Below are 113,667 nucleotides of genomic sequence, written 5' to 3'. Positions count from 1 at the left end.
GCGGTCTTGCGGGCGAGCGCCTCGCCGCGGGCGGCGTCCCGGGCGGCCTTGGCCTCGCCGGCCTTCTCCTCGGCGACGGCGGCGAGCTTGTCCAGCCGTGCGGCGAGGGCGTCGATGTCGCCGACGACGTGCGCCTCGGCCAGCGAGGCGCGGATCCGGCGGATCGTGGTCAGGGAGTGGCCGGCGTCCGCCGCGCCCGAGTTGAGCCGGGCCTCGGTCAGGTCCACCTCGGTCACCAGGTCGGCGAAGCGTCGGGCGAAGTGGGCCAGCCCCTCCTCGGGGGCACCCGCCTGCCAGGATCCGACCACCCGCTCGCCCTCGGCGGTCTTGACGTACACGGTGCCGTCCGCGTCCACCCGTCCGAAGGCAGTCCAGTCGCTCATGTGCCCATCCTCGTTCTCCCGGCGTCGACGGGGCGGACCCCGCGAACGCCGCCACGGCGCAGCCAAGTTACTCCCGGCATTGTCACAGGTCCGCCCCCGTGAGTGTGAAGCGCCTGTCGTCGACCGTGACCATACGGTGTCCTACCGCTGCAATGACCGGATCGGCGCGGGGACGCACCGGCGCGTCCGGCTACCGTGAACCCGTGCCTCTGGTCGCCGCCGCCGTCTGCCCCCACCCGCCCCTGATCGTGCCCGAGCTGGCCGGCGCCGCCGCCGCTGAGCTGGACGACCTCCGCGCCGCCTGTGACGACGCCGTCACCGGGCTGCTCGCCGCCGCGCCGGACGTGGTCCTGCTGGTCGGCGACGGGCCGCGGACCACCACGTTCGACGCGGCGGACTTCGGCTCGCTGCGGGCGTACGGGTTGGACCGGCGCGTCCCGCTCTGGAAGACCAACTGCGCCGGTGGCGAGCGGCTGCCGCTGAGCCTGACCGTCGGCGCCTGGCTGATCGGCCGGTCGGGAACCTCGCTGCCCCGGCTGGCCCGGTCGGTGGCGACCGACCTGTCGCCAGCGGACTGCGCCGAGCTGGGGGCGGCACTCGCCGGCGAGCCCGATCGCCGGGTCGCGCTGCTGGTGCTCGGGGACGGGTCGGCGTGCCGGGGCCGGCAGGCGCCCGGCTACGACGACCCGCGCGCCGAGGCGTACGACGACGGGGTCGCCCGGGCCCTGGCCGACGCGGACGCCGACGCCCTGCTCGGCCTGGACCCGGTGCTGTCGGCAGAGCTGCGGGTGGCCGGGCGGGCGCCCTGGCAGGTGCTGGCCGGCGCGGTCCGCGCGGCCGGCGGCGACTGGCGGGGCGGGGTGCGCCACTACTCGGCGCCCTACGGCGTTGCCTACGTCGTGGCGTCCTGGGAGCCGGCGTGACCGGCACGGTGGTGGCGGTGGTCGGTCCGACCGCCGCCGGCAAGTCCGCGCTGAGCATCGCCCTGGCGCACGCGCTCGACGGTGAGGTGGTCAACGCCGACTCGATGCAGCTCTACCGGGGCATGGACATCGGCACGGCCAAGCTGACCCCGGCCGAGCGGGAGGGCGTGCCGCACCACCTGCTGGACATCTGGGACGTCACCGAGCCGGCCAGCGTCGCGGAGTACCAGCGGCTGGCCCGCGCGGCGGTCGACGACATCCTGGCCCGGGGCCGGGTGCCGCTGCTGGTCGGCGGCTCCGGGCTGTACGTGCGGGCGGTGCTGGAGCAGTTCGAGTTCCCCGGCACCGACCCGGCGGTGCGGCAGCGGCTGGAGGCGGAGCTAGCGGCGGTGGGGCCGGCCCCGCTGCACGCCCGGCTGGCGGAGGCCGACCCGGCCGCCGCGGCCGGCATCCTGCCCGGCAACGGCCGGCGGATCGTCCGGGCCCTCGAAGTGATCGAGCTGACCGGGGCGCCGTTCACCGCCTCGCTGCCCGAACCGACCCCGTACTACCCGTCGGTGCAGCTCGGCGTCGACCTGGACACCGCGCTGCTGGACGAGCGGATCGCGCTGCGGGTGGACCGGATGTGGGCCGACGGGCTGGTCGCCGAGACCCGTGAGCTGGTCGGTCACGGCCTGCCCGAGGGGCGGACGGCCAGCCGGGCGCTCGGCTACCAGCAGGTGCTGCGCTTCCTGGCCGGGGAGCTGACCGAGGTCGAGGCGCACGACGAGACGGTCCGGGCCACCCGGCGCTTCGTCCGCCGGCAGCGCTCCTGGTTCCGCCGCGACCCGCGGATCCACTGGCTCGACTCGGCCTCGCCGGCGTTTGTCGACACTGCGCTGCGGATGGTCGGCGAGCATCGGGGATGATGGGGGCGTGGAGTTCACCAAGGGCCACGGCACCGGCAACGACTTCGTCATCCTGCCCGACCCGGACGGGGCGCTCGACCTGACGCCCGGGCTGGTCGCCGCGATCTGCGACCGGCGGCGCGGCGTCGGCGGCGACGGCGTGCTGCGGGTGGTGCGGGCGGCGAAGCATCCGGAGGGCGCCGCCCTGGCGGACGAGGCCGAGTGGTTCATGGACTACTGGAACTCCGACGGGTCGTTCGCGGAGATGTGCGGCAACGGCGCCCGGGTCTTCGTCCGCTACCTGCTGGAGAACGGGCTGGCCACCCCCGCCGGCGTGGCGCTGCCGGTGGCCACCCGGGCCGGCGTCGTGCGCGCGCGGGTCGAGACCGACGCCATCGCCGTCGAGATGCGCCGCCCCCGGGTGTACGACGCCTCGACCGCCACCCTGGGCGGGCTGACCCTGCCCGGCGCGGCGGTTGACGTCGGCAACCCGCACCTGGTCTGCGCGCTGCCGGCCGGGCTGGAACTGGCCACCCTCGACCTGACCCACGCGCCCGAGTACGACGCCGGGGTCTTCCCGGCCGGCGTGAACGTCGAGTTCATCACCTCGGGGGAGCCGGTCGCCGGCACCGACGGGCACGTGCTGATGCGGGTCTACGAGCGGGGCTCGGCCGAGACGCTCTCCTGCGGCACCGGCGCCTGCGCGGTGGCCGCGGTGGCCCTGCGCGACGCCGCCCGGGACACCGGCACGGTCGCGGTGGACGTCCCCGGCGGCCGCCTGACGGTCACCGTCACCGACGACTCCTGCTGGCTGGCCGGCCCGGCCGTCCTGGTGGCCACCGGCACCGTCACCCCCGCCACCCTGCTCCCCTGAGGCACCCGCCGACCCGCCAGGACGTGGCGCTGAGCCGACTCGTCCGTCCGGGGTCAGCGGGCGTACCCGCAGGCGGGCGTCAGGGGGTCGCGGAGGCGTTGGCGGCGATCTCGGGGAGGTCGGCCGGGCCCGAGTCGGCGGCCGGTCGCGGCGCGGTGGCCGGGTTCTGGGCGGCGGCGCGGACGGCGGCGGCGACCGCCGGGGCGACCCGGGAGTCGAAGACGCTGGGCACGATCACCGTCGGGTTGATCTTTTCCTCGCCGACCACGTCCGCGATGGCCCGGGCCGCGGCGAGCGCCATCTCCTCGGTGAACTCCTCGGCGTGCGCGTCGAGCATGCCCCGGAAGACGCCCGGGAAGGCGAGCACGTTGTTGATCTGGTTCGGCTGGTCCGAGCGGCCGGTGGCCACGACCGCGGCGTGCTTGCGCGCCTCCCGCGGGTCGACCTCCGGGTCCGGGTTGGCCAGCGCGAAGACGATCGAGTCCTTCGCCATGGTGGCGATGTCGTCGCCGGTGAGCAGGTTGGGCGCGCTCACCCCGATGAAGACGTCCGCGCCGCGGACCGCCCCGGGCAGGTCGCCGGCGTAGTTCTCCTTGTTGGTGTTCTCCGCCAGCCACTGCCAGGCCGGATTGAGCCCGGTCAGGCCGCGGTGCAGGGCACCCTGCCGGTCGTACGCGATGATGTCGCCCACGCCCTGGCGCAGCAGCAGCTTCATGATCGCGGTGCCGGCCGCGCCGGCTCCGGAGACGACCACCCGGACGTCCGGGAGCTGCTTGCCCACCACGCGCAGCGCGTTGGTCAGCGCGGCCAGCACGCAGATCGCGGTGCCGTGCTGGTCGTCGTGGAAGACCGGGATGTCCAGCGCCTCGCGCAGCCGGGCCTCGATCTCGAAGCAGCGCGGCGCGGCGATGTCCTCCAGGTTGATCCCGCCGTACGCGGGGGCGATCGCCTTGACGATCTGCACGATCTCGTCGGTGTCCTGGGTGTCCAGGACCACCGGCCAGGCGTCCACCCCGCCGAAGCGCTTGAACAGCGCCGCCTTGCCCTCCATCACCGGCAGCGAGGCGGCCGGCCCGAGGTTGCCCAGGCCGAGCACGGCCGAGCCGTCGCTGACCACCGCGACGGTGTTGCGCTTGATGGTCAGCCGGCGGGCGTCCGCCGGGTTCTCGGCGATCGCCATGCAGACCCGGGCCACCCCTGGGGTGTACGCGCGGGACAGCTCGTCGCGGGTGCGCAGCGCCACCTTCGGGCTGACCTCGATCTTGCCGCCGAGGTGCAGCAGGAACGTCCGGTCGGAGACCTTGCGCACGTCCACGCCGTCCAGCGCGGTCAGCGCGTCGACCACCTGGTCGGCGTGGCTGGCGTCGGCGGTGTCGCAGGTGAGGTCGACGATGACGCTGGTCGGGTCGGAGTCGACCACGTCGAGGGCGGTGACGATCGCGCCGGCCTCACCGACCGCGGTGGTCAGCCGGCCGATCGAAGAGGCGTCCGCGGGCACCGCGATCCGGATCGTGATCGAAAATCCGGCACTCGGTAGTCGGGTGATTGCCACGGGGTCCCTCCGTCGACGCTGAGCGGCTCGCCAGGCATTTCTACCCGCCTGCCGAGGTCGCCCGGCATCCGCCCCCGACTTTTGCCACCTCAGGGGCGGGCATATAGCAGGTGCGTCCGGCGTTGCCACATGTCAGGATTACTTTCCTTAGCGGCAAAAAACGGACAGGAGATCGGTTTGCGGAACCAGGAGAGCTTCGTGCCCTTCGAGGACGAGGAGCTCGATGTCACCACCGGCGAGATGGAACTGTCGGAGCGTCAGTCGCTGCGGCGCGTCCCCGGCCTCAGCACCGAACTCACCGACATCACCGAGGTCGAGTACCGGCAGCTGCGCCTGGAGCGGGTGGTCCTGGTGGGCGTCTGGACCGAGGGCACGCAGAACGACGCGGAGAACTCGCTGACCGAGCTGGCGGCGCTGGCCGAGACGGCCGGCTCGCAGGTGCTCGAGGGGCTGATCCAGCGGCGCACCCGCCCGGACCCGGCGACGTACATCGGCCGGGGCAAGGTCGACGACCTGGGCGCGATGGTTCTCGCCACCGGCGCCGACACCGTCATCTGCGACGGTGAGCTGTCGCCGTCCCAGCTGCGCAACCTGGAGCAGCGCACCAAGGTCAAGGTCGTCGACCGGACCGCGCTGATCCTCGACATCTTCGCCCAGCACGCCAAGAGCAAGGAGGGCAAGGCGCAGGTCGAGCTGGCCCAGCTCGAATACCTGCTGCCGCGCCTGCGCGGTTGGGGTGAGACGCTGTCCCGGCAGACCGGTGGTTCCGGTCGCGGTGGCGGCGCCGGCGGCGGCGTGGGTCTGCGTGGTCCCGGTGAGACCAAGCTGGAGACCGACCGGCGCCGGATCCGCACCCGCATCTCCCGGCTGCGCCGCGAGATCAAGGGCATGAAGACGGTACGCCAGACCAAGCGCGCCCGGCGCTCCCGTAACGCCGTGCCCGCGGTCGCCATCGCCGGCTACACCAACGCCGGTAAGTCGAGCCTGCTCAACCGGCTGACCGGCGCGGGCGTGCTGGTCGAGAACGCGCTCTTCGCCACCCTCGACCCGACCACCCGCAAGGCCACCACCTCCGACGGCCGGCTCTACACCCTCTCCGACACGGTCGGCTTCGTCCGGCACCTGCCGCACCAGATCGTCGAGGCGTTCCGCTCGACCCTCGAGGAGGTCGCCGAGGCGGACCTGGTGGTGCACGTCGTCGACGGTGCCCACCCGGACCCGGAGGAGCAGGTCCGGGCGGTCCGCGAGGTGCTCTCCGAGGTCGGCGCCGACCGGCTGCCCGAGCTGCTGGTGGTCAACAAGACCGACGCGGCCGACGAGGACACCCTGCTGCGGCTCAAGCGGCTCTGGCCGGACGCGATCTTCGTCTCCGCGCACAGCGGGCGCGGCATCGACGGGCTGCGACAGGCCGTCGAGGAGCGGCTGCCCCGCCCGGCGGTGGAGGTCCGCGCGGTGCTCCCGTACGACCGGGGTGACCTGGTGGCCCGGCTGCACCGGCAGGGCGAGGTGCTGAGCACCTCCCACCTGCCCGAGGGCACCCTGCTGCACGTGCGCGTCGGTACGGCGCTCGCCGCCGAGCTGGCGCCGTACGCCGCGGTGGAGGCGGTCGCCGGGGCGCGGTAGCGCTCCCGGCGTGACACGCCCGTTCACCGCGGCATGCGACACTGGCGCAATGCGCCGCGCTGTTTCCTCGGTCACGGTTGCCCTCGGTCTGCTGGGGGCCACCGTGGCGTCCACCGGTGTCGCCCTGGCGGCACCGGCGACCTCCGCTCCCGCTCCCAAGAAGCGCTGCACCGTGACCGACGAGCGGCTGCGCGAGATGTCCGGGCTGGTGGCCACCAGGAGCGGCTACATCGTGGTCAACGACAGCTCTTTGCAGGAGAGCCGCAAGCGGGTCTTCTACCTCGACACGAAGTGCCGGATCTCGAAGGAGCCGGTCCGCTACACCGGGGCCGGCCCCTTCGACACCGAGGACCTGGCCGTCTCGCCGGACGGCAAGACGCTCTGGATCGCCGACATCGGCGACAACCCGGGTAAGGACCGGCGCAGCCGGATCGCGGTGTGGACCATGCCGATCGGCGGGGGCAAGGAGCCGGTGCTGCACCGGCTGTCGTACCCGGAGGGGAAGCCGCACGACGCCGAGGCCCTGCTCGTCGGCGCCGACAACCTGCCCCTGGTGATCACCAAGGTGCCCAGCGGCAAGGCCGGGATCTACACGCCGACCGGAAAGCTGCGCAACGGCGACACCGAGCCGGTGCCGATGAAGAAGGTCGGCGAGATCGCGCTGCCGGAAACCACCACCGACAACCCGATGAACATCTTCGGCCGGGTGTCGATCACCGGGGCGGCGCGCTCGCCCGACGGCTCGAAGGTGGTGCTGCGCACCTACGCGGACGCCTTCGAGTACGACGTGACGGGCGACGACATCGTGGCGGCGCTGACCACCGGCAAGCCGCTGGTGACCCCGCTGGCCGACCCGTTCGGGGAGGCGATCTCCTACACCCCGGACGGGAAGACGTTCCTGACCGTCTCGGATGCCGGCACGCTCAGCCCCGACGACCAGATCGACATCCTCGCGTACACCCCGTCGACGACGGGGGCCGAGGCGCTCGCCCGTGCCGACGGCCTCCAGAAGCCGGTGGCCGAGAAGTCCTGGTACGACTCGCTCAGCCTGGACCAGATCACGTACCTGATCGGCGCGATCGGCGTGCTCGGCGCGCTGCTGGTCGGCGCGGGCATCGTCGGCATCCTGCGGTCCCGGCGCCGGCCCGCCCCGGCCGACGACAGCCGGGACGGCGACGACCCGTTCTCCTCCGGGGCGATCGACCGCGGCCCCGACGAGGGCTTCGGCCCCGGCGACCGGGACGGTCCGCGCGGTGGGGTCTACGGCGGCGCTCCCGCCGCCGGCGTCTACGGCGGCCCCGCGCCGGCCGGTGGCGCCCCGGGCCGCGCGCCCGGGGGCGGCGGCGTCTACGGCGGCGGCCACCCAGGTGGCCGTCCCGACGGGCCCGGGGTGCCGGCCGGCGGGCGTCCGGCCGGGCCGGGCGGGGGCCGTCCGGGTGGCGGTGTCTACGGCGGCGGTCGGCCGGCGGGCGGCGGTGTCTACGGTGGCGCCCCGGCGGGCGCTCCCCAGGGCGGGGGCGGCCCGCGTGGCGGTGGCCCGGGTGGCCCGCCCGGCGGCGCGCCGAACGGCGGTGGACCGCGCGGCGGCGGCGACCCACGAGGTGGCGGCGTCTACGGCGGTGGCGGACGCGCGGAACCTCCGCGTCGGCACCCCCGGGACCCGCGCTCCGGCCCGCGCCACGACGACGGGTACGACGACCGGCGGGGCGGCCAGTACGGGTACGGACAGCCGCCCGGCCGGGGTGAACGGTACTGAGACGAGCAGCACCGCGCTGACGTGACCGGCCGGGCACGCCGGCAGGTGGCCGGACGCGACGACGGGTGGCAGCCCCTGGGGGCGGCCACCCGTCGGGTGCGTGTGGGGTCAGATCCGGCGCAGCACCGCGACGACCCGGCCCATGATGGTGGCGTCGTCGCCGGGAATCGGGTCGAAGGCCGGGTTCTGCGGCATCAGCCAGACGTGCCCGTCCCGCCGCCGGTAGGTCTTGACGGTCGCCTCGCCGTCGAGCATGGCGGCCACGATCTCACCGGAGTCGGCGGTCGGCTGCTGCCGGACCACCACCCAGTCGCCGTCGCAGATCGCCGCGTCGAGCATCGAGTCGCCCTTGACCTGGAGCATGAAGACCTCGCCCTCGCCGACCAGCTCGCGCGGGAGGGGGAAGATGTCCTCCACCGCCTGCTCGGCCAGGATCGGCCCACCGGCGGCGATCCGGCCCAGCATCGGCACGTACGCCGGGGTGGGCCGCTGGGAGCGGCTCAGCTCGTCGTCGACGGCGTCGCTGGGGGCCCGGACGTCCACCGCGCGCGGCCGGTTGGGGTCGCGGCGCAGGAAGCCCTTCTTCTCCAGCTCCTTGAGCTGGTAGGCGACGCTCGACGGGGAGACCAGCCCGACCGCCTCGCCGATCTCGCGCACGCTCGGCGGGTAGCCCTGCCGCTCGACCCAGCTGCGGATGAACTCCAGGATCCGGCGCTGCCGGGCGGTGAGGTCGACCGTGGCCGGGTCGGGGAAGCTGCTGACCACCGGGGTGACCGCGCGCACGGCCGGCTGCCCCGTCCGACTGCGGGCGGGGCGGGGGCGCCGAGTGGCCGGCGGACCCGCCTCGGCGATCTGCTGCGGGTTCTTCGGCCGGCTGGCCCGGTCCTCGGTCACGTCCGTCCTCCCTGGTCGGCGCTGGGTGCCTTGGCGGCTCGTGGTGCGTGCGGGGTGTTGCGGGGCCGGGCCCGACGTCCTGCGACGCGCCCGGTTGTTCATGACCGTATAGGTGGGATCGGTCATTTTCAAACATCTGTACGACCTGCCGTCGGCGTGTCGGCACGGTAATGCTGGAAACTCGAACGCGCGTTCTGATAAATGGTACGCCGTCGTCGAACTCCTGTTCGACTCGCCAGGTGCTTTCGCGATGCCCGTCCGTTTCCCGTGTCCCACCCGGACGGGCGGTAACCTCCCGCGTGCCGTGCCGTTGGGGATGTCGGCGGGCGGCGCGCAGATGGTTTTTCAGGTGACGCGCCGGACACGCCGCCAACTTGACCACTGCTCGTCGGCGGCATACGGTCGACCCCTAGATGTAGTAGTCACACGGGCGTAAGTTGCCTACAGGTTGGGTTCGACTACCGACCGCACTCCCGTACCGTCGACGACGGCGACGGCCACCGACGGTGGTCCCGCCGGGCCGACGCGTGCCCGGAGACGGTCGGCGGGCGCCCACGGTCGATCAAGGAGGTCAGGCTATGCGGTGTCCGTACTGCCGACACGCCGACTCCCGAGTGGTCGACTCGCGGGAGGCCGACGACGGGCAGCTCATCCGTCGTCGCCGCTCCTGCCCGGAGTGCGGCAAGCGGTTCACCACGGTCGAGGAGGCCGTGCTCGCGGTGGTCAAGCGCAGCGGGGTGACCGAGCCGTTCAGCCGGACGAAGATCATCGGCGGGGTGCGCAAGGCGTGCCAGGGCCGGCCGGTCGACGAGGACTCGATCGCGCTGCTGGCGCAGAAGGTCGAGGAGACCGTGCGGGCGAAGGGGGCCGCCGAGATCCCGAGCCACGAGGTGGGGTTGGCGATCCTGGGCCCGCTGCGGGACCTGGACGAGGTGGCCTACCTCCGCTTCGCCAGCGTCTACCGGTCCTTCGACTCGCTCGCCGACTTCGAGCGTGAGATCGAGACGCTGCGGGCCGCCGCGCGCGCCCGCGCCGACGCGGTCGAGGCCGCCGGCCGGACCAGTTGATTTTCGAGTTTCTGACAGATGAACGACGCGCGGTGGGTGACCGCGCAGACGAGGGGGCGGATGAGATGGCGGGGGACGGCGTGACAGCCAGCCGGTCGCGGGCAGCGAAGAACGGCGCGGTGACCGGGCTCAAGGTGCAGCGGGTCTGGACGACCGAGGGCGTGCACCCCTACGACGAGGTGGCGTGGGAGCGCCGCGACGTCGTGATGACGAACTGGCGGGACGGCTCGATCAACTTCGAGCAGCGCGGGGTGGAGTTCCCCGAGTCCTGGAGCGTCAACGCGGCCAACATCGTGACCACCAAGTACTTCCGGGGCGCGGTGGGGACCCCGGAGCGCGAGTGGTCGCTCAAGCAGCTGATCGACCGGGTGGTCACCACGTACCGCAAGGCCGGTGAGGAGCACGGCTACTTCGCCACCGCGGCGGACGCCGAGGTCTTCGCGCACGAGCTGACCTGGATGCTGCTGCACCAGGTGTTCAGCTTCAACTCCCCGGTCTGGTTCAACGTCGGCACCCCGTCGCCGCAGCAGGTCAGCGCCTGCTTCATCCTCGCGGTCGACGACTCGATGGACTCCATCCTGGACTGGTACAAGGAGGAGGGGCTGATCTTCAAGGGCGGCTCCGGCTCCGGCGTCAACCTGTCCCGGATCCGTTCCTCCCGCGAGCTGCTCTCCTCCGGCGGCACCGCCTCCGGCCCGGTCAGCTTCATGCGCGGCGCCGACGCCTCCGCCGGGACCATCAAGTCCGGCGGCGCCACCCGGCGCGCGGCCAAGATGGTCATCCTCGACGTGGACCACCCGGACATCGAGGAGTTCGTGGTCACCAAGGCGCGCGAGGAGGACAAGATCCGCGCGCTGCGGGACGCCGGCTTCGACATGGACCTGGGCGGCGCCGACATCGTCAGCGTGCAGTACCAGAACGCCAACAACTCGGTCCGGGTCTCCGACGAGTTCATGACCGCGGTGGAGAACGGCGGCGGCTTCGACCTGCGCGGCCGGCTCGACGGGCAGACCATCGAGACGATCGACGCCAAGAAGTTGTTCCGCACCATCTCCCAGGCCGCCTGGGAGTGCGCCGACCCCGGCCTGCAGTACGACGACACCATCAACGACTGGCACACCTGCCCGGAGACCGGGCGGATCACCGCGTCGAACCCGTGCTCGGAGTACCTGCACCTGGACAACTCCTCGTGCAACCTGGCCTCGCTCAACCTGATGAAGTTCCTCCGCGCCGACGGCGGCTTCGAGGTGGAGAAGTTCGTCCGGTCGGTCGAGTTCGTCATCACCGCGATGGACATCTCGATCTGCTTCGCCGACTTCCCGACCGAGAAGATCGGCGAGACCACCCGCGCCTACCGGCAGCTCGGCATCGGCTACGCCAACCTGGGCGCGCTGCTGATGGCGTCGGGCCTGCCGTACGACTCGGAGCAGGGCCGCTCGGTCGCCGCGGCGATCACCTCGCTGATGACCGGCACCGCGTACCGCCGCTCGGCCGAGCTGGCCGGCATCGTCGGCCCGTACGAGGGCTACGCCCGCAACGCCGAGCCGCACAAGCGGGTCATGCGCAAGCACGCCGCGGCCAACGACGCGATCAAGCCGGCCGGCACGGTCGCCACCGCGATCCAGCGGGAGGCCACCAAGCAGTGGACCGAGGGCAACAAGGTCGGCGACAAGTTCGGCTGGCGCAACTCGCAGGCCAGCGTGCTCGCCCCGACCGGCACCATCGGCCTGATGATGGACTGCGACACCACCGGCGTCGAGCCGGACCTGGCGCTGGTCAAGTTCAAGAAGCTGGTCGGCGGCGGCTCCATGCAGATCGTCAACCAGACCGTGCCGCGCGCCCTGCGCAGCCTCGGGTACCCCGAGGAGCAGGTCGAGGCGATCGTCGAGCACATCGCCGACCACGGCCACGTGGTGGACGCCCCCGGCCTCAAGCCGGAGCACTACCCGGTCTTCGACTGCGCGATGGGCGAGCGCTCCATCGCCCCGATGGGACACGTGCGGATGATGGCGGCGGTCCAGCCGTTCATCTCCGGCGCCATCTCCAAGACGGTCAACATGCCGGAGCAGGCCACCGTCGAGGACGTCGAGAAGATCTACTTCGAGGGCTGGAAGCTCGGCCTCAAGGCCCTGGCGATCTACCGGGACAACTGCAAGGTCGGCCAGCCGCTGTCGGTGGCCAAGCCGAACAAGGCCGTCGAGTCGGCCCCGGCCGCCGTCGAGACCGCCGCCCCGGCGGTCGAGAAGGTCGTCGAGTACCGGCCGGTGCGCAAGCGGCTGCCGAAGAAGCGCCCGTCGGAGACGGTCAGCTTCTCCGTCGGCGGGGCCGAGGGCTACCTCACCGCGTCGTCCTACCCGGACGACGGCCTCGGCGAGGTCTTCCTCAAGATGTCCAAGCAGGGCTCGACCCTGGCCGGCGTGATGGACGCCTTCTCGGTGGCCATCTCGATCGGCCTCCAGTACGGCGTGCCGCTGGAGACGTTCGTCAGCAAGTTCACCAACATGCGCTTCGAGCCGGCCGGCATGACCGACGACCCGGACGTGCGGATGGCCGCCTCGGTGATGGACTACATCTTCCGTCGCCTGGCCCTGGACTTCCTGCCGTACGAGCGCCGCGCGGAGCTGGGCATCTTCACCGCCCAGGAGCGGGCCGCCCAGCTGCGGGCCGAGGCCGAGGCGGAGAGCGCCGGCACCGACCTCACCGCCATGGCGTCCTCCGCGCCGGTGGAGTCGCCAGAGACGAAGACCGGTCCGGTCGCCCAGCCGGCCCAGGAGGTCGCCGACGTCGCCGCCGCCAAGCCGGCGCCGGCGGTGGGCTCCTCCACCGAGCTGCTGGAGGCGGTGATCGGCAAGGCGGCCGACGCGCCGCTCTGCTTCACCTGCGGCACGAAGATGCGCCCCGCCGGTAGCTGCTACGTCTGCGAGGGCTGCGGCTCCACCAGCGGCTGCAGCTGACCTGACCCGGTGGGCGGCAGGTCGGTCGACCTGTCGCCGGCCCGACCATCGGAATGTCCCCCGCACCGCTACGGTGCGGGGGACATTCCGCATGGTGCGGGGCCCGTCGGCGGCCACCCACTGGCGGACGTCGCCACGGTGGAACGCGTCCGGGATCACTGCGATGATCGGAACATGACCACCGCCGCGAGCTACGCCGAGTTCGCCGCGCGTGAGACGCGCGGGGTGTCGCCCGGGTACGAGCGCCTGGCCCTCGCCGTCTCGCGCGACGAGGAACTGCTCGCCCTGCTCGGCACGCTGCCGCCGGGCAAGCGGCAGCCGAATCTGCTGTTCGGCGTCGTGCGGTGGCTCGGCGGGCCGGTCGCCGACCCGGCCGCGTTCCGCGACTTCACGGTGGCGAACTGGTCGGCGGTCGAGGCGGAGCTGCGCACCCGGGCCACTCAGACGAACGAGCCGGGGCGGTGTGCCGTGCTGCTGCCGGTGCTCGCCGCGTTGCCGCAGCCGCTCGCGCTGCTGGAGGTCGGCGCCTCTGCCGGGCTCTGTCTCTACCCCGACCGGTACGCCTACCGCTACGGCGAGCACCTGCTCGGCGCGGGCGAACCGGTCTGCGAGTGCGCGGCCACCGGAATGGCGCCGCCGAGCCGCCTACCGGAGGTGGTGTGGCGGGCCGGCCTGGACCTGAATCCGCTCGACGTGACCGATCCCGCCGACGTCGACTGGCTCGACGCCCTCATCTGGCCGGAGCACGAGCACCGCCGAGCCCGGCTCCGGTCGGCGGCGGCCGTCGCCGCGGCCGAGCCGCCGCTGCTGGTCCGCGGCGACCTGGTGGACGACCTGCCGGCGCTGGCAGCGTGGGCGCCGGCCGGGGCGACGCTGGTGGTGTTCCACACCTCCGTGCTCTACCAGGTGCCGGCCCCGCGGCGGCAGGCGTTCACCGAGCAGGTACGCGGGCTGCCCGGCCACTGGATCTCGAACGAGGCCCCGGAGGTGCTGGCCCACGACGGGCTGCCGGAGCCGCCGGGCGAGGCGCTGTACAACGTGCTGGCGCTCGACGGACGGCCGCTCGCCTGGACCCGCTCGCACGGACAGGCGATGACCTGGTTCGGCTGACCCGGACTCTCCGGGCCCCGCAGCGGCCGAATCCGGACGAGCGGGGCTGCCGCGTCGGTGCGGCAGCCCACGCCCCGTACGTCAGCGCTGCTTCTGCTGGCAGGGCACGCAGAAGCGGGCGTGCGGGAGCACCTCCAGGCGTTCCCGGGGGATCGGCCCGGCGCACCGCTCGCAGCTCCCGTACCGGCCCTCGGCGATGCGCCGCAGCGCCCCGGTGATCTGTTCCAGGCTCTGCCGGGTCGCGGCGAGCAGCGCGTCCCGGGTGTGGGCCTCGGCCGGATCACCGGTGTCGGCGGTGAGTTCGGTCAGCCGGGCGGTGTGCATCTCGAAGTCGGACGTCAGGGTCGACCGCAGTTCGTCGATCCAGTTCTGCCGGCCCGGCTGGGTGTGCGTGGTCATGGCGTAGCTCCTCGGAAAAAGAAAAAAGGGCCGAAGCTGTGGAAGCTTCGCCCTGGTGGCCGTTCACGTGGTGTGTACCGGTCCAGGAGGGCTACGTCCGGCGGGGCTCGGCAGTCCGGGGGCGACCGAGCCGGCGCGCGACGGCGCGACGGCGACTCGCACGACGCGGGTCGCCACGGTGACTGCAAGGGCAGGCCGGCGGACAGCAGCAGGCGCCGCCGTCGTGCTGACGGCGGTCCTCTCCTGCTGCCCGGACAGACGCATCCGGCCACCATAGGCCGGGCCGACCGGAAAGCCAACGCCTTACCTGCGCCGCCCCCGCCGATGCGCAGTAGGTCCCGCCGGTGCCGCCGGCGGGCCTGGGCGCGCCGGTCGGCGTCAGTCCCGGGCGCGCTCGTGCCGCAGCAGGACGACGCCGTTGCCGAAGGTGCGGGTCCCGGTCAGGCGCAGCGGCTGCCGGTCGCCCGACGCGGGGAAGAGCTGGCGGCCGCCGCCGAGCACGACCGGGTGGACGTAGAGCCGGTACTCGTCGACCAGGTCGTGCCGCAGGAAGGTGCTGAGCAGGTCCGCCCCGCCGAGGGCCAGGTCGCCGCCCGGCTCGGCCTTGAGCCGCCGTACCTCGTCGGGTACGACGTCCCGGACCAGGGTGGCGTTCCAGTCGACCGTGTCCAGCGTCCGGGAGTAGACGATCTTCGGCATGTCCCGCCAGATGCCGGCGAACTCCACCACCGGGGCGGTGCTGGCCGGGTCCCGGTCGGCGGTCGGCCAGAATTCGGCCATCAGCTGGTAGCTGCGACGCCCGTTGAGGAAGCCGCCCATGGTGCGCAGCTCGGCGTTGAAGTGCCGGTGCAGCTCGTCGTCGACCTGGTGCCAGTCGAGGCTGCCGCCGGGGCCCTCGAAGAACCCGTCGAGCGACACGCTCAGGTGTACGACGATCTTCCGCATCTGCCGTCCTTCCACAGTCGAACCCCCGTCGGCGTCCAGCATTCCGCAGCCCTACGACACGATCGGTCAGGTCGGCCGGTATGTCCCGGGTCCACTCCCGTCGGGCGCTCGCCGGGACCGGACAACCGGGCAGGTGACCGTGCTGGCCCCGGCGGGTGACGCGTGCCGGAGGCGGCGGACGGCTCCGTAGACTGCGCCGGTGGGTGCAGAGCGGCGACCGTTGGCGGACCGATCGTTGACCGAGCCGCACCCGTCCCGGCTGCCGCCGGAGCACCCCGACCGGGAGCGGATCCTCGCGGCCCACGCCGCCGCGCTCGCCGCCGGTGAGGCCGGCTACCTCGACCCGGCCAGCGGGCTCTTCGTGCTCAGCGCCGGCTTCCTGGCCCGCCGGGGCACCTGCTGCGGGCGCGGCTGCCGGCACTGCCCGTACGTCGACGACTGACCGCCGGCCAGGCGATATTCGGGTGCCCGCACCGGTGGCGCCGCCTAGGTTGGGTCGGCCGAGCCGCCGGTTCGGTGCCGGCCTCGTGGGCCGTCCTGCCGCTGGAAAGTGGTGACCCGTGACTCGGCATCCGGAGGCCGCCACGCTGGTGCGGCCCCGCCCCGAGCCGCTCTGGCGCAGCCGGGACTTCGCCCTGCTCTGGGGCGGTCAGACGGTCAGCGAGGTCGGCACCCGGATCTCCGGGGTGGCGGTACCGCTGCTCGCCGCCGACACCCTGCGTGCGAGCGTGTTCCAGGTCTCCCTGCTGACCTTCCTGGCGTGGCTGCCGTACCTGATCTTCTCGCTCCCCGCCGGCCTGCTCGCGGACCGGGTCGACCCGCGGCGGCTGATGGTCGCCTGCGACCTCGGCCGCGCCGCGCTGCTGCTGTCGCTGCCGGTGGTCGCCCTGGTCGGCCGCCTCACCCTGCCCTTCCTGTACGTCGTGGTCGGGCTCTCCGGCGTGCTGACGGTGCTGTTCACCGTGGCGTACAAAAGCACCGTGCCCCGGCTCGTGCCGGCGGGCCAACTCGTCGAGGGCAACTCCCGGCTCGCCGTCAGCCAGGACGGGGCCCAACTGGTCGGGCCGATGGTCGGTGGGGCGCTGACCGGGCTCGTGGGCGCGGCGCGGACCTTCCTCGGCACCGCGCTGGCCTTCGTGGTCAGCGCGGTGACGCTGCTGCTGATCCGGCAGCCGACCGCCGCCCGACCCGCCACCGGCGATCGGGTGCCGGTGCGGGTCGCCCTCACCGAGGGGCTGGGGTTCGTCCGCCGGCAGCCGATCCTGGTACGGATCCTGGCCTGCTGCACCACGTCCAACTTCTTCGCCATGGCGACCAGTTCGCTGGAGGTCACCTACCTGGTGCGGGAGCTGGGCGCCGCCCCGGCGGTGGTCGGGTTGGTCTTCTCCCTCGGCGCGGTGGGCGGGCTGGTCAGCGGCGCGTTGGCCGACCGGCTCTCCCGGTGGATCGGCTCGGCGCGGGTGATCTGGGTCGCGATGGCGGCGCCGGGGCCGCTCTACCTGCTGGTGCCGCTGGCCCGGCCCGGGTGGGGCCTGGCGCTCTACGCCGTCGGCCTCGCCGCGTTCTCCGCCAACGCGGTGCTGTTCAACGTCGCCATCCTGTCGTACCGGCAGCGCATCACCCCGCCGGAACTGCTCGGCCGGGTCAACGCCTCGTTCCTGTGGATCTGCTTCGGGGTGGTGCCGCTCGGCGCGCTCTTCGGCGGGACGCTGGGCAGCCAGTGGGGGCTGCGACCGGCGCTGGTCGTGACGACGCTGGGGATGTGGAGCGCGGCGCTCTTCGTGGTCTGCTCCCCACTGCGGCGGATGCGCGACCTGCCTCCCGCCTGAAGAGGTCGGCGTGACGTCGTGGTCGCGGACCGCGACCCTCGACGAGGGCCGGCCTCGGGCGCGCCCCGAAGGACTTTCGCGTCGGCACGGGTTGCCCGTACGGTGTCCGACGGATATCCGGCGGGCCCCCGCCGACGACCGCGGAGGTTCCCCGTGCACGCGCGGATCTGGCTCACCGCCTCAGCCGTCCTGCTGACCACCGGCTGCGGCGCCCAGCCCCGACCGGTGGCCGTGCCAGCGGTGGACCCGGTGACGGTGGAGGTGGCCGCCGCGTCATCGGGTGGCGCGTGCCGGCTGCTGGACTTCGCGGTGATCGAGGAGCACCTCGGCGTCCGGTTCGACGTGGCCGCCGCCAGCGACAAGGGCGACACCCACACCTGCGTGGTCCGCGCCGAGGGGGCCACCCTGCCCGAGCTGACGCTGACCGTCACCGACACCTCGATCGACGTCGCCACCTTCAACGCGGACGTGCTGCCCGCGGGGACGACGAAGGTGTCGAAGCTGGGCCAGGTCGCCTACCGCCGCACCCTGGGCAAGACGGCGAAGCAGGGTCCGGTCGCCGAGGTCGGCTGGCTGGCCACCGAGGACCGGTTGGCCACCCTGCAGTGGACGTGTGAGCGTGGCGCACCGAAGGCCGAGGCCGAGGAGCTGACCGGCAAGCTGGTCGCCCTGGCGAAGAAGATCAACACCCGGGCCAGGTGAGGCTCGGGGCAGGGCGCGTCAGGGAAGCGGGCCGCCCGCGCGGACCGAGGCAGTCACCCCGGAGAGCAGGCGGCCCGAGCCGTCAGTGGGCGGCGACGAAGACCCGCGAGGCGACCTCGCGGGGCAGCCGGACCCGCTCGCCCGAGCGGTCGATGAACACCCCGTCCCGCTCCTGCGCGACGGTGACCGTGGCGCCCGGGTCGACGCCGGCGGCGTGCAGCTGGCGCAGCACGTCGGCGTCGGTCTGCACGCTCTCGCAGATCCGCCGGACCACGACCGTCCCGGAGAGGCCGGGGAAGGCCAGGTTGCGCTCACCCTCGACCGTGTCGGCCTCGGGCTCCGGTGAGCCCAGCTCCTCCAGCCCCGGGATCGGGTTGCCGTACGGCGAGCGGGTGGGTCGGTTGAGCAGGTCGTAGACCCGCTTCTCCACGGCGTCGCTCATCACGTGCTCCCACCGGCAGGCCTCCTCGTGGGCCTCCTCGTAGGGCATCCCGATGACGTTGACCAGCAGCAGCTCGGCGAGGCGGTGCTTGCGCATCACGGACACGGCGCTGTTGCGACCCTGCGGGGTCAGCGTCAGGTGCCGGTCGCCCTCGACGGTGAGCAGCCCGTCGCGCTCCATCCGGGCGACGGTCTGGCTGACGGTGGGCCCGCTCTGGCGCAGCCGTTCGGCGATCCGCGCGCGCAGCGGCGGCACACCCTCCTCCTCGAGCTCGAGGATGGTGCGAAGGTACATCTCGGTCGTGTCGACCAAATCGTGTTTCACGTCAGCCCTCCGGTGCACGATGCTACCCCGCAGCCCCGACAATGGCCGGTGCCGAACCGCCAGGTCGCTGCCCGGATGGTGTTGACTGGTCGCCATGTCCGGAACTGAGGAGCCGCTGATCGAGGCCGAGCAGCTCGTCGCCGCGCTCGCCGAGCCCGACCCGCCCACCCTGCTCGACGTGCGCTGGCGGCTGACCGGGCCGCCCGGCCGCGAGGACTACGCCGCAGGTCACCTGCCCGGCGCGGTCTTCGTCGACCTGGACACCGCGCTCTGCGGGCCGCCCGGCGCCGCCGGCCGGCACCCGCTGCCCGACCCGGCCGCCCTGCAGGCCGTGCTGCGGGCCGCCGGCGTCCGCGCCGGTCACCCCGTCGTCGTGTACGACGGCGGCGACGGCATGGCCGCCGCCCGCGCCTGGTGGACCCTGCGCTGGGTCGGGCACCGACCGGTACGGCTGCTGCACGGCGGGTGGCCGGCCTGGCTCGCCGCCGGCCTGCCCATTTCCACCGAGGCGCCCGCCCCGCCCCCGGGTGACGTGACCGTCCGCCCCGGCGCGCTGCCGGTGCTGGACACCGCCGCCGCGGCGGCGCTCGCCGCCGCCGACGAAGGCGTCCTCCTCGACGTCCGGGCCGCGCCCCGCTACCGGGGCGAGACCGAGCCGATCGACCCCGTCGCCGGGCACGTGCCGGGCGCGGTGAACCTGCCCGCCCCGGAGTACGTCACCGAGGGGCGCTTCCCGGCCGCCGAGGCGCTGCGCGAGCGGTTCGCCGCCGCCGGGGTGACCGAGGGCACGCCGGTCGGGGCGTACTGCGGGTCGGGGGTGACCGCCGCCCAAGCGGTGTTCGCCCTGCACCTGGCGGGGCGACCGGACGCCGCGCTCTACGTCGGCTCGTGGAGCAACTGGGTGGCCGACCCGGACCGGCCGGTGGCCACCGGCGAGACACCACAGCGCTGAGCAGCGCGTGCGGTGGGCGGCGGGCGCTCGTGCGACGATAATCCCATGTCGGACGACACGGTGGTGGTGTGGGACGAGGCCCTGCTCGCCTACGACATGGGGGAGCACCCGCTCGACCCGGTGCGGGTCGAGCTGACCATGGCGCTGGCCCGGGAGTTGGGTGTCCTCGACCGGCCCGGGGTCCGCCTGGTCCGGCCGACGCCGGCCGACGACGCGCTGCTCACCCGGGTGCACCAGCCGGACTACCTGGACGCCGTCCGGGCCGCGCCGCGCGACCCGCTCTTCGCCGGCTACGGGCTGGGCACCTCCGACAATCCCGCCTTCGAGGGAATGCACGAGTCCAGCGCGCTGATCGCCGGGGCCAGCGTCGCCGCCGCCGAGGCGGTCTGGCGGGGTGAGGCCCGCCGCGCGGTGAACGTGGCCGGTGGGCTGCACCACGCCATGCCGGACCGGGCCGCCGGCTTCTGCGTCTACAACGACCCGGCGGTGGCCATCGCCCGCCTGCTCGACCTGGGCGCCGAGCGGATCGCGTACGTGGACGTGGACGTGCACCACGGCGACGGCGTGCAGGAGATGTTCTACCGGGACCCGCGGGTGCTCACGGTCAGCCTGCACGAGACCCCGCTGGCGCTCTTCCCCGGCACCGGTTTCCCCGACGAGACCGGCGGTCCGGGCGCGGAGGGCAGCGCGGTCAACGTGCCGCTGCCGCCCGGCATCGACGACGCCGGCTGGCAGCGCGCCTTCCACGCGATCGTGCCGTCGGTGCTGCGCGCGTTCCGGCCGCAGATCCTGGTGACCCAGTGCGGCGCGGACGGGCACCGGATGGACCCGCTGGCCGACCTGCACCTCACCGTCGACGGGCAGCGCGCCACCTACCTGGCCCTGCGGGCGCTCGCCGACGAGCTCTGCGAAGGTCGCTGGGTCGCCACCGGCGGCGGCGGGTACGCGCTGGCCGAGGTGGTGCCCCGGGCGTGGACCCACCTGCTGGCGATCGCCGGCGGCGACCCGATCGCGCCGGCCACCCTGACCCCGCCGGCCTGGCGGGAACTGGTCGCCAAGCGGCTGCCCGGCCGGGAGATCCCGCTGCGGATGACCGACGACGTCGACCCGGGGTACGAGCCGTGGCAGCCGACCGGCGAGCCGACCTCCGTGGACCGGGCGATCGCCGCCACCCGCAAGGCGGTCTTCCCGCTGCTCGGGCTCGACCCGCACGACCCGCGCGACTGAGCCGGTGGCCTGGGGAGGGGACCGACCGGTGACCACTGTCGACCAACCGGTGGACGTGCTGCTCAGCGACGGCAGCACCGGCCAGCTGCGTCCGATCCGCCCCGAGGACGGGCCGGCGATCGTGGCGATGCACTCGCGCTTCTCCGAGCGCACCCGCTACCTGCGCTACTTCTCCCCGTACCCGCGCATCCCCAACCGCGACCTGCAGCGCTTCGTCAACGTCGACCACCGCGACCGGGAGGCCTTCGTGGTGCTCGCCGGGGACCGGATCGTCGCCGTCGGCCGGTACGAGCGGCTCGGCCCGGAAGCCCCGGAGGCCGAGGTCGCGTTCGTGGTCGAGGACGCCTACCAGGGGCGGGGGATCGGCTCGGTGCTGCTGGAGCACCTCGCCGACGCGGCCAGGCGCGCCGGCATCGTGCACTTCGTGGCCGAGGTGCTCCCCGCCAACGGCGCGATGCTGCGGGTCTTCTCCGACTTCGGTTACCAGGTCCAGCGCCAGTTCGCCGACGGCGTGGTGCACCTGAGCTTCCCGATCGCCCCGACCGAGTCGACGCTGGAGGTGCAGCGCGGCCGGGAGCACCGCACCGAGGCCCGCTCGATCGCCCGGCTGCTCGCCCCGCGCGGCATCGCCGTCTACGGCGCCAGCGCCACCGGGCAGGGCGTCGGCGCGGCCGTGCTCGGGCACCTGCGTGACGGCGGCTACCCGGGCGCGATCGTGCCGGTGCACCCCAGTGCGGCCACCGTGGCCGGGCTGCCCGCGTACCCGTCCGCGGCCGACGCCGGTCTCGAGATCGACCTGGCGGTCGTCGCCGTGGCCCCCGACGCGGCGGCCCTGGTGGTGGCGGACGCCGCCGCCGCCGGCGCGCACGGCCTGGTGGTCATCTCCGCCGGCTTCGCCGAGGCCGGGGGCGAGGGCGCGGCGGCGCAGCGCGCGCTGGTCCGCGCCGCGCACGCCGCCGGCATGCGCGTGGTCGGCCCGAACTGCCTGGGCGTGGCCAACACCGACGAGAAGGTACGCCTCAACGCCACCCTCGCCCCCGTCCTGCCGGCTCCCGGCCGGGTCGGCCTGTTCAGCCAGTCCGGTGTGTTCGGCGTGGCGCTGCTCGCCGAGGCGCAGCGGCGCGGGCTGGGCCTGTCCAGCTTCGTCTCGGCCGGCAACCGGGCCGACGTCTCCGGCAACGACCTGCTCCAGTACTGGCAGGACGACCCGGGCACCGACGTGATCCTGCTCTACCTGGAGACCTTCGGGAACCCGCGCAAGTTCGCCCGGCTGGCCCGGCGGATCGGTCGGGACAAGCCGGTGGTCGCGCTCGCCTCGCTGGCCCGCCCGGCCGGGCTCGGCGCGGGGCCGGCGCTGGACGCCGCCGCGGTCAGCGCGCTGTTCGCCCAGTCCGGGGTGATCCGGGTGGACACGGTCGCCGAGCTGCTCGACGTCGGTCTGCTGCTGGCCCGCCAGCCGCTGCCCGTCGGCCCCCGGGTCGGCGTGGTCGGCAACTCCTCGGCGTTGACCGGGCTCGCCGCCACCGCCTGCGCCGCCCAGGGGCTCACCGTCGCCGACGGGTACCCGCGTGACGTCGGCCCGCGTGCGGGCACCGCCGAGTTCAGCACGGCACTGGCCGAGGCGACCGCGGACCCGGGGGTGGACGCGCTGGTCGCCGTCTTCGCCCCGCCGCTGCCCGGCCAGGTCACCATGGAGGAGGCGGACTTCACCGCCGCCCTGCCGACCGCGCTCGCCGCCGGGAAGCCCACCGTGGCGACGTTCCTGGCCGGGCGGGTGCCGGCCGGCGTGCCGGCGTACCCGAGCGTGGAAGAGGCGGTGCGGGCGCTGGCCCGGGTCACCACGTACGCGGCCTGGCTGCGCCGGGACCCGGGCACGCTGCCCGACCTGCCCCGGGTGGACCCCGTCGCCGGGCAGGCCGCGCTGCGCGCCGACGCCACCGACCCGGCCGGGCTGCTCGCCGCGTACGGGATCGACGTGGTCGGCTCCGCGCCGGCCGCCACGGCCGACGAGGCGGTGGCCGCCGCCGACCGGCTCGGCTGGCCGGTGGCGCTCAAGGCCGCCGCCGCCGGCCTGCGGCACCGGCTCGACCTCGGCGCGGTACGCCTCGACCTGGCCGACCCGGTCGCGCTGCGCCGCGCGTACGCCGAGATGGCCCCGGTCTTCGGCCCGGACGTGCTGGTCCAGCCGATGGTCCCGCCCGGCGTGGCGTGCGTGGTGGAGCTGATGGAGGACCCGGCGTTCGGGCCGGTGGTCGGCTTCGGTCTGGGCGGCGTCGCCACCGAACTGCTCGGTGACCGGGCCTGGCGGGCGGTGCCGCTGACCGACCGGGACGCCGCCGAGCTGGTCGACGAGCCACGGGCGGCGCCGCTGCTGCGCGGGCATCGGGGCGCGGCGCCGGTGGACCGGGCGGCCCTGGTCGACCTGCTGCTGCGGGTCGGCCGGCTCGCCGACGAGCAGCCCCGGGTCCGGTCGCTGACGTTGAACCCGGTGCTGGCTCGGCCGGACGGCATCTCGGTGCTGCACGCCGGCGTCCGGATCGGCTCGGCGGGCGCCCGCCCGGACACCGGCCCCCGGCGCCTCTGAGTCGCGGCTCAGCCGCGGCTGGAGATCTGCTGCACGCCCCAGGCGTTGCCGTCCGGGTCGGTGAAGAAGACGAAGCCCACATTGTCCAGCGGGTGCGGCACCGGCCGGCGATTCTCGCCCAACACCTGGATCTCGCTGACCTCCACGCCCCGCGCGACCAGCTCCGCGCGGGCCTTCTCCAGGTCGGGCACCACCAGTTGGAGGCCCTTGAGCGAGCCCGGCGGCATGTCGGGCACGGCGCCGCGGCCGATCACGACCGAGCAGCCGGAACCCGGGGGAGTGAGCTGCACGATGCGCACGTCGTCGCCGATGCGGGTGTCGTGGTCGACGGCGAAGCCGAGCCGGTCGGCGTAGAACTCCTTGGCCCGGTCCACGTCGCTGACCGGTACCACCACCACTTCCAGCGTCCAGTTCATCCGCCGAGCCTGCCCGAGGAGTACGACATCACCCGAGCGCCACACGCCGGAGGGCCCCGGCGAACCGCCGGGGCCCTCCGATCGGGGTCGGGTCAGCAGGCGTACGCCTCCAGCCGCTGTGCCCGCTCCGGCGCGCGCAGCTTGAGCAGCGTCACCTTCTCGATCTGCCGGATCCGCTCCCGGGACAGGCCGAACTCCTTGCCCACCTCGTCCAGGGTGCGCTGCCGGCCGTCGTCCAGGCCGAACCGCAGCCGGATCACCGCCTGCTCCCGCTGGGAGAGGGTGGCCAGCACGATGCTCACCTCGTTGCGCAGCTCACCGTTGGCGGCCGCGTCACCCGGCTCCTGGCGCGGGTCCACCGCGGCGACGAAGTCACCCAGCGCGCTCTCGCCGTCCTCGCCGACGGCCTGGTCCAGGCTGACCGGCTCCCGGTCGTACGAGATCAGCTCGATCACCTGGTACTCGGGGATCTCCAGGGCGACGGCCACCTCGGCCACGGTGGGCTCCCGGCCCAGCGAGACCGACAGCTCGCGGCGGACCCGGACCATCCGGTTGACCTGCTCGACCATGTGCACCGGGATGCGGATGGTGCGGGCCTGGTCGGCCATCGCCCGGGTGATCGCCTGCCGGATCCACCAGGTGGCGTACGTCGAGAACTTGTAGCCCTTGGCGTAGTCGAACTTCTCCACCGCGCGGATCAGGCCGAGGTTGCCCTCCTGGATCAGGTCCAGGAACGCCATCCCGCGCCCGGTGTAGCGCTTGGCGATGCTCACCACCAGCCGGAGGTTGGCCTCCAGCAGGTGGTCCTTGGCGGCGCGGCCCTGCGCCACGATCAGCTCCAGGTCACTCTTCAGCTCGGCGGAGACCGGGGTGCAGGCGGAGAGCTTCTCGTCGGCGAACAGCCCCGCCTCGATCCGCTTCGCCAGCTCGACCTCCTGCGCGGCGGTCAGCAGCTTCGTCCGGCCGATCCCGTTCAGGTACGCCCGGACGAGGTCGGTGGAGATGCCGCGCTCGTCGGTCGCGTCCAGGTCGGTCAGGGTCTCCGTGCCGTGCTCGGCGTCGATGGTGGCGGCCGGGCGCGTCTGGTTCTCGATCATCTGCAGGGCCATCTCAGTCTCTCCCCGTGTCCGCTTCTGTGCCGCGTACCGGCCCCAGTGGTGCCGGTGACAGACAGCTTTCCAACCGGGGCGTGAAACGGGAGTGAGGCGATCGGGGACCCGACAGCAATCCGGCCGGTTGCCGGGTGTCGTCGCCCGGTCCGCTTGCCGGCGACGGTTACCGTGCCAGCGGTCGGCCACCGGGGCTGACCGCAACAGGCGACGGAGGACGTGGTGGTCTTCAAGCGGCTCATGCAGGCGATGGGTGTGGGTGGTCCCTCGGTGGAAACCGTGCTGGCCAACCCGAACTGCCGTCCGGGCGGTCAACTGGAGGGACGGATCCAGGTGGCCGGCGGGGACCACCAGGTGGACGTCTCCTATGTGGCCCTCGGCCTGGTCACCCGGGTCGAGGTGGAGGGCGCCGACTCCGAGTACGACACCACGCAGGAGTTCGGCCGCCGCCAGGTCACCGGCCCGTTCCGGCTGGAGCCCGGCCAGCGGTACGACATCCCGTTCCGTTTCGACGTGCCCTGGGAGACCCCGCTGACCGACCTGTACGGGCAGCACCTGCACGGGATGACGATGGGTCTGCGTACCGAGCTGGAGGTGGCGCGGGCCGTCGACAAGGGCGACCTGGACCCGGTGGCGGTGCACCCGTTGCCGGCGCAGGAGCGGCTGCTGGAGGCGCTGCTGCGGCTGGGCTTCCGGTTCGCCCGGGCCGACGTCGAGCGGGGGCACATCTACGGCGTACGGCAGAGCCTGCCGTTCTACCAGGAGATCGAGTTCCACCCGGCGCCGCAGTACGCCCGCGCAATCAACCAGCTGGAGCTGACCTTCATCAGCGACCCGCAGCAGACCCAGGTGGTGCTGGAGATGGACAAGCGGGGCGGCATCCTCACCGAGGGCCGCGACGCCTTCGGCCGCTTCACCGTCGACCACGCCACCCTGGACCGCACCGACTGGGCCGCCCAGCTCGACGGCTGGCTCCGCCAGTCCATCCAACGCCGCGGCCTCTTCTTCTGACCCCCACCCCCGGCCCGCCCGGTGCCGGTGATCAAGAAGCTTGCGTCAGAAAAGCCGGCTCGGCTGACGCAAACTTCTTGATCAACTAGGTGGCAGCGGGGGCGGGGTTCAGAGGTCGAGGAGGAGGGTGCGGGGGCCGATGTTGACGCTCTCCACCAGCATGTGGGCGCGGAAGCGGCCCGTCTCGACCTTGGCGCCGCGGTCGCGGAGCGCCTCCACCACCGCCGTCACCAGGGGTTCGGCGAGCTCCGCCGGGGCGGCGGCGGTCCAGCTCGGACGCCTGCCCTTGCGGGCATCGCCGTAGAGGGTGAACTGGCTGACCACCAGGATCGGGGCGCCGGTGTCGGCGGCGCTGCGATCGTCGTCGAGGATGCGCAGCTCGTGGATCTTGCGGGCCATCGTCTCCGCCACCTGCGGCGTGTCGGCGTGCGTCACGCCGAGCAGCACCAGCAGCCCGTCGTCGATCTGGCCGACCACCGCGCCGTCGACGGTCACGCTCGCCCGGCCGACCGTCTGCACCACCGCCCGCATCAGCGGACCCCCCTTCGGCCGCCTCCCGGCATTGCCGGCGCGACCCGCGTCACGGCGTCACCGGCTCGATGATGCCGCGTTCGATCAGGTGCGCCACGATCGGGCCGGCCGCCTCGGCCAGCTCCTGCGGGGTGACGTCGTGCGCGGCGGCCAGCAGGGCGAGCTGGTCGCGCAGCGCCAGCCGGCCGTCGCAGCCGCCGACCAGCGCCAGCACCAGCGGGTCGACCTCCTCGCTCCAGCGCAGCCCGTGCGGCATCGTGAGGACCTGCCGGTCCACCGCCCACCCCTCGTCGCCCATGGTGGCCTCCTGGCGCAGCTGGAGCCCCTCGGCGGCCCGGTAGCGCTCGCCGAGCAGCCCGTCGGTGTCGCGTACCCGGAGGAAGTCCTGGCGGTCGAACCAGATGGCTACCTGGTCGCCCATCGGCGGTTCCACCCGCTGGCGCAGGTCCTCGACCCGGACCACCGGGTCGGCGTGCCCGGACCGGCGCAGCGACACGATGCCGAAGCCGATCGCCTCCACCTTGTGCGCGTCGAACCAGTCCAGCCAGGCCGCCATCCGCTGCGGGTCGGTCGCCTCGCCGACGTCGGTGAGCCAGAGGTTGACGTACGCCATCGGGTCGGCCACCTCGCGCTGGATCACCCAGGCGTCCAGGCCGGTACCCGCGAACCAGCCGGTCACCCGCTCGTGCCACTCCTCGCCGGCCACGTGCACCCAGTTCGCCAGGTACTGCATGGTGCCGCCCTCGGTGAGCAGGCCCGGCGCGGCGGCGGCCAGCTCGGCGCCGATCGCGTCGCCGACCCGCCCAGAGTCGCGGTAGACGTGGGTGGTGGTGCCCGGGCCGACCACGAACGGTGGATTGCTCACCACCAGGTCGAAGCGGCGTCCGGCGACCGGGGCGACCAGGTCGCCGCGGAGCAGCTCCCAGTCCTGGCCGTTGAGCGCGGCGGTGGTGGCGGCGAAGCGCAGCGCCCGCTCGGAGACGTCGGTGGCGGTGACCCGGCGGGCGTGGGTGGCCAGGTGCAGCGCCTGGACGCCGGAGCCGGTGCCCAGGTCCAGCGCGGTCTGCACCGGCCGCCGGACGGTGGCGCCGATCAGCGTCTGGGTGGCGCCGCCGATGCCGAGCACGTGTTCGCTGTGCAGCGGCCGGCCGGGGCGGGCGCTGGCCGGCACGTCGGCGAGGACCCACCAGTCGTCCCCGTACGGTTCCAGGTCGACGCCGGCGCGCAGGCCGTCGCCGTGCCGTTCGACCAGCCCGCCGGCGAGCGCCTCGGCGAGGTCCAGCGGGGCGAGCGCGGCGGCGACCGCCGCCTCGGGCTCGGTCTGGTCGCAGATGAAGACCCGGATCAGCGTGGCGAGCGGATCGCGGTCCTCGGTGGCGCGCAGGGCGGCGCGGAAGTCGTTGCGGGCCACCCCGCCGGTGGCCTGCGCGCCGAGCCGGCCGGCGATCCCGTTCGAGGTGAAGTCCGCCCGGGTCAGCGCGGTGCGCAGCGCCTCGACGCCGGCGGGGGAGAGCAGCATGTCGTGTCGTTCCACGTCGCCATCCTGCCCCCCGACGGCGGTCGATCGGCCGGCACCCGCGACATCCATACCGCGAGCTGTATTGATTGGTCGTTATCTCTTTTATGGCCATCAATGTATGGCTAGCATCTGCCCCAACATCCGTCGATGGGCGTCCCGGCGGCCACCAGCCTGCCCGGGGCGCACCGGTAGGGAGTCAGACGATGTCAGCTCTGCCCGTCCCCCGGCGCCGCGCGATCCGCGCCCTCGCCGTCACGGCCGCCGCGGCGGCGCTCTCCGTCGCCGCGTCCACCCCCGCCCTCGCCGCCCCCACCGGGGAGGTCCGCGGCGCGTCCGCGCCCGGCGCGATCAGCGGCAGCTACCTGGTCGTGCTGCGGACCGACGCGGTCGGCGCCGCGAACACCCTCGCCGCCCGCACCGCCGTGCCGGACCGCGCCGCCACCCTCGCCAAGCGGTACGGCGGCAGCGTCGCCGACGTCTACAGCGCCGCCCTCACCGGCTTCAGCGCGAAGATGAGCGCCGGCCAGGCCCGCCGGCTCGCCGCCGACCCGACCGTCGCCTACGTCGAGCAGGACCGGGTGGTCACCGTCCAGGGCACCCAGGCCAACCCGCCGTGGGGCCTGGACCGGATCGACCAGCGCAGCCTGCCGCTCAACGCCAGCTACACGTACCCGAACACGGCCTCCAACGTCCGGGCGTACATCATCGACACCGGGATCCGGACCACCCATACCGACTTCGGTGGCCGGGCCAGCTGGGGCACCAACACCGTCGACAGCAACAACACCGACTGCAACGGCCACGGCACCCACGTCGCCGGCACCGTCGGCGGCAACCGGTACGGCGTGGCGAAGGCCGTCCGCCTGATCGCGGTGAAGGTGCTCAACTGCTCGGGCAGCGGCAGCACCACCGGCGTGGTGAGCGGCATCAACTGGGTGACCGCCAACGCGGTCAAGCCGGCGGTGGCCAACATGAGCCTCGGCGGCGGCGCCAGCTCCGCCATCGACAACGCGGTGACCAACTCGGTCAACTCGGGCGTCACGTACGCGGTGGCGGCCGGCAACTCCAGCGCCAACGCCTGCGGCTACTCGCCCGCCCGGGCCGCCGCCGCGATCACCGTCGGCGCCACCACCAGCAGCGACGCCCGCGCGTCCTACTCCAACTACGGCTCCTGCGTGGACATCTTCGCGCCGGGGTCGAGCATCCTGTCCGCCTGGCGGACCAGCGACACCGCCTCCAACACCATCAGCGGCACCTCGATGGCCTCGCCGCACGTGGCCGGCGCCGCGGCGCTGGTGCTCTCGGCCAACCCGTCGTACACCCCGGCGCAGGTGGCCAGCTACCTGACCACCAACGCCACCACCGGCAGGGTGACCAACCCGGGCACGGGCTCGCCGAACCGGCTGCTCTTCGTCGTCAACTGACGGCACCGTCCGGCGCGGTCCGGTGGACCCCACCCCTGTCCACCGGGCCGCGTCCCGTGCGCCAGGGCCTGTGTCGAAGTCGGTCACAGCCACTCGTTGATCACGGCCCCTCGCCATATGCCGATCTTCGACACGCCGAACGATCACTCCGGTTCGGGCACCACGGCCGACTCGACAAGCCCTAGCATCGCCGGCATGGCAACGCGGCTGGTTCAAATCAACATGAAGGCTCGGGACGACTCCGCGCTGGGCGGATTCTGGGCGGAGGCGCTCGGCTGGGGAGTCTCCAGCGAGGGACCCGGCGTGACCAACCTCGAACCCGAGGGCTTCGTCTACCCCGACCCCGTCGCTGTCTGCCTCGACCTCATCGTCTCCCCGGAACCCAAGACGGTGAAGAACCGCGTGCACGTCGACCTCGCCACCACCTCGGCGGCCCATCAGGCGGAGCTGGTCACGCGCCTGAAGGATCTCGGCGCAACACCTGCCGACGTAGGCCAGGGCGACGTCCCATGGACGGTCATGGCCGACCCGGAGGGCAACGAGTTCTGCGTGCTGGACCCCCGACCGCTCTACCGAGACACCGGACCGATCGCCGCGGTAGTGGTCGACTGCGCGGATCCGCGAGCCATGGCCCGCTTCTGGGGCGAGGCCATGGACTGGGCCCTGCACGAGGTGACCGACCACAGGGCGGTACTGCGCTCCGCCAAGGGCGTCGGCCCATATCTGCAGTTCCTCCGCACACCCGACGTGAAGACCGGGTGGAACCGCGTCCATCTCGACGTCCGCCCATACCCAGGTGACGACCTGGAGGCCGAGGCGGCCAGACTGCGGACGCTCGGCGCCACCGCCATCGACCTGGACCACGATGTCCCGTGGACCGTCCTCGCAGACCCGGAAGGCAACGAGTTCTGCCTCCTCACCCCAGGCTGACCCGAACCCTCGTCAGCCGCTCACCACGGCCACCAGCCCGGACTCTGCGACGCGCGCTAGGCGACCGGATGCACGGGACGCGGGTCCGCCACCGCGGCCGGGGCCGGCACCGGCGTCGCCGGCCAGGCCCGGACCGTCCCGTCGACGCGGACCGCCACCTCGGCGCCGACCTCGACGGGGTCGGTCCCGTCAAAGACCCGGGCGGTGACCCGGGTGTCGTCGGCCAGCCGGAGGGCGACCAGCGCGTCGTGACCGTGGAAGTCGTGCCGCAGCACGGTGGCGGTCACCGCGTCGGTGCCCGACGCGGGAGCCAGGCGCAGTTGCTCCGGACGGACCAGCACGGTGACCGGGCCGTCGGCCGTCGGGCCGGCGATCGGCAGCGTGCCCAGCGGCGTGCGGGCAGCCCCGGCGGCGGCGACCGCCGGCAGCAGCACCGCGTCGCCGACGAACCCGGCCACCCACTGGTCGGCCGGCTCCCGGTAGAGCGTGCCCGGCGCGGCGGACTGCACCACCCGCCCGGACCGCAGCACCACCACCCGGTCCGCCACCGACAGGGCCTCGCCCTGGTCGTGGGTGACCAGCACGGCGGTCGCCCCGTCGGCCCGCAGCGCCTCCCGGACGTCGTGCCGCAGCCCGGCGCGCAGCCCGGCGTCGAGCGCGCTGAACGGCTCGTCGAGCAGCACCAGCGACGGGCGCGGCGCCAGCGCCCGGGCCACCGCGACCCGCTGCTGCTGGCCGCCGGAGAGCTGGTGCGGCATCCGGTCGCCGTACCCGGCGAGCCCGACCAGGGCCAGCACCTCGTCGACCCGGTCGCCCCGCCGGTCGGCGCGGTCCAGCCCGTAGGAGATGTTCGCCGCGACGGTGAGGTGCGGGAAGAGGGCGCCCTCCTGCGGCACCACGGCGATCCGGCGGCGGTGCGCCGGCAGGTGCCGACCGGGGCCGGCCACTTCGCGCCCGTCCACCCGGATCGCTCCCGCGTCCAGGCGTTCGAAGCCGGCCAGGCAGCGCAGCAGGGTGGTCTTGCCACAGCCGGACGGGCCGAGGACGGCGGTCAGCGCGCCCGCCGGGACGGTCAGGTCCACGCCGTCCAGCGCGGTCACCGGGCCGTACCGCTTGACGACGCCGGTCAGCACCACCTCGCTCATCGGTCCTCCTTGTCGAGCAGGCCGCCCCGGGCGACCAGCCACCAGGTGGGCAGCGCCGAGATGACCACCAGCAGCGCCGCGTAGGGGGCGGCGGCCGCGTACGCCCCGACGGAGGTCGCCGTCCACAGCTCGGTGGCCAGGGTGTCGGTGCCGGTGGGGCGCAGCAGCAGGGTGGCCGGAAGTTCCTTCATGCCGGTGAGGAAGACCAGCGCCGCCCCCGCCCCGATCCCGGGCAGGGTCAGCGGCAGGGTGACCGTGCGCAGCACGGCCAGCGGCCCGCGCCCCAGCGAGCGGGCCACCTCCTCCAGGGCGGGTGGGGCCTGGGCGGCGGCACCGGCCACCGCGCCGACGGCCAGCGGCAGGAAGAGCGTCGCGTAGGCCAGCGCCAGCAGCCACGGGGTCTGGTACAGCGGATACGCGACGCTGATGCCGAAGAAGATCAGCGACAGCCCGATCACCACGCCGGGCAGGGCGTGGGCCAGGTAGGCGAGCCGGTCCAGCACGGTGGCCAGCGGGCCGGGGGCGCGTGCGGTGAGCAGCCCCAGCGGCAGGGCCAGCAGCATGGTCAGCGCGGCGCCGGCCAGCGACAGCCAGAGCGAGTTGCCGGCGGCCGTGGCGACCTCGCCGAGCGCGCCGGGCCGGGACACCCCGCTGACCAACCGACGGGCCAGGCTGAGCGCCGGCACGCCGAGCGCCAGCGCGGCCACCGCGAGCAGCGCGGCGAGCGCGGGCCGGCGGGCCGGACCGAGGCGCAGCCGGGCGGCGGGGCGGCGAGCGCCGCCGAGCCGGGCGTACCGGGCGCCGCGCCGGCGGGTGGCGGTCTCCCCGGCCAGCAGCAGCACGGTCAGCGCCACCAGCACGCTGGAGAGCACCAGCGCGCCGGTGCGGTCGAAGCCCAGGTCGAAGGCGATGAAGATGGCCCGGGTGAAGGTGTCGGCGCGCAGGATCGACACCGCGCCGAAGTCGGCCAGCACGTAGAGCGCGACCAGCAGCGCCCCGGCGGCGGTCGCCGGCCGGATCTGGCGCAGCGTGACGTCGGTGAAGGTGCGCCAGCCGCCCCGGCCCAGCGAGCGGGAGACCTCCTCCTGCGCCGGGTCGGCGCCGCGCAGCGCCGCCGCGACCGGCAGGAAGACGTACGGGTACGAGCAGAGGGTCAGCACCAGCGCGGCCGGCCAGAAGCCCTCCAGCCGGTCGAACAGCGAGACCCAGGCGAACGCGGCGATGTAGGTGGGCACGGCCAGCGGCAGGGCGGCGAGCACCGCGAAGGCGCGCCGGCCGGGCAGGTCGGTCCGGGTCACCAGCCAGGCGGCGCCGACGCCGAGCAGCACGCAGGCGGTGGTGACCACGGCGGCCAGAGCGAGGCTGCGGAGCGCCAGCAGCCCGACCCGCTCGGTCCACAGCTCGGCGACGACCCGGTCGGCGCCCGCCTCCCCCGTGCGTACCGCGAGGTAGACCAGGGGGATCAGGGCCACCGCGACCGCGGCGGTCGAGGCCGCGAGCAGCGCCGGGCGCGGCGCCAGCCGGCGCAACGACCCCGGTACGCCGAAGCGGGCCGGCCCGGAACGGGCCGGCCCTGCCTCGGGCGTGGTGGTCGGGGCGGTCAGGGTACGAGCCCCGAGTCCTTGATCAGGCCGATCGTGGCGTCCAGGGTGTCCAGGTCGTTCAGATCGATGTCCGGGGTGTCCAGCTCCGCCAGCGGCGGCACGCCGGCCGGGGTGCCGGCCCCGGTGACCACCGGGTACTCGAAGGTCTGCTCGGCGAAGTACTGCTGCGACTCCGGGCCGAGCAGGAAGTCCACAAAGGCCTTGGTGTCCGGGTCCTCGGCGGACCGCTTGAGCACGCCGACGCCGGCGACGTTGACCAGGGCGCCGGTGTCGCCGCCGGGGAAGAAGTGCAGCTTGGCCTTGAGCGCGTCCGGGGTGGTGCCCTTCTCCTTGGCCACCTCGCCCAGGTAGTAGTGGTTCACCAGGCCGACCTGGATGCTGCCCTTGTCGATCTCCTCGACGATCTTGATGTTGTTGTCCCGGATCTGCGGCTCGTTGGCCTTGAGGCCGGCGAGGAAGTCCTTCGCCTTCTGGTCGCCGTGCTGCACCCGGATCGCGGTGACGAACGCCTGGAACGAGGCGTTGGTCGGGGCGACGCCGATCTTGCCCTTCCACTTCGGGTCGGTCAGCGCGAAGACCGACGTCGGCAGCTCGGCGGCGGGCACGCTGTCGGCGTTGTACGCGAGTACCCGGGCGCGGGCGCTGACGCCCACCCACTGGCCGGTGCGGGCCCGGTAGCTCTGCGGCACCCTGTCCAGTGCGGCGGCGGGCAGCGGGGCGAACATGTCCCGCTTGGCGACCGCGCCGAGGGCGCCGGCGTCCTGGGCGAAGAACGCGTCGGCCGGCGACTTGCCGCCCTCCTCGACCAGCTGGGCGGCGAGCTGGGCGGTGGTGGCGTAGCGGGTCTTGATGGTGATGCCGGTCTGCTGGCTGAACTTGTCGAGCAGCGGCTTGACCAGGGCCTCGTTGCGGCCGCTGTAGACGGTGATGGTCTTGTCGCCGGGCTTGCCCGGGTCGGCGGCGTCGTCCTCGCCGGACCCGCAGGCGACCAGGCCGAACGAGAGCAGGCCGGCGGCGACGGTGACCGCGAGGGACCTGCGGGCGGGAACGGGCACGGCGGCACTCCTTCGGCTCCGGCCGGCGGGCCCTCCGCCGACGCGAAGAAGTTAGCACAGGCTAACCTTGGTGTCCCTGTGGGTCCGGCGCCCGCTCGGGGAGTCGGCAACGCGCCCGTCGCGCCGACCGGCAGGATGGGCGCATGACGCTCTCGCTGCCCATCGACCCCGAGGCCAACCGGCTGCTGGAGCGCAGCCCGCTGGCCCTGCTGACCGGCATGGTCCTCGACCAGCAGATCCCGCTCGAGAAGGCGTTCACCTCGCCGTACGTGCTGGCGCAGCGGCTGGGGCACGAGCCGGACGCCCGGGAGCTGGCCGGGTACGACCCCGAGGCGCTGGTCGAGATCTTCGCCCGGCCACCGGCGCTGCACCGCTTCCCGAAGGCGATGGCGGGCCGGGTCCAGCAGGTGTGCCAGGTGCTCGTCGACCGGTACGACGGCGACGCCGCCCGGCTCTGGTCGGACGCCGCCGACGGGCGGGAGCTGCTGCGCCGCATCGGCGAGCTGCCCGGTTTCGGCAAGCAGAAGGCGCAGATCTTCGTCGCCCTGCTCGGCAAGCGGTACGACGTGCGCCCGGACGGCTGGCGGGAGGCCGCCGGCGGGTACGGCGAACCGGACGCGTACCGGTCGGTGGCCGACATCACCGACCCGGAGTCGCTGCGCCGGGTGCGCGAGTTCAAGCAGCAGATGAAGGCGGCGGCCAAGGGGGCCAAAACCTGACCCGGCCGTCCTTCCGTGCGCCATCGTGAGTGCGTCGGGCGACGACGGCGGGCGGGGGATGGCGGCGCAACCGGGGAAGCAGTTCCTCCGCGGCGAGGAGACCTCGCCGCGGGCGACCTTCCTGGAGCTTTTCTTCGACGTCGCCTTCGTCTTCGCGCTCACCCGGGTGTCGAACCGGCTGGTCAACGACTTCACGGTGGAGCGGCGGCTCTTCCTGCCCGAGGCGGGGCAGACGCTGCTGCTCCTGCTCGCCCTCTGGTTCGTGTGGTCGCTGACCACGTGGACGACGAGCCGCTACAACCCCGATCTGCCGGCTCTCCAGCTGGTCGTGGCCGGTTCGATGTTCGGCAGCATGGTGATGGCGGTGTCGCTGCCGGAGGCGTTCGACACCCGTGGTCTCTCCTTCGCGGTCGGCTACGTCGCCGTCCAGGTGGGCCGCCCGCTCGTCCTCACCGTGGTGATGCGGGGTCATCGGGAGCGGCACGTCGCCGGGCGCATCCTCGCCTGGTCGGTGGTGGCGGGGGTGCCGTGGATCGCCGGAGCGACCCTGCACGACGACGCCCGCGGAGCGCTGTGGACCGTCGCGGTGATCATCGACTACGGTGCGGGGCGGCTGGGCTGGCCGCTGCCGGGACGCGGCCGTTTGCCCGCCTCCTCCTGGACGGTCACCGGTGAGCATCTGGCCGAGCGCTACCAGCAGTTCATCATCATCGCGCTGGGGGAGATGATCCTCATCAGCGGATTCACGCTGAGCGGGAGCGAGTTCACCTCAGCGCGGTGGGTCGCCTTCGCCATCACGTTCGCCACCACGGCGCTGCTCTGGCGCATCTACTTCTACCGGGCCGGTACGGTGCTGGCGGACGCGGTGGCCGGGTCGGCCCGGCCGGGGCGGCTCGCCGAGTCGGCGACGTACACCCACCTGGTCATGGTGGCCGGCATCGTCGCCTCCGCCGTCGGCTACGAGCTCGTCATCGCCCACCCCGGCGGGCACACCGACCCGGCCTGGCTCACCGTGATCATCGGCGGCCCGGCGCTCTTCGTGGTCGGTCGGGCGCGCTTCGAGTACGAGGTGTTCGGACGGGTGTCCCGGTCCCGGCTGCTGGGGCTGGTCGTGCTGGTGGCGATGGTGCCGCTGATGACGCGGCTGCCCCCGCTGGCGGTCGCCGCGGCCACCTCGACGGTGGTGGCGGGAATCGCGCTGGCAGACGCGCTGCGGGCGCGCGGCCGTCCGCCCGAGCAGCCCTCGCCGCCACCGTTGTGACGGACGGTCAGGCGGCGGTCGGGCGGGACAGCGAGGCCAGTGCCCGCCGTACGTCGGCGAGGGAGACGGTGGCGGAGTCGTCCAGGTCCGCCAGCCCGGCCTCGATCCACTGCCGCATCAGCGTGGTGACGCCGATGCCCCGGGCCTCGGCGGCCGCCCGGACCCGCTCGTAGGTCTCCAGCGGCAGGCGTACCGAGCGGCTGACCATCGGCACGTCGCTGTCGGGGGTGGGCAGCTCCACCGGCTGGCTCTCGTCGATCAGCTCGGCGAACGCGTCGTCGCCACCGTGGAACCGCTTGGTCGCGTCGTCACGGTTCATCGTGACCGCCTCCTCATCGGCGATCCCTCCGCACGGCCTCGTCGTAGCGCTTGGTCTCGACGTCGCTCAGGTCGCGGGCGGAGAGGATGTCCCAGTCGTTGTCGGTGCCGTCGGCCTCGGCGAGCAGCACGGCCAGCCGCCTGCCGCGGCGGTTCGCCGCGTAGACGACCATGACGTCGTCGCCCAGGTGCCGGATCACCCGGCGGGTGCTGTGCAGGGCTTCCCAGACTTCCCCGGGTGTGACGTCGTAGACCCGCAGGTTGGTCAACGCCTCGTCGGTGAAGCTGAAGCGGTTGCCCACGGGCGGAGCGTACCACGGGCGTAACACGCACTGGGACGAGTCGATTTTCGCTGATCACGGCCCGGGAGTGACAGGATGGGTCGTAATCCCCTCGAGGAGGTCCGTGGTGAAGCGTCAGGCGTACCAGCCGATTCTGATCACCGACGCCTCGCGCAGCCAGGACGACCAGCTCACCAGTCGGCAGAAGCGGTACGTGCTGATGATGGGCATCCGGGTGGCCTGCGTGATCGCCGGTGCGATCCTGGTCGGCGCGAAGGCCCCGCTGCTCTGGCTCTGGCTGCCGCTGTGCGCCGTCGGGATGGTGCTCATCCCGTGGCTGGCGGTGCTGCTGGCCAACGACCGCCCGCCGAAGGAGCAGCACCGGCTGGCGGGGAAGTTCCAGCCCAGGATGCGCGACGAGACCCCGCCGATGAGCCTGACCGCCGAGGAGCGGCCGCACAAGATCATCGACGTCGAACCCTGACCGTCGGGCGCCGGACCCGGCAGATCCGGCGCCCCCTGCCGGTGCGTTCGGGTCAGCCCGTCGGGCGGGCGCCCACCGTCGAGACGGCCAGCGCCCCGAGATCGCCGGCCCGGCCCAGCGCCGCCCGCGGCTCCGCGCCGCCCAGCCAGGCGGTCAGCAGGCCCGCCGCGAAGGCGTCCCCGGCGCCGGTGACGTCGACCACCGCGACCCGCCGGGCGGGCGCCACGCTCACCGTCGCGCTCCGGTCGACCCAGACCGCCCCGGCCTCGCCCCGCTTCACCACCACCCGCCGGGCCGACACCGACAGCGCCCGCGCCTGCGCCCCCGGGTCCAGCCCGCCGGCGAGCACCCCGGCCTCGTCCGCGTTGACCAGGAGCAGGTCGACGTCGCGTACCCAGGACAGGAAGGCCGCCGCGCCGACCCGCCGCAGCGGCGCCGCGGACGCCGCGTCGACGCTGGTGGTGAGCCCGCGCGCGCGGGCGGCGGCCAACGCCGCCAGCCCGGCCGGCCGCGACGCGGCGTCCAGCAGGCAGTACCCGGACAGGTGCAGGTGCGCGGCGTCCGGCGCCGCGGCCAGCGTCCGCTCGACGTGCTCGACGGTCAGCCGCAGGTTCGCGCCGCGTTCGGTGACCATCGTGCGTTCCCCGGCGGTGGCCAGCACGATCACCGTGCCGGTGGCGCAGCCCAGATGCACCTCGACGGCGCACTCCACGCCGACCCGCTCCAGCTCGGCCACCCGGTCCCGCCCGGCGCTGTCGTCGCCGACCGCGCCCACCAGCGTCACCGGCACGCCCTGTGCCGCGATCCACGCCGCGGTGTTGGCCGCCTGGCCACCCCCGCTGACCTGGATCGTCGCCGGGGTGTCCGAGCCGGTGGCCAGCGGCCCGGCCAGCACCGCCACCACATCGGTGATCAGGTCACCGACCACGACCACCCGGGACGGGCCGGTCATGCCGGCGCGTCGGTGCGCAGGGCGGCCGCGGCGACGGCGATCCGGGCGGCCAGGTCGGCGTTGCGCAGGATGATCCGCACGTTCACCGCCAGGCTGGCGCCCTCGGTGGCCGAGTGGAAGTGGGCCAGCAGGAACGGGGTCACCGCCTTGCCGGTCACCCCCTCGCGGCCCAGCCGGGCGAGGCCCTCGGCGAGGGTCCGGTCGTGCAGCGCCGGATCGAGCTGCTCGTCGGTCGGGAGCGGGTTGGCCACGATCAGCCCGCCGCCGTGCACCCCCTGCTGCTCCCGGGCGGCCAGCACGTCCGCCACCTGCTCCGGGGAGTCCACCGACCAGTCCAGGTCGAAGCCGGCGTCGGTGAGGTAGAAGCCGGGGAACCGCCGGGTGCGGTAGCCGACCACGCCCACGCCGAGGGTCTCCAGCCGCTCCAGCGTCGCGCCCACGTCGAGGATCGACTTCACCCCGGCGCAGACCACCGCGATCGGCGTCCGGGCCAGGGTCACCAGGTCGGCGGACTCGTCGAAGGTCTGCGCCGCCTCCCGGTGCACGCCGCCCAGCCCGCCGGTGGCGAAGACACCGATCCCGGCCGCCGCGGCGACCGCGCTGGTGGCGGCCACCGTGGTGGCGCCGTCAGCGCCGGTGGCGGCGGCCACCGCCAGATCGCGTACGGAGAGTTTGCTCACTCCGTCGACGGTGGCGAGCCGGGTGAGCTGGGCGTCGTCGAGCCCCACCACCAGTTCGCCGCCGACCATTCCGATGGTGGCCGGGACCGCGCCGGCCTCCCGTACGGCCCGCTCGATCTGGCGGGCCACTCGCAGGTTGTCCGGTCGGGGCAGACCGTGCGAGACGATGGTGCTCTCCAGGGCGACGACCGGTCGACCGTCACGCAGGGCGTCGGCGACCTCAGCGCCGAGACGGGTGTGAAAGTTGGTCACCTCCGTTACCGTACGGGCCGCCCTCGGGTGGGCTGCGGTGGACCGTCCCCAACCGACCTGCCAAACTAAAAAGTTGGAGGTGTCAACAGTGAGCACACAGATTCTCGAACGCCCGGAGCTGAAGGACGCGGACACCGGTCCGGAGATGTTCCACTACGTCCGCAAGGAGAAGATCGCCGAAAGTGCCGTCATGGGCACCTACGTGGTGGCGCTCTGCGGCGAGACGTTCCCGGTGACCAAGGCCGCCAAGCCCGGCTCGCCGGTCTGCCCGAAGTGCAAGGAGATCTACGACTCGTACGGTGAGTGATCCGCGGCGGCCGGCCCGGCCGCCCCCGTACCCTTCGGCGGTGTGACGACCTCCACCGCCCTGCTCTTCGCCGACCTGACCGGGGTGGCCGTCTTCGCCGCCTCCGGGGCCTCCGCGGCGGTGGCCAAACGGCTCGACCTCTTCGGCGTCGTCTTCGTCGGCTTCGTGGCCGCCCTCGGCGGCGGGATCTTCCGTGACCTGGCCATCGACGAGGTGCCCCCGCTGGCCTTCGCCGACTGGCGGTACGCCACCACCGCCGCGGTGACCGCCGCCGCCGTCTTCTGGCTGCACCCGCAGCTGGCCCGGCTGCGCACCACCGTGCTGGTGCTGGACGCGGCGGGCCTGGCGCTGTTCACCGTCACCGGCACGCTCAAGGCACTCGACGCCCACGTGCCGCCGGTCGGCGCCTGCGTGATCGGCATGCTCACCGCCATCGGCGGCGGGCTGGGCCGGGACCTGCTCACTGCCGAGATCCCGGTGGTGCTGCGCCGGGAGATCTACGCGGTGGCCGCGCTGGCCGGCGCGGTCGCGGTGGCCCTGCTCGACGCCACCGGACGCGCCGGCACGGCGCCGCTGACCGCCGCCGCCCTGCTGGTCTTCGCGCTGCGGCTGGTGGCGCTGCGGCGGCGCTGGTCGGCCCCGGTGGCCACGCTGCGATCCCCGAAGACCGGGGTCCGCGGCCCCCAGACCTGACCACCCGCTCGCGCCTCCCTTTCACCCTCGCCCCGCCCCGCGCGCTTTGCGGCGTGTCGGGGTGTCCCCGGGCCGGGATGCCGCGACATGCCGCAAACCGCGTCGGACTGGCCTCGCCGCCGGTGCCGGACAGCGAGTCGCGCCCCGGCCGCTCGGTTTGCGGCGTGTCGGGGTGTCCCCGGATCGGGACGGCGCGACACGCCGCAAACCGCGTCGGGCGGGGAACGGGCGGGGGTGGCGGATGTGACCAGCGTGGCGTCGAGTGGGGCGAGCGGCGTGGGCTGGTTATGCTGAGTCGGCCTTCGCGGCATCTTCTGCGCGGAGGCGTTTTCATGGGCGGCGGTACCCGTGGCCCTCGGCCGGGGTCCGCCATGGTGCGGTCGGAGAGGAGCCTCGCGTGGCAGCCCGGTTGCCGGCGCTAGAGACGTTCCCGCCCCTGCGTGCCTGGCAGCGCAAGGCGATGGTGGAGTACCTGCGCCGCCGCACCGACGACTTCACCGCGGTCGCCACGCCCGGCGCCGGCAAGACCACCTTCGCCCTGCGGATCGCCGCCGAGCTGCTCGTGGACGGCACCGTCGAGGCGGTCACCGTGGTCGCCCCGACCGAGCACCTGAAGACCCAGTGGGCGAGCGCCGCCGCCCGGGTCGGCATCCAGCTCGACGCCGCGTTCCGCAACGCCGACGTGCACTCCTCCGCCGACTTCCACGGCGCGGTCGTCACCTACGCGCAGGTCGGCATGGCCCCGCAGGTGCACCGGCGGCGCACCATGACCCGGCGCACGCTGGTCATCCTCGACGAGATCCACCACGCCGGCGACTCCCGGTCCTGGGGCGACGGGGTCAAGGCCGCCTTCGAGCCCGCGGTACGCCGGCTGATGCTCACCGGTACGCCGTTCCGCTCCGACGACAACCCCATCCCGTTCGTCACCTACGAGCGCGGCGGCGACGGGCTGTTGCGCTCCCGCGCCGACTCGGTCTACGGCTACTCCGACGCGCTGCGCGACGGCGTGGTCCGGCCGGTGCTCTTCCTGGCGTACTCGGGGGAGACCCGGTGGCGCACCAACGCCGGTGACGAGCTGGCGGCGCGGCTGGGCGAGCCGATGACGCAGGACCTGGTGGCGCAGGCCTGGCGGACCGCCCTGGACCCGGCCGGGGACTGGATGCCGCAGGTGCTCCGGGCCGCCGACGCCCGGCTGACCGTGCTGCGCAACGCCGGCATGCCGGACGCGGGTGGCCTGATCATCGCCAGCGACCAGCAGAACGCCCGCTCGTACGCGAAGCTGATCGAGCAGGTGACCGGCGAGAGGGCAGCGGTGGTGCTCTCCGACGACGTGGGGGCCTCCGCGCGGATCGCGACGTTCGCGGCGTCCGAGCAGCGCTGGCTGGTCGCGGTCCGGATGGTGTCCGAGGGCGTCGACATTCCCCGGCTGGCGGTCGGCGTCTACGCCACCAGCGCAAGCACACCGCTCTACTTCGCCCAGGCGATCGGGCGTTTCGTGCGGGCCCGCCGGCCGGGGGAGACCGCCTCGGTCTTCGTGCCCAGCGTGCCGCACCTGCTCGGGCTGGCCAGCGAGATGGAGGCCGAGCGGGACCACGTGCTCGGCAAGCCCAAGGAGTCCGACGGCTTCGACGACGACCTGCTGGAGCGCGCCCAACGCGACGACCAGGCCAGCGGTGAGCTGGAGAAGCGCTTCACCGCGCTCTCGGCGACCGCCGAGCTGGACCAGGTCATCTTCGACGGCGCCTCCTTCGGCACCGCGGCCCAGGCCGGCACCCCCGAGGAGGAGGAATATCTCGGCCTGCCCGGTCTGCTCACCGCCGACCAGGTCTCCATGCTGCTCACCAAGCGGCAGGCCGAACAGCTCGCCGCGCAGCGCCGGCGGGCGGCCACGCAGACCGCTGAGCCGGCCGCTGACGCCCCCGCGGCACCGGCCGTACCGATGAGTGCCGCCCAGCGTCGGGTGGCCCTGCGCCGCCAGCTGAACGCCCTGGTGGCCGCCCGGCACCACCGCACCGGCCAGCCGCACGGCAAGATCCACGCCGAGCTGCGCCGCCTCTGCGGCGGCCCGCCCAGCGCCCAGGCGACGATCGAGCAGCTCGAAGAGCGCATCGCCACCGTCCAAACCCTCTGACCCATCCGCCCCGGGCGTCCCGGCCGTCAGGATCCCTGCACTTTCCCGGAAAGTGTGGCTGTTCGGCGGCGCGGAATGGCCACGCTTTCCGTGAGAGTGCGCGGATGTCGGGCGCGGGGCGCGGGGCGCGGCGGGGGAGTGAGCGCAGACGAAGCCGGCCGGGAGCCCCTTGGGGCTCCCGGCCGGCTATGTCGTCGTTATGTGGTTGCGGATTCAGTTCGCCATCAGATCGGCGCCACGCCAGCTGAACTCCGGGTCCGTCGCGTACTTCACGGTGATCTTCACGAGATCCTCCGCGTACTTGTTCGCGTGGTGCCCACAGAACACCAGCTCGCTCCCACCCGCCAGAGTGATCCGGAGCTTGCCGGCAGCATTGCAGCGGTCGCACCGTTCATCGGCGGCCGGGGGGGCCACCGTCTCGGGCGGCGGCGTGAGGGTCGGGGTCATCGCCTTCCTCCTCTGGTCGTCACCGATGAACACTCTCTTCGGTCGTTGCTCACCCATCGTGCAACACCCTCGTCGGGCCCTGCCTTCCCTGTGTGCCCGCGGGCGACCGAGGTCACACCTGGCAGGGAGACAGTGTGCCGTGTGTCAAGGGTGCCACGTCAACGATCACAAACAGGCAACCGACCGATCACCTTTGAGTGTTCTACGGCTAGTGGTCAAACCGACACGGCTGGTTGACGTGAAGGGGTCAGTCCAGGTAGTCGCGGAGCACCTGGGAACGGGACGGGTGACGCAGCTTGGACATGGTCTTGGACTCGATCTGCCGGATCCGCTCCCGGGTCACCCCGTACACCTGGCCGATCTCGTCCAGGGTGCGCGGCTGACCGTCGGTCAGGCCGAAGCGCAGGCGTACCACGCCTGCCTCACGCTCGGAGAGCGTCTGCAGCACCTGCTGGAGCTGGTCCTGCAGCAGCGAGAAGGAGACGGCGTCGACCGCGACGACGGCCTCGGAGTCCTCGATGAAGTCACCGAGTTGGCTGTCGCCCTCGTCGCCGATGGTCTGGTCCAGCGAGATGGGCTCCCGGGCGTACTGCTGGATCTCCAGCACCTTCTCCGGTGTGATGTCCATCTCCTTGGCCAGCTCCTCCGGGGTGGGCTCGCGGCCCAGGTCCTGGAGCAGCTCGCGCTGGATCCGGCCGAGCTTGTTGATCACCTCGACCATGTGCACCGGGATGCGGATGGTGCGGGCCTGGTCGGCCATCGCCCGGGTGATCGCCTGCCGGATCCACCAGGTGGCGTACGTGGAGAACTTGTAGCCCTTGGTGTAGTCGAACTTCTCGACCGCGCGGATCAGGCCGAGGTTGCCCTCCTGGATCAGGTCCAGGAAGGCCATGCCGCGGCCGGTGTAGCGCTTGGCCAGCGAGACGACCAGTCGGAGGTTGGCCTCCAGCAGGTGGTTCTTGGCGCGCTCGCCGTCGCGGGAGATCCAGCCCAGGTCCCGCTGCATGTCGCGGGTGAGCTTCTCCTCGCCCTCCTCGGCCGCGCGCAGCCGCTCGGCGGCGTAGAGCCCGGCCTCGATCCGCTTGGCGAGCTCCACCTCCTGCTCCGCGTTGAGCAGCGGGACCTTGCCGATCTGCTTGAGGTACGCCCGGACGGAGTCGGCCGAGGCGGTGAGCTCGGCGTCGCGGCGCGCCTGCTTGAGCGCCTCGGACTCCTCGTCGTCCCACTCGAAGTCGTTGTCCGTGGCGGAGCTGGCCGCATCGGCCTCGGCGGCCTTGGTCAGCTCGGCCGGCTCCTCGACCACCACGTCCTCGATCGCGGCCGCGAGCTCCTCGGGGTCGATCTCGCCCTCGGCACCCTCGCCCTCGCCCTTGGCCTTGCCGGCGGCAGCCTTGGTGGCCTTGCCGGCCGCGGCCACCGTCGCCTTGGTGGCGCGGGTGGACTTGGTCGCCTTGGCGGCCGGCGCGGCGGCCTTGGCGGCCACGTCGGCGGTGGTGGCGGCGGCCTTGCGCGGCGCCGCCTTGCGCGGGGCGGGCGCCGGGGCCTCGTCGGCGGCGGGCGCCTGCTTGGGGGCGGGCGCGGCGGCCTTCTTGGTGGTCTTGGCGGTGGTGGCACGCGAGGCCGGGGTGGCGGACCGGGCCGCGGCGACCCGGCGACGGGTGCTGGCCGAGCCGTCCACGACCACGGTCACCCCCGCCTCGGAGAGCGCCCGCAGGATCTTCTTGGCCTGGGCCGGGGTCACCTCAGCGGACTCGACGGTGCGCGCGAGCTGGGCCGACGTCAACTGGCCGCCGGCGCTCTGCGCGTGGGCGATCAGGGTGTCGGTGAGCGAGCGAACGTCGGCGCCGGTCTGGCGGGGTTCTGTCACGAATGACCTTCCGGAGGCGAAGAGCGGGCACGGCCGGGTCGTCCGGCGCAGCGTGGGGCGACCGTGCCGGGCGATGTCGTTGAGGGACCCCCGTGTCCCGGGCCGGCCGTCCGGCGGCGGTCCGTGGCGCGTGGGCAGGGTGAATTGTAACGCCGTCTGCGGCGATCATCCTGCGGCGCACGGCGTACCGGCGGCGGGGACCGCCGATTCGGCGCAGATGTGGACTTTGTAAGGATGATACCCGCGCGCACGGCGGGACGTCCCGATCGTGCGGGAAGGGGACGAACCATGACTCATTCGGCGCCGGCACCGGCCGAACTGCTCGCGATCGCGATCGAGGTCGCCCGGCAGGCCGCGGCCACCGCGCACCGGATGCGCGCCGAGGGGGTGTCCGTCGCCGCGACCAAGAGCACCGTCACGGACGTCGTCACCGCCGCGGACCGCGCCGTCGAGCGCCAGGTCCTCGACGCGCTGCACCGGGTACGCCCCGACGACGCCGTCCTCGGCGAGGAGTACGGCGCCGGGGCGGCCGACGGCGGTGCGGCCAGCGGGGTGCGCTGGATCATCGACCCGATCGACGGCACGGTGAACTACCTCTACGGACTGCCGTACTGCGCGGTGTCGCTGGCCGCCGAGGTCGACGGCGAGGTGGTCGCCGGGGTGGTGCGCAACGTGTTCACCGGCGAGGAGTGGACCGCCACCGCGGGCGGCGGCGCCTGGCGTGACGGCCGACGGCTGAGCTGCTCCACCGAGGCCGACCTGGGGCAGGCGCTGGTCGCCACCGGGTTCGGCTACGACCCGGCGCGCCGCTCGCACCAGGCCCGGGTGATCGCCGAGCTGATCCCGCACGTCCGCGACATCCGCCGGCTCGGCGCCGCCGCGCTGGACCTCTGCCTGGCCGCCGAGGGGCGGGTGGACGCCTACTACGAGAAGGGGCTGGCCGCCTGGGACCTGGCGGCCGGCGGCCTGGTCGCCGCCGAGGCGGGGCTGCGGGTCTCCGGCCTGCGCGGCCTGCCGGCCGGCCCGGACCTGGTGATCGCCGCGCCGCCGGCGCTGTACGCGCCGCTGCACGACCGGCTCGCCGACCTCGACGCCTCCGGCGGCCCTTGACCACCCGGACCCAACGCCTCCAGCAGCAGGTCGAGGTCGCTGTGTCCGACGCGCGCCGGGCCTCCGGCGGCCCCTGACCGCCCGGACCCGGCTGACGTGGCCGGGCCGCCGGCGGCCCTTGACCACGACGAGGGCCCGTCCGTTCTGGGACCGGAGCCGGGACGGCGGTCACGGCGACCGGCGCGAACGGGCCGAATCTCCGACAGCGAAATGGCGGTGTCCCGGGGGACACCGCCATTTCGGTCAGATCAGTTCGGTCGGTCCGCCGGCCCGGCCCGGCGGAACGGTCACTTCTCGACCGGCATGGGGCAGGAGCCGGCCGGCGCCTCGGGCGCGCCCAGGTCGCCCAGGGACTGGTTCACCTCGGTGGTGGTGGCCAGCTGCTGGAAGCCGTTGCCCAGCACGACGTCGACGGTGTCGTCCTTGCGCTTGGCGTCGTACACGGGCTCGGCGTTGTTCAGGAAGTAGGCCCGCAGCAGGTGCGCGGAGCCGACGCCCTTGGGGCCGTAGCGCAGCAGCGCCACCTCGTCGACGCCCTTCGGCGCGGTGGCCGTCTTCTTCACCTGGAACTTCCGGTTGCGGAAGTCGTCGGCGATGTTGCCGGCCAGACCGATCTGGTCGGTGGCGTTGAAGACGTTGATCTTCACGTCCTTCGGCTCGCGCAGGGTGATGTCAGCGAGCGGCCAGCCCTCGGGGCAGCCCCCGGCGGCGCCCGCCTCGCCCTGCGTGTCCCGCACCATGGCGACGACGACGAAGACCAGGGCGACCACCGCCAGCAGACCGACGACAACGAGTGCTCGCACTCGCGCAAAACTCATCTGGGCGCTCCCGGACAGTGATGGGTGGCGGCGGCCAGCCGGTGGTCGGGCCGCCCCGCCGGCCGTCGAGTACGCCGCTGAGGTTAACGGTTGTCCGACCGTCGCGTGGAAACAGTCCGACATGCCGGCGCGCCATCCAGGAAGCGGGTACTACTACCCCTATCTTCGTGTCGCCTGAGTCACATTGGGAACAACTCGGGGTGCTGGGGCGTACATCTCAGCCACGAGGGCGGTATACATGCCTCGCCCGAGGGGGGTAAGGTTCCGCGCTCGCTGGGGGAGGCCCCTGTCGGCCCCCGGCCAGAGCGGCTGGGGGTCGGGTGACCGACACAAAGGGTGGCCGGCCAGTGGGAACCGAAACAACGTCGTCCGGCGTTACAACCGGAAGCGACAATATCGATATGGGAGAGTGAACCGATGGCCACCGACTACGACGCCCCGCGTCGCGACGAGGTCGACCTCGGCGAGGACAGCCTGGAAGAGCTCAAGGCCCGGCGGGTCGACTCACAGTCGGGCGCCGTGGACGTCGACGAGGCCGAGGTGGCCGAGAGCTTCGAGCTGCCCGGCGCCGACCTGGCCGACGAGGAGCTGACCGTCAAGGTCCTGCCGATGCAGCAGGACGAGTTCCGTTGCGGCCGCTGCTTCCTGGTCCACCACCGGAGCCAGCTGGCGGTCGAGCGCAACGGCGAGCTGATCTGCCGCGAGTGCGTCTGACCCCGAACCGCACATCGGCGGCGGCCGCCACGATGGGGCCGCCGCTGCCCGAGCTGCCGTGCGGGGGCGGCGGGGAGCTGCTTGACTCGTAACGGGCGGTGACCACGCCGCCGGAGCACGGGAGGTCGGGCGGCATGAGCGAACGCGACGAGCGGGCCGGTGGGTCGGCGGGGGGTACGCCGACCGGGCCGCGCCCCGGCGCCGGGGCGGACGCCCCGGCGCAGCCGGGAGCCACGACGCGTCCGGAGTCAGATGCCACCCACCGCCCGGACGTCGCCGGCGACCCGCGCACCGGGGCCACCGGTGCCCGGGAGACGGCACCGCCCGGCGCCGACCGGACGTCCGGTGGCGCGGCCGGAGCGGCCGGCGGCTCCGTCGACGTGCCGTCCGGCACGCCGGAATCGGCCGACCGGGCCGCTGAGGAACTCGATGCCACCGGCGCCGCGCTGACCGCCGACGACATCGAGCCGGCTCGCCGCCGCCAACTGCTCACCCGGCTGGACGGGCTGGCGCGCGCCCGCGGGGTGGCCGACCGGATCAAGCCGAAGGCCGCGCTGCGCAGGATGACCGACACGATCGCCGACCGGACGTCCGGTGGCGCGGCCGGAGCGGCCGGCGGCCCCGTCGACGTGCCGTCCGGCACACCGGAGCCGGCCGACCGGGCCGCTGAGGAGCTCGGTGCCACCGTCGCCGCGCTGACCGCCGACGACATCGAGCCGGCCCGCCGCCGCCAACTGCTCACCCGGCTGGTCGGGCTGGCGCGCGCCCGCGGGCTGGCCGACCTGTTCAAGCCGAAGGCCGCGCTGCGCTGGATGACCGACACGGTCTCCGACGTGGCGCCGCACATCCCCGTCCGGGACCTGGCCACGCTGCGCCGGCACTTCCCCGGGCTGGACGACGAGGCGCTCGCCGACCGGCTGGTGCGCAACGCCGCCCGGGCCACCGCCGGGGTGGGTGCGGCCGGGGGCGGCGTCGCCGCCGTGGAGTGGGTGGCCACCCCGACCCTGCTCTCGGCGCCCGTGCTGCTGGCCGCCGAGACCGTCGCTGTGGTGGCGATCGAGTTGAAGCTCATCGGCGAGCTGCACGAGGTCTACCACGTGCCGCTGCCCACCGGCGGCAGCCAGCGGGCGATCGCCCTGGTGCAGTCCTGGGCCAACCAACGCGGGATCAACCCGATGACGCCCGGGGTGGGCGTCGGTGCGGTGCTCGGCACCGCGGCCCGCAGGGAGCTGCGGGACACCATGCTCAAGCGGTTCGGGCGCAACCTGACCACGCTGGGGCCGTTCCTCACCGGCGCGGCCGTGGCCAGCTACCTCAACCGGCGGGCCACCAGGACCCTCGCCGACGAGATCCGCCGGGACCTGCGCCGCAAGGGCGGGGCGCTGCCCGGTGGCCGGCGGGCCCTGCCCTGAGGAGTCAGGCCGCGTCGCGGGCGGCCATGACCGCGCGGGCCAGCTCGACCGGGTGACGGGTGCTGACCACCCAGAACGGGGTCGGGTCGGCGGGATCGTCCAGCACCACCTGCACCGCGCCGCCGATCCAGGGCCGCTGCACCACGAAGGCCAGCGGATCGGCGCCCACGCCGAGGACCTCGCGCCGCCCGGCGGCGTCCAACGGGACCACGTCCGCCACGTACCGCACCGGCAGGTGGGCGTCGTCCACGAACAGCTCGCCGTCGCGCACCGCCACCCGGACCCGGCCCAGCCACCACAGCGCGACCGCCGTGGCCGGCGGGAGGACCACGAAGGGCAGCCAGGCCCGCACCCCGGGGGCGCCCATCCACACCTCGGCGGCCAGCAGCCCGGACAGGGCCAGCCCGACCACCCAGAGCCACCAGGGCAGACTCAGCCGTTCGGAGTGCTCCACGGCCGCCGCGGTGCGCGGGGCCGGCGAGGACGGGGAAGGCGACACGCTCACACCTGCGAGGGTACGGCGCGCGGTGACCGTCCGACCCGGCAGGATGGCAGGGCCACCCCCACGAACCCGACGGAAGAGGGAGCACCGTGACCCACGTCGTACCCGTGCCCGTGCGGCAGCTCGACCCGGAGCTGCCGCTGCCCGCGTACGCCCATCCCGGTGACGCCGGCGCCGACCTGGTGGCCGCCGCGGACGTCGAGCTGCCTCCCGGCGGCCGGGCCCTGGTCCCGACCGGGGTGGCGCTGGCGTTGCCGGAGGGGTACGTCGGCCTGGTGCACCCGCGCTCCGGCCTGGCCGCCAGGCTCGGCGTGACGGTGCTCAACGCGCCCGGTACGGTCGACGCCGGCTACCGGGGTGAGATCCTGGTCAACCTGATCAACCATGATCGGGACACGCCGGCGAAGATCTCCCGTGGCGATCGCATCGCGCAGCTCGTTGTCCAGCGGGTGGAGCGGGCGGATTTCCAGCCGGTGGCCGAGCTGCCCGGGTCGCGGCGCGGGGCCGGTGGACACGGCTCGACCGGCGGACACGCCGGTCTGGTGCCGCCGCCCGCGACCGGTCGACGGGAAGATCCCGACCGGGCGGGCGGACAGACGGAAGAGGTGGCAGGGTGAGTGCGAACAGCGGAGGGTGGGCGCAGTGATCTTCAGCCGGAAGCGGGCCGACGGCGGGCGGGGTGCCCGTGACGAGCGGGCTGCCGAGGTCCTCGACTCGTACGACGCCGAGCCGACGGGTCCCTCGCGCGGCCCGTACGACAGCTCGGAGGCGCCGGACGGCGTGGAGCGGCTCGACCTGGGCAGCCTGCACATCCCGGCGGTGCCCGGCGTCGAGGTGCGCGTGCAGGCCGACCCGCAGGGCGTGATCCAGCAGGTCGTGCTGGTGCACGGGGAGAACGCCCTCCAGCTCGGGGTCTTCGCCGCGCCCCGCTCCGAGGGCATCTGGGACGAGGTGCGTGAGGAGATCCGCCAGTCCCTCTTCACCGACGGCGCCGCCGCCCAGGAGGTCGAGGGCGAGTACGGCACCGAGCTGCGCGCCCGGGTACGCACCCCGGACGGCCTGACCGACCTGCGTTTCGTCGGCATCGACGGGCCGCGCTGGATGGTCCGCGGGGTCTACCAGGGCGCCGCCGCCACCGACCCGGTCGCGGCCGGGCCGCTGGCCGAGTGCCTGGACGGCCTGGTCGTCGACCGGGGGCAGGAGGCGAAGCCGGTCCGCGAGCCGCTGCCGCTGCGGCTGCCCCGCGAGGTCGCCGAGCAGGCCGAGGGGGCCGAGGGCGGCGAGGGCGGCGCTCCGGCACCCGCCCCGCGCGAGGCCTGACCGGCACGGCACCGACCGCTCACCGGGCCCGGCACCGTCCACCGACGGAGCCGGGCCCGGTGCCGTGTCCGCCCGGTCCCGCCCGGCTCCGCCCGCTCCGGGTGGGCCCGGCCGCCGCCGGTCGGTGGACCGGGTCCGGCCGGCTCCGCCCGCCCCGGGTGGACCGGGTCCGGCCGGCTCCGCCCGCCCGCCCGCCGTCGCGGGTACGCCGGACCGGTCCGGCCGGCGGGGTCGGCGTACGCTGGCGGGACGGTTCCGGCATCGGCGGGGCCGGGCCAGTGCCGGCGCGGGCCGGTCAGCGTGGAGAGGGTGGCGCGGAGGTCATGACGACCGACGAGGGCCGGGTGTCGCTGCGGCGCATCCTGCGGCGGCTCACCGCGAGCGAGGCCGAGATCGAGGCGCAGGAGCTGCAACGGGAGAGCGCCGAGTGCGGCGGGGTGCTGGCCCGGCAGTGCACGCGCGGCCAGGTGGTCTCGGTCACCGGCCGGCTCCGCACCGTGGTCTACACGCCGCGGACCAACCTGCCCACCCTGGAGGCGGACCTCTACGACGGCAGCGACGTGGTGACCCTGGTCTGGCTGGGCCGGCGGCACATCGCCGGCATCGAGCCGGGGCGGCACCTCACCGCCCGCGGCCGGGTGGCCGTCCGGGACGACCGCAAGGTCATCTACAACCCGTACTACGAGCTGGAGTCGCCGAAGTGACGACGGGACAGCAGCCGGCCACCGCGCCGCAGACTCCCCCGGGGGACGACGGGCAGCTGCCCAGCCTCGCCGAGCAGATGGCCGACCAGCTCGGCGGCTGGCGGGGCCTGGTCGAGTCCAGCATCCCCGTGCTGGTCTTCGTGCTCGCCAACATCGTGGGCGACCTGCGGCCCGCCGTGATCGCCTCGGTCGGGGTGGCGGTGCTGATCGCCGTCGCGCGGCTGGCCCAGCGGCGTCCGGTCCGGCACGCGGTCAACGGGCTCGTCGGCATCGGCATCGGCGCGTTCATCGCCTGGCGCACGGGCGACGAGCGGGACTTCTACCTTCCCGGCATCCTCTACGGCATCGCCTACGGGGTGGCCCTGCTGATCTCGGCGGCGATCCGCCAGCCGCTGGTCGGCTGGATCTGGTCGGTGCTGGTCGCCAAGGGGCGCTCGGAGTGGCGCGACGATCCCCGGCTGGTGCGCACCTTCACCCAGCTCACCGTGCTGTGGGGCGTCGTCTGGCTGGCCAAGGTGGGCGTGCAGGCCGGGCTCTACCTGGCCCACCAGGACACCGCGCTGGGTGTGGCCCGGCTGGCGCTGGGCTACCCGCCGTACGCGCTGCTGCTGCTGATCACCGTCTGGACGGTGCGCCGGGTGACCCGGCAGGGCGCGCCGCAGCCGCTGCCCGGGGCCTGAGCCCCCTCCGGCCACCTGCCGGGCGGGCTCCCGGTCGTCTCTACCATCGCTGGGCCCCGGCCGGACGCCTGAGTGGCCGAGCACCGCCGGGCCGGCGACTGCCCCGGCCGCAGCGGGCTGAACGCCCGCCGGGCCGGGCGTCGGGTCGTCCGCCGGCCGGCTCAGCCCTTGCCGCGGGTCCGCTCGACGCTGTCAGGGCCGAGGATCACCGCGCGGACCTGGTCCTCCACCTCGGCGGTGCAGACGAAGATCAGCTCGTCGCCGGCCTCGATCGGGTCGTCCGGGCTGGGCACCAGCACCCGCTTGCCGCGCAGGATCGCCACCAGCGCGGCGTCCCGGGGGATCGGCACCGCGTGGATCGGCTGGCCGACGTAGGGCGCGGTCGGCGGCAGGGTGATCTCGACCAGGTTCGCCTCGCCCTGCCGGAAGGTCATCAGCCGGACCAGGTCGCCGACGGTGACCGCCTCCTCGACCAGCGCGGCCATCACCCGCGGCTTGCTGACCGCCACGTCGACGCCCCACTGCTCGGTGAAGAGCCACTCGTTCTCGGCCCGGTTGACCCGGGCGACCACCCGGGGCACCGCGAACTCGGTCTTGGCCAGCAGCGACACCACCAGGTTGACCTTGTCGTCGCCGGTCGCCGCGACGACCACGTCGCAGCCGGCGACGTTGGCCTCCTCCAGGCTGGTCAGCTCGCACGCGTCGGCCAGCACCCAGTCGGCGGCCGGCACCCGGTCCGGGCGCAGCATCCGGGGCTGGCGCTCGATCAGCATCACCTGGTGGCCGTTGTCGATCAGCTCCTGGGCGATCGACCGGCCGACGTTGCCGGCACCGGCGATGGCGATCCGCATGCTCAGAGCCCTCCTTCGGGCGGCGCCGCGGCCACCGCGGTGACCGAGGCGGCGATGTCGTCGGTGACCAGCACGTAGAGCTGGTCACCCTCCTGCACGACGGTGGAGGTGGTGGGCAGCGTGCCGATGCCGAAGCGGATCAGGTACGCCACCCGCGCGCCGGCCGCCTCCTCCAGCTGGTGCAGCGGTCGCCCGACCCACTCCTTGTGCACCGGCACCTCGACGATCGAGACGGTGCTGGTGGGGTCGCGGAAGATCTCGATGTTGCCCTCGGGGACCAGGTGCCGAAGCATCCGGTCGGCCGTCCACCGGACGGTGGCCACGGTGGGGATGCCGAGCCGCTCGTAGACCTGCGCCCGGCGCTGGTCGTAGATGCGGGCGGCGACCCGGGAGACGCCGAACGTCTCGCGGGCCAGGCGGGCCGAGATGATGTTGGAGTTGTCGCCGCTGGAGACGGCGGCGAAGGCGTCCGCCCGCTCGATGCCGGCCTGGCGCAGCACCTCGCCGTCGAAGCCGGCGCCGGTGACGGTGATGCCGGCGAAGTCGGGCCCGAGGCGGCGGAACGCGTCGGCGTCCTGGTCGATCACCGCCACCGAGTGACCCCGGGACTCCAGGCTGTGGGCGAGGGTCGAGCCGACCCGGCCACAGCCCATGATCACGACATGCACTGGTGTCCCTCCCAAAGGTGCCGCCCGTTCGGCGGACGGCGGTGCTCTCTGCGAGCGTGCCACGTCCGCCGGGCCGACGGGGGACCGACCGTACCGCGCGGGTGCGCGGGGTGGTGATCAGGCACCCCCGACGTTCGGCGTGCGGTGGTCGTACCCTTAGCGCTTGTGGCCAGTCCCACCTCGCTGCTGAAGCGACTCCTCGTCGGTCGACCCTTCCGGTCCGACCGGCTCCAGCACACCCTCCTTCCCAAGCGCATCGCCCTGCCGGTCTTCGCCTCCGACGCCCTCTCCAGCGTGGCGTACGCGCCGGACGAGATCCTGCTGACGCTGTCGATCGCCGGTGCGTCGGCGTTCCTCTTCTCGCCGTGGATCGCCCTCGCGGTGGTCGTGGTGATGCTCACCGTGGTCGCCAGCTACCGGCAGAACGTGCACGCCTACCCGTCGGGCGGCGGCGACTACGAGGTGGCCACCGTCAACCTCGGGCCGCGGGCCGGTCTGGCCGTGGGCAGCGCGCTGATGGTCGACTACGTGCTCACCGTCGCGGTGTCGGTCTCCTCCGGGGTGGCGAACCTGGGCTCGGTGGTGCCCTTCGTGGCCACCCACAAGGTGCTCATCGCCGTCGTCGCGGTGGTGCTGCTCACCGCGATGAACCTGCGCGGTCTTCGCGAGTCGGGCACCGCCTTCGCGATCCCCACCTACGGTTTCATCATCGTGATGGTCGGGATGATCCTCACCGGGCTGGTCCGGATCTTCGTGCTCGGCGACGACCTGCTGGCGCCCAGCGCCGGGCTGGAGATCCAGGCCGAGCACAGCGTGACCGGGTTCGCCCTGATCTTCCTGCTGCTGCGGACCTTCTCCTCGGGCTGCGCCGCGCTCACCGGTGTGGAGGCCATCTCCAACGGGGTGCCCGCGTTCAAGGCGCCCAAGAGCCGCAACGCGGCGACCACCCTGCTGCTGCTCGGCACCATCGCGGTCGCCATGCTGGTCGGCATCATCTGGCTGTCCCGGCTGACCGGCCTGCAGTTCGTGGAGAACCCGGAGCTGCAGATCGTCTCCGGCCCCGAGGGCTACGTGCAGAAGACCGTCACCACCCAGCTCGGTGAGACCGTCTTCGGCTCCGGCTCGATCCTGCTCTACGTGGTGGCCGGGGCGACCGCGCTGATCCTCTTCCTGGCGGCGAACACCGCGTTCAACGGCTTCCCGGTGCTCGGCTCGATCCTGGCCCAGGACCGCTACCTGCCCCGACAGTTCCACACCCGGGGCGACCGGCTGGCCTTCTCCAACGGCATCGTCTTCCTCGCCGTCTTCGCCATCGTGCTGATCGTCGGCTTCCAGGCCGAGGTCACCAAGCTGATCCAGCTCTACATCGTCGGGGTGTTCGTTTCCTTCACGCTCTCCCAGGCCGGCATGATCCGGCACTGGAACCGGCACCTGCGCACCGAGCGGGACCCGGAGGCGCGGCGGCGGATGATCCGGTCCCGGGCGATCAACACCTTCGGCATGGTGATGACCGGCACCGTCCTGGTCATCGTGCTGCTCACCAAGTTCCTGCTCGGCGCCTGGATCGCGATCGCCGCGATGGCGGTGATCTACCTGGTGATGCTCGCCATCCGCCGGCACTACGACCGGGTCGCCGCCGAGCTGGAGCCGACCGAGGTCCGGGGCGTGCTGCCCGCCCGCAACCACGCCATCGTGCTGGTCAGCAAGCTGCACCAGCCGACCCTGCGGGCCATCGCGTACGCCCGGGCCACCCGGCCGGACACGCTGACCGCGGTGACGGTGAACGTCGACGAGAAGGACACCCGCCAGCTCCAGGCGGAGTGGGAGCAGCGCGAGGTGCCCGTCCCGCTCACCGTGGTCGACTCGCCGTACCGGGAGATCACCCGGCCGATCCTCAACTTCGTCGCCAACACCCGCCGGGAGTCGCCCCGCGACGTGGTCACCGTCTTCATCCCCGAGTACGTCGTCGGCCGCTGGTGGGAGAACCTGCTGCACAACCAGAGCGCGCTGCGCCTCAAGGGGCGGCTGCTCTTCGAGCCGGGCGTGATGGTGACCAGCGTGCCCTGGCAGCTCGCCTCGACCGCCAGCAAGAACCTGGACCGCCTCGACGCCACGCTGAGCCGGACCCCGGCCCGCGGGCCGCGGGTGGCCCCGCGCAGCACCCTGCCGCCGAGCGTCCCGCCCGTCGTCTCCGCCCCGCCGGGCGAGAGCGGCCCGTCGAGCGGGGACCGGCCGTGACCGGCCCGACCGGCGGCGGGCCGGGCACGGAGGAGCGGCGCGGGCTGGAGGAGGCCGAGCGGGTCGAGCTGACCGTCGGCGCGGTCGCCCCCGGCGGGCACTGCGTGGCCCGGGTCGACGGCCAGGTGGTCTTCGTCCGGCACGCGCTGCCCGGCGAGCGGGTGATCGCCGAGGTCACCGAGCTGCACAAGGGCTTCGCCCGCGCCGACGCGGTGGAGATCCTGACCGCCTCCCCGGACCGGGTCGAGCAGCCCTGCCCGTGGGCGAAACCCGGCCGCTGCGGAGGCTGTGACCTGCAACACGTCACCCCCGCCGCCCAGCTGGACTGGAAGACCGCCGTGGTGCGCGAGCAGCTCACCCGCCTGGGCGGGCTCACCGACGCCGAGGTGGACGCGCTCGGGGTGGCCGTCGAGGCGCTGCCCGGCGGGCCGCTCGGTTGGCGCTCCCGGGTCCGGTACGCCGTCGACGCCGCCGGCCGGGCCGGGCTGCTCAAGCACCGCTCGCACGAGGTGGTGCCGATCGACTGGTGCCGGATCGCCCACCCGGCGATCCGGGAGCTGCCGGTGCTCACCCCGTCCGGCGCGCGCTGGCCGGACGCCGAGGCGGTCGAGACCGTCGCCTCCACCGGCGGGGACGTCAGCGTCGCCGCCGTCACCGAGGGGGTGGCCACTGGAGTCAGCGGGCCGCAGACCGTCCGCGAGGTGGCCGCCGGCCGGGAGTGGACGCTGCCCGCCGCCGGGTTCTGGCAGGTGCACCCGGCCGCCGCCGACACCCTCGTCGGGGCGGTGCTCGACCTGCTCGACCCCCGCCCCGGCGAGTCCGCCTGGGACCTGTACGGCGGGGCCGGCCTCTTCGCCGCCGCCCTCGCCGGCCGGGTCGGCCCGCAGGCCCGGATCACCCTGGTCGAGTCCTCCGCGCCGGGGGTCGCCGCCGCCCGGGAGAACCTGGCCGACCTGCCCCGGGTGGAGGTGGTCGCCGCCCGGGTGGAGACCGCGCTGGCCCGCCGCCGGGTCACCGGCCCGGTCGACCTGGTGGTGCTCGACCCGCCCCGCTCCGGCGCGGGCGCGCCGGTGGTGCGGGACGTGGTCGCCGCCCGGCCGCGTGCCGTCGCGTACGTGGCCTGCGACCCGGCCGCCTTCGCCCGGGACGTGCGCACCTTCGCCGGGCTCGGCTGGCGGCTCGCCGCGCTGCGCGGGTACGACCTGTTCCCGATGACCCAGCACGTCGAGCTGGTCGGGTTGCTCCTGCCGCCCGCACGGTGACAGCCTGACCCGATGAAGATCGTCGGGTTGATGTCCGGCACCTCGTACGACGGGGTGGACGTGGTCGCCGCCGAGTTCACCGCCGACGGCGACACCCTGCGGATGCGCCCGCTCGGGCACCGGGGGCTGGACTACGACGACGCCCTGCGCGAGTCGATCGGCGCGCTGCTGCCCCCGGCGGCCACCACGATCGAGGCGGTCTGCCGGCTGGACAACGCCGTCGGCGAGGTCTTCGCCGCCGCCGCCGCGATCGGCGTCGAGCTGGCCGGCGGGCGGGCCGACCTGGTGGTCTCGCCCGGCCAGACCGTCTTCCACTGGGTCGAGGGCGGCACCACCCGGGGCACCCTGCAGCTCGGCGCGCCGGCGCGGGTGGCCGCCCGGGTCGGCGTACCCGTGCTGGCGGACCTGCGCTCGGCGGACGTCGCCGCCGGCGGTCAGGGCGCGCCGCTGGTCCCGGCCTTCGACGCGCTGCTGCTCGACGCGGCCGGCGGGCCCCGGGCCGCGCTCAATCTGGGCGGCATCGCCAACCTCACTGTCGTCGCCCCGGGCGCGCCGGTCCTCGGGTACGACGTCGGCCCGGCCAACGCGCTGCTCGACGCGGCGGCCCGGCGGCTCCTCGGCCGCCCCTGCGACCTCGACGGCGCCCGCGCGGCCGCCGGCCGGGTGCACGCCCGGCTGCTGTCGCTACTGCTCGACGAGCCGTACTACGCCGCGCCGCCCCCCAAGTCCACCGGCAAGGAGCTCTTCCACGCCGGCTACCTGGCCGACCGGCTGGCCGCCCTGGGCGAGCCGGTGGCACCGGACGACGTGCTGGCCACCCTGACCGAGCTGACCGCCCGCACGGTCGCCGCCGCGTGCGACCGGCACCGGGTCATCGAGGTGGTCGCCGCCGGCGGGGGAGTGCGCAACCCCACCCTGCTGGGCCGGCTGACCGCCCTCGGGGCCGGGCGCTGGCGGCTGCGCACCACCGACGAGCTGGGTGTCCCCGCCCAGGCCAAGGAGGCGTACGCGTTCGCCCTGCTCGGCTGGCTCTCCTGGCACGGCCTGCCCGGGGCGATCCCCTCGGTCACCGGCGCCCGCCGGGCCGCCGTGCTGGGCGCCTGGACGCCGGCCGGGCCGCCGCACGGCGCCACCCCGCCCACGCCGCCGCGGCGGCTGGTCGTCGTGGGCTGAACCTGGGAACCAGCTGGGATGATCCACGGCCGAGCTGCGGTGCGGCGGGCGGCCGATAGACTCTTCGCTCATGAGTGTTGAAGAGGGCACGGCCAACCACGGTCGGCTGCTGGGCGCCGTCCGCGGTCCGCAGGACGTCAAGCGGATGACCGCCGAGCAGCTGGACATCCTCGCCGCCGAGATCCGTGACTTCCTGATCGCCAAGGTCTCCCGCACCGGCGGGCACGTCGGCCCCAACCTGGGCGTGGTGGAGCTCACCCTGGCGATGCACCGGGTCTTCGACTCTCCCCGCGACCGGCTCCTGTTCGACACCGGCCACCAGTCGTACGTGCACAAGATCCTCACCGGGCGGCAGGACGGCTTCGACAAGCTGCGCCAGCGCGGTGGGCTCTCCGGCTACCCCAGCCAGTCCGAGAGCGAGCACGACCTGATCGAGAACTCGCACGCCTCCACCGCCCTGTCGTACGCCGACGGGCTGGCCAAGGCGTACGCCCTGCGCGGCGAGCAGCGCAGCGTGGTCGCCGTCGTCGGCGACGGCGCGCTCACCGGCGGCATGTGCTGGGAGGCGCTGAACAACATCGCCACCGCCGGCAACCCCCTCGTCATCGTGGTCAACGACAACGGCCGGTCGTACTCGCCGACCATCGGCGGCCTCGCCGACCACCTCTCCTCGCTGCGGCTCAACCCCGGCTACGAGAAGGTCCTCGACACCGTCAAGGACGCCCTCGGCTCCACCCCGCTGGTCGGCAAGCCGATGTACGAGGTGCTGCACGCGGTCAAGAAGGGCATCAAGGACGCGGTCGCCCCGCAGGCGATGTTCGAGGACCTCGGCATCAAGTACGTCGGCCCGGTCGACGGGCACGACATCGCCGCCGTCGAGTCGTCGCTGCGCGCCGCGAAGAACTTCGGCGGCCCGGTGATCGTGCACGCGGTCACCCGCAAGGGCTACGGCTACCGCCCCGCCGAGGAGGACGAGGCGGACTGCCTGCACGGCCCGGGCGCCTTCGACGCCGAGACCGGCAAGCTGCTCGCCGCCCCGTCGGTGAAGTGGACCCAGGTCTTCGCCGACGAGCTGGTGGCCATCGCCGACGAGCGCCCCGACGTGGTCGGCATCACCGCCGCCATGGCCGAGCCCACCGGCATCGCCACCCTGGCCCGCAAGCACCCCGAGCGGGTGTACGACGTCGGCATCGCCGAGCAGCACGCCGCCACCTCGGCCGCCGGCCTGGCGATGGGCGGCCTGCACCCGGTGGTGGCGGTCTACGCGACCTTCCTCAACCGCGCCTTCGACCAGGTCCTGCTGGACGTGGCGATGCACAAGCTGCCGGTGACCTTCGTGCTCGACCGGGCCGGCATCACCGGCCCGGACGGGCCGAGCCACTACGGCATCTGGGACATGTCCGTCTTCGGCGTGGTGCCTGGGCTGCGCATCGCCGCCCCCCGGGACGCCGGCAGCCTCCGCGAGGAGCTGCGCGAGGCGGTCGCCGTCGACGACGGCCCGACCATCATCCGCTTCCCGACCGGCACCGTCGCCGCCGACCTGCCGGCCGTACGCCGGATCGGCAGCGTGGACGTGCTGGCCGAGTCGGCGCGTACCGATGTGCTGCTGGTCGCGGTCGGCTCCTTCGGCCAGCTGGGCATGGAGGTCGCCGCCCGCCTCGCCGAGCAGGGCTACGGCGTGACCGTGGTGGACCCGCGCTGGGTCCGCCCGGTCCCGGCCGAGCTGGTCGAGCTGGCCGCCGGGCACCGGCTCGTGGTCACCGTCGAGGACGGCGTCCGGGTCGGCGGCGTCGGCGACGCGCTCGCCCAGTCGATGCGGGACGCCGACGTCCGGGTGCCGCTGCGCGACCTCGGCGTGCCCGCCGGCTGGCACCCGCACGGCACCCGCGCGCAGATCCTCAGCGACCTGGGGCTCACGGCGCAGGACGTGGCGCGCAACGTCATCGGCTGGATCTCCGGCCTGGACGCGGAGCCGGTGGAGCCGGTCCGGCTGCCGGCCAGCGAGGCCAGCTCCAACTGAGGACAGGACCCCGCCGACGGGCGGTCCCGGTGCCCGGGACCGCCCGTCGGCGCGTCCGGGTACCGGCGGGGAGCCCGGGAGCCGGCAGGGTGCCTCCGGCTTCCTGTCGAGCTGATGTCGTGGACGAATCGGCGACGCCCGGGGCATGGGCAGGCTCGGCGTTGAGTCGGTGACGACATCAGCTCCACAGGAGGTGGAGGTCCACCCCGGTCCCGACGGCTCCCCCGCCGTGCCCCCGGAGGCGCGCGCCCCAGCGGGTCAGCGGCCGCCGACGGAGCGGTAGTAGGTCTTCTCCGCGCCGGCCAGGCTGAAGGTCTGCTTCGCCGCCGGCATCGGCACCACCGCCAGGCCGGGGCGGTCCACCAGCCGGGGCGTGCCCGGCGGCACCGAGAGCGAGGCGTCCCGGGTGCCCCGCCAGGTCAGCACCACCAGCGGCTGCCCGGGCACCGGCAGCACGTACGTCTGCAGGGGGTTGGACCGGTCCGCCGGGGAGACCACCGGGGTGCCGCCGTCGGCGGGCCGGTAGACCACCGCGGTCATCGTGCCGGCGTCCGTCTCCCAGGTGAGCTGCTCCAGGTCGCCCGGGTCGCCGCCGCCCAGCGCCATCTCGCCGATCGCCCGGACGCTCACCTTCTCCATCGGCCACGACTCCGGGGCCGAGCGGGGCGCGTCCCGGTCGCCGATGCGGCGCGGGACGCTGCCGAACGGGCCCCGCTCGTCGGCGAGCACGCAGGTGTCCAGCCCGTCCAGGGCCCGGCGGCCGGAGCCGGTCTCGTCCCGGACCAGCGGGTAGCGCGGCTCGGCGGTGGCGGTGCCGAGGTCGAGCAGGCGCTCGGCGGCGCGACCGCGCGGCAGGGACTCGGTGGCCCGCAGCGTCGCGGTGACCGGCACGGCCGCGCAGGCCGGCACGCGCACCGGGCGGCTCAGCCCGTCGGAGAGCACCAGCGCCCGGCCGTTCGGGCCGAGCAGGCGCTCCACCCGCCCGGAGGTGAGGTAGCGCCGGCCGTCGGCCAGCTGCACCGGCAGGACGTCGGCGTAGGCGAGGTAACCGGGGTCGGAGTATTCGCTGGCCCGGGTCACCGTGTACCGGCCGCCGTCGCCGGTGAGCTGGAGCAGCCAGGACGCGCCCTCGCCGGGCACGTCGGCGGCGACCAGGGCCAGCCGGGTGCCGTCGACCTCGCCGGAGAAGAGAATGCCGGAGGAGGGCAGGTGGGCGCGGTCGTCGATCGGCGACCGCCAGGCGCTCACCGCCTCGGTGACCGCCCGCGTCGCCGCGGCGTCCCCGGCGAGCGAGCCGCGCGGCGGCCAGACCGGCAGTGTGCCGTCCAGGCTGTCGTAGCCGACCCGCAGCTCGCGGGCCCCCCGGTCGGCGACCGGGCCGCAGGCGGTCGCGGCCAGCACCATGGTGAGCAGTGCGGTGGCCGTCGTGCCGCGGCGGCGGACTGAAGCCACCTCTACGCCTCCCGATCGCCTCGCCGTCGTTGCCGGAAGCCCACATGGTACGCAACGGTCGGGGAGCGCCTCGCGGCCGTGTCCGACGGCCACAAGGGACAGCAGTGTGAATTTCGGGCTATTCTCCGGCTCCGGTAGACTCCGCCGACTGTGACGTCTGTCGAGCCCCGTGGCGCCTCCGCACCGGACCCCGACGCCTCTCCGGGCTCCGCCCGCGGCGCCACGGCGACCGCGACCGCGTTCCCCGCACGAGTCCTCGACACACCGGCGGCGAAGGCACCCGCTGCCACCGCCGGGAAAGCGCCGACCGTGGACGCACCGGTCGTGGACACACCCGCCCCGACGGCACCGACCGTGGACGCGCCCGCCCCGACGGCGCCGGCCGTCGGCGCGCCGGCGCGGGGCGTACCCGGGAAGCGGCCGGCGACGGCGGACGGCGACGGTGCGGCGGCGCCCGCGCGGCGCTGGCGCTGGACGGCCCGGCGCAAGGACCTCGCCGTCTACGGGATCTTCCTGCTCGTCGCGCTCTGGGTGACCAGCCAGCTCTGGGTCGACCCGGCCGGCCGGGTCGCCTCGCTCTACAGCAGCGACCCAGCCCAGGTGCAGTTCTTCCTCGCCCACTCGGTACGCGTGGTGCTGCACGGCGAGTTCCCGTTCTTCACCGACCAGTTCAACTACCCCGACGGCGTCAACCTGATGGCCAACACGGCCGTGCTGGCGCTGGGCATCCCGATGGTGCCGGTCACCCTGCTCTTCGGACCGGCCGTGTCCTTCGTGGTGCTGGTCACCCTGGGTCTCGGCGGCACCGCCGCCGCCTGGTACCACGTGTTCTCCCGGCACCTGGTCCGCCGGCGGCTGGCCGCCGCGGTGGGCGCCTGGTTCTGCGGGTTCTCACCGGCGATGCTGTCGCACGCCAACTGGCACCCGAACATCATCTCCCAGTTCCTGCTGCCGTTCATCGTCTGGCGGGTGATGGTGCTGACCCGCTCCACCCGGCCGGTGCGCGACGGCGCGCTGCTGGCGCTGCTGGTCACCGTGCAGGCGTTCATCAACGAGGAGATCCTGCTCTTCACCGCGCTGGCCTGCGGCGTCTTCCTGACCGCGATGGTGGTGCAGCGCCCGGCGCTGTGGTCGGTGGCCTGGCGTCCGCTGGCCAAGGGGCTGCCGGTGTGCACGGTGCTGGCCGGGGCGCTGCTGGCGTACCCGCTCTACATCCAGTTCGCCGGGCCGATGGCGTACCACGGGCTCAGCGACGCGGTCCGCGACTACGGCAACGACATCGCCGCCTTCTTCGCCCCCGGCTCGCCGACCTTCGGCGGCAACGAGCGGGCGAACGTCAACCTGGCCCCGAACTACTCCGAGGAGAACGCCTTCTTCGGCTGGAGCCTGTCGCTGCTCGCCGTCGGCATCGTGGTCTGGCTGCGCCGCGAGGTGCTGGTCCGGGCGCTCGCCGCGACCGGGTTCTTCTTCGCCGTGCTCTCGCTGGGTGAGCGGGTGTCCTGGTGGGACCGGGACCTCTTCACCGGACCGTGGGACCTGCTGGTCCGGCTGCCGCTGCTCGACGCGGTGGTGCCGACCCGGTTCGCCCTGATCACCAGCGTCGTGATCGGCATGCTGCTGGCGCTGGCCGTGCAGCGGGCGTGGACGCTGCGCGGGATCGAGTGGCGGCACGCGAAGACGGTCACCGTCGGCGCCCTGGTGCTCGCGCTGCTGCCGATCGTGCCGATGCCGTTGAAGGTGACCTCCCGCCCGCCGGTGCCGACCTTCATCACCGCCGACCGCTGGCGGCAGTACGTCGGCCCGGACCAGACGCTGGTGCCGGTGCCCGTGCCGAGCATGGGCAACACGCACGGGATGCGGTGGGCGGCCTCCACCAACCTCGACTTCAAGATCCCCGGCGGCTACTTCCTCGCCCCGCGCAACGGCAACACCGGCGACCCGGGTCGCTTCGGCGGCCGGCCCAGCGGCATCGGCGAGCTGCTCGACGAGGTCGCCACCACCGGGCGTACGCCCAAGCTGGACGACCGGCAGCGCCGCCGCTGCCTGGACGAGCTGCGCCACTGGAACGCGGCGGTCCTGGTGCTGCCGGTAGGCCACCAGCACGCCGAGCCGCTGCGGCGCACCGTCGAGCAGCTGGTCGGCCCGGCGAAGCGGGAGCTGGACGTCTGGGTCTGGGACGTCCGGCCGCTGACCGCCCGTACCGCCTGACCTCGCCGCCCCGGGCGGGCCGGGTGGGCGGTCAGCCGACCAGCGGGCGCACGTCCCAGAGCCACACGTCGTCGACCCGCTGCGCCGGCCCGATCAGGCCGGTCATCAGCTCGCGCAGCACCGCCTCGCGGGGGTGTGCGCCGAGCACCACCACCGAGGCCTTCCAGTAGCGCAGGTCCTCGACCGCCTGGCGGCGGTTCTCCTCGGTCAGCGCCGGCACGGTGCCGGTGTCCATGCTGGCGTAGATCAGGGTGCTGGTGGGCCGGTTTGGCGCGCCGAAGACCCCCTCACCGTCGAGGTTGGGCCCGATGAAGTAGCCGCCCGGCACCGGGAACTCGTGCCCGGTCAGCGCGCTCCAGCGCAGCGTGGGCAGGCCGTGCACGTTGCTCGGGATCGGCACCGGCACCAGGGTCCGGCCCGCCGGGACGTACGGGCGCCAGCCGCCGGCGGTGATGAAGTGCGGCGGCGGGTCGACCGGCTGCGCCGGCAGCGGGCGCGGGAACAGCGGCAGCACGGCGAGCGTGACCGCCGCGTACCCGACCGGCCGGACCCAGCGCCGCCGGGCCGGCGTGGCTCTCGCCGCCGTCGTGCCGGCGTCGTCGGCCGCCGCGCGGGGCGCGGGGACCCGGGCGCGGCCGTAACCCGCCGCCGCGTCCCAGGCGAGCGCGAGCAGGACGCCGACCGCCGCGGCCACCACCAGGGCCAGCCGCGTCGGCATCATCATCTCCACCAGCGGCAGGTCGTCCGGGATGTACGCCCACGGGCCGTCGACCGTCGTCTCCACCCCGTCGAAGCGCACCTTCGGGCCGATCGCGGCGACGGTGAAGACCAGCACCAGCACGCCGGCGATCCGGGCCGGCAGCGAGCGACGCCAGAGCAGCACCAGGGCGACCAGCGCCACCAGCACCAGCGGCCAGCCGAACCAGGTGTTCTGCTCGGTCAGGCCGATGGTCTTCTCCACCGCCTCGTCACCGGCCACGGTGTCCCGGGCGAAGGTGACGAAGGCCATCAGGTCCTCGCCCCAGTTGTGGAAGATCCCACCCTGCAAGCCTCGGTAGGACTGCGGGCCGTTGAACTGGTACCAGATCGGGTAGGCGGTCAGCAGCAGGGCCAGCCCGCCGCCGAGGCCGAGCGCGGCCAGGAAACCGCCCGCCCGGGCCCGCGCCGCGCGGGGCCGCTGCACCACGTACGCCAGCACCGCCACCAGGCAGGCCAGCGCGGTGAGCAGCAGCATCTCCTCGTTGATGAAGATCTGGTACGCCACCAGCAGCCCCAGCACGACCCCGTCGCGCCGCCACCGGCCCGGCTCGCCCAGGCGCAGCACCCGGGCCACGATCACCGGCAGCAGGAAGTTGGAGACGAAGTTCGGCTGCCCGTTGGCGTGGTGCACGATGCCCGGCGCGAAGCCGAGGAAGGCGCCGCCGACGAAGGCCGCCGCCCGCGAGCGCACCAGGTGGCGCGACAGCATCCAGTACGAGGTGCCCGCGGTCGCGGCCAGCGCGCCGCCCAGGTAGAGCGCGTACGTCACCTGCGGACCGAAGAGGAGGGTGACCGGCGCCAGCGGCAGGGTCATGCCCAGCAGCGAGGTGTTGGCCATCATGTTCACCCCGTCCGGGGCGTTCTGCCGGGCGCTGAACAGCGGGTTCTCCAGGTGACGCACCGAGTACGCGCCGTGGGAGAAGAGCCACTCGAACCAGCTGTGGTCGGTCGGCAGGTGCGACGAGACCCGGTGCTGCACGTCCACCCAGTAGTTCAGGCACACGAAAACGCCGAGCAGCACATAGGCTCCGATGGCCAGGACGTCGGCCCGGCTCGGGCGCCGACGGGGCCGCCGTGCCGGATCGGCCGCGACGGGCTCGACCGCCTCGGGCGCGGACGTCTGGTTCAACGAGGGATCTACCACCGGCACAGCCACGACGGGCCATCGTACAGGCGGTGACCCGGCGTACCCGCCGGGCCGGTGGGGCGTCCCGCAGGGTGCGCTGCGGCCGGCAGCCGGTGGTCGGGGGGTGGTCGGGCGTGGCGCTCATTGATCTGGGTGACGTCCGCGAGGAGCCCGCGCCGGAACCGGGCCGACGTCGGCCGCATACCGTCGGGCGGCCGGCGCGGGTGGCGGCGGCCCTCGTGCTCACCCTGGTCTCGCTGGCCGGAGCGGCCCCGGTGACGGCGCCGGCCAGCTTCACCGTCCCGGCCCGGTCCACCACCACGGCCTACCTCCAGGGCGACCGGCTGTTCCTGCTGGAGCCGGCGGACGCACCCGCCGGGCGGGGCGGGCAGTTGACCGCGTACGCCGTCCCGGAAGCGGGCGACGGTCCACTCGCGCCGCTGTGGCGCACGCCGCTGCCGGCCGCCGGCACCGACGGTGCGGTCATCGTCCACCGGGACGTGGTGCTGGTCACCGGCGGCTCGGTCGAGGGCGGGCCGCGCCGCGCCCTCGCGTTCGACCTGGGCACCGGGCGGCTGCGTTGGGAGCGGCCAGGGCACGTCGCACCCGCCGGGGACGCGTTGCTGGCGGTGGAGAACGAGGGTGAGGAGCCGGGGCGGGTCAGCTCCGTCGACCCGGCCACCGGGCGGGTCGACTGGTCGGTGGCGACGCCGGTGGAGGCCACCACCTACCGGTTCCGGCCCGACGGTGTCGACCGGATCGTGGCCAGCCCCTCCTCCGGGCAGGTCGAGGTCTGGGACGCCCGCAGCGGGGTGCGGCTGCGCAGCGTCGACCTCCGCCCCGGCGAACTCCCCGTCCACCAGCGGAGCCAGTCGGTCGACGAGCTGCTGCTGATGCTTCGGGACAACGCCGCCCTGGTGACCGCGTACGGCCTGGACGAGCTGGACCGGCGCTGGGAGATCCGGCTGGGACTGGTGGCCTACTTCGCCGCCTGCGGGCCGCTGCTCTGCGCGTACGGGCAGACCGGCGGGATGTGGGCGCTGGACCGGGCCACCGGGGACGTCCGGTGGCGGGCCACCCGCTGGCACGAGACGCTCGTCGAGCGGGAGGGCCGGATGCTGGTCAGAGGCCCGGGCAGCGGCGCGCAGGACTCCTTCGCGGTCCTCGACACGGCCACCGGGCGGGCCGTCGCCGACCTGGGCACCTGGGAGGTCTCCGGCCGGGCTCCGGCCGAGGACCGCCCGATCGGGGTACGGCCCGCCGACGGCGACCTGCTGTTCGTCGCCGAACTGGACGTCGCCGGCGGCCGGACCCGAGTCCTCGAGGTGCTCGCCGGGGTGACCGGCGACTGCCAGGCCGGCACGCGACTGCTGCTGTGTCGCCGCAGCGGCGGTGGCTTCGGCATCTGGCGGCTGAACCGATGACCGTCATCGACCTGGGCGAGGTGGGCCATTTCGTCGAACCGGTCCGCCCGCCCCGCTGATCACCAGTTCGGCTGGGCGGGCGGCGCGGGCAGCGGCACCGACGCCGGGTGGACCACGTACGTCGCCCCGCCGCTGCCGTCCTGCCAGGCCGCCTCGAAGCGCGCCCGGTCCACGGTCCGGCGCACCGACGCGTCGTCCGGCGCGTACGGGTCGTTGAGCACCGGGTCGCCGGCCTCGGTGAAGCCGACCAGCACCATCAGGTGCCCACGGGTGTCGTAGTCCAACCCGGGCACCTGGCCGGCGCGGAACGCCGCGGAGACCACCAGCGGCACGCCGGCGGCCACGAACGCCTCCGCCTCGGCCAGCGAGCGCAGCCGGGTGACGAACGCCTCCACCCCGTGCAGCCCGGCGTACGCGGTGTTGAACGCCCAGTTGCCGGCCCCGGCGTACGCGTGGTCGTAGCAGTGCCGGGCGGCGTGCACCACCACCGGGCGGGGGCCGGGCGGCTCGACCCAGGCGTACCGCTCGGCCGGCGGCCCGGCGCCCCAGAAGGCCAGCACCATGGACATGCAGGTGGGGCTGCACCAGGAGTCCCCGCCGCCGCCCCAGCGCGACTCGCCCCCGATGGCGTGCCGGCGCTGGGAGTAGCGGGGCACGGCCAGCACCACGCCCCGCGCGCCGGCCACACCCGCGCGCGCCGCCGGCCCGTGAGCCGTCGCGCCGGCGGTCGGCCCGGTCGCTGGAGGGCGGGCCGGCGCCGAGGCAACCGCGCCCACCGTGCGCAGCACCGGGCCGGTCGTCGCGCCCACCGGGCGCAGCAGGGTCACCCGGACCTGCCAGCCGGTCACCGTGGCCTCGCCGACCACCAGCGTGTCGGTGTCCACCCGGGCGTCGGGGTCCCGCTGGCCCGGCACCGAGGTGCGGCGTACCGGCTCCTCGCCCTCCGCCCAGCGGGCCAGCGTGTACCAGCCGGTGGTCGGGGCGTCCGCATGCCAGCCGCGCAGCTCCACCTCGACCCAGCAGCCGGGCGGCGTCCGGGCCGTCCAGGACGGCACCAGCTCCGCGACGGCGAAGCCGGCCGGCACCGGGGGAGAGGTCCAGCTCCCGACCTCGTACGTCCCGCCGTCGTGCGCGCGCCGGTCGACCGGGTCGGTCAGCTCCAGCCCGCCGACGTGCGACCGGACGCCGACGCCGGTGCCGAGGCGCGCCTCGACGGCGAGGCGGAAGCCCCGGTAGGCGATGTCCCGCCCGGTCGGTGTCGCGGTCACGGCCCGTCCCCCTGTAGATCAGCGCCAAAAGCATCCCGTACCCCGGAGGTTTCCTGCAACGACCCGGGCCGGCGGTGACGCCGGTTTGGCGGCCGGCACTAGGTTGTCGGGCAGGTCGGCGAGGAGGTCGGGATGCGGGTGCTGGTGGTCGAGGACGAGCGGAATCTCGCCGACGCGATCGCGCGCGGGCTGCGCAAGCGCGGCATGGCGGTCGACGTGGCGTACGACGGCGACACCGGCCACGAGGCCGCCTTCGTCACCCGGTACGACGTGGTGGTCCTCGACCGGGACCTGCCCGGCGTGCACGGCGACCAGATCTGCGCCGACCTGGCCGCCTCCGGCACCCTGACCCGGGTGCTGATGCTGACCGCCAGCGACAGCGTCGCCGACCGGGTGGAGGGGCTCGGCCTGGGCGCCGACGACTACCTGCCCAAGCCGTTCGCCTTCGACGAACTCGTCGCCCGGGTGCAGGCGCTCGGCCGGCGGGCCACCCCGGCCGCCCCGCCGGTGCTGGAGGTCGGCGACGTGGTGATCGACCCGGCCCGCCGGGTGGTCACCCGGGGCGGGGCGCCGGTCGACCTGACCAACAAGGAGTTCGGCGTCCTCTGCGAGCTGGTCAAGGCGCGCGGCGCGGTGGTCTCCAGCGAGGAGCTGCTGGAGCGGGTCTGGGACGCCAACACCGACCCGTTCACCACCATCGTCCGGGTGACCGTGATGACCCTGCGCAAGAAACTCGGCGACCCGCCACTGATCGAGACGGTCGTCGGCGCTGGCTACCGGACGGCCGAGGTGAGCGCGTGACCCGGCGGCTGCGTCCGACCCTGCGGCTGCGGCTGACCCTGCTCAACGGGGTGCTGCTGGTCGGCGCCGGGGCGGTCCTGGTGGTACTGGCCTGGCTGCTGGTCCGCGACGCGCTGCGGCCGAGCGACGAGCTGCGGCCGGGCACCACCGTGCTGCTGGCCGACGGCCGGTCGCTGGACGCCGCCGACTGGCAGCGCCAGCTCGTCGACGCCGCCTCGCAGGAGCTGCTGCTCAAGGGGCTCGTCGCGCTGCTGGCGATCAGCGTGGTCGGGGTGGCCGGGGCCTACCTGGTGGCCGGCCGGGCGCTGCGCCCGTTGCACCAGGTCACCGCCACCGCGCAGCGGCTCGGCGAGGCCACCCTCGACCAGCGGATCGGCTGGTCCGGGGCGGACGACGAGGTGGCCGAGCTGGCGCGCACCTTCGACGCGATGCTCGACCGGATCGCCGCCGCGTTCGAGTCGCAGAAACGCTTCGTGGCCAACGCCTCGCACGAGCTGCGCACGCCGCTGGCCGTGATGCGTACCGAGATCGACGTGACGCTCAGCGACGACGACGCGGACACCGCCGAGTACCGCCGGATGGCCACCGTGGTGCGCGACGCCTCGGAGCGGGCCAACGGACTGGTGGACGCGCTGCTGGTGCTGGCCCGCAGCGAGGCGCAGACCGGCCGCCGGCTGGCCCGGCGTACCGAGTGCGACCTCGCCACCGGCACCGCCAACGCGCTGTCCGCGATGGCCCGGGAGGTGGAGCGGATCGGGCTGCGCGTGCAGACCTCGCTGCGGCCCGCCCCGGTGGTCGGCGACCCGGGGCTGCTGGACCGGCTGGCCGGCAACCTGATCGAGAACGCGGTCCGCTACAACCACCTGCACGGGCGGCTCTGGGTGCGCACCGACTCCGACGGGCGGACGTCCCGGCTGGTGGTGGGGAACACCGGGTTCGAGGTGGACCAGGCCGACGTGCCGGGGCTGTTCGAGCCGTTCCGGCGGGGCGGACGGGAACGGACCGGGGCGCGCGGCTCCGGGCTGGGGCTCTCCATCGTCCGGGCGGTCTGCGACGCGCACGGGGGCACCGTGACGGTGCTCGCCCGCCCCGGTGGCGGCCTGGAGGTGACCGTCGCGCTGCCGGCCGCCGACGTCGACTGCCCGGCGACCCCGGCCCGCTCCGGCGGCGCCGCGCCGGCCCTCCGGTCGGAGCCGCACCGGAGGCGGTGACGCCGGCCCGCCCGGGCGTCCGTACGCTGCCCAGGTGCTCGCCGCCTTCGTACCCATCTGGGTGCTCACCGGGCTCGGCTGGCTGACCGGACGACGCGGACTGCTGGGCGGTGCGGCCGAGCGGGTGCTCGGCGGCTTCGTCTTCCACCTGGCGATGCCCGCCGCGCTGTTCACCGCGCTGTCCCGCACCGAGCTGGACGTGCGCCTGCCCGCACTTGGCGCCTTCGCGGCGAGCACCGCCGCCACCATGGCGCTGGCGTTCGTCCTCTGCGCGGTGACTCGCCGCCGTGCGGGCGGCGAGGCGACGATCGGGGCGATGGCGGCCGGCTACGTCAACTCGGCAAACCTGGGCATCCCGGTGGCGCTGCAGGTGCTGGGCGACGCCACCTTCCTCACCGGGGTGCTGCTCTTCCAGGTGCTGGTGGTCACCCCGGTGGTGCTGGTCCTGCTGGACCGGTCCGCCGGGTGGGCGTGGCGGCCCGGGCGGCTGCTGACCCTGCCGCTACGCAATCCGGTGATCGCGGGGCCGGCCCTGGGCGCGCTCTGCGCGGCCCTGCACTGGCGGCCGCCGGAGCTGATCGGCGCTCCGCTCGCCCTGCTCGGCGCCGCGGCCGTGCCGACCGCGCTGGTCACGCTCGGCCTCTCGCTCACCGCCGGCTCGCGCGCCGCCGGGCCGCCTGCCGGCGACCGGCCGGTTCCCCACGCCGGACCGCCCGTCGGCACGGGACCGCACGCGGCCGGCCCCCCGGCCTCCGGCGGTGTCGCCGCCACCGGCGCCGTCGTGGCAGTGCGTGCGGCGCCGGCGGTCGACGGCGCGGCGGGCAGCACCGTCGGCGAGGTCACCGAGGGCGTCCCGGCGGCCGGCGGTCGGTCGCGCGGGGGCGGCGCGAAGATGGAGGTGGCCCTGCTCTCCGGCCTGAAGCTGCTGGTCCAACCGATGATCGCCTGGTCGGTCGGGCGGCTGGTCGGGGTCGCCGGCACGGACCTGCTGGCCCTGGTGGTCTGCGCCGCGCTGCCCACCGCCCAGAACACCTACATCTTCGCCCGCGAGTACGGGCGGGCCGAGGTGGTTGCCCGGGAGACGGTGGTGGTGACCACCGCGTGCGCGATGGGGACGCTGGCGCTGATCGGCGCGCTGCTGGGCTGACCCGGGTTGTCAGCCCCGGGCCGGGATGACAAGATCGTCGCGTCGGCCCGACGGGCGGAAGGGGGTGCGCAGATGTCCATCACGATCAATGCCGCGCCCCACCCCGTTCACCGCTGACATTCCACGCACCCGGGGCGCGTCCATCCACTGCGGAGGAACACCGTGAGTGCACGGATCCACAACATCGGCATCGACTGCCGCGACACGTACGCCCTGGCCGGATTCTGGGCCCAGGTCTTCGAGTGCCCCCGCCAGCCGGACGACTTCCCCGGCGACCCGGAGGCGATGCTGCTGCCCCCGGGCGGGCCGGAGGTGCTCTTCCTGGCCGTGCCCGACGAGAAGGTGGTGAAGAACCGCCTGCACCTCGACCTCGAGCCCACCGACCGGACCCGGGACGAGGAGGTGCAGCGCCTGCTCGGCATCGGCGCGGTCCAGGTCGCCGACCACCGCCGACCGGACGGCTCCGGCTGGGTGGTGCTGGCCGACCCGGAAGGTAACGAGTTCTGCGTGCTGCGCAGCGCCGCCGAGCGGGCCGCCACGGCCGGCTGAGCCGACGAAGGCCCCGTCCACCTCGGTGGACGGGGCCTTCCTCAGGTCGTACGGGTCAGGACTTCTGCTCGATCTGCCCGCGCATGGTGGGCAGTTCGGCGGCGGCCTCGTCACCGGACTTGAAGTAGACGATGATCATGCCCAGGCTGCCCTTGTCGCTCCACACGCAGACGCCGAGCGGCACGTTGGCGGCCTCGGCGTCGCCGCACTTGGCCTCCCCGCCCAGCGGTCCGGCGTCGACCTTCTTCATCTCGCCGAGCTGCACGTCGCTCTGGCCGGCGCCCTTGATGGTGTCGTCCATCGTCTTGGTCGGGTTGGTGTTCAGGCCGGAGGCGGCGGCGATCATCACCAGGTTCTTCTTGGCCGCCGTGCCGTAGAACGCGCCGACCGTGCTGGTGGCGTCCGGAAGGGAGCTCTTCAGCTCCGTCTCGAGCTGCTTGGCGCCGTTGAGCAGGGCCGGGTCGGTCGACTTGGCTCGACCGGCGAGCGTCGCCGGGGCGACCACCCGGGTCTTGGTGGCGTCGACGGTCTCCTTGACCTCGTCCTTGACCGCGAAGAACGTGATCGCGGCGCCGCCCAGGCAGAGCACCAGCACCACGGCGAGCGAGATCAGCACGATCTTGCCGACGTTGGACTTCTTCTTGGCCGGCGGCAGGCTCGGGTCGCCGTACGGCTGGCCGCCCTGGGCCGGGAAGGCGCCCTGCTGCTGCGGTGCCGGGTAACCGCCCTGCTGCTGCGGCGGCGGGTAGCCGCCGGGCTGCTGCTGCGGCGGGGGATAGCCGCCGGGCTGCTGCGGTGCCGGGTAGCCGCCCGGCTGCTGCGGCGGCGGGTACGAGCCGTAGGGCGCGCCGCTTCCCGGCTGCGACTGATAGGGATCGGACGGCGGCTGCGACATGAGGTCAGCTCCAGATCGTCAGGTGAGGACGCGTGATATTAGCCAGCCCGCCCGGCACCCGCTGCCCCGTCCGCACCGGGCACGACCGGTCGGTCCAGGATCGACGGTCACGGTGGCCGGTACCGCCCGGACGGGGCGTCCGGCCACCGTGACCTGCGCTTTCCGTCTCAGGAGCGCTTCTCGACCTGACCCCGGATGGTGGCGAACTCGGCCTTGGCCTTGGTCGCCGAAGAGAAGAACATCACGATCAGGCCGACGCTGCCCTCGTCGGCCCAGGTGCACACCCCGAGCGCGATGCCGGAGCTCTTGCCGGCGCCGCACTTGGCCACGCCGCCGAGCGGGCCGGGGTTGACCGTGGACATCTTCTTGACCGCCAGCGACGAGGACAGCCCGGCGACGGCGTCGTCCAGCTCCTTCTCGGGGAAGAGCACCGGGCCGGAGGCGCCGGCCACCATCACCAGGTTGCGCTTGCCGGCGCTGCCGTAGAAGGCGCCGACCGCGCCGGTCTCGTTGCGTACCCCGGACTTCATGTCCCGGACCATCTCGTCGGCGATCCGGCGCAGCTGCGGCTCGGTGTTCCTCGGCCGGCCGGCCAGCGTCTTCGGCGTGACCAGCCGGATGTCCGGGGCCGGCTCGGCCTCCTCCGACGGGCTCGGCTCGGGGGCCGCCGTGGTCGGGGCGGCGGAGACGCCGGGGCTGGAGCTGGCCTTCGGGTCCGGGTCGTCGTCGGAGAGCGCGACGTAGGCCAGGCCGCCGCCGCCCGCGCAGAGCACCAGCAGCCCGGCGAGGACCAGCGACAGGATCAGACCGAGCCGGGACTTCTTCGCCGGCGGCGCCGGCGGCAGGCCGTACGCCGGGGCGCCGGCGAAGCCGTCCGGCTGCCCGCCCGGGTACCCGCCCGGCTGCGCAGGCGGGTGGACCCCCGCCTGCCCCGACTGGTACGCGGGGTACGGCTGGGTGGGCTGCGGATCGGCCGGCCGGCCGTACGGCTGGGTGGCGTCGGGGTGGCCGCCCTGCTGCGGCACGTGCGGCCAGGCCTGGGTCGGCCCGGTGCCCGGGGGCGCTGGTGGCTGGTGCGGAGGCGGGTACGAGCCGGGCTCCGGCTGCGTGGACCAGGGGTCGACCGGCGGTGTGGACATGCATCAGCTCCAGGCGAGGGTGAGAACGCGTGATGTTAGCGAGCCGTGGACCGGCCGCGCTGCCCCGTCCGAGTCTGACCGGGCCGGGCAAGTGGCGCGCGGGGCCAGCCCGTGCCGGTGCCCCAGACGCGATCGCGGTGGCCGGCGACGCCCTGTGACGGGCGTGCCGACCACCGCGATCGCGGTGCAGCGGGAGGGATCAGCCGCGCAGGCTGGCGACCCCGCGCGGCAGGAACCGCTTGCCGGTGACCTTCTCGGAGGTGCCGGTTCGGTCCAGGTACGGCGTGACGCCACCCAGGTGGAACGGCCAGCCGGCGCCGAGGATCATGCACAGGTCGATGTCCTGCGCCTCGGCGACGACGCCCTCGTCGAGCATCAGCCGGATCTCCTGCGCCAGCGCGTCCAGCGCGTTCTGGCGTACCTGCTCGGCGGTCAGCGGCTGGTCGCCGACCACGAGCAGCTTGGCGACCTCGTCGTTGATCTGGTCGTCGACCACGATCGGCTGGCCGGAGTCGGCGATCCGCTTGAGGTTCTCGCTGACGCCGAACCGGTCCGGGAAGGCGGCGTGCAGGGTGCCGCCCACGTGGTACGCCACGGCCGGCCCGACCAGCTGGAGCAGGGCGAGCGGGCGCATCGGCAGACCCAGCGGGTCCAGCGCGCTGTTCGCCACGTCCAGCGGGGTGCCCGCGTCGACGGCGGCGAAGACCGTGCCGAGGAAGCGGGTGAGCAGCCGGTTGACCACGAACGCCGGGGCGTCGGAGACCAGCACGGAGGACTTCCGGAGCTGCTTGCCGACCGCGAACGCGGTGGCCAGCGTGGCGTCGTCGGTCCGCCCGCCGCGGACGATCTCCAGCAGCGGCAGCACCGCGACCGGGTTGAAGAAGTGGAAGCCGACGACCCGCTCGGGGTGCTCCAGCTCCTCGGCCATCGCGGTGATCGACAGCGACGAGGTGTTGGTGGCGAGCACCGCCTCCGGCTTGACGATCTTCTCCAGCTCGGCCCAGACCTGCTTCTTGACGTTCAGGTCCTCGAAGACCGCCTCGATGACGAAGTCGGCGTCGGCGAAGACGCCCTTGTCGACCGAGCCGCTGACCAGGCCGTACAGCTTGGCGGCGGTGCCCTTGTCCATCCGGCCCTTACTGACGGCCTTCTCGATCTGGGTGTGCACGTAGCCGACGCCCTTGTCCACCCGGGCCTGGTCCAGGTCGGTCATGACGACCGGCACCTGGAGGCGGCGGGCGAAGAGCAGGGCGAGCTGGCTGGCCATCAGGCCGGCGCCCACGATGCCCACCTTGGTGACCGGCCGGGCCAGGCCCTTGTCCGGCGCGCCGGCCGGCCGCTTGGCCCGCCGCTGCACCAGGTCGAAGGCGTACAGGCCGCTGCGCAGCTCCTCGGAGAAGACCAGGTCGGCCAGCGCCTCGTCCTCGGCGGCGGTGCCGGTGGCGAAGTCGGCGTCCTTCGCCGTCTCCAGCAGGTCCAGCGCCTTGTACGCGGCCGGGACCGCGCCGTGCAGCCGCTGGTCCAGGGTCTGCCGGGCGAAGTAGAGCACGCCGCCCCACATGTCCTTGTCGACCTCGGGCCGGGTCACGGTGACCTCGCCCCGCACGACGCCGGCGGCCCACTCCAGGGACCGCTCCAGGAAGTCGGCCGGCTCCAGCAGTACGTCCGCGATGCCCATCTCGGCAGCCTGCTTCGGCTTGAGCATCTTGTTCTGCATCAGCGGGTTCTGGATGATCACCTGGGTCGCCGCCGGGATGCCGATCAGGTTCGGCAGCAGCTGGGTGCCGCCCCAGCCGGGGACCAGGCCGAGCGAGACCTCGGGCAGCGCCAGCGCCGCCGCGCCGCCGGAGAGGGTCCGGTAGTGGCAGTGCAGGGCCAGCTCCAGGCCGCCGCCCATCGCCGCGCCGTTGACGAAGGCGAAGGTCGGGATCGGGCTGTCCTTGAGCCGGGCGAAGACCCGGTGGCCGAGCCGGCCGATCTCCAGCGCCTGCTCGCGGTCGGCCAGCGCCGGCAGGCCGACGATGTCGGCGCCGACGCAGAAGATGTACGGCTTGCCGGTGACCGCGATGAACGCCGGGTCGGCGGCCAGCGCGGCGGTGATCGCCTCGTCCAGGCTGGTCAGACCGGCCGGGCCGAAGGTGTTCGGCTTGGTGTGGTCGAAGCCGTTGTCGAGGGTGATCAGGGCGGCCGGCTTGTCCAGCCCCGGCACTCGTACCGCGCGCAGCAGCGCCTTGGTGACGACCTCGTTCGGTGCGGCGAGCGCGCTCACTTGTTGCCCTCCCAGTGCGGGTTCTCCCAGATCACGGTGCCGCCCATGCCGATGCCGATGCACATGGCGGTGAGGCCGTAGCGGACCTCGGGGTGCTCGGCGAACTGGCGGGCCAGCTGGGTCATCAGCCGTACGCCGGAGGACGCGAGCGGGTGGCCGATGGCGATCGCCCCGCCCCACGGGTTGACCCGCGGGTCGTCGTCGGCGATGTCGAAGTGGTCGAGGAAGGCGAGCACCTGCACGGCGAACGCCTCGTTCAGCTCGAACAGGCCGATGTCGTCGATGGTGAGGCCGGCGATGCGCAGCGCCTTCTCCGTCGAGGGGATCGGGCCGACGCCCATCACCTCGGGCTCGACGCCCACGAAGCCGTACGACACCAGGCGCATGGCGATCGGCAGGCCCAGCCCGCGGGCGGTGGCTTCGTCGGCGAGCAGGCTGGCGGTGGCGCCGTCGTTCAGGCCGGCCGCGTTGCCCGCGGTGACCTTGCCGTGCGGGCGGAACGGGGTCTTCAGGGTGGCGAGCTTCTCCAGCGAGGTCTCCCGGGGAGCCTCGTCGGTGGTGGCCAGGCCCCAGCCGCCGTCTTCGTCGCGGATCGCGACCGGCACCAGGTCGTCCTGGAGCTTGCCGTTGGCGTACGCCTTGGCGGTCTTCTGCTGCGAGGCGAGCGCGAACGCGTCGGTGCGCTCCTTGGTGATGTGCGGGACCCGGTCGTGCAGGTTCTCCGCGGTGGCGCCCATGACCAGGGCGGACGGGTCGACCAGCTTCTCCGCGATGATCCGCGGGTTGGGGTCGACGCCCTCGCCCATCGGGTGCCGGCCCATGTGCTCGACGCCGCCGGCGATGGCGATGTCGTACGCGCCCATGGCGATGCCGCCGGCCACGGCGGTGACGGCGGTCATCGCGCCGGCGCACATCCGGTCGATGGCGAAGCCGGGCACGGTCTTGGGCAGGCCGGACAGCAGGGCGGCGGTGCGGCCGATGGTCAGACCCTGGTCACCGATCTGGGTCGTGGCGGCGATGGCGACTTCCTCGACCCGCTCCGGCGGCAGCTGCGGGTTCCGGCGCAGCAGCTCGCGGATGCAGCGGATCACCAGGTCGTCGGCGCGGGTGTTGGCGTACATGCCACCCGCCTTGCCGAACGGGGTACGGACGCCGTCGACGAAGACGACATCCCGAACTTCACGGGGCACTTGGAGCCTCCTCTTCGACCATGATTCGGCCTTCGCGCCGCTAGGCGGCGCTACGGACCGAATGAGGGTCGGCCGGCGCGGGCGTGTTCCCCCGGATGCTACTCGCCAGTAACCAACCCCGACAGCACCCCCCGTGTGGCCCACCCCACACCCGGCCGCCCCCGCCCGAGCACCGTCGATCATGAAGTTATCGCCCCGACACGCCGAGTGGGAGGGCGACAACTTCATGATCAACGAAGGGCGGGGTGGTCAGGAGGTGGGGAGGGCCTCGGTGAGGGCGGGAACCAGGAGGGTGAGCTGCCACTCGCGGGCGCCGTAGCCGCGCAGGGTCTCGGCGACGGTGGCCTCGGTGATCTCGTCCGGGGGCACCCAGGCCAGGCGGCGTACGGAGTCGGGGGCGATCAGGTTCTCCGCGGGCAGGTTGTGCTCCGCGGCCACCCGGACCACCACCTCGCGGCAGCGGGCCAGCCGGCCGGCGGCCACCGGGTCCCGCTCCGCCCAGCGGTGCGGCGGCGGCGGACCCTCGACCGCCGGGGTGACCGGCAGCGCGTCGTCCGGCAGTTGCCGGGCGTCGTCCAGCGCCGCCAGCCAGGTGCGGGCCAGCCGGCGTACCGAACGGCCGCCGAACCCGGGCAGGGTCAGCAGCGTCCTCTCGTCCTTCGGGTCCAGCTCGGCGGCGGCGACGATCGCCGAGTCCGGCAGCACCCGACCCGGGGCGGCGTCCCGGCGGGCGGCGATCTGGTCCCGGGCGTACCACAGGGAGCGGACCCGGGCCTGGGCGCGCGCTCCCCGTACCCGGTGGATGCCGGAGGTGCGCCGCCACGGCTCGGCGCGGACCCGGGGCGGGCGGGCGCCGTTGCGGATCAGCGCGGCGAACTCCTCCGCCGCCCACTCCGACTTGCCCTGCCGCTTCAGCTCCTCGTCGAGGGCGTCGCGCAGGTCGACCAGCATCTCGACGTCCAGGGCGGCGTAGGTCAGCCAGGACTCGGGCAGCGGCCGGCTGGACCAGTCGGCCGCCGAGTGGTGCTTCTCCAGCGTGTAGCCGAGCAGCTGCTCGGTGAGGGCGGCCAGGCCGACCCGCTCGAAGTTGGCCAGCCGGGCGGCCAGCTCGGTGTCGAAGAGCCGGCGCGGGCGCAGCCCCACCTCGGCCAGACAGGCCAGGTCCTGGCTGGCGGCGTGCAGCACCCACTCCGCCCCGCCGATCGCCTCGTCGAGCGCGGTCAGGTCGGGCAGCGGCAGCGGGTCGATCAACGCCGTCCCGGCGCCCTCCCGGCGCAGCTGCACCAGGTAGGCGCGCTGGCTGTAGCGGTAGCCGGAGGCGCGTTCGGCGTCCAGGGCCACCGGGCCGTCGCCCGCGGCGAAGCGGGCCACGACCTCGTCGAGTTCGCTCGGGGTGGCCACCGGCTGGGGCGTGCCGTCGCGGGGAGCGGTCAGCGGAACGGGTCCGCCGTTGGGCTGGTCGGTCCCCACGTCCTCCGGCTCCGGCGCGGCCGAGGGCTGGTCGTCTCCCGTACGGCTTTCGGCGGCCCGACGGCGCAGGGGTGGTTCGTCGGTCACCTGACAACCCTAGTGCGCCGCGCGATCCGGTGTGTGCAGCCGGTCCGGCGTGTGTCGGCGAAGCGGCCGGACGGTGTCGCGAAAGGCCGGACAACGGGGGAGACAAAGCGCGTACGCGCAGGTACGGTCCATCGGGCGTCGCGCCGGTCGAAGTGCCCGAGGTGGCGCCACACGGGGGCGACGGGAAGGGCGGGGGCCACCATGACGACTGGGTACGGGCCGGGCGGCGGGACACCGACGCAGGGCACGGAAGAGCGCGGGCCGCAGGCGGCCGGCGACGACCGCCCCGGACCGCTGGCACCCCGGATCGAGCGGCCCTGGCCGTCGGCGTACCCGCCGCCGAGCGCACCCGGCCAGCCGACCCCGCCGTCGGCGTCCGGCGCCGAGCATCCCGGCCTCGCGGGGCAGCCGACCATCGACATCGCGCCGGCCGGGGCCCACCCGCAGCCCACCGGCACCTGGTCCCCGCCGCCGCAGCCCGGCCCGTGGGGCGCTGCGGCGCCCGCCGCGCCGGCCTACCCGGGCGCACCCGGGCCGTTCCCCGGTACGCCGGCTCTCGGCCCCTTCCCGCCCGGGGGGATGCCGCCGCCCGGCCCGTCGGCGCCGCACCGGGGGCGTGGGCTCACCGTGGCCGCCCTCGTGCTCGCGGGCGTGCTGGCGGTGGTCACGGGGGTCCAGGCGTACCAGATCGACCGGCTCTCCGACCGCGTCGCCGCCACCGACGGTCGGCTCGCCGCGGCGCGGGAGGGCGCCGAGGTCCGGCTCGACGGCCTCGAGCAGCGGGCCGGGGCGCTGGAGAAGCAGGCGGGCGCCGCCTTTAACCCGGAGGCCATCGCCAGCGCCGTGCTGCCCAGCGTCTTCCGCGTCCGGGCGGGCCAGTTCACCGGCACCGCCTTCGTCGTCGGCAAGCCCGCCGCCGGGGGCGCGGCGAACCTCTTCACCAACTTCCACGTGGTGGAGTCGGTCTGGGAGGGCGGCGGTCGGCAGGTCTTCCTGGAGCGGACCGACCAGCGCTTCCCGGCCACCATCGTCAAGGTCGACAAGGACAACGACATCGCCCATCTGCGGGCCACCGGCAGGTTCAGCGGCCTGACCACCGCGCCCAGCCCGGTGAAGTCCGGGCAGCAGATCGTCGTGGTCGGCGCCCCGCTCGGGCTGGCGGACAGCGTCACCACCGGTGTGGTGAGCGCCTTCCGCAAGAACGAGGACGGCCCCGGACAGGTGATCCAGTTCGACGCCCCGATCAATCCCGGCAACTCGGGCGGGCCGGTGATCAACGGCGCGAAACAGGTCGTCGGCATCGCCACGGCCAAGGCCCGCGACGCCGAGGGCATCGGGCTCGCCGTGCCGATCAAGACCGCCTGCGACGGATTCCGGATCTGCTGATCCCCGCCCCGGGTCGGCGCTGCGCCCGGCTCCGGCCGGTGTCCACCGACCGCCCCTCCTTCCCGCCGACCGTTCCCGGCCGGCCCCGCCGACACCCTGTCGGCCATCGACCCAGCTCATCCCCGGTCCGTCGCGGCGCATCGCGGCGGACCAGTCACCTGGAGGAAGAACAGATGTCCCAGCCACCGACCGGGCCGGAGGGCTTCCGGCCGGCGTACCCGCCGCAGCCGCCGACCGTCCCCGGTCAGCAGCCGCCGGCGGCCCCCCATGCCGCCGCCGCGCCGAGCGCGCCGCACCCGGGCGGGCCGGTCTCCGCGCCCCCGGTCCCCGGCCAGTACGCGCCCGCCCCGCCGGTCTCCGGGCCCGTGTACGGCCAGCCGATGTCGGCTCCGCCGGTCTCCGGGCCCGCGTACGGGCAGCCGATGTCGGCTCCGCCGGTCTCCGGGCCCGTGTACGGGCAGCCGATGTCCGCCCCGCCGGTGTCGGGGCCCGTGTACGGGCAGCCGATGTCCGCCCCGCCCGGATCGGCGCCCCCGTTCGGCGTGCCCGCCCCGGGTGCCGGCAAGGGCCGGACGGTGCTGATCCTGGCCCTCGTTGCCGGGCTGCTCTTCGTGCTGAGCGGCGTGATGACCGGCCTGTTCGTCGTGAAGAGCAGCGAGCTGGCCAGCACCGAGCGGCGGCTGTCGGGTCAGGTGAGCGAGCGGGACGGCACCATCGCCGCCAACACCAAGGAGATGGAGAAGCTCCGGGTCGACCTGCAGAGCGCCCAGGACAAGCTGGCGGACACCGAGCAGGACCTCACCGGCACCCGGAACGACCGGGACGAGCAGGCCCGGCAGAAGAAGGTCATCGCCACCTGCCTGGACAAGCTGACCACGGCGCTCGGCGCGGCGGCGGCCGGCAACCGCAGCGCCTTCGACAAGGCCAGCAAGGGTATGAACAAGGTCTGCGACGAGGCCGAGAACTACCTCTGAGCGTCCTCGCCAGGGGTCAGGCCGCGCCGGCCGAGCGGCGCTCGGAGAGCGCGGTCACCCCGGGCGGCGGCAGCCCCGCCGTCGAGGCGAGCAGCGCGCACCACGCCTCCAGGTGCGGGGCGAGGTCGTCGCCGAGCGGCGTCCAGGAGGCGCGGATCTCGACGTCCCCGGCGGCGGGCGGGCCGGCCAGCTCGCCGAACCGGGTCGACATCGTCTGGGTGACGGTGCCGCCGGCCGCCCGGTAGCGCGCGTCGTGCGCCTCCAGGGCGTCGACCAGCCAGGTCCAGCCCACCCCGGGCAGCAGCGGGTCGGCGGCCAGGTCGACCTCCAGCTCCGCGGTGACGTAGGTGACCAGCCGCAGGGTGCCCTGCCACGCCTCGTGACCGGCCGGGTCGTGCAGCAGGATCAGCCGCCCGGTGGCCACCTCGTCCTCGTCGCGCAGCACGGCGGCGGAGAGCGCGAAGGCGTACGGGGCGAGCCGCTGGGGGGCGCCGACCTCCTCCAGCGCGATCTCCGCCCGAGGGGTCACCGACCGCAGCCCGGCGACCGCGCGGGCGAAGGTCTCCGGGAGCGCGATCGGGGGGGCCATGACCGGCAGCCTATGCCGCGCCCCGCCCGCCCGCGCGGACGGCGCGCCGAACGCCGGGACCACGGTGGGGGGCCGCAGCGATGCGGCGCGGCGGACCGGCGGCACGGTTCCGCCCGTCCGCACCAGGGCCGGAGGGCCCGGCGGGCGCGGGTCACAAAAGCCGGCGCTGCCCGCTGGGGTCCTCCCCGCGCGTGGCACGATTGCCGCGATGACCACCGACACCACGGGCACTGCCGCCCGAGACGGAGCACCCCGCCCCGGCGGACCGGCCGACTCGCCCTTCGTCCGGGCCTGTCGCCGCGAGCCCGTCCCGCACACCCCGGTCTGGTTCATGCGCCAGGCCGGCCGGTCGCTGCCGGAGTACCGGGAGATCCGGGCCAACGTCGGGATGCTGGAGTCCTGCCGCCGCCCGGACCTGGTGGCCGAGATCACCCTCCAGCCGGTGCGCCGGCACGGGGTCGACGCGGCGATCCTGTTCAGCGACATCGTGGTGCCGGTCGCCGCGGCCGGGGTCGACCTGGACATCGTTCCGGGCACCGGGCCGGTGGTGGCCGAGCCGGTGCGCACGGCCGAGGACGTCGAGCGGATCCGCCCGATCGGCCGCGACGACGTGTCCTACGTGGACGAGGCGGTCCGGCTGCTGGTGGCCGAGTTGGGCGCCACCCCGCTGATCGGGTTCGCCGGCGCGCCGTTCACCCTCGCCAGCTACCTGGTCGAGGGCGGCCCCTCGCGGACCCACGCGAAGACCAAGGCCCTGATGTACGGCCAGCCGGAGCTCTGGCACGCGCTCTGCGCCCGCCTCGCCGAGGTGACCCTCTCCTTCCTGCGGGTGCAGATCGAGGCCGGGGTCTCCGCGGTGCAGCTCTTCGACTCCTGGGCCGGCGCGCTCTCCGAGGCCGACTACCGCCGCTACGTGCTGCCGCACTCGACGACCGTGCTGTCCGGGCTGGCCGACGCCGGCGTGCCCCGGATCCACTTCGGGGTGGGCACCGCCGAACTGCTCGGCGCGATGGGCGAGGCCGGCGCCGACGTGGTCGGCGTGGACTGGCGCACCCCGCTGGACGTCGCCACCCGCCGGATCGGCCCGGACCGGGCGGTGCAGGGCAACCTCGACCCCACCGTGCTGCTCGCCCCCTGGTCGGTGGTGGAGACCGAGGTCCGGCGAATCGTGGCGCAGGGCCGCGCGGCCCCCGGCCACGTGTTCAACCTCGGCCACGGCGTCCTGCCGGAGACCGACCCCGAGGTGCTGACCCGGGTGGTCGCGCTGGTGCACGAAGTGTCCGCGCGCCGGGCCGAGCAGGGCTGAGGCGTCGTGTCGCGGCCGTGGCGGGTGGCGGTGGTCGGCGGCGGGATCGCCGGGCTGGCCGCCGCCGTCCGGTTGCGCGACCGCGCCCCCGCCGGCACCGAGATCACCGTGTACGAGCAGTCCGGCGCGCTCGGCGGCAAGCTGCGCACCGGTGAGCTGGCCGGGCAGCCGGTCGAGTTCGGCGCCGAGTCGTTCCTGATGCGCGACCCGGCCGGCGGGGAGTCCGCCGCCGTCACGCTGATCCGCCGGCTCGGCCTGGCGGAGAGGATCGTCCACCCCACCGTCGGGCAGGCCGCGCTCGCCGTCGACGGCGGGCTGCGCCCGGTGCCGGGCGGCACGCTGGTGGGCGTACCCGGGGATCTGGAGCGGGTGGCGACGGTCGCCCGGCCGGCGGCGGACGCCGACCGCGACGGCGGCCGGCCGCTGCTCGGGCCGGACGAGGACGTCGCGGTCGGGACGCTGGTCCGGGCCCGCCTCGGGGACGAGGTGGTGGACCGGCTGGTCGACCCGATGCTCGGCGGCGTCTACGCCGGCCGGGCCGACGACCTGTCGCTGGTCACCACGATGCCGGCGCTGGCCCGCGCGGCCCGCGTCGAGCACACCCTCACCGGGGCGGTCCGCGCCGCCCAGGCCGCCGCGCCGCGCGCGCCGGGCGCGCCGGTCTTCGGCACCCTGGCCGGCGGGCTCTCCACGCTGGTCGAGGCCGCGGCGACGGCCAGCGGCGCGACCGTCCGGCTCCACGCCGCGGTCCGCGAGCTGACGCCCACCTCCGAGGGTTGGCGGCTGACCGTCGGCCCGACCCGCGACCCGGAGCTGGTCGAGGCGGACGCGGTGGTGCTCGCCCTGCCGGCCCGGCCCGCCGCCCGGCTGCTCGCCCCGGTCACCTCCGAGGTGGCCACGACGATCGGCGGGCTCGACTACGCCAGCGTCGCGCTGGTCACCCTGGCCCTGCCCGACCCGGAGCTGCCGGCGCTCTCCGGCTTCCTGGTGCCGGCCACCGAGGGCCTGCTGATCAAGGCGTCCACGTTCTTCACCATTAAGTGGGGGCACCTGGCCCGGCCGGACGGGATCGCCCTGGTCCGGGCCTCCGTGGGCCGGTACGGCGACGAGACGTCCCTGCACCTGGCGGACCCCGACCTGGTGGCCACCGTGCACCGGGAACTGTCCGGCGTGCTCGGGGTGGCGCTGCCCGCGCCGCTCGCCAGCCACGTGCAGCGCTGGGGCGGGGCGCTGCCGCAGTACGCCCCGGGTCACGGCGACCGGGTCGCCGCCGCCCGGACGGCGCTGCGCGCGGCCCACCCGACGCTGGTCCTGGCCGGCGCCGGCCTCGACGGGGTCGGCATTCCGGTCTGCGTCCGCTCCGGCGAGACGGCGGCCGGAGAGATCATCGAAGCACTGGGAGGATCGGGTTCATGACCGAGCAGACCAACGCGGCGCGGCTCAAGGAGCTCAACGCGAGCATCCGCTACACCATGTGGTCGGTGTTCCGGGCGACCAGCCCGTTGCCGGCCCTGCGGGAGAACGTCACCGGCGAGGTCGAGGCGCTCTTCGAGGAGCTGGCCGGCAAGGACGTCGTGGTCCGTGGCCTGTACGACGTGGCCGGCCTGCGCGCCGACGCCGACCTGCTGATCTGGTGGCACTCCTCCTCCAGCGACGCCCTCCAGGACGCCTACCTGCGGTTCCGCCGGACCACCCTGGGTCGGGCGCTCACCCCGGTGTGGTCGCAGATGGCCCTGCACCGGCCGGCGGAGTTCAACAAGAGCCACATCCCGGCGTTCCTCGCCAACGAGGAGCCCCGCCCCTACCTCTGCGTCTACCCGTTCGTCCGCTCGTACGAGTGGTACCTGCTGCCCGACGCCGAGCGGCGCGAGATGCTGGCCGAGCACGGCAAGATGGCGCGCGGCTACCCCGACGTCCGGGCCAACACAGTCGCCTCGTTCGCCCTCGGCGACTACGAGTGGATGCTCGCCTTCGAGGCCGACGAGCTGCACCGGATCGTCGACCTGATGCGCGACCTGCGCGGCTCCGGCGCCCGCCGGCACGTCCGCGAGGAGGTCCCGTTCTACACCGGTCGGCGCCGCTCGGTCGCCGACATCGTCAACTGCCTGGTGTGACGGGCTCGCCGGGATTGCGCACCCCCGGTAACGTGTCAGATCCACCACGGTAACTGTCGCTGCCGTGCGGATCCGTCTGGAGGCCCGGTGTCGCAGCTCGTCGAGTTCCCGCTGGACGGCGGTGGCGCGGTCCGGGTCGAGATCGCCGACGAGGAGGGCGTGGTCCCGGTCGGCCGGGCCGGCGAGGTGGTGGCGCGGGCGCACCAGACGCTGGAGTCCGCCCTGACCCAGCTGCGGCCGGTGACCGACGCCGTGCTGCGGAACCTGCGCGACGCCGCCGAGCCGCCGGACCGGGTCTGCGTGGAGTTCGGCGTGAAGCTGGCGGCCAAGGGCGGGCTCGTCGTGGCCAGCGGCACCTCGGAAGCCAACCTCAAGGTGCAGCTCGAATGGAACCGCGCCGACCCCGCCGCCTGAGCCGGCGGCGCCGGACCACCGCGTGATGCCCGGCGCGACGGAGCGTCCACCGCAGCGGCCCGCGCGCCCCGTACCCGGCGAGGCGACGCTCGCGGTGGCGGCCGTGCACGACCGGGCCGGGAACGTCGTCGGCGCGGCCTTCCTGATCGACTCCGCCCGCCTGCTGACCTGCGCCCACGTCGTGCAGGCGGCGCTGGGCCCGGAACCGGTGGCGCCCGGGCCGGCCGACGCCGTCGTGGTGTCGGTGAGCTTCCCCCTGGTGGCGCCGGGCCGCCGCCTCGCCGCGCTGGTCCTGCCGCAGCACTGGCAGCCGGGGCGGCCGGACGGCTCGGGCGACTACGCCGTCCTCCAGCTCGTCGCGCCGGCGCCGGTCGGGGCCCGGCCGGTCCGGCTGGCCCGCCCCGGCCAGGCCGGCACCCGGGACCGGGTCTGCCGGGTCTTCGGCTTCCCCCGCGCGCTGCCCGAGGGCCGCTGGTTCGAGGGGTGGGTGGTCGGGCCGATCGGCGGCGGCTGGATCCAGCTCGCCAACCGCAGCGACTCCGGCTACCAGATCGAGCCCGGATTCTCCGGCGCGCCGGTGTGGGACAGCCGGCTGCGCTGCGTCATCGGCATGATCGTCGCGGTCGACCAGGTGGTCCGGCCGCAGCCGGCCCGCCCGGCCGCCTTCATGATCCCGATCCGCCGGCTGCCGGTGCCCGACCAGTACGGCCGGCCCCGGGTGCTGCCCCGCTGGCGACAGCCGTTCAGCCGGTGGCGCACCGGTCCCGCCCCGGCCGCCGCCCGCTGGTCGCCGCGAATCCGGGCCCGGGTGGCGGCGCTCCTGGTGGTGCTGCTGGCGGTGGGTCTCGCCGCCGTGCCCGAGCCGCTGGGCGGTTGCGCCGGACCGGTCGAGCTGCGGGTCGCCGCCGCCCCGGACGACCTGGTGACCTACCAGGCGGTGGCCGCCGCGTACGAGTCATGGACGGCGGCCCGCGCCGGGGGCTGCCGGACGACCAACGTCTTCGTCTACCCCGCCGCGCCGCGCGAGGTGGCGCAGGGTCTCCAACTCGGCTGGGCGGAGTCCGCCGGCCGGCCGGCGATCGAGGGGGACCCGGGGATGCCGGGCTGGTACCCGGCCGACGTCGGGCCGCGCCCGGACGCCTGGTTGCCGGGCGCCGAGATGCCGTCCCAGCAGGTGCTGAACCTGACCACCGTCCGGGACTACCTGACGGTGGCCCGCTCGCCGCTGGTGCTGGCGGTGCCGCGCGCCCTCGTCGACCCCGCCCGCGACGACGCCGACCGGCAGCGTTCGCTGTCCTGGCCCGAGCTGTTCGCCAAGGCCAGCCGGGGCCCGGGGGAGGCCCCGACGGTTACCGCCTCGGGCCGGCGGGTGACCGGCACCGGGTGGCAGGTCGTCCGCCCCGATCCGGCGGTGTCCCCCGAGGCCCGGATGGTCGACGTGGCGCTGTACGACGGCGCGCCCGACACGGCGTGGATCCGCCAGCAGGTCGAGCAGCGCCTGGAGGCCGCCCAGGACGAGCGCGGCTTCCCGCTGGGCAGCATCGCCGCCGTGCTGTGCCGGCAGCGGCAGCTCGCCGCCGACCCGGCCGCCCCGGCGCCGCCCGCGGTGGTCACCACCGAGCAGGCGCTGGTCCAGTTCAACCTCGGCGAGCGGCTCGGCGACGGCTGCGTCGAGCGCGGCCGTCCCGCGCCGGGCCGGGCGCTGGTGGCCTTCTATCCGGAGCTGACCCCGGGGGTGGACCACCGCCTGGTCTTGCTGCGCTGGCCGGACTCGGTGCAGAGCCCCGCCGCCCGGGCCGCCGCGGACGACCTGCGCCGCTGGTTGACCGGGCCGGGGCGGGACGAGCTGCTGGCCCGGGGCTTCCGGGTGCCCGGCCGGGACGGGACCGGGCCGGCGCTGACCGAGGAGAACGGTGTGCTGCCGGGCTGGCTGCTGGACAACCCGCAGTGGGAACTGGTCGACGGCTCCGACGCGCTCGCCCTGAACACCGCCGACCAGCGCTACCGGGAGGCCCGGCGGCCGGCCCGGGTGCTGCTGGCGCTGGACACGTCCGGCTCGATGCTGGCGGAGGCGGGCCGGGGCACCCGGTTCGACGTGGCGGTGGACGGCATCGCCGCCTCGCTGCGCCGCCTCGGCGGCCGGGACGAGGTCGGGGTGTGGGCGTTCTCCACCGCCTACCGGGGTAACGCCGGGCGGCTGCGGGAGGTCGGGCGGGCCGACCGGGCGCGGGACGAGGCGCTGGTCGCCCGGCTGCGGCGGACCGTGCCGGCGGGGGACACGCCGCTGTACCGGACCATCGACGCCGCGATCGGCGAGGTGCGCCGGCTGGGCGGCGGCGACGACCACCTGCGGGCCGTCGTGGTGCTCACCGACGGGCGGGACACCGCCAGCGGCGGCCTGGTGCCCCGGGTCGAGGGCGACCCCCCGGTACGCCTCTACGTGATCGCCGTCGGCGAGGCGAGCTGCGACGACCGGGTGCGGACCCGCACCCTGCGACAGACCGCCCGGGCCAGCGGCGGGCAGTGCCTGCAGGCCGAGGCGAGCACCGTGGACCGGGCGCTGACCGGGCTGTTCCGTCAACTCTGGGAGAAGGGGGCCGGCCAGTGACCGACCGGAAGCCGCGCGGTGCGTCCGGGACTCCTCGTCGCCGGCGCCGGGTGCCGGCGTCGTTCCTGCTCGGGGTGGCCGTCGGCACGGTGGTCGGTGTCGTCGCCACGCTGGGCTGGTACGTCGCCACCCGGGAGGAGCCGCTGGAGCGCGGCGAGCTGGTGATTCTCAGCGGCAAGGACACCAGCTCCGGCGGGCAGCGGGAGGAGCTGGTCAAGCTCTGGAACGTGCTGCACCCGCAGAGCCCGGCCCGGATCCGGGAGGCGCCGGTCACCACCGACCAGCAGCACAGCGAGATGGTGGGGATCGCCCAGGCGCAGGCGGCGGGCGGCGGCGACGACCCGGACGACGCCGTGGACATCTACAACCTCGACGTCACCTTCACCGCGGAGTTCGCCGCCGCCGGTCACCTGCGCCCGATCGACGAGGCGCGGCTGGCCCCCGGGCACCTCGACGCGTTCGTGCCGGAGGTGCTGGACAGCTGCCGCTACCGGGGCTCGCTCTGGGCGCTGCCCTTCAACACCGACGCCGGCCTGCTCTTCTACCGGTCGGACCTGGTGACCGGCGGGACGCCGGCCGCCCCCGGCGAGGCGCCCCGCTTCGACTGGGACGCCATCATCGACCGGAGCGCGGCGCTGACCGGCGCGGGCGGCGCGACGCAGCGGCCCGCCGCCGGGTACGTCGGGCAGTTCGGCCCGTATGAGGGGCTGACCGTCAACGGGATGGAACTGCTCTGGGCCGGCGGCGTCGACCGGCTCGTCGACGAGACCGAGAACCGGGTGGTCTTCCAGCGGGAGCGGTGGGAGCGCCGGCTGCGCGACGTCGCCGCGGCCCGGCGGGACGGCCTGCTGGTGGGCGACGCCTTCACCGTCCCCGGCGACGAGGCGCGCAGCCTGCGGGACTTCCAGGAGGGTCGGGCGCTGTTTATGCGCAACTGGCCGGTCAACTACCGGTCGCTGGCCGACACCGACGCGCCGGGGCCCCGGGTGCCGTTCGAGGTGACCCGGCTGCCCGGCCCGTCGGCGCTGGGTGGCCAGAACCTCGCCATCGCCAAGCAGAGCCGGCAGCCGCGCGCCGCCCAGGCGCTGATCGAGTTCCTGACCCGGGAGGAGGCCCAGCGCACGCTGTTCACGGTGGGCGGCTTCGCCCCGACCCGGACGGACGTCTACGCCGACGCGGCGCTGCGGCAGCGGTTCCCGTACCTCGCGCTGCTCGGCGAGGCGGTCCGGGAGGCCCGGGTACGGCCCCGGGTGCCGCACTACTTCCAGTTCAGCCGGGTGTTCCGGGAGGGCGTCCGGACCGCCCTGGAGGGGGACGGCACGCTGCCGGAGGACTTCGAGGCCCGGCTCAACCGGGCGCTGCGGGGTGGCTGACGGGCGGCGCTCCCCGTCGAGGCGGGACCACGACCGAGCGGCCGTGGCCCGGCTGGCAGCCGGGTCACGGCCGCTCCCAGATCAGAGCGTCGCGGTGCAGGTCGGGGTCGGGTTCGCCCCGCTGCCGGAGCCGAGGAAGCCGAAGGACGTCTTCGCCCCGGCGGCCAGTGACCCGTTGTAGCTGACGTTCCGGGCGGTGACGGTGGACCCGCTGCTCGTCACCGTCGCGTTCCACGCCTGGCTGACCTGCTGGCCGCCGGCGAACGTCCAGGTCACGGTCCAGCCCTTGACCGCGGTTGCGCCGGCGGTCACCTCCACCTCACCCTGGAATCCGCCGGACCACTGCGCGGTGACCCGGTAGCTGGCGGTGCAGGCCCCGGCCGGCGGCGGCGTCGTCGGCGGCGGGGTGGTCGGCGGCGGGGTGGTCGGCGGCGGGCTGGTGGGCGGCGGCGTCGTGGTGGGCGGCGTACCGGGCCCGCCGCCGAAGTCGACGTCGCTGCACAGGTAGTACGACTGGTCCAGGTGGCTGGCCTGCCAGATCGTGTAGACGACGTGCCGGCCGGTGCGCCCTGGCGCGTTCGCCGGCACCTGGATCGACACCCCCTGGGCCTCCGGGGTCCACTGGGCCGCCGGGGTGTTGCCGATCTGGCCGGCCAGTTCCAGGTCGCTCCAGGCCAGCGGCTTGGTCAGGGCGTTGAAGCCCTGCTTCGTCACGTACACCCGGATGTAGTCGGCGCCGTGGCTGGCCTGGTCGTACAGCTTGATTCTGAAGTTCGTCGTGGTCGGCACGGTCTTCCAGGCGCCGACCGCGTCCAGCGCGTTGTAGCGGCCGCTGGCGGTGTGCCCGGCACTGCACAACTGGCCGTCCGGGATGGCGCCCTGGTGGTTGCCGGCGACGCCCTCGCGGAACAGGCCGTTCCAGTTCCACATGGCATTCGGGTCGGCCTGCCAGGCCTGCCAGCACATCGGGTCCTCGGTGGCCATCTTCGGGTTCTGGAAGTCGCTGCCCCAGCGTTGCCAGCAGCCGTAGTTGCGCGACGCCGGGTCCACCACCGATCCGTGGGCGGAGGCGGACCGGGCCAGGGCGGTGGTGAGCAGCAGCGCGACGATCGCGCCGACGGTGAGCAGCGCCGCCACCAGTGGGGTGGGGCGTCTGCGCAGCAGGACGGACATGGAGCCTCCGGGGTCTGGAGTGTCGGTCGACGACGCCCGGACGGCCGGGAGTTGCCCCCTCCCGAACCCCTGCGTGGCTCCCGCGACGGCTCTGCCTCGCAGGCTCCCACGGGAAAACGCTATTCGTCAATGTCTCCCGGGTGACCGGGTCGGCTCTGCCGGCGCATCGGGACGTGCGGGATGCCGTCCTCGACGTACTCCGGGCCGGTCACCGCGAAGCCGTGCCGGGCGTAGAAGTCGACCAGGTAGGACTGCGCCTCCAGCACACATGGCCGGTCGCCGACCAGCCGCAGCGCCTCAATCATCAGCCGGCCGGCGTGCCCGCCGCCGCGCGCCGTCGGCGCCACCACCACCCGGCCGATCCGCGCCGAGCCGTCCGGGTCGGCCAGGATCCGCAGGTACGCCAGCACGGCGCCGTCGCGCTCCAGCCAGAGGTGCCGGGTGCCGGGCTCGACGTCCCGGCCGTCCAGCTCCGGGTACGGGCAGTGCTGCTCGACCACGAACACGTCGATGCGCAGCCGGAGCAGGTCGTGGAAGGTGCGGGCGTCCAGGTCGGCGAAGGCGGCGACCCGGACCTGGGTGGTCTGCGGCGGCATCCCGCGATGGTAGGCCGGGCGGTGGCGCGTACTCCGGAGAGCCCCGGCCCGGTGCGGGGCCGGGGCGCGCGGTCAGGCCGGGCGGGCGCCGACCGCGTCGCGGATCTCGGCGCCCTGGGCCTCCTCGGCGCGGGCGCAGTGCGCGCAGCAGAAGAACCGGCCGCCGACCTCCACGCCGTGGCCGAGGATCTTGACCTCGCAGTGCTCGCAGATCGGCGCCAGCTTCTGCGCCGCGCACTCGAAGCAGTCGAAGGTGTGCGTGTCACCGCTGACTGTGCGCACCTCGAACGCCATCCAGTACTCGTTGCCGCAGACCTCACAGGTAGCCACGATCAAAAACCCCCCGAATCAGGACATGTGACATCAGGGTGCGCCAGGGCGGGGCCGTTGGGGGCGAAATGCCGCGAGTGGATCCGGCCGGACGGCGTTTCGCCCCCGGCGTGTCGCGCGTTGGGCCTGGTGAACCGCCTCGACCCCGGAGGACCACGTGATCAAGCGCAACAAGCTCTTCGGCAACCAGACCCGGGTCACCTTCTGCCTGCCCCGGGACACCCCGCCCGGCCCGGTCAGCGTCGTCGGCTGCTTCAACGGCTGGGAGCCCGGCCGGCACGAGCTGGTCGCCCGCCGCGACGGCACCCGGACGGTGACGGTGAAGCTCGGCCCCGGCGAGTACCGCTTCCGGTACCTCGCCAGCGGGGGCGTCTGGCTGGACGACGACTCCGCCGACCGGGTCGACGAGAAGGGCAGCCTGCTGCGGCTCTGAGCGGAGGCCAGGAGCATCATGGACGTCGATGTTTTTATTGACAGGAGTCTTTACTGTTAACAAGGTTTAAATTATGTTGGTGGCACCTTCAGCAGGCCGAAGCCGAGGAGTTGCCATCATGCGTCGAAGAGTCACCGTCCCGGTCCTGGCGGCGGGCGCCGTCGTGTCCTCGCTCGCCGTCGCCGCCCCCGCCCAGGCGCACGGCTACGTCTCCGGACCACCCAGCCGCCAGGCGCTCTGCGCGCAGAACCGGGTGCCCGACTGCGGGCAGATCAAGTACGAGCCGCAGAGCGTGGAGGGCCCGAAGGGGCTGCGCAACTGCCACGCCAACATCGCCCACTTCGCCGTCCTGAACGACGACAGCCGGGGCTGGCCGGCCACCTCGGTCGGCAGCTCGGTGACGTTCACCTGGACCAACACCGCCCGGCACGCCACCAGCAACTGGGAGTACTTCATCGGCGGCACCCGGGTGGGCGTCTTCAACGGGGGCGGCCAGCAGCCCGGCGCCACCGTGTCGCACACCGTGAACCTCGGCGGCTTCTCCGGCCGGCAGAAGATCCTCGCGGTGTGGAACATCGCGGACACCGCCAACGCGTTCTACTCCTGCGTGGACGTGCAGATCGGTGGCGGCGGCGGTCCGGCTCCCAGCCCGACGCCGACCCCCACCAGCTCGCCCACCCCGACGCCGCCGGCTCCCACCACGCCGCCCGCCCCGAGCGGCAGCTGGACCGCCGGTCGCGCCTACCAGGTGGGTGACCAGGTCACCTACAACGGGCTGAGCTACCGGTGCCGGCAGGCGCACACCGCGATCCCGGGCTGGGAACCGCCGAACGTGCCGGCGCTGTGGTCGCAGGTCTGACCGGACGGGTACGGCCCGTGCCGGTGCGGGCCGCATCCGCCCCTCGGCGCGACCCGGCCAGAGGTGGCGTGGCGCGGGCGGTGGTGCTCGTCGCGCTCGCCGCCCTGCTGCCGGCCGCCGGCTGCGCCGACGCCCCGACCCCGCAGGCGACCCGCCCCGCGACCGCGGGCCCGACGGACACCGCGCTCGGCACCCTCGACGTGATCTACCTGACCATGATGGTGGCCCACACCGAGCAGACAATGGAGATCGTCCGGCTGGGGCGCGACCGGGTGACCGACCCCGAGCTGCGCACCCTCGTCGCCGCCATCGAGGTGACCGAGGCCGACGAGCTGACCACCATGCGCGCCTGGCTGCACGACGCCGGTCCGGCCGCGACCGCCGGGCGGCACGACCACAGCGGGCACCTGGCCGCCCCGGGGGACCTCGCCCGCCTGCGGAACGCCCCAGCCGGGCACGCGGACGCCGTGTTGCGCCGACTGCTCGGCAGCCACCAGCAGGAGGCGGCCGACCTGGCCCGGGCGCACGTGGCCACCGCGACCAGCCCCCGGGTACGCGAGCTGGCCGGGCGGGTCGAGCAGTCCCGTACCGCCGAGGTGCGGCTGCTGACGGGGCCGGCCGGCCGGTAGCCACGCCACCCACACGACCGCGGTCACGCGGTCGTCGATCGACTCCATGTCGCCGGAACGGCGGTATGAGCGCGACCGGGACGCCGCCACATCGCCGACACGGAGTCGATCAGCCGGCCCGGGCGGCCGACACGGTGTCGCCGGTGCCCGGCGGGTCAGGCCTCGGTGCGCGGTTCCAGCCGGATCGACAGCGAGTTGACGCAGTGTCGGGTGTCCTTCGGGGTGAAGCCCTCGCCGTGGAAGACGTGCCCGAGGTGGCTGTCGCAGCGCGCGCAGCGGATCTCGGTGCGGCTCATGCCCAGGGTGCGGTCCTCGATCTCCTTGACCCGGCCGGGGATGGCATCGTCGAAGCTCGGCCAGCCGCAGTGCGAGTCGAACTTGGTGTCACTGGAGAAGAGTTCCAGGCCACAGGCCCGGCAGTGGTAGACGCCGGGGGTCTTGGTGTCGACGTACTCGCCCGTCCACGGTGGCTCGGTGCCGGCCTCGCGCAGCACCCGGAACTCCTGCGGGCTCAACCGGACCCGCCACTCTTCCTCGGTGCGGGGCAGCTCGTTCTCGTCAAGACTCACCCGCCAACGGTACGTCGGATGTCGGGGGCGTCGCATATGGTCGCGGAATGGGCGGCTCCTCGAAGGCGACGGTGACCGAGATCGAGGTCGCCGGGCACACCGTCCGGCTGAGCAGTCCCGACCGGGTGATCTTCCCCGGCCGCGGCTTCACCAAGGCGGACGTCTTCCACTACTACCTGGCGGTGGGCGACGGGATCATGCGCGCCCTGCGGGACCGCCCCACCACGCTCCAGCGCTTCCCGGAGGGCATCGAGGGGGAGATGTTCTTCCAGAAGCGGGTGCCGACCCGGGGTGTCCCGCCGTGGGTGCGCACGGCGAAGATCAGCTTCCCCAGTGGGCGCAGCGCCGACGAGCTGTGCCCGGCCGACCTGGCCCACGTGGCCTGGGCCGCCCAGATGGGCACCATCGTCTTCCACCCCTGGCCGGTGCGGGCCGCCGACGTCGACCGCCCCGACGAGCTGCGCGTCGACCTCGACCCGCAGCCCGGCACCGACTTCGCCGACGCGGCGACCGCGGCCGGCGAGCTGCGCGCGCTCCTGGCCGAGCTGGGTGCGACCGGCTGGCCGAAGACCTCGGGCGGCCGGGGCGTGCACGTCTACCTGCGCATCGAGCCCCGCTGGACGTTCACCGAGGTGCGCCGGGCCACCATCGCGCTCGGCCGCGAGCTGGAGCGCCGCCGTCCCGACCTGGTCACCACCGCCTGGTGGAAGGAGGAGCGGGGCCGGCGGGTGTTCGTCGACTACAACCAGATGGCCCGGGACCGCACCATCGCCTGCGCCTACTCGCTGCGCGCCAATGCCCGGGCCACCGTCTCCACCCCGGTCACCTGGGACGAGCTGCCCGACGTCGATCCGGACGACTTCGACCTGCGCAGCGTGCCGGCCCGGCTCGCCGAGCGGGGCGACCCGCACGCCGGCATCGACGACGCCCCGTTCGACATCACCCCGCTGCTTCAGTGGGCCGAGCGGGACGCGGCCGCCGGCCAGGGCGACATGCCGTACCCGCCGGACCACCCGAAGATGCCGGGGGAGCCGAAGCGGGTGCAGCCGAGCCGGGCGAAGCGCGAGGCCGACGAGACCGCCTGAACGGGCGGCAGCGCGGCTCGTCGACTACCTCCGCCGCCGGGCCGTCCAGGCCAGAAACCGGTCGAACAGGTCGGCTGGTGACGGCGCCGGGTGAGGGTTGAGGCGGATCAGGTCGGCGGTGGCGTCGAAGAGGCAGCCCGCCATGTAGACGGAGAGCGCCACCGGGTCCCGGCGGTACTCCATGCCCAGCAGCAGCCGTGCCGGCGGGCACGGCCAGGCGGCGGCGCACACCCGACACAGCCACAGCGGTCGCATCGGCACGTGCGGGCGGACCGCCCGCTGCTGACGGTCGGGTACGGCGGAGGCGTGCGGCATGGCCATGCACCCATGCTGGCTGATGCCATTGTCTACGTCAATAGACACCGTAGTTGTCGGCGTATGGCGACTGCGCCGCTGTCATCGTCAACGTGTGGAGCTTGTCGGCGTGTCGGAAATTCGGGAGATGCTCGGTGGCGTCTCCCGGCAGCGCGCGTCCGTGATCGCCAATCAACGGAACTTCCCGGAGCCGATCGCCGTCCTCGCCATGGGCAAGGTCTGGCGGAAGTCTGACGTCGAGAAGTGGATCAAGCAGCACCGGCCGGACTCGCGGGACTGAGCACCCGCCGACAACTCGTCAGCGGTGCGGATCGGCGTCCGGCACACTGGCCGGCATGACCTCCACCTCGGGCGTGATCCGGCGACTGGTCGGCGTCTACCACGCCGACGGCGGACTGCGCGGCGAACTGGCGTACCTGGTCGGCAAGGTCCGGGGGACCGCCTCGTGCGCGCTGTGTGACGTCACCCACCACGGTCTGGGCCGCAAGCGGGAGTGGCGCGACCTCCAGCCCGAGCTGGGGGTGCCGATGGAGCTGGTGCACCTCAACGAGCGCAGCCCGGCGGTCCGGACGGCCAGCGAGGGCCGTACCCCCTGTGTGCTGGCGGTGACCGACGGCGGCCTGGTGGTGCTGCTCGGCCCGGACGAGCTGGCCGCCCTCAACGGCAGCGTGGCCCGCTTCGCCGAGGCGCTGCGCGCGGCCGCTACGCTGGCCGGTCTGCGTTGGGACGACGTCGGATAACGATCATGTAAAGGGCGCGAACCTTTTCCGGCCCGTACCCGCTCTACCTGGTCACCGGCCCAGCGAGGGCCCCGGGGGAGGCGTACGGATGAAGCTGGTGTGGAGGCGGGCCTACGAGGCGCGGGGCCTGCTGGCGGCGGCGGCGGTCGCCGCGTTGGTCGCCGTCGCGCTGGTCACCGGGTTGTCCGACTACAACCGGCGGGCGATCGACGCCGGGCAGCGGGCGATGTTGGCGGCGGCGCCCGCCGCCGAGCGCAGCTTGCTGATCAGCGGGTCCGGCGGCCGGGACGCGGCCGAGGCCGCCGGCCGGGACCGGGCCGTCCGGGACAGCGTCGCCGGCGGGTTGGGCGGGGCGAGGGTCGTCGTCTCCGCTGCCCGCCACGGCACCGGCCGGGAACTGACCGGCGACCTCGGCGCCGCCCGCACCGACGACGACCCGGTCTTCGCCGACCTGGCCACCCTCGACGGCCTCGCCGCGCACGCCGAGCTGGTCGGCGGATCCTGGCCCGCCGCCGGGGCGAACCCCACCCAGGTCACCGTCCCCGAACGGGTCGCCGGCGCGCTGCGGCTCACCCCCGGCACCCGGGTGCCGATGACCGACCGCAGCTCCGGACGGGCCACCGACGTGGTGGTCGCCGGGATCTTCCGGCCCCGCGACCCGGCCGCGGCGTACTGGCAGCTCGCGCCCGGGGTGAGCGGCGGCGGTGACATCGGCGACTCGTACGGCCCGTTCGCCCTCGACCCGGCCGACTTCGCCCGCACCTTCCCCGGCTCCACCTCGATCTCCTGGGTGGTCGAGCCGGACCTGCGCAGCGTCGCGTCGAGCCGGCTGCCGGAGGTCAAGGAGGCCGTCGCGACTGCCGCCGTCGAGGTGCCCGAGAAGGCCGGTCTCGGCTCGTCCGCGCAGAGCGTCACCGGCCTGGACCGGCTGATCGACCGGCTCGGCCGCGCCGACCTGGTGGGCCGCTCGGCGCTGCTCACCCCGCTGCTGCTGATCGTGGTGCTCGGCGGCTACGCGTTGGTGCTGGTCGCCGCACTGCTCAACGAGGACCGGCGGGCGCAGACCGCGCTGCTGCGCGCCCGGGGAGCGGCCCGTAACCAGCTCGCCAACCTCGCCGTACGGGAGGCGACGCTGGTGGTGCTGCCGGCCGCGCTGCTCGCGCCGCCGCTGGCCGGCGTGGCGCTGCGCGGGATCAGCGGCGGCGAGGGTACGGGCGGCCTGCGGCTGGACAGCGGCGGCGCCGGGGCGGTCTGGGCGGTCGCCCTCGCCGCGGCGGTGGGCTGCCTGCTCGCCATGGTGCTGCCGGCCCTGCGTCGCGCCGGCAGCTACGTCGCTGACATGGCCGCCCGGTCCCGCCCGACCCGGGCCGCCACCGTGCAGCGGGCCGGGGTGGACCTGGCCCTGGTGCTGCTCGCCCTGCTCGCCTGGACGCAGCTCCGGCAGTACTCCTCGCCGCTGGCCGGCGCGGGCGGCCGGCTCGGCATCGACCCGCTGCTCGCCGTCGCGCCCACCCTCGGCGTGCTGGCCGGGGCGGTGCTCGCCCTGCGGCTGCTGCCCCCGGCCACCCGGTTCGCGGAACGGTTCGTCGACCGGCGACCGTGGACGGCCACCATGTTCGGCATGTGGCAGGCGGGCCGCCGTCCGCACGCCGGGCCGGTGCTGCTGCTCACGCTCGCCGTCGGCGGCAGCACCCTGGCCTGGTCACTGGTCAGCACCTGGGAGCGGTCGCAGCGCGACCAGGCCGACCACAGCGTCGGCGCCGACCTGCGGGTGACGGAGCGCGGCGGTGCCGCGCCGGTGGACCGGGCCGCCGACCTGGCCGGCCTGCCGGGGGTCCGGGCCGTGCTGCCAACCTGGCGGGACGAGGTGCGGCTGGGCCGCGACAGCCTGCCGGCCACCGTGCTCGCCCTGGACGCCGGCGCGGCACCGGACGTGGCCCTGATCGCGGACCGGCTCGCCGACCGGCCACCGGGCGAGCTGCTCGGCCGGCTGGCCCGGGACCGGGGCGCGCCGGCCGGTGTCCCGCTGCCCGCCGACGCCCGCCAACTCACCGGCACCCTCCGCACCCCGGTCCGCGAGCCGGTGACCGGCCAGCGGATCCAGGCGTCGGTGCTGCTCACCCGGGCCGACGGGCTGGCCCTGCAACTGCCGCTGGCCACCACCGACTCCCTGGTCGACCGCCCGGTGCCCTTCGCGGTCGACCTGCCCGCCGGCGCCGCCTGGCGGGTGGCCGGCTTCCAGGCCGAGGCAGGCGACGCGGCGGCCCGCGGTTACGGCCTGCGGATCGACGGGCTGCGGGTGACCGACGCGGCGGGCACCGCCCAGCCGGTCGCGCTGACCGGCGAGTGGTCGATGGTCGACGCGGTCGGCGAGGCGCCGGTGCCGACGAGCGCCGTCACCCCCGGCGGGGTCAACGCCGACTACGACATCGCGCTGACCGAGGGCGGCCGCTTCGCCCGGCAGCCGACGGTCCGCTTCGCCGTCGTACCGGCGGGGCCGAACACGCCGGTGCCGGCGCTGGTCACCCCGCAGGTGCTGGCCGCGCTGAACGTCCGGCCCGGCGACGTCGTGCCGCTCGCCCTCTCCGGGGCGTCCGTGCCGGTGCGGGTGGTCGGCGAACTGGACGCGGTGCCGGGTGCCACCGAGGCCGGCGGCGCGCTGCTGATCGACCTGCCGGCCGCCACGGACTGGCTGGTGCGGCACCGGGCCGCCGTTCGGCCGGTGCCGGAGTGGTGGTTGCGTACCGACGACGGCGGGCACGCCGCCGCGGCGGCGGCGATCCGGGAGCTGCCCGGCGTGACCGTCCTCGACCGGCGGGCGGCGGCCGAGGAGGCCGCCGGCGACCCGTACTGGCGGGGCGCGCGGACCGGGCTGCTCGCCGCGGCCCTCGGCTCGGTGCTGCTCGCCCTGGTCGGCCTCGCCGTGGACGTGTGGGCCACCGCCCGGCACCGGCTCGCCGAGTTCGCCGTCCTGCACACCCTCGGCGCCGGACCGCCCCTGCTGGCCCGCGCGATGCTGGCCGAACAGACCTTCCTGGCCGGCATCGGGGTCGCCGTCGGCCTGCTGGTGGGCGCGGGGGTGGGCGCCACCATGGCCCCACTGGTGATCCTCACCCCGAGCGCCGGCCGGCCCGTGCCGGAGGCGGCCTTCACCCTGCCCTGGACGCCGATCGGCCTGACCGCGCTCGGGCTGCTGCTGGCCGCGCTCGCGTGCAGCGCCGTCCTGGCCACCGGCATTCGGCAACGTGTCGCGGCGGCCCAGCTGCGGATCGGGGGAGAACGATGAGCGTGCTGGCCGTGCTGCGCAGGGTGCGCGCGTACGGGGGGCACTTCCTGCTCCTCGCGGTGCTCACACTGGTCACCGCGCTGCTGGTCACCGGGATGCCGCGGGTGGCGGACCGGCTGTCCGGCCAGGGGCTGCGCGAGCAGCTGGCCGACCTGCCGGGTCTCCGCCGCGACGTGCTCTACCAACGGCCGGCGGAGCCGCAGTCCGGCACGAGCAGGGTGGCCGCCACCCACCGGGCCAACCTGGACTCGCTGCTGGCGGGGATGCCCGCGCCGGTACGCGAGGTGGTGGGCGAGCGCTGGTACGTCGCCGACACCGAGTTCGGTCGGCTGACGGGACCAGAGCTCACGGCCGACAAGGGGCTGTTCGACCTGAGCCTGCGCACCATGACCGGGCTGCGGGAGTCGGCCACCCTGGTCGACGGCCGCTGGCCGGGGGAGGGGGCGGACCGGGCCGCGCCGGTCGAGACCGTGCTCGCCGAACCGGTCGCCCGGCAACTCGGCCTGCGCGCCGGCAGCCGGCTGCGCCTGGCGCTGCTCGATTCCGACGGTCGGGAGTTCTCCGCCACCACCGTCGCGGTGGTCGGCCTGTTCCGACCGGTCGACGCCGGCGGCGGTGCGTGGGACGCGCTCCCCTCGGCGCTGCGGCTCACCCCGCCGGTCGGCGACGGCGAGCCCTTCCAGATGGTGGGGCTGACCGACGACGCCGGCTTCGACGACCGGGCGGCGGCCGGCTGGGCGGTCGGCTTCGGCTGGCGCTACCGGGTCGACCCCGGGCGGCTCACCCCGGGTCGCCTAGACGCGGTGCTCGACGGCATCGCCCAACTGGACCGGGAGCGCCCCGCCGGGCTGCTGCTCGCCCAGGGCGTCGACATTCCGCTGCGGCAGTACGCGGATTCGCTCGCCGCCGCCCGTACGCTGCTGACCATCATCGCCGCCGGGGTGCTCGCCACCCTCGCCGGCCTGACCGTGCTCGCGGCCCGGCTGGCGGTGCGCCGCCGCCGCGACGAGTACGTGCTGCTGCGGGCCCGGGGCGGTTCGAGAACCGCCGTGGTGCGGCGCGGCCTGGCCGAGTCGGTGCTGGTGGTGCCGGCCGCCGCGGCGGCCGGCTGGTTGCTCGGCGGTCTGCTCCCCGCCGACCCGTTGGGCGCCGGCACACCCGACGCGGCGAGCCGGCTGACCGTGCTGGCGGCGGTGCTGGCCACACTGGCGTTGCCGGTGGCGGTGCTGACCGGCCAGCGCGACGGCGGGGTCCGGCGGGACCTGCTGCGCGCCCGGGGCGGCGCGGGCCGGCTCACCGTTGAGGTCACCTTCATCGGCCTGGCCGCGCTCGCCGCGTTCCTGCTGCGCCGAAGGGGACTCGCCCTCGGCGACGAGGTGGACCCGCTGCTGGTGTCGGTGCCGGTGCTGCTCGCGGTCGCCGCCGCGCTGCTGGCGCTACGCGCGTACCCGTGGCCGTTGCGGCTGTTCAGCCGGCTGGCCGCCCGGGCGCGCGGCGCGGTCGCCTTCCTCGGCACCGCCCGCGCCGGTCGGGTCGGAGTGGCCGCGCCGCTGGTGGTGGTCGTGCTGGCGATCGCCACGGCGGCCTTCTGCGGGGTCGTCGCCGTCGGTATCGAGGACGGGCGGGACCGGGCGGCGACCCGGACGGTGCCGGCCGACGCGCTGGTCAGCGGCGACCGGTTCGCCCCGGACACGGCGACCGAGCTGGCCGGGCTGCCCGGGATCAGGGCGGTCACCCCCGTGCTGGCCACCCCCGGGCAGCGGCTCTACGCCGACTCGGAGGGCAGCCCCGGCGGGGCCGGCGAGGCGTACGTGCTGCTGGTGGAGCCCGCCGGTTTCGCGGAGGTGGCCCGGCGCTCCGGGCTCGACCCGGCGGTGCCCGCCGCGCTGCGGGCCGGTGGGGACGCCGCGACGGCGCTGCCCGCGCTGGTGTCGCCGGACTTCGCCGCCGCCCTCGCCGACGCGGAGCTCGCCGACGGCGCGGGCCGCCGGCCCGGCTGGGTGGACGTGCAGGGCAACCGGCTGCCGTTCCGGATCGCCGGCACGGCGGAGGAGTTCCCGCTGATCCCGGGCGGGACGGGACGGTTCCTGGTGCTGCCCTGGCCGGGGCTGCCCGCCAACGCCCCGCACCCGCTCGCGCCGACCGGGTTCCTGCTCGCCGCGGGGGACGCCACGGTCGACCCGGCGGCGCTGGGGCGGGTCGCCGAGGAGGGACAGACCCGCTACCAGACCAGCGGTGCGGTGACCGGCGGGAAGCGACCGCTGCCCCCGCAGGTGACGACCTGGGCGGCCGAGCGGGAGCGGCTGGGCGGCAGCGGGGTCAACGGGCTGCTCGTCTTCGGCTTCGCCACCGGCGCGGCCGGCGGCGGCGTCCTGGGCCTGCTCGCGCTGGCGTTCGCGGTGCTCGCGGGCGCCCGCGGCCGGGCGCAGGTGCTGTCCCGGCTGCGCACGATGGGGCTGTCCCGCCGGCAGTGGCGGGGCCTGCTGCTGGTGGAACTCGCCCCGCTGGTGGTGGTCTCGGTGCTGACCGGCGCCGTGGTGGGCGCCCTGCTGCCGCTGCTGCTGAACCCGGTGCTGGGGCTGTCCGCGTTCACCGGCGGGGCGCCGGTGACGGTGCGTTTCGAACCCGGCCTGGTGGCCGGGGTGCTCGGGCTGGCCCTGCTGGCGCTGGCCTTCGCCGTCGCGGTCGAGGCCGTGAACAACCGTCGGATGCGCCTCGGCGAGGTGCTCCGGCTCGGAGAGGAGAGCTGAGATGACGGCTACCGCCGAGACGTCCGCCGTACCGGATCTCGCCGCGTTGCAGCGGCGGGCCGCGCAGCGCGCGGCCGAGCGGGCCGGCGGGCAGGACCGCCTGCGCGGGCACATCGTCTGCGACGGCCTGGTCCGGATCTTCAAGACCGAGGGGGTGGAGGTGGTCGCCCTGCAGGGGCTCGACCTGGTCATCGACCGGGGCGAGCTGGTGGCGATCGTCGGCGCGTCCGGCTCCGGGAAGTCGACGCTGCTCAACATCCTGTCCGGGCTGGACACCCCGACCGCCGGGATCGCCCGGGTCGCCGACTACGACCTGCTCGCCCTCTCCAACCGGCGACGGTTGAGCTACCGGCGGGACGTGGTCGGCTTCGTCTGGCAGCAGACCGGCCGGAACCTGCTGCCGTACCTGACCGCGCGGGAGAACGTCGAGCTGCCGATGAAGCTGGCCGGCCGGGCCGGCGGCGGGCGGGCCCGGCGGCGGCGGGCCGAGGAGCTGCTGGACCTGGTCGGGGTGGGCTACTGCGCCGACCGGCGTCCCGGCCAGCTCAGCGGCGGTGAACAGCAGCGCTGCGCGGTGGCGGTGGCGGTGGCGAACGACCCGGAGGTGCTCTTCGCCGACGAGCCGACCGGTGAGCTCGACGAGGCCACCGGTGCGGAGGTCTTCGCCGCGCTGCGCACCATCAACGCCGAGCTGGGCGTGACGATCGTGGTGGTCACCCACGACCAGGCCGTGGCCACCCAGGTCCGCCGGACCGTCGCGATCCGCGACGGCCGAACCTCCTCCGAGGTACGCCGGACGGCGCGGATCGGCGCCGACGGCAGCACCGAGCTGGTCAGCGAGGAGTACGCCGTGCTCGACCGGGCCGGCCGGATGCAGCTGCCCGCGTCCTTCGTCGACGCGTTGGCGCTGCGCGACCGGGTCCGCCTCAACCTCGAACCGGACCACGTCGAGGTCCGCCCCGGCGACCGCACGCCGGAACCGAACGGGAGTGACGCATGAGCGAGCAGGTTTCCGCCGGCCGGGCCGGTGCCGCGGCCCTCGTCGACGAGGTGGTCCGGGTGGAGGGGGTGAGCCGCACCTTCGGCCGGGGTGAGCACGCCGTGCACGCGGTGCGCGACGTCTCCTTCGTGGCCGGCCGGGGTGAGCTGGTGGCCGTCCGGGGCCGCTCGGGCGCCGGCAAGACCACCCTGCTGAACCTGGTCGGCGGGCTGGACCGGCCGGACAGTGGCCGGGTGCGGGTGGCCGGGCACGACGTGACCGCCGCCGGTGAGGCCGAGCTGCTGCGGCTGCGCCGGGGCACGGTGGGCTTCGTGTTCCAGACCTTCGGGCTGGTGCCGATCCTCTCCGCCGCGGAGAACGTCGGCGTGCCGCTGCGGCTGGCCCGGGTGTCGGCGGCGGAACGGGAGGAGCGGGTGGCCGTGCTGCTGGAGCTGGTCGGGCTGGGTGGGCACGCCGCGCAGCGGCCGTACGAGCTCTCCGGCGGGCAGCAGCAGCGGGTGGCGGTGGCCCGGGCCCTGGCCAACGAGCCGGCCCTGCTGATCGCCGACGAGCCGACCGGCCAGCTCGATTCGGAGACCGGGCGCTCGATCATGGACCTGCTGCGCGCCGTGGTGCACGCCCGGGGCATGACGGCCCTGGTCGCCACGCACGACCCGGCCCTCATCGAGCTGGCCGACCGCACCCTCACCCTGCGCGACGGCCACCTGGTGGACGCCTGAGCCATCTCGGCGCCGCTGCGCCGGCACGGTTCGGGGACGATGCCGGCGGGGTCTGGCTTGGTCGGGCCGCTGCGCCGGGGTGGCCGGGGTGGCCGCTGCGCCGGGGTGGCGCTGCGCCGGGGTGGTGCTCCGCCTCTGGAAGGGGGTGGTCGGTCGCTTTGGAGCTGATGTCGTAAACGGATCAGCCCGGGGCGACGCCGGTTGGCCTTCGACCGGGATGCCTCCCGACGTCGCGCCGGAGCGGCCGCGGGAACGGGTCGGGGGGCTTTCGGCGACCTGCCGGTGAATCGTTTACGACATCAGCTCCAAAGGGCGCCGATGTCATCCGGTCGGGCCGCGCCGCGTCGGGCCGGGCGGTCGCGTCGGCGGCTGGCGCCTCAGAGGGGGAGTTTCATGCCCTCGTGGCTGGCGACGAAGCCCAGGCTGCGGTAGAAGCGGTGGGCGTCGGCGCGGGCCTTGTCGGTGGTGAGCTGGACCAGGGCGCAGCCCCGCTGCCGGGCCTGGTCGACGGCCCACTCCATCATCCGTCGGCCCAGCCCCCGCCCGCGCAGGTCGGAGCGGACCCGTACCGACTCGATCAGGGAGCGCTCGGCGCCGTGCCGGCCCAGCCCCGGGATGTACGTGATCTGCATGCAGCCGACCAGCTCGCCCGCCTCGTCGGCGACGATCAGGTGGTTGCGCGGGTCGGCGGTGATGTCGGCGAAGGCCCGCTCGTACGCCTCGTCGACCTCGGTGAAGTCCCGCGCCTTGCCGAGCACGTCGTCGGCGAGCAGGGCGATGACGGCGGGCAGGTCCGCCCGGACCGCCTCCCGGAAGATCACATCGGTCATGGCCGCAGCCTGCCACAGCGACACTCGACGATGTGCGGGCGTGGGTTGCCCGGAGCGGGCAGCATGGTGCGGCATGGAGCCCCTGCTGCAGCCCTTCCGGTGGATCTACCGGGGACTGGTCTGGTTCGCGAACTCGCCGCGCACGCTGATCATCTCTTACCTGCTCATGATCGTGGTGGCCGGCGTCATCTACGCCCAGGTGGAGAACGCCAGCGCCGCCGACGCGGTCTGGTGGGCCGTCGTCACCGCCTCCACCGTCGGGTACGGCGACATCTCGCCGACCACCTGGGCGGGACGCTTCCTCGCCGCCCTGCTCATCTCGACGATGGTGCTGCTGGTCATCCCGCTGATCACCGCGCACTTCGCCAGCCGACTCATCGTCGACGACGACGCCTTCGAGCACGACGAGCAGGAGGAGCTGAAGCACGACGTCCGCCGGATGCGGGCGCTGTTGGAGGAGCTGGCCACGCGGTACGACATCGACCTGCCCGAGCCGGAGCGGCGTCAGCCGCTCAACGCGCCGGACAGCGAAGTCCCTCTCTGGGAACGGTCAAAGAGATCAGGTAAGCGTCCACCGCGTTCGTGACGCAGGTCGTCTGCGGGTAGGCGGTGTGCCCCTCGCCCTCCCAGGTCAGCACCCGCCCCACGCCGAGCATCGAGGCCAGCCGCGGAGTCTGCTCGTACGGGGTGGCCGGGTCGCCGGTGGTGCCGACCACCAGGATCGGCGGCGCGCCGACGGCCTTGCCGGTCGGGTACGGATCCCGCTGCCCCGGCCACTGGGCGCAGCCCAGCATCCCGACCGCCAGGGCCGGCCCGAACAGCGGGTACTTCTGCCGCCACTGCGACTGCATCTGCCGGATCTGCTCCAGGCTCGGCTTCTCGGTCTCGTCCGCGCAGTTGATGGTCAGGTTGGCGTCGAAGAGGTTCGAGTAGCGCCCGTCCTCCTCCCGGCCGGCGTACGCGTCGGCGAGCCGGAACACGTCGGCCGGGTCGCCGCCCTCCAGCTTGTCGATCGCCCGGCCCAGTTCCTCCCAGCCCGACTCGGTGTAGAGCGAGGAGATGACCGCGTAGAAGACCCAGCCGGAGGTGGCCTCGCGACCGCCGGCGCCGCGCACCGGCGAGGCCTTCGCCTTGTCGATCGCGGCGGTCACCGCCGCCCGGGCGTCCGGTGCGATCGGGCAGCGGCCGGCGTTGGCCGCGCACCAGCGGGTGAAGTTGCCGAACGCCCGCTCGAACCCCTTGGCCTGGCTCTCCGAGCCGGCCATCAGCTTCTGCTGCGGGTCGACCGCGCCGTCGAGCACCAGCGCGCGCACCCGCTGCGGGTAGAGCTGGGCGTACGTGGCGCCGAGCAGGGTGCCGTACGAGTAGCCCAGGTAGGTCAGCTTCTCGTCGCCGACCGCCGCGCGTACCGCGTCCATGTCCCGGGCGGCCTGCTCGGTGCCGTAGAGCGGCAACTGGTCGCCGTACTTGTCGCCGCAGCCGGTGCCGATCTTCCGGTTCAGCGCGACGTAGTCGTCGAACAACTCCTGGCTGGCCGGGTCGGGGTCGAAGCCGAAGCTGGTGTCCAGGTCGGCGTCGGAGATGCACTTGACCGGGCTGGACCGGGCCACCCCGCGCGGGTCGAACCCGACGATGTCGAACCGGTCGGTGATCGAGGCGGGCAGCCCGCCGAACGCCTGCCCGAAGGAGAGGTAGACAGCGGTGTCCACGCCGGACCCACCCGGGCCGCCCGGGTTGATCACGAGGGAACCGATCCGGTTCCGCTGCTTCGACGAGCGGGCCCGCAGCAGCGAGATCTCGAAGGTCTCCCCGCCGCCCGGGCCGGCGGTCGCGCCGCCGCCGGTGCCCCAGTTGCGCGGTACGGCGATCTTCGCGCAGTCGTACCGCATCCCCGGCGCGCCGCGCCCCACCAGGTCCTCCGCGACCTCCGGGCAGTCCCGCCAGGTCGGGGTGCTGCCCGGCGCCGCGGCTTCGCCCTGCGTCTCGGTGCGCGGCGCGAGGGCCGGCAGCGTGCACCCGGCGGCGAGCAGCGCCGCCGCGGCGAGCCCGGCGACGGTGAGCCGGACCCGGCGGACGAGGTGGGCAGTGGGGGTCACCAGCGAGCCTCCATGATCGTGTCGACGGCCAGGCTACGCGGGGCCGGCGGCGGCCGGCTCCACGGTGGCCGTCGGGTCGCCGCGCAGGACCTGGTCCACGTCGAAGCGGACCGGCCGGTCGAGCTGGTCGTAGCGGCAGGACCGGGGGTCGCGGTCGGGTCGCCAGCGGACGAACCGGGCGGTGTGCCGGAACCGGTCGCCCTCCATCGCGTCGTAGCCCACCTCGACCACCAGCTCGGGGCGCAGCGGCTCCCATTCGAGGTTCTTGGTGCCGGTCCAGCGGCTCACCCCGCCCGGGATGCGCTGGCCACGCTCGTGGTCGCCGTGCACCCACGGGTGCTCGTCGCCGATGTCCCGGTAGGGGGCCAGCTCCTCCAGCAGCTCCGCGCGCCGGGCCATGGTGAACGAGGCGCTCACCCCGACATGGTGCAGCACCCCGGCGTCGTCGTAGAGGCCGAGCAGGAGCGAGCCGACCACCGGGCCGGACTTGTGCCAGCGGAAGCCGGCCACCACCACGTCGGCCGTCCGGGCGTGCTTGACCTTGAACATCGACCGCTTGCCCGGCTCGTACGGCAGCTCGGCCGGCTTGACGATCAACCCGTCCAGCCCGGCGCCCTCGAACACGTCGAACCAGCGGCGGGCCGTCTCCGGGTCGGTGGTCACCTGGGTCACGTGCACCGGCGGGCGGACGCCGGCCAGCGCCTGCTCCAGCCGGGCCCGGCGGCGCGGGTACGGCTCGTCGAGCAGCAGGTCGTCGCCGAGGGCGAGCAGGTCGAAGGCGACGAAGTCGGCCGGGGTCGTCTCGGCCAGCAGCTTCACCCGGGAGGCCGCCGGGTGGATGCGCTGGGCGAGCAGCTCGAAGTCGAGCCGGGGCTGGCCGCCCGGGCCGTCCCGGCGGATCACGATCAGCTCACCGTCGACGGCGCACCGCTCGGGCAGCTGCCGGCGGGCCTGCTCGACCACCTCGGGGAAGTATCGCGTCATCATCTTGCCGCCCCGGCTGGCCAGCTCGACCTCGTCGCCGTCGCGGAACACGATGCACCGGAAACCGTCCCACTTCGGCTCGTACGTCAGGCCGGGGTCGGTGGGCAGCTTGGCCACGCTCTTGGCCAGCATCGGCTCCACTGGGGGATTGATCGGCAGGTCCACGGCGACCAGTCAATCAGACGGTGCCGACAGTCGTGAGGCAGATCACCGGCGGTGGCGGTGCGGCGTGTCCCCGTCCGTCCCGCCCGTCCTTCCCGTACGAATCACGTTTGCGCAGGTCAGAGCTACCGTCGCCGGGTGGAGTGGGTGTGCTGCTGCTGCGGGCGGTGGCGGGTCAGCGTGGAGCTGATCCGGGGCCGGCAGCGCTATCGGCTGGCCCGCCGCTACCCGGCCGAGTTCGGCGGCGGCAAGGACGTGCTCGGCGAGGTCGGCACCGTGACCGAGCTGGAGGAGCTGCTGCGCCGGCGTACCCCGCTCGACCTGGCCGACCTCCGCGAAGCCGCCTGACCCCCGCCCCCGCACCGAGGCGGGCCGCTCGCGCCGCCCCGGGCGGGCGTCCACCCGCGGGGACCTAGGCTGGACGGGTGTCCGAGCTGACGTACCAGGAGGTCGGGGCGACCCGGGACGGGCGGCTGCCGGCCGGCTGGCACCACGTGCGCCACCGGTACCGGCTGCCCGAGGGGTGCTACGCCATCGCCGCCGAGGCGGTGCTGACCTGGCGGCTGCACCGGACGGCCGGCTTCCGGATGCGCACCGACGCGCCGCGTGCCACCCCGGGCGTCCGGGTCACCACGGGCCTGGGGGTGGGGCCGCTGCGGGTCTGGGGCCCGTGCGAGGTCATCTGGGTCTCCGACGACGAGCGCAGCGCGGGATTCGGCTACGGCACCCTGCCCGGGCACCCGGCGCGCGGCGAGGAGGCCTTCCTGGTCACCCGCGACGACGCCGGCGCGGTCTGGTTCGAGGTGACCGCGTTCAGCCGGCCGGACCGCTGGTTCATGCGCGCCGCCGGGCCCGCCGGCCGCGTCGTCCAGCACGGGTACGCGCACTGGCTCGCCCGCACCCTGCGCCGCCTCTGCGCCCGGCGCTGACGCCGGCCGCCACGGCCGGGCGCCCGCCCGCCCGAGGCCGGAGACGGCCCGGATCAGAAGCGGGCGAAGGAGCGGATCGGCGCGCGCGGCCCGAACTTCGGCGCCTGGATCCCGGCGGCCTCCAGCAGCCCGCAGACCCGCCCCCGATGCCCCCGGAACGGCTCCAGCAGGGTCAGCATCCGGGCGTCGTCGCCGCGCGCCTCACCGGCCAGCGCCCAGGCGACCGTGTTCGGCACGTGGTAGTCGCCGACGCTGACCGCGTCCGGGTCGCCGTACGCGATCCGGACCACCTCGGCGGCGGTCCACGGGCCGATGCCCGCGATCGCGGTCAACCGCCGGGTCGCCTCGGTGCTGTCCGCGCAGCGTTCCAGTCGGTCGGCGACGGCGGCGGCCCGGCGCAGCGTGTCGGCCCGGCGCTGCTCCACCCCGAACGGGTGGAAGACCCAGTACGGCGCGGCGGCCACCACCTCCGGCCCGGGCGGCAGCAGCAGCGGCTGCATCGGCCCCGGCGCCGGCTCGCCGAAGTGCCGGACCGTCGCCGCGTACGCCCGGTACGCCTCCTTGCCGGTCACCTTCTGCTCGAAGATGGCCCGCAGCAGCCGGGGGAAGACCTGGCCGGTGGCGGGCATCCGCCGCCCCCGGTGCTGGGCGGCCAGCCGGGCCACCAGCGGGTGCGCGGCGGCCAGTTCGGCGAATCCGGTGAGGTCGTCGCGCAGCCCGGCGATCGCGTCGGCGCGCTCGACCACCCAGTCGGCCCCGGGGCCGTACCCCTCGGCCAGCAGGTCCCCGCCGCCGGAGCGCAGCGCGAGGGTGGCCGGCCCGGCCGGGGTGCGGGTGGCGTACCAGAAGGTGTCGGCCGCGATCCGCGCGCACGGGTCGTACGGGCTGAAGGTGAGCGACCGGACGGAGGCGGCCAGCCGGTAGTCGGCGGGCGGGCGCAGCGCCCGGCGCGCGGCGGGCTCGGTCCAGGTCACCAGCCCACTCTGCCACCTCTGTCGTCGGCAGTCGGAAGAGGTACGTGCCGACGGTCCGGCGGGAGAGCTCAGCGGACAATTTCCGCCTGCCCGTCCTGGTGCGGCTCCACCACCTGAACGGCCAGGATTTTTCCGGCAAGTGCTACAAATCCATATATCTCCAACATGCGAGCATGCCGTTCCGCCCCCTTCCGCCGATTCGTTGGTTTCTCGCCGGTGAACTCGCTGCTAACGTGCCATCTGCGCTGGCCGGAGACCCGTCTCGGGAGACGGCCGCCGGTACGGATCGCGAGGGTCACACCTGACCGGGAGACGGCTCACCGCCCATCCCTGTCCGACCGTCCGGCAGCGCAACGGGGGCTCTGCAGAGAGGCATGCGGTGATGACTGCTCGTGCGGTTGTTCGGCCGGGGCAGGTCGGGTGCGGCGTTTCGTCCCGCCACCAGCAGCACTGACGATGGTCACCGACGAGGTGGCCGTCCGACCGGAACGGCCAGCAGCATGATCGCCCTGCGCGTCTACCGCCTCCTCCCGCCCGCCGCTCGGCGCCGGCTGCTCGGCCTGCTTCCCGCGCACCGGCGGCTCCGCCTCGTGCGCACCTTCACCCGCCCGCGCGGCGGTGACACGGTGCACCCGGTCGGCGCTCGGGTGACCGTCGCCGACGGCGGCGTCCGCACCAAAGCAGAGGTGGTCGCCCGGGCGACACCGCTGGAGATGTGGCACCGCAACCTGGTGGCCGTCACGTCCACGCTGGAGTCGGCCGGGATCGAATACCACTGCCTGCGCAACGATGACTACCTGCGTAGCTCCGTGGCCATCCTGGTCGGCCAGCGGGACGCGGTGCGTCGCCTGGTCCGGTCCGCACCGGAGTTGTCGGGCGCGCACGTGCGCACTGTCGAGGTGCAGCCCGGGCGGAACCAGCCGGACCTCGCCCCGGCCGAGGTGATCCAGGTGTGGTTCCCGGTGACCGACGCCCGGGCGGGCGTGGTCCTGGGGGCCCAGTTCGCCTGCGAGATCGAGTTCTGGACCCGGGTGGGTGACGTCGTCCGGGCACCCCGGCACAACGCGGTGATCGACGAGGCGCCGGCCCGGGCCGAGCCGGTACGCGTGGCCGCGGCTCTGCTCAGCCACTTCGTTCCTGAGGCGGACGACAACACCTACGGCACCCGCCGCGATCTCACCGTCCGCGCCCCGGACCGGGTGGGCTTCCCGATCGACGCCGTCTACACCTGGGTGGACGGCTCGGATCCGGAATGGCTCAAGCGCAAGATGGCCGCGCTCCGTGCTCCCGACGCGCCGCGGCACGCGGTGGCGGCAAACTCGTCGCGCTACCACAACCGGGACGAACTGCGGTATTCCATGCGGTCGCTGCACGGCTTCGCGCCCTGGCTGCGACGGATCTTCCTGGTCACCGACAGCCAGCTGCCGAGCTGGCTCGACCCGACCCACCCGATGATCACCGTCGTCACGCACGCCGAACTCTTCGCCGATCTCGGCGGCCGGTCGTCGTTCAACTCGCACGCCATCGAGTCCCGGCTGCACCGCATCGAGGGCCTGGCGGAACACTTCCTCTACGTCAACGACGACGTCTTCCTCGGCCGGCCGCTGCTGCCGACCCACTTCTTCCATGCCAACGGGATCGCGAAGTTCTTCCTCTCCCCGGCGCAGTTCGGGCTGGGCGAGGCGAGGGCCACTGACCCGCCGGTGAACGCGGCCGGCAAGAACAACCGCCGGCACATCCAGCGGCTCTTCGGCGTGACCATCACGCAGAAGATGAAGCACACTCCGTTCGCCCTGCGGCGCAGCATCATGCACCAGATCGAGCAGATGTTGCACGCGGACGTGACCGAGACGGCACGGCACCAGTTCCGCCACCACGGCGACCTGTCGATTCCGTCCTCGCTGCACCAGTACTGGGCGTACCTGACCGGGCAGGCGGTGCCGGGCGACATCGAGTACGAGTACGCGGACCTCGGTCATCCCTCGACGCCCGCCCGCCTCTCCGAGCTGCTGACCCGTCGGCACCGCGACGTGTTCTGCCTCAACGACACCGACTCGGATCCCGAGGCCTTCGCCGAGCAGGAGCGGATGCTGGCCGACTTCCTGTCCCGCTACCTGCCGTTCCCCGCCCCCTTCGAGCTGCCCGACGACGTGGTCGCCGAGCGGCGGAAGCTGGGCGCCAGCGCGCTGTGGCGGCAGTCGCGCGGCGCGGATCGGTACGGCCGGCAGGTGGATGCCCCGACCACGCCCGCCCTCGGCCGGCAGGTGGCCGCACATACCGCGCCCCCGCTGCGGGTCGGTCCGCGACTGGACGCGCCCACGCTGCCCTCGATGCGCATCGCCGCCACCCGCGAGGCGCAGGAGGACATCGTGTCGCCCGGCTGGTGGGGGACGTACCCCGCCGAGCGGCCCGATGCCTGAACCTGATTCCCGTCGCACCTTACGCTTCGACCAGCTCGTCAACATCTCTGCGAACCCCCAGTGGAGCCCAGTGTGGTAGGCCCTGCCCCCCAGGTCACGATCATCGTCCCGGTCTACAACGTCGAGGACTACCTGCCCGAGACGCTCGAATCGATCGCGGCGCAGACCGTGTTCGCGCAGTGCAACGTCATCCTGGTTGACGACGGCAGCACCGACGGTTCGGTGATCCTGGCGAAGCAGTTCGCTGCGGAGCACCCGAACGTGACCGCGATCCAGCAGGAGAACAGCGGGCCGGGCGCGGCCCGGAACCTGGCGCTGGACATGGCGGACACGCCGTACGTCGCGTTCGTCGACTCCGACGACATCCTGCCGCCGCGTGCCATCGAGGTGCTGCTCAACGCGATCGTGGCCAACAAGGCGAGCATGGCCGTCGGCGACATGGACACGTTCCCCAAGCCCACCCCCTTCCTCTGGAAAAAGCCCTTCGGCAAGGGCGACCGCCTGCTGGAGACGGTGGTCGACGCGCCCGACCTGATCTTCGACGCCGGCCCGTGCCACAAGCTCTACGACCTTGCCCAGCTCCGGGCGCACGGCCTGCGGTTCCGCGAGGGGGTCCACTTCGAGGACGCCTTCCTGGCCATCCCCATGCTGCTCAAGGCGGAGCGCATCGCACTGGTCGACGAGGTGGTCTACAAGTACCGCAAGCGGGCGGTCAGCAGCTCCATCATGGACAATCTGTTCGTCCGGGAACAGAACTTCTGGGACCATCTGGAACTCTGCGAGACCCTCGCGGAGCTTCGTTCCGAGCTGGACGTGTTCCGCCGCGAGGTGCTCGAACGCTTTCTCGTTCGCAGCTACCAGGGCTTCGCCATGCGCGCGCACGACCTCTTCGAGGACGCCGACCTGTGGAAGATCTTCGACCGGTGCAGTCGGATCTACCACGACATCGACCCGTCCTTCATCGCGCGTTGGACGCTGGACACCCGGCACCGGG

At 74.3% G+C, this 113,667-nt stretch carries 104 protein-coding genes (2 of these 104 only partly in view); 63 read left to right on the top strand and 41 right to left on the bottom strand.

What is annotated here, in order from left to right:
- Positions 1–383 carry the start of a DUF349 domain-containing protein gene (locus ACTMTB_RS09690; protein WP_441144289.1) on the bottom strand. Its footprint begins 826 nt before the window's first position, so the window shows 383 of its 1,209 coding nt (coding positions 1–383); the start codon lies at positions 381–383; the stop codon falls past the left edge of the window.
- Between the two features lie 152 nt (positions 384–535).
- Between ACTMTB_RS09690 and ACTMTB_RS09685 the strand changes: the two genes are divergently transcribed.
- Genes ACTMTB_RS09685 through dapF form a run of 3 tightly spaced genes read left to right on the top strand, consistent with a single transcriptional unit; the run spans position 536 to position 3,067 of the window.
- Positions 536–1,306, top strand: a complete 771-nt coding sequence (locus ACTMTB_RS09685; RefSeq protein WP_441144287.1) for a hypothetical protein — start codon at positions 536–538, stop codon at positions 1,304–1,306.
- Entirely contained in the window at positions 1,189–2,214 is a 1,026-nt protein-coding gene (gene miaA, locus ACTMTB_RS09680) for a tRNA (adenosine(37)-N6)-dimethylallyltransferase MiaA (RefSeq protein ID WP_441144980.1), read from the top strand. The genes ACTMTB_RS09685 and miaA overlap by 118 nt, the downstream gene beginning before the upstream one ends.
- A gap of 7 nt (positions 2,215–2,221) precedes the next feature.
- The gene (gene dapF / locus ACTMTB_RS09675) at positions 2,222–3,067 is read left to right on the top strand and encodes a diaminopimelate epimerase (protein ID WP_441144285.1); all 846 of its coding nucleotides are present in this window, start codon (positions 2,222–2,224) and stop codon (positions 3,065–3,067) included.
- Positions 3,068–3,146: 79 nt separating this feature from the next.
- Here the strand turns inward: dapF and ACTMTB_RS09670 are convergent, their stop codons facing one another.
- On the bottom strand, positions 3,147–4,619 hold the full coding sequence (locus ACTMTB_RS09670) for an NAD-dependent malic enzyme (RefSeq protein WP_441144283.1): 1,473 nt from the start codon (positions 4,617–4,619) through the stop codon (positions 3,147–3,149).
- Between the two features lie 177 nt (positions 4,620–4,796).
- Between ACTMTB_RS09670 and hflX the strand changes: the two genes are divergently transcribed.
- Together hflX and ACTMTB_RS09660 are read left to right on the top strand one after the other, a co-directional pair.
- Positions 4,797–6,242, top strand: a complete 1,446-nt coding sequence (gene hflX / locus ACTMTB_RS09665) for a GTPase HflX (RefSeq protein WP_441144281.1) — start codon at positions 4,797–4,799, stop codon at positions 6,240–6,242.
- 49 nt (positions 6,243–6,291) lie between these two features.
- Positions 6,292–7,998, top strand: a complete 1,707-nt coding sequence (locus ACTMTB_RS09660; RefSeq protein ID WP_441144279.1) for a hypothetical protein — start codon at positions 6,292–6,294, stop codon at positions 7,996–7,998.
- Between the two features lie 108 nt (positions 7,999–8,106).
- Here ACTMTB_RS09660 and lexA read toward each other — a convergent pair whose 3' ends face one another.
- The gene (gene lexA, locus ACTMTB_RS09655) at positions 8,107–8,892 is read right to left on the bottom strand and encodes a transcriptional repressor LexA (protein ID WP_154942833.1); all 786 of its coding nucleotides are present in this window, start codon (positions 8,890–8,892) and stop codon (positions 8,107–8,109) included.
- A 578-nt stretch (positions 8,893–9,470) separates the two neighbouring features.
- Here lexA and nrdR point away from each other — a divergent pair.
- From nrdR to ACTMTB_RS09640, 3 genes are all read left to right on the top strand, one after another.
- Positions 9,471–9,959, top strand: coding sequence for a transcriptional regulator NrdR (nrdR, locus tag ACTMTB_RS09650; RefSeq protein ID WP_154942834.1), 489 nt, complete (start codon positions 9,471–9,473; stop codon positions 9,957–9,959).
- Positions 9,960–10,024: 65 nt separating this feature from the next.
- Positions 10,025–12,913: a vitamin B12-dependent ribonucleotide reductase gene (locus tag ACTMTB_RS09645; protein ID WP_441144978.1), complete on the top strand. Its 2,889-nt coding sequence runs from the start codon at positions 10,025–10,027 to the stop codon at positions 12,911–12,913.
- A gap of 174 nt (positions 12,914–13,087) precedes the next feature.
- A complete protein-coding gene (locus ACTMTB_RS09640) occupies positions 13,088–14,023 on the top strand; it encodes a DUF2332 domain-containing protein (protein ID WP_441144276.1) in 936 nt (311 codons plus the stop codon).
- 81 nt (positions 14,024–14,104) lie between these two features.
- Here ACTMTB_RS09640 and ACTMTB_RS09635 read toward each other — a convergent pair whose 3' ends face one another.
- Together ACTMTB_RS09635 and ACTMTB_RS09630 are read right to left on the bottom strand one after the other, a co-directional pair.
- Positions 14,105–14,422: a TraR/DksA family transcriptional regulator gene (locus ACTMTB_RS09635; protein ID WP_441144274.1), complete on the bottom strand. Its 318-nt coding sequence runs from the start codon at positions 14,420–14,422 to the stop codon at positions 14,105–14,107.
- Between the two features lie 378 nt (positions 14,423–14,800).
- Entirely contained in the window at positions 14,801–15,367 is a 567-nt protein-coding gene (locus tag ACTMTB_RS09630) for a dihydrofolate reductase family protein (RefSeq protein ID WP_441144272.1), read from the bottom strand.
- Positions 15,368–15,566: 199 nt separating this feature from the next.
- Between ACTMTB_RS09630 and ACTMTB_RS09625 the strand changes: the two genes are divergently transcribed.
- The 3 genes from ACTMTB_RS09625 to ACTMTB_RS09615 all read left to right on the top strand — a co-directional run bounded on the left by ACTMTB_RS09625 (position 15,567) and on the right by ACTMTB_RS09615 (position 17,898).
- Complete coding sequence (locus tag ACTMTB_RS09625; RefSeq protein WP_441144270.1) at positions 15,567–15,809, top strand: DUF5522 domain-containing protein; 243 nt, start codon at positions 15,567–15,569, stop codon at positions 15,807–15,809.
- A 118-nt stretch (positions 15,810–15,927) separates the two neighbouring features.
- The gene (locus ACTMTB_RS09620) at positions 15,928–17,196 is read left to right on the top strand and encodes an MFS transporter (RefSeq protein ID WP_441144268.1); all 1,269 of its coding nucleotides are present in this window, start codon (positions 15,928–15,930) and stop codon (positions 17,194–17,196) included.
- A gap of 153 nt (positions 17,197–17,349) precedes the next feature.
- Positions 17,350–17,898 (top strand): hypothetical protein, encoded by a 549-nt coding sequence (locus ACTMTB_RS09615; RefSeq protein ID WP_441144266.1) that lies wholly within the window; start codon positions 17,350–17,352, stop codon positions 17,896–17,898.
- Between the two features lie 82 nt (positions 17,899–17,980).
- Here ACTMTB_RS09615 and ACTMTB_RS09610 read toward each other — a convergent pair whose 3' ends face one another.
- Positions 17,981–18,664: a metal-dependent transcriptional regulator gene (locus ACTMTB_RS09610; RefSeq protein ID WP_334573640.1), complete on the bottom strand. Its 684-nt coding sequence runs from the start codon at positions 18,662–18,664 to the stop codon at positions 17,981–17,983.
- A gap of 94 nt (positions 18,665–18,758) precedes the next feature.
- On the opposite strand from ACTMTB_RS09610, the gene ACTMTB_RS09605 reads away from it, so the two are divergent.
- The 3 genes from ACTMTB_RS09605 to ACTMTB_RS09595 are packed head-to-tail and all read left to right on the top strand — an operon-like array spanning position 18,759 to position 23,427.
- Positions 18,759–19,616 carry a sulfurtransferase gene (locus ACTMTB_RS09605; RefSeq protein WP_441144264.1) on the top strand — a complete coding sequence of 286 codons (858 nt, stop codon included), beginning with the start codon at positions 18,759–18,761 and terminating at the stop codon, positions 19,614–19,616.
- Between the two features lie 45 nt (positions 19,617–19,661).
- Positions 19,662–20,843 (top strand): acetoin utilization protein AcuC, encoded by a 1,182-nt coding sequence (locus ACTMTB_RS09600; RefSeq protein ID WP_441144262.1) that lies wholly within the window; start codon positions 19,662–19,664, stop codon positions 20,841–20,843.
- 28 nt (positions 20,844–20,871) lie between these two features.
- Entirely contained in the window at positions 20,872–23,427 is a 2,556-nt protein-coding gene (locus ACTMTB_RS09595; RefSeq protein ID WP_441144260.1) for a bifunctional acetate--CoA ligase family protein/GNAT family N-acetyltransferase, read from the top strand.
- A gap of 8 nt (positions 23,428–23,435) precedes the next feature.
- Here ACTMTB_RS09595 and ACTMTB_RS09590 read toward each other — a convergent pair whose 3' ends face one another.
- Both ACTMTB_RS09590 and sigB read right to left on the bottom strand, forming a co-directional pair.
- Entirely contained in the window at positions 23,436–23,843 is a 408-nt protein-coding gene (locus ACTMTB_RS09590) for a VOC family protein (protein ID WP_441144258.1), read from the bottom strand.
- A 92-nt stretch (positions 23,844–23,935) separates the two neighbouring features.
- Entirely contained in the window at positions 23,936–24,952 is a 1,017-nt protein-coding gene (sigB, locus tag ACTMTB_RS09585) for an RNA polymerase sigma factor SigB (RefSeq protein WP_441144256.1), read from the bottom strand.
- 222 nt (positions 24,953–25,174) lie between these two features.
- On the opposite strand from sigB, the gene ACTMTB_RS09580 reads away from it, so the two are divergent.
- Positions 25,175–25,963, top strand: a complete 789-nt coding sequence (locus ACTMTB_RS09580; RefSeq protein ID WP_280836400.1) for a sporulation protein — start codon at positions 25,175–25,177, stop codon at positions 25,961–25,963.
- Positions 25,964–26,071: 108 nt separating this feature from the next.
- Here the strand turns inward: ACTMTB_RS09580 and dtd are convergent, their stop codons facing one another.
- A complete protein-coding gene (gene dtd, locus ACTMTB_RS09575) occupies positions 26,072–26,494 on the bottom strand; it encodes a D-aminoacyl-tRNA deacylase (RefSeq protein ID WP_441144254.1) in 423 nt (140 codons plus the stop codon).
- Between the two features lie 49 nt (positions 26,495–26,543).
- Positions 26,544–28,028, bottom strand: coding sequence for a DUF7782 domain-containing protein (locus ACTMTB_RS09570; RefSeq protein WP_441144252.1), 1,485 nt, complete (start codon positions 28,026–28,028; stop codon positions 26,544–26,546).
- A 188-nt stretch (positions 28,029–28,216) separates the two neighbouring features.
- Between ACTMTB_RS09570 and ACTMTB_RS09565 the strand changes: the two genes are divergently transcribed.
- Both ACTMTB_RS09565 and ACTMTB_RS09560 read left to right on the top strand, forming a co-directional pair.
- Positions 28,217–29,437, top strand: a complete 1,221-nt coding sequence (locus ACTMTB_RS09565; RefSeq protein ID WP_441144250.1) for a S8 family peptidase — start codon at positions 28,217–28,219, stop codon at positions 29,435–29,437.
- Between the two features lie 195 nt (positions 29,438–29,632).
- Positions 29,633–30,367 carry a VOC family protein gene (locus ACTMTB_RS09560; protein ID WP_441144248.1) on the top strand — a complete coding sequence of 245 codons (735 nt, stop codon included), beginning with the start codon at positions 29,633–29,635 and terminating at the stop codon, positions 30,365–30,367.
- 56 nt (positions 30,368–30,423) lie between these two features.
- On the opposite strand, the gene ACTMTB_RS09555 is transcribed toward ACTMTB_RS09560, so the two are convergent.
- The 3 genes from ACTMTB_RS09555 to ACTMTB_RS09545 all read right to left on the bottom strand — a co-directional run bounded on the left by ACTMTB_RS09555 (position 30,424) and on the right by ACTMTB_RS09545 (position 34,171).
- The gene (locus tag ACTMTB_RS09555; RefSeq protein WP_441144246.1) at positions 30,424–31,512 is read right to left on the bottom strand and encodes an ABC transporter ATP-binding protein; all 1,089 of its coding nucleotides are present in this window, start codon (positions 31,510–31,512) and stop codon (positions 30,424–30,426) included.
- Positions 31,509–33,041 carry an ABC transporter permease gene (locus ACTMTB_RS09550; protein ID WP_441144244.1) on the bottom strand — a complete coding sequence of 511 codons (1,533 nt, stop codon included), beginning with the start codon at positions 33,039–33,041 and terminating at the stop codon, positions 31,509–31,511. Before ACTMTB_RS09550 ends, ACTMTB_RS09555 begins: the two co-directional genes overlap by 4 nt.
- A 71-nt stretch (positions 33,042–33,112) precedes the next feature.
- A complete protein-coding gene (locus ACTMTB_RS09545) occupies positions 33,113–34,171 on the bottom strand; it encodes an iron ABC transporter substrate-binding protein (protein WP_441144242.1) in 1,059 nt (352 codons plus the stop codon).
- A gap of 143 nt (positions 34,172–34,314) precedes the next feature.
- Here ACTMTB_RS09545 and ACTMTB_RS09540 point away from each other — a divergent pair, with 143 nt between their 5' ends.
- Both ACTMTB_RS09540 and ACTMTB_RS09535 read left to right on the top strand, forming a co-directional pair.
- Positions 34,315–34,890, top strand: a complete 576-nt coding sequence (locus ACTMTB_RS09540; protein ID WP_441144240.1) for an HhH-GPD-type base excision DNA repair protein — start codon at positions 34,315–34,317, stop codon at positions 34,888–34,890.
- Between the two features lie 25 nt (positions 34,891–34,915).
- A complete protein-coding gene (locus ACTMTB_RS09535; protein WP_441144239.1) occupies positions 34,916–36,151 on the top strand; it encodes a low temperature requirement protein A in 1,236 nt (411 codons plus the stop codon).
- A gap of 7 nt (positions 36,152–36,158) precedes the next feature.
- On the opposite strand, the gene ACTMTB_RS09530 is transcribed toward ACTMTB_RS09535, so the two are convergent.
- A complete protein-coding gene (locus tag ACTMTB_RS09530; RefSeq protein ID WP_154942855.1) occupies positions 36,159–36,470 on the bottom strand; it encodes a hypothetical protein in 312 nt (103 codons plus the stop codon).
- A gap of 13 nt (positions 36,471–36,483) precedes the next feature.
- On the bottom strand, positions 36,484–36,771 hold the full coding sequence (locus ACTMTB_RS09525; protein ID WP_441144237.1) for a hypothetical protein: 288 nt from the start codon (positions 36,769–36,771) through the stop codon (positions 36,484–36,486).
- 106 nt (positions 36,772–36,877) lie between these two features.
- Between ACTMTB_RS09525 and ACTMTB_RS09520 the strand changes: the two genes are divergently transcribed.
- A complete protein-coding gene (locus ACTMTB_RS09520; protein ID WP_441144235.1) occupies positions 36,878–37,234 on the top strand; it encodes a DUF3099 domain-containing protein in 357 nt (118 codons plus the stop codon).
- A gap of 52 nt (positions 37,235–37,286) precedes the next feature.
- Here the strand turns inward: ACTMTB_RS09520 and ACTMTB_RS09515 are convergent, their stop codons facing one another.
- Both ACTMTB_RS09515 and ACTMTB_RS09510 read right to left on the bottom strand, forming a co-directional pair.
- On the bottom strand, positions 37,287–38,186 hold the full coding sequence (locus tag ACTMTB_RS09515) for a carbohydrate kinase family protein (protein WP_441144233.1): 900 nt from the start codon (positions 38,184–38,186) through the stop codon (positions 37,287–37,289).
- Entirely contained in the window at positions 38,183–39,118 is a 936-nt protein-coding gene (locus ACTMTB_RS09510) for a pseudouridine-5'-phosphate glycosidase (protein WP_154942857.1), read from the bottom strand. The genes ACTMTB_RS09515 and ACTMTB_RS09510 overlap by 4 nt, the downstream gene beginning before the upstream one ends.
- An 88-nt stretch (positions 39,119–39,206) precedes the next feature.
- Here ACTMTB_RS09510 and ACTMTB_RS09505 point away from each other — a divergent pair, with 88 nt between their 5' ends.
- The 3 genes from ACTMTB_RS09505 to ACTMTB_RS09495 all read left to right on the top strand — a co-directional run bounded on the left by ACTMTB_RS09505 (position 39,207) and on the right by ACTMTB_RS09495 (position 42,249).
- Positions 39,207–39,425: a DUF3039 domain-containing protein gene (locus tag ACTMTB_RS09505; RefSeq protein WP_154942858.1), complete on the top strand. Its 219-nt coding sequence runs from the start codon at positions 39,207–39,209 to the stop codon at positions 39,423–39,425.
- Positions 39,426–39,467: 42 nt separating this feature from the next.
- Positions 39,468–40,118, top strand: a complete 651-nt coding sequence (locus ACTMTB_RS09500; RefSeq protein ID WP_441144231.1) for a trimeric intracellular cation channel family protein — start codon at positions 39,468–39,470, stop codon at positions 40,116–40,118.
- 397 nt (positions 40,119–40,515) lie between these two features.
- Positions 40,516–42,249, top strand: a complete 1,734-nt coding sequence (locus tag ACTMTB_RS09495) for a DEAD/DEAH box helicase (RefSeq protein WP_441144229.1) — start codon at positions 40,516–40,518, stop codon at positions 42,247–42,249.
- A gap of 213 nt (positions 42,250–42,462) precedes the next feature.
- On the opposite strand, the gene ACTMTB_RS09490 is transcribed toward ACTMTB_RS09495, so the two are convergent.
- Positions 42,463–42,696, bottom strand: a complete 234-nt coding sequence (locus ACTMTB_RS09490) for a DUF7455 domain-containing protein (RefSeq protein WP_088964796.1) — start codon at positions 42,694–42,696, stop codon at positions 42,463–42,465.
- Between the two features lie 247 nt (positions 42,697–42,943).
- Complete coding sequence (locus ACTMTB_RS09485; protein ID WP_441144227.1) at positions 42,944–44,563, bottom strand: RNA polymerase sigma factor; 1,620 nt, start codon at positions 44,561–44,563, stop codon at positions 42,944–42,946.
- Positions 44,564–44,851: 288 nt separating this feature from the next.
- On the opposite strand from ACTMTB_RS09485, the gene ACTMTB_RS09480 reads away from it, so the two are divergent.
- A complete protein-coding gene (locus tag ACTMTB_RS09480) occupies positions 44,852–45,673 on the top strand; it encodes an inositol monophosphatase family protein (RefSeq protein WP_441144225.1) in 822 nt (273 codons plus the stop codon).
- A gap of 287 nt (positions 45,674–45,960) precedes the next feature.
- On the opposite strand, the gene ACTMTB_RS09475 is transcribed toward ACTMTB_RS09480, so the two are convergent.
- Complete coding sequence (locus ACTMTB_RS09475; protein ID WP_441144976.1) at positions 45,961–46,476, bottom strand: LytR C-terminal domain-containing protein; 516 nt, start codon at positions 46,474–46,476, stop codon at positions 45,961–45,963.
- A 432-nt stretch (positions 46,477–46,908) separates the two neighbouring features.
- Between ACTMTB_RS09475 and ACTMTB_RS09470 the strand changes: the two genes are divergently transcribed.
- Together ACTMTB_RS09470 and ACTMTB_RS09465 are read left to right on the top strand one after the other, a co-directional pair.
- On the top strand, positions 46,909–47,205 hold the full coding sequence (locus ACTMTB_RS09470; RefSeq protein ID WP_046565779.1) for a DUF4193 domain-containing protein: 297 nt from the start codon (positions 46,909–46,911) through the stop codon (positions 47,203–47,205).
- Between the two features lie 563 nt (positions 47,206–47,768).
- Positions 47,769–48,617, top strand: coding sequence for a hypothetical protein (locus ACTMTB_RS09465; protein ID WP_441144974.1), 849 nt, complete (start codon positions 47,769–47,771; stop codon positions 48,615–48,617).
- 4 nt (positions 48,618–48,621) lie between these two features.
- Here the strand turns inward: ACTMTB_RS09465 and ACTMTB_RS09460 are convergent, their stop codons facing one another.
- On the bottom strand, positions 48,622–49,122 hold the full coding sequence (locus ACTMTB_RS09460) for a DUF3093 domain-containing protein (protein WP_441144223.1): 501 nt from the start codon (positions 49,120–49,122) through the stop codon (positions 48,622–48,624).
- 86 nt (positions 49,123–49,208) lie between these two features.
- Here ACTMTB_RS09460 and dut point away from each other — a divergent pair, with 86 nt between their 5' ends.
- The 4 genes from dut to ACTMTB_RS09440 all read left to right on the top strand — a co-directional run bounded on the left by dut (position 49,209) and on the right by ACTMTB_RS09440 (position 51,823).
- Complete coding sequence (dut, locus tag ACTMTB_RS09455; RefSeq protein ID WP_154942865.1) at positions 49,209–49,736, top strand: dUTP diphosphatase; 528 nt, start codon at positions 49,209–49,211, stop codon at positions 49,734–49,736.
- A gap of 25 nt (positions 49,737–49,761) precedes the next feature.
- Positions 49,762–50,439 (top strand): DUF3710 domain-containing protein, encoded by a 678-nt coding sequence (locus tag ACTMTB_RS09450; RefSeq protein WP_280836382.1) that lies wholly within the window; start codon positions 49,762–49,764, stop codon positions 50,437–50,439.
- Positions 50,440–50,762: 323 nt separating this feature from the next.
- Positions 50,763–51,143, top strand: a complete 381-nt coding sequence (locus tag ACTMTB_RS09445; protein WP_441144220.1) for an OB-fold nucleic acid binding domain-containing protein — start codon at positions 50,763–50,765, stop codon at positions 51,141–51,143.
- Positions 51,140–51,823, top strand: a complete 684-nt coding sequence (locus tag ACTMTB_RS09440) for a DUF3159 domain-containing protein (RefSeq protein ID WP_441144218.1) — start codon at positions 51,140–51,142, stop codon at positions 51,821–51,823. Before ACTMTB_RS09445 ends, ACTMTB_RS09440 begins: the two co-directional genes overlap by 4 nt.
- Before the next feature lie 161 nt (positions 51,824–51,984).
- Here ACTMTB_RS09440 and ACTMTB_RS09435 read toward each other — a convergent pair whose 3' ends face one another.
- Both ACTMTB_RS09435 and ACTMTB_RS09430 read right to left on the bottom strand, forming a co-directional pair.
- Positions 51,985–52,674 (bottom strand): potassium channel family protein, encoded by a 690-nt coding sequence (locus ACTMTB_RS09435; protein ID WP_154942869.1) that lies wholly within the window; start codon positions 52,672–52,674, stop codon positions 51,985–51,987.
- A 2-nt stretch (positions 52,675–52,676) separates the two neighbouring features.
- The gene (locus ACTMTB_RS09430; protein ID WP_441144216.1) at positions 52,677–53,342 is read right to left on the bottom strand and encodes a potassium channel family protein; all 666 of its coding nucleotides are present in this window, start codon (positions 53,340–53,342) and stop codon (positions 52,677–52,679) included.
- A gap of 165 nt (positions 53,343–53,507) precedes the next feature.
- Here ACTMTB_RS09430 and ACTMTB_RS09425 point away from each other — a divergent pair, with 165 nt between their 5' ends.
- From ACTMTB_RS09425 to dxs, 4 genes are all read left to right on the top strand, one after another.
- Positions 53,508–55,580 carry an APC family permease gene (locus tag ACTMTB_RS09425; RefSeq protein WP_441144214.1) on the top strand — a complete coding sequence of 691 codons (2,073 nt, stop codon included), beginning with the start codon at positions 53,508–53,510 and terminating at the stop codon, positions 55,578–55,580.
- Positions 55,577–56,842 (top strand): class I SAM-dependent RNA methyltransferase, encoded by a 1,266-nt coding sequence (locus tag ACTMTB_RS09420; protein WP_441144212.1) that lies wholly within the window; start codon positions 55,577–55,579, stop codon positions 56,840–56,842. The genes ACTMTB_RS09425 and ACTMTB_RS09420 overlap by 4 nt, the downstream gene beginning before the upstream one ends.
- Before the next feature lie 12 nt (positions 56,843–56,854).
- The gene (locus ACTMTB_RS09415; protein ID WP_441144210.1) at positions 56,855–58,015 is read left to right on the top strand and encodes an anhydro-N-acetylmuramic acid kinase; all 1,161 of its coding nucleotides are present in this window, start codon (positions 56,855–56,857) and stop codon (positions 58,013–58,015) included.
- A gap of 70 nt (positions 58,016–58,085) precedes the next feature.
- Entirely contained in the window at positions 58,086–60,035 is a 1,950-nt protein-coding gene (gene dxs / locus ACTMTB_RS09410; RefSeq protein ID WP_441144208.1) for a 1-deoxy-D-xylulose-5-phosphate synthase, read from the top strand.
- A gap of 258 nt (positions 60,036–60,293) precedes the next feature.
- Here dxs and ACTMTB_RS09405 read toward each other — a convergent pair whose 3' ends face one another.
- On the bottom strand, positions 60,294–61,487 hold the full coding sequence (locus ACTMTB_RS09405) for a hypothetical protein (RefSeq protein WP_441144206.1): 1,194 nt from the start codon (positions 61,485–61,487) through the stop codon (positions 60,294–60,296).
- Positions 61,488–61,796: 309 nt separating this feature from the next.
- Between ACTMTB_RS09405 and ACTMTB_RS09400 the strand changes: the two genes are divergently transcribed.
- Positions 61,797–63,695, top strand: coding sequence for a hypothetical protein (locus ACTMTB_RS09400; protein ID WP_441144204.1), 1,899 nt, complete (start codon positions 61,797–61,799; stop codon positions 63,693–63,695).
- Between the two features lie 31 nt (positions 63,696–63,726).
- On the opposite strand, the gene ACTMTB_RS09395 is transcribed toward ACTMTB_RS09400, so the two are convergent.
- Entirely contained in the window at positions 63,727–65,598 is a 1,872-nt protein-coding gene (locus ACTMTB_RS09395; protein ID WP_441144972.1) for a hypothetical protein, read from the bottom strand.
- Between the two features lie 116 nt (positions 65,599–65,714).
- Between ACTMTB_RS09395 and ACTMTB_RS09390 the strand changes: the two genes are divergently transcribed.
- Positions 65,715–67,004 (top strand): outer membrane protein assembly factor BamB family protein, encoded by a 1,290-nt coding sequence (locus tag ACTMTB_RS09390; protein ID WP_441144202.1) that lies wholly within the window; start codon positions 65,715–65,717, stop codon positions 67,002–67,004.
- Between the two features lie 59 nt (positions 67,005–67,063).
- Here ACTMTB_RS09390 and ACTMTB_RS09385 read toward each other — a convergent pair whose 3' ends face one another.
- Positions 67,064–68,272, bottom strand: a complete 1,209-nt coding sequence (locus ACTMTB_RS09385) for a C39 family peptidase (protein WP_441144200.1) — start codon at positions 68,270–68,272, stop codon at positions 67,064–67,066.
- A 132-nt stretch (positions 68,273–68,404) separates the two neighbouring features.
- Here ACTMTB_RS09385 and ACTMTB_RS09380 point away from each other — a divergent pair, with 132 nt between their 5' ends.
- From ACTMTB_RS09380 to ACTMTB_RS09365, 4 genes are all read left to right on the top strand, one after another.
- Positions 68,405–69,073: a response regulator transcription factor gene (locus tag ACTMTB_RS09380; RefSeq protein WP_088963314.1), complete on the top strand. Its 669-nt coding sequence runs from the start codon at positions 68,405–68,407 to the stop codon at positions 69,071–69,073.
- Complete coding sequence (locus tag ACTMTB_RS09375) at positions 69,070–70,284, top strand: sensor histidine kinase (protein WP_441144198.1); 1,215 nt, start codon at positions 69,070–69,072, stop codon at positions 70,282–70,284. The genes ACTMTB_RS09380 and ACTMTB_RS09375 overlap by 4 nt, the downstream gene beginning before the upstream one ends.
- Positions 70,285–70,318: 34 nt before the next feature.
- On the top strand, positions 70,319–71,431 hold the full coding sequence (locus ACTMTB_RS09370; RefSeq protein WP_441144196.1) for an AEC family transporter: 1,113 nt from the start codon (positions 70,319–70,321) through the stop codon (positions 71,429–71,431).
- Between the two features lie 162 nt (positions 71,432–71,593).
- A complete protein-coding gene (locus tag ACTMTB_RS09365; RefSeq protein WP_238450131.1) occupies positions 71,594–71,980 on the top strand; it encodes a VOC family protein in 387 nt (128 codons plus the stop codon).
- 55 nt (positions 71,981–72,035) lie between these two features.
- On the opposite strand, the gene ACTMTB_RS09360 is transcribed toward ACTMTB_RS09365, so the two are convergent.
- The 5 genes from ACTMTB_RS09360 to ACTMTB_RS09340 all read right to left on the bottom strand — a co-directional run bounded on the left by ACTMTB_RS09360 (position 72,036) and on the right by ACTMTB_RS09340 (position 79,030).
- On the bottom strand, positions 72,036–72,875 hold the full coding sequence (locus ACTMTB_RS09360) for a hypothetical protein (protein ID WP_441144194.1): 840 nt from the start codon (positions 72,873–72,875) through the stop codon (positions 72,036–72,038).
- Between the two features lie 167 nt (positions 72,876–73,042).
- On the bottom strand, positions 73,043–74,014 hold the full coding sequence (locus tag ACTMTB_RS09355) for a hypothetical protein (protein WP_441144192.1): 972 nt from the start codon (positions 74,012–74,014) through the stop codon (positions 73,043–73,045).
- 199 nt (positions 74,015–74,213) lie between these two features.
- On the bottom strand, positions 74,214–76,283 hold the full coding sequence (locus ACTMTB_RS09350; RefSeq protein ID WP_441144190.1) for a 3-hydroxyacyl-CoA dehydrogenase NAD-binding domain-containing protein: 2,070 nt from the start codon (positions 76,281–76,283) through the stop codon (positions 74,214–74,216).
- On the bottom strand, positions 76,280–77,473 hold the full coding sequence (locus tag ACTMTB_RS09345) for a thiolase family protein (RefSeq protein WP_441144188.1): 1,194 nt from the start codon (positions 77,471–77,473) through the stop codon (positions 76,280–76,282). The genes ACTMTB_RS09350 and ACTMTB_RS09345 overlap by 4 nt, the downstream gene beginning before the upstream one ends.
- 249 nt (positions 77,474–77,722) lie before the next feature.
- Positions 77,723–79,030 carry a ribonuclease D gene (locus ACTMTB_RS09340; RefSeq protein ID WP_441144186.1) on the bottom strand — a complete coding sequence of 436 codons (1,308 nt, stop codon included), beginning with the start codon at positions 79,028–79,030 and terminating at the stop codon, positions 77,723–77,725.
- A 201-nt stretch (positions 79,031–79,231) separates the two neighbouring features.
- Here ACTMTB_RS09340 and ACTMTB_RS09335 point away from each other — a divergent pair, with 201 nt between their 5' ends.
- Positions 79,232–80,416 (top strand): S1C family serine protease, encoded by a 1,185-nt coding sequence (locus ACTMTB_RS09335; protein ID WP_441144184.1) that lies wholly within the window; start codon positions 79,232–79,234, stop codon positions 80,414–80,416.
- 173 nt (positions 80,417–80,589) lie between these two features.
- A complete protein-coding gene (locus tag ACTMTB_RS09330; RefSeq protein ID WP_441144182.1) occupies positions 80,590–81,390 on the top strand; it encodes a hypothetical protein in 801 nt (266 codons plus the stop codon).
- A gap of 16 nt (positions 81,391–81,406) precedes the next feature.
- On the opposite strand, the gene ACTMTB_RS09325 is transcribed toward ACTMTB_RS09330, so the two are convergent.
- Positions 81,407–81,979 carry a DUF3000 domain-containing protein gene (locus tag ACTMTB_RS09325; protein ID WP_357606506.1) on the bottom strand — a complete coding sequence of 191 codons (573 nt, stop codon included), beginning with the start codon at positions 81,977–81,979 and terminating at the stop codon, positions 81,407–81,409.
- Between the two features lie 208 nt (positions 81,980–82,187).
- Here ACTMTB_RS09325 and hemE point away from each other — a divergent pair, with 208 nt between their 5' ends.
- From hemE to ACTMTB_RS09295, 6 genes are all read left to right on the top strand, one after another.
- Complete coding sequence (hemE, locus tag ACTMTB_RS09320; protein ID WP_441144180.1) at positions 82,188–83,285, top strand: uroporphyrinogen decarboxylase; 1,098 nt, start codon at positions 82,188–82,190, stop codon at positions 83,283–83,285.
- Positions 83,286–83,291: 6 nt separating this feature from the next.
- A complete protein-coding gene (gene hemG / locus ACTMTB_RS09315; RefSeq protein ID WP_441144178.1) occupies positions 83,292–84,701 on the top strand; it encodes a protoporphyrinogen oxidase in 1,410 nt (469 codons plus the stop codon).
- Positions 84,698–85,399, top strand: a complete 702-nt coding sequence (gene hemQ, locus ACTMTB_RS09310) for a hydrogen peroxide-dependent heme synthase (RefSeq protein WP_441144176.1) — start codon at positions 84,698–84,700, stop codon at positions 85,397–85,399. Before hemG ends, hemQ begins: the two co-directional genes overlap by 4 nt.
- A gap of 87 nt (positions 85,400–85,486) precedes the next feature.
- On the top strand, positions 85,487–85,813 hold the full coding sequence (locus ACTMTB_RS09305) for a CU044_2847 family protein (protein WP_211364584.1): 327 nt from the start codon (positions 85,487–85,489) through the stop codon (positions 85,811–85,813).
- Positions 85,814–85,838: 25 nt separating this feature from the next.
- Complete coding sequence (locus tag ACTMTB_RS09300) at positions 85,839–88,421, top strand: trypsin-like peptidase domain-containing protein (RefSeq protein ID WP_441144174.1); 2,583 nt, start codon at positions 85,839–85,841, stop codon at positions 88,419–88,421.
- On the top strand, positions 88,418–89,794 hold the full coding sequence (locus ACTMTB_RS09295) for an extracellular solute-binding protein (protein ID WP_441144172.1): 1,377 nt from the start codon (positions 88,418–88,420) through the stop codon (positions 89,792–89,794). Before ACTMTB_RS09300 ends, ACTMTB_RS09295 begins: the two co-directional genes overlap by 4 nt.
- A gap of 81 nt (positions 89,795–89,875) precedes the next feature.
- On the opposite strand, the gene ACTMTB_RS09290 is transcribed toward ACTMTB_RS09295, so the two are convergent.
- The 3 genes from ACTMTB_RS09290 to ACTMTB_RS09280 all read right to left on the bottom strand — a co-directional run bounded on the left by ACTMTB_RS09290 (position 89,876) and on the right by ACTMTB_RS09280 (position 91,893).
- A complete protein-coding gene (locus tag ACTMTB_RS09290; protein ID WP_441144170.1) occupies positions 89,876–90,967 on the bottom strand; it encodes a lytic polysaccharide monooxygenase auxiliary activity family 9 protein in 1,092 nt (363 codons plus the stop codon).
- Positions 90,968–91,086: 119 nt separating this feature from the next.
- A complete protein-coding gene (locus ACTMTB_RS09285) occupies positions 91,087–91,563 on the bottom strand; it encodes a GNAT family N-acetyltransferase (protein WP_441144168.1) in 477 nt (158 codons plus the stop codon).
- Positions 91,564–91,635: 72 nt separating this feature from the next.
- Positions 91,636–91,893: a Prokaryotic metallothionein gene (locus ACTMTB_RS09280; protein ID WP_280836355.1), complete on the bottom strand. Its 258-nt coding sequence runs from the start codon at positions 91,891–91,893 to the stop codon at positions 91,636–91,638.
- A 157-nt stretch (positions 91,894–92,050) separates the two neighbouring features.
- On the opposite strand from ACTMTB_RS09280, the gene ACTMTB_RS09275 reads away from it, so the two are divergent.
- The 3 genes from ACTMTB_RS09275 (at position 92,051) to ACTMTB_RS09265 (ending at position 93,814) form a co-directional block, all read left to right on the top strand.
- Positions 92,051–92,326 (top strand): isoamylase early set domain-containing protein, encoded by a 276-nt coding sequence (locus tag ACTMTB_RS09275; RefSeq protein WP_441144166.1) that lies wholly within the window; start codon positions 92,051–92,053, stop codon positions 92,324–92,326.
- Positions 92,327–92,444: 118 nt separating this feature from the next.
- Complete coding sequence (locus tag ACTMTB_RS09270) at positions 92,445–93,185, top strand: lytic polysaccharide monooxygenase (protein ID WP_441144164.1); 741 nt, start codon at positions 92,445–92,447, stop codon at positions 93,183–93,185.
- Positions 93,186–93,253: 68 nt separating this feature from the next.
- Complete coding sequence (locus tag ACTMTB_RS09265) at positions 93,254–93,814, top strand: DUF305 domain-containing protein (RefSeq protein WP_441144162.1); 561 nt, start codon at positions 93,254–93,256, stop codon at positions 93,812–93,814.
- 155 nt (positions 93,815–93,969) lie between these two features.
- Here the strand turns inward: ACTMTB_RS09265 and msrB are convergent, their stop codons facing one another.
- A complete protein-coding gene (gene msrB, locus ACTMTB_RS09260; RefSeq protein WP_441144160.1) occupies positions 93,970–94,383 on the bottom strand; it encodes a peptide-methionine (R)-S-oxide reductase MsrB in 414 nt (137 codons plus the stop codon).
- Positions 94,384–94,430: 47 nt separating this feature from the next.
- Between msrB and ligD the strand changes: the two genes are divergently transcribed.
- On the top strand, positions 94,431–95,468 hold the full coding sequence (gene ligD, locus ACTMTB_RS09255) for a non-homologous end-joining DNA ligase (protein ID WP_441144158.1): 1,038 nt from the start codon (positions 94,431–94,433) through the stop codon (positions 95,466–95,468).
- A 24-nt stretch (positions 95,469–95,492) separates the two neighbouring features.
- On the opposite strand, the gene ACTMTB_RS09250 is transcribed toward ligD, so the two are convergent.
- Positions 95,493–95,789: a hypothetical protein gene (locus tag ACTMTB_RS09250; protein WP_441144156.1), complete on the bottom strand. Its 297-nt coding sequence runs from the start codon at positions 95,787–95,789 to the stop codon at positions 95,493–95,495.
- 103 nt (positions 95,790–95,892) lie between these two features.
- Between ACTMTB_RS09250 and ACTMTB_RS09245 the strand changes: the two genes are divergently transcribed.
- The 6 genes from ACTMTB_RS09245 to ACTMTB_RS09220 all read left to right on the top strand — a co-directional run bounded on the left by ACTMTB_RS09245 (position 95,893) and on the right by ACTMTB_RS09220 (position 104,278).
- Complete coding sequence (locus ACTMTB_RS09245; protein ID WP_441144154.1) at positions 95,893–96,063, top strand: hypothetical protein; 171 nt, start codon at positions 95,893–95,895, stop codon at positions 96,061–96,063.
- 55 nt (positions 96,064–96,118) lie between these two features.
- The gene (locus ACTMTB_RS09240) at positions 96,119–96,523 is read left to right on the top strand and encodes a hypothetical protein (RefSeq protein WP_441144152.1); all 405 of its coding nucleotides are present in this window, start codon (positions 96,119–96,121) and stop codon (positions 96,521–96,523) included.
- 88 nt (positions 96,524–96,611) lie between these two features.
- The gene (locus tag ACTMTB_RS09235; protein ID WP_441144150.1) at positions 96,612–99,809 is read left to right on the top strand and encodes an FtsX-like permease family protein; all 3,198 of its coding nucleotides are present in this window, start codon (positions 96,612–96,614) and stop codon (positions 99,807–99,809) included.
- Positions 99,806–102,559: an FtsX-like permease family protein gene (locus tag ACTMTB_RS09230; RefSeq protein WP_441144148.1), complete on the top strand. Its 2,754-nt coding sequence runs from the start codon at positions 99,806–99,808 to the stop codon at positions 102,557–102,559. Before ACTMTB_RS09235 ends, ACTMTB_RS09230 begins: the two co-directional genes overlap by 4 nt.
- A 1-nt stretch (position 102,560) precedes the next feature.
- Complete coding sequence (locus ACTMTB_RS09225) at positions 102,561–103,559, top strand: ABC transporter ATP-binding protein (RefSeq protein ID WP_088963289.1); 999 nt, start codon at positions 102,561–102,563, stop codon at positions 103,557–103,559.
- Positions 103,556–104,278: an ABC transporter ATP-binding protein gene (locus ACTMTB_RS09220; protein ID WP_441144146.1), complete on the top strand. Its 723-nt coding sequence runs from the start codon at positions 103,556–103,558 to the stop codon at positions 104,276–104,278. The genes ACTMTB_RS09225 and ACTMTB_RS09220 overlap by 4 nt, the downstream gene beginning before the upstream one ends.
- A gap of 377 nt (positions 104,279–104,655) precedes the next feature.
- Here ACTMTB_RS09220 and ACTMTB_RS09215 read toward each other — a convergent pair whose 3' ends face one another.
- Positions 104,656–105,108, bottom strand: coding sequence for an N-acetyltransferase family protein (locus tag ACTMTB_RS09215; RefSeq protein WP_441144144.1), 453 nt, complete (start codon positions 105,106–105,108; stop codon positions 104,656–104,658).
- Between the two features lie 73 nt (positions 105,109–105,181).
- On the opposite strand from ACTMTB_RS09215, the gene ACTMTB_RS09210 reads away from it, so the two are divergent.
- Positions 105,182–105,694, top strand: coding sequence for a potassium channel family protein (locus ACTMTB_RS09210; protein ID WP_441144142.1), 513 nt, complete (start codon positions 105,182–105,184; stop codon positions 105,692–105,694).
- Here the strand turns inward: ACTMTB_RS09210 and ACTMTB_RS09205 are convergent.
- A complete protein-coding gene (locus ACTMTB_RS09205) occupies positions 105,621–107,204 on the bottom strand; it encodes an alpha/beta hydrolase (protein WP_441144140.1) in 1,584 nt (527 codons plus the stop codon). The genes ACTMTB_RS09210 and ACTMTB_RS09205 overlap by 74 nt on opposite strands.
- A 33-nt stretch (positions 107,205–107,237) precedes the next feature.
- Entirely contained in the window at positions 107,238–108,353 is a 1,116-nt protein-coding gene (locus ACTMTB_RS09200; RefSeq protein WP_441144138.1) for an ATP-dependent DNA ligase, read from the bottom strand.
- 135 nt (positions 108,354–108,488) lie between these two features.
- Here ACTMTB_RS09200 and ACTMTB_RS09195 point away from each other — a divergent pair, with 135 nt between their 5' ends.
- Entirely contained in the window at positions 108,489–108,698 is a 210-nt protein-coding gene (locus ACTMTB_RS09195; RefSeq protein WP_441144136.1) for a hypothetical protein, read from the top strand.
- Positions 108,699–108,775: 77 nt separating this feature from the next.
- Complete coding sequence (locus tag ACTMTB_RS09190; protein ID WP_441144134.1) at positions 108,776–109,279, top strand: DUF1990 family protein; 504 nt, start codon at positions 108,776–108,778, stop codon at positions 109,277–109,279.
- A 53-nt stretch (positions 109,280–109,332) separates the two neighbouring features.
- Here the strand turns inward: ACTMTB_RS09190 and ACTMTB_RS09185 are convergent, their stop codons facing one another.
- Positions 109,333–110,253, bottom strand: a complete 921-nt coding sequence (locus tag ACTMTB_RS09185) for a DNA-3-methyladenine glycosylase family protein (protein ID WP_441144132.1) — start codon at positions 110,251–110,253, stop codon at positions 109,333–109,335.
- A gap of 500 nt (positions 110,254–110,753) precedes the next feature.
- Between ACTMTB_RS09185 and ACTMTB_RS09180 the strand changes: the two genes are divergently transcribed.
- Together ACTMTB_RS09180 and ACTMTB_RS09175 are read left to right on the top strand one after the other, a co-directional pair.
- Complete coding sequence (locus ACTMTB_RS09180) at positions 110,754–112,673, top strand: stealth family protein (RefSeq protein ID WP_441144130.1); 1,920 nt, start codon at positions 110,754–110,756, stop codon at positions 112,671–112,673.
- 72 nt (positions 112,674–112,745) lie between these two features.
- Positions 112,746–113,667: the start of a bifunctional glycosyltransferase/CDP-glycerol:glycerophosphate glycerophosphotransferase gene (locus tag ACTMTB_RS09175; RefSeq protein WP_441144129.1), read on the top strand. Its footprint extends 1,808 nt past the window's final position; 922 of the gene's 2,730 nt are visible here — the first part of the coding sequence; the start codon lies at positions 112,746–112,748; its stop codon lies off the right edge, out of view.

This window comes from Micromonospora sp. L32 (assembly GCF_052068055.1).
GTDB lineage: Bacteria > Actinomycetota > Actinomycetes > Mycobacteriales > Micromonosporaceae > Micromonospora > Micromonospora purpureochromogenes.
Note: the sequence above shows the minus strand (reverse complement) of the source record. Positions and strands in the feature narration are given on the sequence as shown.

What these genes read in the sequence shown, in the direction of transcription:
- ACTMTB_RS09415 (WP_441144210.1), top strand. Translation starts at nt 56,855, where the DNA reads ATGAAGATCGTCGGGTTGATGTCCGGCACCTCGTACGACGGGGTGGAC.
- ACTMTB_RS09180 (WP_441144130.1), top strand. Translation starts at nt 110,754, where the DNA reads ATGATCGCCCTGCGCGTCTACCGCCTCCTCCCGCCCGCCGCTCGGCGC.
- ACTMTB_RS09250 (WP_441144156.1), bottom strand. Translation starts at nt 95,789, where the DNA reads ATGGCCATGCCGCACGCCTCCGCCGTACCCGACCGTCAGCAGCGGGCG.
- dtd (WP_441144254.1), bottom strand. Translation starts at nt 26,494, where the DNA reads ATGCGGGCGGTGGTGCAGACGGTCGGCCGGGCGAGCGTGACCGTCGAC.
- sigB (WP_441144256.1), bottom strand. Translation starts at nt 24,952, where the DNA reads ATGGCCCTGCAGATGATCGAGAACCAGACGCGCCCGGCCGCCACCATC.
- ACTMTB_RS09330 (WP_441144182.1), top strand. Translation starts at nt 80,590, where the DNA reads ATGTCCCAGCCACCGACCGGGCCGGAGGGCTTCCGGCCGGCGTACCCG.
- ACTMTB_RS09590 (WP_441144258.1), bottom strand. Translation starts at nt 23,843, where the DNA reads ATGAACTGGACGCTGGAAGTGGTGGTGGTACCGGTCAGCGACGTGGAC.
- ACTMTB_RS09325 (WP_357606506.1), bottom strand. Translation starts at nt 81,979, where the DNA reads ATGGCCCCCCCGATCGCGCTCCCGGAGACCTTCGCCCGCGCGGTCGCC.
- ACTMTB_RS09225 (WP_088963289.1), top strand. Translation starts at nt 102,561, where the DNA reads ATGACGGCTACCGCCGAGACGTCCGCCGTACCGGATCTCGCCGCGTTG.
- ACTMTB_RS09355 (WP_441144192.1), bottom strand. Translation starts at nt 74,014, where the DNA reads ATGTCCACACCGCCGGTCGACCCCTGGTCCACGCAGCCGGAGCCCGGC.
- ACTMTB_RS09235 (WP_441144150.1), top strand. Translation starts at nt 96,612, where the DNA reads ATGAAGCTGGTGTGGAGGCGGGCCTACGAGGCGCGGGGCCTGCTGGCG.
- ACTMTB_RS09540 (WP_441144240.1), top strand. Translation starts at nt 34,315, where the DNA reads ATGACGCTCTCGCTGCCCATCGACCCCGAGGCCAACCGGCTGCTGGAG.
- ACTMTB_RS09335 (WP_441144184.1), top strand. Translation starts at nt 79,232, where the DNA reads ATGACGACTGGGTACGGGCCGGGCGGCGGGACACCGACGCAGGGCACG.
- ACTMTB_RS09230 (WP_441144148.1), top strand. Translation starts at nt 99,806, where the DNA reads ATGAGCGTGCTGGCCGTGCTGCGCAGGGTGCGCGCGTACGGGGGGCAC.
- ligD (WP_441144158.1), top strand. Translation starts at nt 94,431, where the DNA reads ATGGGCGGCTCCTCGAAGGCGACGGTGACCGAGATCGAGGTCGCCGGG.
- ACTMTB_RS09560 (WP_441144248.1), top strand. Translation starts at nt 29,633, where the DNA reads ATGGCAACGCGGCTGGTTCAAATCAACATGAAGGCTCGGGACGACTCC.
- ACTMTB_RS09635 (WP_441144274.1), bottom strand. Translation starts at nt 14,422, where the DNA reads ATGACCACGCACACCCAGCCGGGCCGGCAGAACTGGATCGACGAACTG.
- ACTMTB_RS09380 (WP_088963314.1), top strand. Translation starts at nt 68,405, where the DNA reads ATGCGGGTGCTGGTGGTCGAGGACGAGCGGAATCTCGCCGACGCGATC.
- ACTMTB_RS09215 (WP_441144144.1), bottom strand. Translation starts at nt 105,108, where the DNA reads ATGACCGATGTGATCTTCCGGGAGGCGGTCCGGGCGGACCTGCCCGCC.
- nrdR (WP_154942834.1), top strand. Translation starts at nt 9,471, where the DNA reads ATGCGGTGTCCGTACTGCCGACACGCCGACTCCCGAGTGGTCGACTCG.
- ACTMTB_RS09605 (WP_441144264.1), top strand. Translation starts at nt 18,759, where the DNA reads ATGTCCGGAACTGAGGAGCCGCTGATCGAGGCCGAGCAGCTCGTCGCC.
- ACTMTB_RS09630 (WP_441144272.1), bottom strand. Translation starts at nt 15,367, where the DNA reads ATGCGGAAGATCGTCGTACACCTGAGCGTGTCGCTCGACGGGTTCTTC.
- ACTMTB_RS09285 (WP_441144168.1), bottom strand. Translation starts at nt 91,563, where the DNA reads ATGCCGCCGCAGACCACCCAGGTCCGGGTCGCCGCCTTCGCCGACCTG.
- ACTMTB_RS09645 (WP_441144978.1), top strand. Translation starts at nt 10,025, where the DNA reads ATGGCGGGGGACGGCGTGACAGCCAGCCGGTCGCGGGCAGCGAAGAAC.
- hemQ (WP_441144176.1), top strand. Translation starts at nt 84,698, where the DNA reads ATGACCGAGCAGACCAACGCGGCGCGGCTCAAGGAGCTCAACGCGAGC.
- ACTMTB_RS09360 (WP_441144194.1), bottom strand. Translation starts at nt 72,875, where the DNA reads ATGTCGCAGCCGCCGTCCGATCCCTATCAGTCGCAGCCGGGAAGCGGC.
- ACTMTB_RS09565 (WP_441144250.1), top strand. Translation starts at nt 28,217, where the DNA reads ATGTCAGCTCTGCCCGTCCCCCGGCGCCGCGCGATCCGCGCCCTCGCC.
- ACTMTB_RS09300 (WP_441144174.1), top strand. Translation starts at nt 85,839, where the DNA reads ATGCCCGGCGCGACGGAGCGTCCACCGCAGCGGCCCGCGCGCCCCGTA.
- ACTMTB_RS09240 (WP_441144152.1), top strand. Translation starts at nt 96,119, where the DNA reads ATGACCTCCACCTCGGGCGTGATCCGGCGACTGGTCGGCGTCTACCAC.
- hemE (WP_441144180.1), top strand. Translation starts at nt 82,188, where the DNA reads ATGACCACCGACACCACGGGCACTGCCGCCCGAGACGGAGCACCCCGC.
- ACTMTB_RS09600 (WP_441144262.1), top strand. Translation starts at nt 19,662, where the DNA reads ATGTCGGACGACACGGTGGTGGTGTGGGACGAGGCCCTGCTCGCCTAC.
- ACTMTB_RS09555 (WP_441144246.1), bottom strand. Translation starts at nt 31,512, where the DNA reads ATGAGCGAGGTGGTGCTGACCGGCGTCGTCAAGCGGTACGGCCCGGTG.
- ACTMTB_RS09685 (WP_441144287.1), top strand. Translation starts at nt 536, where the DNA reads ATGACCGGATCGGCGCGGGGACGCACCGGCGCGTCCGGCTACCGTGAA.
- ACTMTB_RS09445 (WP_441144220.1), top strand. Translation starts at nt 50,763, where the DNA reads ATGACGACCGACGAGGGCCGGGTGTCGCTGCGGCGCATCCTGCGGCGG.
- ACTMTB_RS09210 (WP_441144142.1), top strand. Translation starts at nt 105,182, where the DNA reads ATGGAGCCCCTGCTGCAGCCCTTCCGGTGGATCTACCGGGGACTGGTC.
- dxs (WP_441144208.1), top strand. Translation starts at nt 58,086, where the DNA reads ATGAGTGTTGAAGAGGGCACGGCCAACCACGGTCGGCTGCTGGGCGCC.
- ACTMTB_RS09480 (WP_441144225.1), top strand. Translation starts at nt 44,852, where the DNA reads ATGACTCATTCGGCGCCGGCACCGGCCGAACTGCTCGCGATCGCGATC.
- ACTMTB_RS09530 (WP_154942855.1), bottom strand. Translation starts at nt 36,470, where the DNA reads ATGAACCGTGACGACGCGACCAAGCGGTTCCACGGTGGCGACGACGCG.
- ACTMTB_RS09465 (WP_441144974.1), top strand. Translation starts at nt 47,769, where the DNA reads ATGACCGACACGATCGCCGACCGGACGTCCGGTGGCGCGGCCGGAGCG.
- ACTMTB_RS09640 (WP_441144276.1), top strand. Translation starts at nt 13,088, where the DNA reads ATGACCACCGCCGCGAGCTACGCCGAGTTCGCCGCGCGTGAGACGCGC.
- ACTMTB_RS09515 (WP_441144233.1), bottom strand. Translation starts at nt 38,186, where the DNA reads ATGACCGGCCCGTCCCGGGTGGTCGTGGTCGGTGACCTGATCACCGAT.
- ACTMTB_RS09660 (WP_441144279.1), top strand. Translation starts at nt 6,292, where the DNA reads ATGCGCCGCGCTGTTTCCTCGGTCACGGTTGCCCTCGGTCTGCTGGGG.
- ACTMTB_RS09290 (WP_441144170.1), bottom strand. Translation starts at nt 90,967, where the DNA reads ATGTCCGTCCTGCTGCGCAGACGCCCCACCCCACTGGTGGCGGCGCTG.
- ACTMTB_RS09435 (WP_154942869.1), bottom strand. Translation starts at nt 52,674, where the DNA reads ATGCGGATCGCCATCGCCGGTGCCGGCAACGTCGGCCGGTCGATCGCC.
- ACTMTB_RS09220 (WP_441144146.1), top strand. Translation starts at nt 103,556, where the DNA reads ATGAGCGAGCAGGTTTCCGCCGGCCGGGCCGGTGCCGCGGCCCTCGTC.
- ACTMTB_RS09470 (WP_046565779.1), top strand. Translation starts at nt 46,909, where the DNA reads ATGGCCACCGACTACGACGCCCCGCGTCGCGACGAGGTCGACCTCGGC.
- ACTMTB_RS09490 (WP_088964796.1), bottom strand. Translation starts at nt 42,696, where the DNA reads ATGACCCCGACCCTCACGCCGCCGCCCGAGACGGTGGCCCCCCCGGCC.
- ACTMTB_RS09270 (WP_441144164.1), top strand. Translation starts at nt 92,445, where the DNA reads ATGCGTCGAAGAGTCACCGTCCCGGTCCTGGCGGCGGGCGCCGTCGTG.